The 112630-nt window shown below is 69.0% G+C and carries 113 protein-coding genes and 1 riboswitch (1 of these 114 cut by a window edge); of the genes, 64 read left to right on the top strand and 49 right to left on the bottom strand.

Annotated elements, in window-relative coordinates:
* A protein-coding gene (locus ACSHWB_RS09070; protein WP_439661638.1) for a glycosyltransferase crosses the window boundary here: on the top strand, positions 1-2745 show its 3' portion. Its footprint begins 447 nt before the window's first position; the window shows 2745 of its 3192 coding nt (coding positions 448-3192); its start codon lies off the left edge, out of view; it ends in the stop codon at positions 2743-2745.
* Positions 2746-2753: 8 nt separating this feature from the next.
* Here the strand turns inward: ACSHWB_RS09070 and ACSHWB_RS09065 are convergent, their stop codons facing one another.
* A complete protein-coding gene (locus ACSHWB_RS09065) occupies positions 2754-3197 on the bottom strand; it encodes a metallopeptidase family protein (protein ID WP_439661637.1) in 444 nt (147 codons plus the stop codon).
* A 93-nt stretch (positions 3198-3290) separates the two neighbouring features.
* On the opposite strand from ACSHWB_RS09065, the gene ACSHWB_RS09060 reads away from it, so the two are divergent.
* From ACSHWB_RS09060 to ACSHWB_RS09025, 8 genes are all read left to right on the top strand, one after another.
* The gene (locus ACSHWB_RS09060; protein ID WP_189154299.1) at positions 3291-3650 is read left to right on the top strand and encodes a DUF3499 domain-containing protein; all 360 of its coding nucleotides are present in this window, start codon (positions 3291-3293) and stop codon (positions 3648-3650) included.
* Between the two features lie 82 nt (positions 3651-3732).
* Positions 3733-5085 carry a phosphomannomutase/phosphoglucomutase gene (locus tag ACSHWB_RS09055; protein ID WP_439661636.1) on the top strand — a complete coding sequence of 451 codons (1353 nt, stop codon included), beginning with the start codon at positions 3733-3735 and terminating at the stop codon, positions 5083-5085.
* Positions 5086-5095: 10 nt separating this feature from the next.
* Positions 5096-5296, top strand: coding sequence for a Trm112 family protein (locus ACSHWB_RS09050; RefSeq protein WP_439661635.1), 201 nt, complete (start codon positions 5096-5098; stop codon positions 5294-5296).
* Between the two features lie 4 nt (positions 5297-5300).
* A complete protein-coding gene (locus ACSHWB_RS09045) occupies positions 5301-6365 on the top strand; it encodes a hypothetical protein (protein ID WP_439661634.1) in 1065 nt (354 codons plus the stop codon).
* 19 nt (positions 6366-6384) lie between these two features.
* The gene (gene manA / locus ACSHWB_RS09040; protein WP_439661633.1) at positions 6385-7599 is read left to right on the top strand and encodes a mannose-6-phosphate isomerase, class I; all 1215 of its coding nucleotides are present in this window, start codon (positions 6385-6387) and stop codon (positions 7597-7599) included.
* A gap of 41 nt (positions 7600-7640) precedes the next feature.
* Positions 7641-8564, top strand: a complete 924-nt coding sequence (locus tag ACSHWB_RS09035; RefSeq protein WP_439661632.1) for a cation diffusion facilitator family transporter — start codon at positions 7641-7643, stop codon at positions 8562-8564.
* Between the two features lie 144 nt (positions 8565-8708).
* Complete coding sequence (locus ACSHWB_RS09030; RefSeq protein WP_439661631.1) at positions 8709-10205, top strand: amino acid permease; 1497 nt, start codon at positions 8709-8711, stop codon at positions 10203-10205.
* Positions 10206-10230: 25 nt separating this feature from the next.
* A complete protein-coding gene (locus ACSHWB_RS09025; RefSeq protein ID WP_439661630.1) occupies positions 10231-10686 on the top strand; it encodes a MarR family winged helix-turn-helix transcriptional regulator in 456 nt (151 codons plus the stop codon).
* Here the strand turns inward: ACSHWB_RS09025 and ACSHWB_RS09020 are convergent.
* On the bottom strand, positions 10683-11288 hold the full coding sequence (locus ACSHWB_RS09020; protein WP_439661629.1) for a hypothetical protein: 606 nt from the start codon (positions 11286-11288) through the stop codon (positions 10683-10685). The two genes, ACSHWB_RS09025 and ACSHWB_RS09020, sit on opposite strands and share 4 nt — an antisense overlap.
* Positions 11289-11305: 17 nt before the next feature.
* On the opposite strand from ACSHWB_RS09020, the gene ACSHWB_RS09015 reads away from it, so the two are divergent.
* Entirely contained in the window at positions 11306-12541 is a 1236-nt protein-coding gene (locus ACSHWB_RS09015; protein ID WP_439661628.1) for a glutamate mutase L, read from the top strand.
* Here ACSHWB_RS09015 and ACSHWB_RS09010 read toward each other — a convergent pair.
* Both ACSHWB_RS09010 and ACSHWB_RS09005 read right to left on the bottom strand, forming a co-directional pair.
* Positions 12538-12756, bottom strand: coding sequence for a helix-turn-helix domain-containing protein (locus ACSHWB_RS09010; protein ID WP_030476549.1), 219 nt, complete (start codon positions 12754-12756; stop codon positions 12538-12540). The two genes, ACSHWB_RS09015 and ACSHWB_RS09010, sit on opposite strands and share 4 nt — an antisense overlap.
* Positions 12756-13235, bottom strand: a complete 480-nt coding sequence (locus ACSHWB_RS09005; protein WP_439661627.1) for a DUF2975 domain-containing protein — start codon at positions 13233-13235, stop codon at positions 12756-12758. Before ACSHWB_RS09005 ends, ACSHWB_RS09010 begins: the two co-directional genes overlap by 1 nt.
* A gap of 77 nt (positions 13236-13312) precedes the next feature.
* On the opposite strand from ACSHWB_RS09005, the gene ACSHWB_RS09000 reads away from it, so the two are divergent.
* Complete coding sequence (locus ACSHWB_RS09000; RefSeq protein WP_439661626.1) at positions 13313-13891, top strand: TetR/AcrR family transcriptional regulator; 579 nt, start codon at positions 13313-13315, stop codon at positions 13889-13891.
* Here ACSHWB_RS09000 and ACSHWB_RS08995 read toward each other — a convergent pair.
* Positions 13884-14408, bottom strand: a complete 525-nt coding sequence (locus ACSHWB_RS08995; RefSeq protein ID WP_439661625.1) for a GNAT family N-acetyltransferase — start codon at positions 14406-14408, stop codon at positions 13884-13886. The genes ACSHWB_RS09000 and ACSHWB_RS08995 overlap by 8 nt on opposite strands.
* A 10-nt stretch (positions 14409-14418) precedes the next feature.
* The gene (locus tag ACSHWB_RS08990; RefSeq protein ID WP_439661624.1) at positions 14419-16824 is read right to left on the bottom strand and encodes a hypothetical protein; all 2406 of its coding nucleotides are present in this window, start codon (positions 16822-16824) and stop codon (positions 14419-14421) included.
* A 98-nt stretch (positions 16825-16922) separates the two neighbouring features.
* Between ACSHWB_RS08990 and ahcY the strand changes: the two genes are divergently transcribed.
* From ahcY to ACSHWB_RS08975, 3 genes are all read left to right on the top strand, one after another.
* Positions 16923-18386 (top strand): adenosylhomocysteinase, encoded by a 1464-nt coding sequence (gene ahcY, locus ACSHWB_RS08985; protein WP_439661623.1) that lies wholly within the window; start codon positions 16923-16925, stop codon positions 18384-18386.
* Positions 18387-18449: 63 nt separating this feature from the next.
* Positions 18450-19058: a T6SS immunity protein Tdi1 domain-containing protein gene (locus ACSHWB_RS08980; protein WP_439661622.1), complete on the top strand. Its 609-nt coding sequence runs from the start codon at positions 18450-18452 to the stop codon at positions 19056-19058.
* A 9-nt stretch (positions 19059-19067) separates the two neighbouring features.
* Positions 19068-19529 (top strand): hypothetical protein, encoded by a 462-nt coding sequence (locus tag ACSHWB_RS08975; protein WP_439661621.1) that lies wholly within the window; start codon positions 19068-19070, stop codon positions 19527-19529.
* On the opposite strand, the gene ACSHWB_RS08970 is transcribed toward ACSHWB_RS08975, so the two are convergent.
* From ACSHWB_RS08970 to ACSHWB_RS08955, 4 genes are read right to left on the bottom strand one after another with little or no spacing between them, the layout of a single operon-like run.
* Positions 19522-19956, bottom strand: coding sequence for an Imm1 family immunity protein (locus tag ACSHWB_RS08970; protein WP_439661620.1), 435 nt, complete (start codon positions 19954-19956; stop codon positions 19522-19524). The two genes, ACSHWB_RS08975 and ACSHWB_RS08970, sit on opposite strands and share 8 nt — an antisense overlap.
* The gene (locus ACSHWB_RS08965) at positions 19944-20666 is read right to left on the bottom strand and encodes a DddA-like double-stranded DNA deaminase toxin (RefSeq protein ID WP_439661619.1); all 723 of its coding nucleotides are present in this window, start codon (positions 20664-20666) and stop codon (positions 19944-19946) included. Before ACSHWB_RS08965 ends, ACSHWB_RS08970 begins: the two co-directional genes overlap by 13 nt.
* Positions 20667-20678: 12 nt before the next feature.
* Positions 20679-20861 (bottom strand): DUF397 domain-containing protein, encoded by a 183-nt coding sequence (locus ACSHWB_RS08960; protein ID WP_439661618.1) that lies wholly within the window; start codon positions 20859-20861, stop codon positions 20679-20681.
* Positions 20836-21690: a DUF5753 domain-containing protein gene (locus ACSHWB_RS08955; RefSeq protein ID WP_439661617.1), complete on the bottom strand. Its 855-nt coding sequence runs from the start codon at positions 21688-21690 to the stop codon at positions 20836-20838. The genes ACSHWB_RS08960 and ACSHWB_RS08955 overlap by 26 nt, the downstream gene beginning before the upstream one ends.
* Before the next feature lie 69 nt (positions 21691-21759).
* Between ACSHWB_RS08955 and ACSHWB_RS08950 the strand changes: the two genes are divergently transcribed.
* Together ACSHWB_RS08950 and ACSHWB_RS08945 are read left to right on the top strand one after the other, a co-directional pair.
* Positions 21760-22140 carry a hypothetical protein gene (locus ACSHWB_RS08950; protein ID WP_439661616.1) on the top strand — a complete coding sequence of 127 codons (381 nt, stop codon included), beginning with the start codon at positions 21760-21762 and terminating at the stop codon, positions 22138-22140.
* Positions 22141-22161: 21 nt separating this feature from the next.
* A complete protein-coding gene (locus tag ACSHWB_RS08945) occupies positions 22162-24204 on the top strand; it encodes a hypothetical protein (RefSeq protein WP_439661615.1) in 2043 nt (680 codons plus the stop codon).
* A 192-nt stretch (positions 24205-24396) separates the two neighbouring features.
* Here ACSHWB_RS08945 and ACSHWB_RS08940 read toward each other — a convergent pair whose 3' ends face one another.
* Positions 24397-25365 carry a helix-turn-helix domain-containing protein gene (locus tag ACSHWB_RS08940; RefSeq protein WP_439661614.1) on the bottom strand — a complete coding sequence of 323 codons (969 nt, stop codon included), beginning with the start codon at positions 25363-25365 and terminating at the stop codon, positions 24397-24399.
* 142 nt (positions 25366-25507) lie between these two features.
* On the opposite strand from ACSHWB_RS08940, the gene ACSHWB_RS08935 reads away from it, so the two are divergent.
* The 5 genes from ACSHWB_RS08935 to ACSHWB_RS08915 all read left to right on the top strand — a co-directional run bounded on the left by ACSHWB_RS08935 (position 25508) and on the right by ACSHWB_RS08915 (position 31432).
* Complete coding sequence (locus ACSHWB_RS08935) at positions 25508-26152, top strand: dTMP kinase (protein ID WP_439661613.1); 645 nt, start codon at positions 25508-25510, stop codon at positions 26150-26152.
* A 76-nt stretch (positions 26153-26228) separates the two neighbouring features.
* Complete coding sequence (locus ACSHWB_RS08930; RefSeq protein ID WP_439661612.1) at positions 26229-27059, top strand: SAM-dependent methyltransferase; 831 nt, start codon at positions 26229-26231, stop codon at positions 27057-27059.
* A gap of 185 nt (positions 27060-27244) precedes the next feature.
* Complete coding sequence (gene mtrA / locus ACSHWB_RS08925) at positions 27245-27922, top strand: MtrAB system response regulator MtrA (protein WP_030471262.1); 678 nt, start codon at positions 27245-27247, stop codon at positions 27920-27922.
* A 10-nt stretch (positions 27923-27932) separates the two neighbouring features.
* On the top strand, positions 27933-29699 hold the full coding sequence (gene mtrB / locus ACSHWB_RS08920) for an MtrAB system histidine kinase MtrB (RefSeq protein WP_439661611.1): 1767 nt from the start codon (positions 27933-27935) through the stop codon (positions 29697-29699).
* Complete coding sequence (locus ACSHWB_RS08915) at positions 29696-31432, top strand: LpqB family beta-propeller domain-containing protein (protein WP_439661610.1); 1737 nt, start codon at positions 29696-29698, stop codon at positions 31430-31432. The genes mtrB and ACSHWB_RS08915 overlap by 4 nt, the downstream gene beginning before the upstream one ends.
* A 113-nt stretch (positions 31433-31545) precedes the next feature.
* On the opposite strand, the gene ACSHWB_RS08910 is transcribed toward ACSHWB_RS08915, so the two are convergent.
* The gene (locus ACSHWB_RS08910; RefSeq protein ID WP_439661609.1) at positions 31546-32163 is read right to left on the bottom strand and encodes a ComF family protein; all 618 of its coding nucleotides are present in this window, start codon (positions 32161-32163) and stop codon (positions 31546-31548) included.
* 988 nt (positions 32164-33151) lie between these two features.
* Here ACSHWB_RS08910 and hpf point away from each other — a divergent pair.
* Positions 33152-33820, top strand: coding sequence for a ribosome hibernation-promoting factor, HPF/YfiA family (hpf, locus tag ACSHWB_RS08905; RefSeq protein WP_439661608.1), 669 nt, complete (start codon positions 33152-33154; stop codon positions 33818-33820).
* A 355-nt stretch (positions 33821-34175) separates the two neighbouring features.
* Complete coding sequence (secA, locus tag ACSHWB_RS08900; RefSeq protein WP_439661607.1) at positions 34176-37121, top strand: preprotein translocase subunit SecA; 2946 nt, start codon at positions 34176-34178, stop codon at positions 37119-37121.
* Between the two features lie 197 nt (positions 37122-37318).
* Here secA and ACSHWB_RS08895 read toward each other — a convergent pair whose 3' ends face one another.
* A complete protein-coding gene (locus tag ACSHWB_RS08895; protein ID WP_439661606.1) occupies positions 37319-37687 on the bottom strand; it encodes an Rv3235 family protein in 369 nt (122 codons plus the stop codon).
* 108 nt (positions 37688-37795) lie between these two features.
* Between ACSHWB_RS08895 and ACSHWB_RS08890 the strand changes: the two genes are divergently transcribed.
* Complete coding sequence (locus ACSHWB_RS08890; RefSeq protein WP_439661605.1) at positions 37796-38206, top strand: HAD-IA family hydrolase; 411 nt, start codon at positions 37796-37798, stop codon at positions 38204-38206.
* Between the two features lie 84 nt (positions 38207-38290).
* Positions 38291-38590, top strand: a complete 300-nt coding sequence (locus tag ACSHWB_RS08885) for a hypothetical protein (RefSeq protein ID WP_439661604.1) — start codon at positions 38291-38293, stop codon at positions 38588-38590.
* Positions 38591-38595: 5 nt separating this feature from the next.
* Here the strand turns inward: ACSHWB_RS08885 and ACSHWB_RS08880 are convergent, their stop codons facing one another.
* Positions 38596-39342, bottom strand: coding sequence for a TrmH family RNA methyltransferase (locus tag ACSHWB_RS08880; RefSeq protein WP_439661603.1), 747 nt, complete (start codon positions 39340-39342; stop codon positions 38596-38598).
* Positions 39343-39447: 105 nt separating this feature from the next.
* Between ACSHWB_RS08880 and ACSHWB_RS08875 the strand changes: the two genes are divergently transcribed.
* The 3 genes from ACSHWB_RS08875 (at position 39448) to ACSHWB_RS08865 (ending at position 42165) form a co-directional block, all read left to right on the top strand.
* Positions 39448-40113: a phosphotransferase gene (locus ACSHWB_RS08875; protein ID WP_439661602.1), complete on the top strand. Its 666-nt coding sequence runs from the start codon at positions 39448-39450 to the stop codon at positions 40111-40113.
* A gap of 172 nt (positions 40114-40285) precedes the next feature.
* Positions 40286-41677, top strand: coding sequence for a WS/DGAT/MGAT family O-acyltransferase (locus ACSHWB_RS08870; protein ID WP_439661601.1), 1392 nt, complete (start codon positions 40286-40288; stop codon positions 41675-41677).
* Positions 41674-42165, top strand: coding sequence for a DUF6912 family protein (locus ACSHWB_RS08865; protein WP_439661600.1), 492 nt, complete (start codon positions 41674-41676; stop codon positions 42163-42165). The genes ACSHWB_RS08870 and ACSHWB_RS08865 overlap by 4 nt, the downstream gene beginning before the upstream one ends.
* On the opposite strand, the gene ACSHWB_RS08860 is transcribed toward ACSHWB_RS08865, so the two are convergent.
* Together ACSHWB_RS08860 and ACSHWB_RS08855 are read right to left on the bottom strand one after the other, a co-directional pair.
* Positions 42162-42986 (bottom strand): GNAT family N-acetyltransferase, encoded by an 825-nt coding sequence (locus ACSHWB_RS08860; RefSeq protein WP_439661599.1) that lies wholly within the window; start codon positions 42984-42986, stop codon positions 42162-42164. The two genes, ACSHWB_RS08865 and ACSHWB_RS08860, sit on opposite strands and share 4 nt — an antisense overlap.
* Positions 42986-43372 (bottom strand): VOC family protein, encoded by a 387-nt coding sequence (locus ACSHWB_RS08855; RefSeq protein WP_439661598.1) that lies wholly within the window; start codon positions 43370-43372, stop codon positions 42986-42988. Before ACSHWB_RS08855 ends, ACSHWB_RS08860 begins: the two co-directional genes overlap by 1 nt.
* 36 nt (positions 43373-43408) lie before the next feature.
* Between ACSHWB_RS08855 and pruA the strand changes: the two genes are divergently transcribed.
* The gene (gene pruA, locus ACSHWB_RS08850) at positions 43409-45037 is read left to right on the top strand and encodes an L-glutamate gamma-semialdehyde dehydrogenase (RefSeq protein ID WP_439661597.1); all 1629 of its coding nucleotides are present in this window, start codon (positions 43409-43411) and stop codon (positions 45035-45037) included.
* A 3-nt stretch (positions 45038-45040) separates the two neighbouring features.
* Here pruA and ACSHWB_RS08845 read toward each other — a convergent pair whose 3' ends face one another.
* Genes ACSHWB_RS08845 through aroA form a run of 3 tightly spaced genes read right to left on the bottom strand, consistent with a single transcriptional unit; the run spans position 45041 to position 47783 of the window.
* Entirely contained in the window at positions 45041-45511 is a 471-nt protein-coding gene (locus ACSHWB_RS08845; protein ID WP_439661596.1) for a hypothetical protein, read from the bottom strand.
* On the bottom strand, positions 45508-46512 hold the full coding sequence (gene rsgA, locus ACSHWB_RS08840; RefSeq protein WP_439661595.1) for a ribosome small subunit-dependent GTPase A: 1005 nt from the start codon (positions 46510-46512) through the stop codon (positions 45508-45510). Before rsgA ends, ACSHWB_RS08845 begins: the two co-directional genes overlap by 4 nt.
* Positions 46513-46514: 2 nt before the next feature.
* The gene (aroA, locus tag ACSHWB_RS08835) at positions 46515-47783 is read right to left on the bottom strand and encodes a 3-phosphoshikimate 1-carboxyvinyltransferase (RefSeq protein ID WP_439661594.1); all 1269 of its coding nucleotides are present in this window, start codon (positions 47781-47783) and stop codon (positions 46515-46517) included.
* Positions 47784-47868: 85 nt separating this feature from the next.
* Here aroA and ACSHWB_RS08830 point away from each other — a divergent pair, with 85 nt between their 5' ends.
* From ACSHWB_RS08830 to ACSHWB_RS08815, 4 genes are all read left to right on the top strand, one after another.
* A complete protein-coding gene (locus ACSHWB_RS08830) occupies positions 47869-48558 on the top strand; it encodes an SOS response-associated peptidase (protein ID WP_439661593.1) in 690 nt (229 codons plus the stop codon).
* Positions 48555-49166 carry an alpha/beta hydrolase family protein gene (locus ACSHWB_RS08825; RefSeq protein ID WP_439661592.1) on the top strand — a complete coding sequence of 204 codons (612 nt, stop codon included), beginning with the start codon at positions 48555-48557 and terminating at the stop codon, positions 49164-49166. Before ACSHWB_RS08830 ends, ACSHWB_RS08825 begins: the two co-directional genes overlap by 4 nt.
* Before the next feature lie 11 nt (positions 49167-49177).
* The gene (locus ACSHWB_RS08820) at positions 49178-49720 is read left to right on the top strand and encodes a DinB family protein (RefSeq protein WP_439661591.1); all 543 of its coding nucleotides are present in this window, start codon (positions 49178-49180) and stop codon (positions 49718-49720) included.
* 133 nt (positions 49721-49853) lie between these two features.
* A complete protein-coding gene (locus ACSHWB_RS08815; protein ID WP_439661590.1) occupies positions 49854-50363 on the top strand; it encodes a hypothetical protein in 510 nt (169 codons plus the stop codon).
* Here ACSHWB_RS08815 and ybaK read toward each other — a convergent pair.
* Positions 50360-50836, bottom strand: a complete 477-nt coding sequence (gene ybaK / locus ACSHWB_RS08810) for a Cys-tRNA(Pro) deacylase (protein ID WP_439661589.1) — start codon at positions 50834-50836, stop codon at positions 50360-50362. The genes ACSHWB_RS08815 and ybaK overlap by 4 nt on opposite strands.
* A gap of 50 nt (positions 50837-50886) precedes the next feature.
* Here ybaK and ACSHWB_RS08805 point away from each other — a divergent pair, with 50 nt between their 5' ends.
* Positions 50887-51561 carry a sigma-70 family RNA polymerase sigma factor gene (locus tag ACSHWB_RS08805; RefSeq protein WP_439661588.1) on the top strand — a complete coding sequence of 225 codons (675 nt, stop codon included), beginning with the start codon at positions 50887-50889 and terminating at the stop codon, positions 51559-51561.
* Positions 51558-51818: a mycothiol system anti-sigma-R factor gene (gene rsrA, locus ACSHWB_RS08800; RefSeq protein WP_360047237.1), complete on the top strand. Its 261-nt coding sequence runs from the start codon at positions 51558-51560 to the stop codon at positions 51816-51818. The genes ACSHWB_RS08805 and rsrA overlap by 4 nt, the downstream gene beginning before the upstream one ends.
* Before the next feature lie 75 nt (positions 51819-51893).
* Here rsrA and ACSHWB_RS08795 read toward each other — a convergent pair whose 3' ends face one another.
* Entirely contained in the window at positions 51894-51968 is a 75-nt protein-coding gene (locus tag ACSHWB_RS08795; protein WP_369809028.1) for a 50S ribosomal protein bL37, read from the bottom strand.
* Positions 51969-52093: 125 nt separating this feature from the next.
* On the opposite strand from ACSHWB_RS08795, the gene ACSHWB_RS08790 reads away from it, so the two are divergent.
* A complete protein-coding gene (locus ACSHWB_RS08790; RefSeq protein ID WP_439664549.1) occupies positions 52094-53572 on the top strand; it encodes a histidine kinase N-terminal domain-containing protein in 1479 nt (492 codons plus the stop codon).
* Between the two features lie 153 nt (positions 53573-53725).
* On the opposite strand, the gene ACSHWB_RS08785 is transcribed toward ACSHWB_RS08790, so the two are convergent.
* Together ACSHWB_RS08785 and ACSHWB_RS08780 are read right to left on the bottom strand one after the other, a co-directional pair.
* Positions 53726-53980, bottom strand: a complete 255-nt coding sequence (locus tag ACSHWB_RS08785; RefSeq protein ID WP_015104912.1) for a WhiB family transcriptional regulator — start codon at positions 53978-53980, stop codon at positions 53726-53728.
* 247 nt (positions 53981-54227) lie between these two features.
* On the bottom strand, positions 54228-55163 hold the full coding sequence (locus ACSHWB_RS08780) for a diacylglycerol/lipid kinase family protein (protein ID WP_439661587.1): 936 nt from the start codon (positions 55161-55163) through the stop codon (positions 54228-54230).
* Between the two features lie 251 nt (positions 55164-55414).
* Here ACSHWB_RS08780 and ACSHWB_RS08775 point away from each other — a divergent pair, with 251 nt between their 5' ends.
* From ACSHWB_RS08775 to ACSHWB_RS08765, 3 genes are all read left to right on the top strand, one after another.
* Positions 55415-55834, top strand: coding sequence for a hypothetical protein (locus ACSHWB_RS08775; protein WP_439661586.1), 420 nt, complete (start codon positions 55415-55417; stop codon positions 55832-55834).
* An 82-nt stretch (positions 55835-55916) separates the two neighbouring features.
* On the top strand, positions 55917-56630 hold the full coding sequence (locus tag ACSHWB_RS08770) for a S1 family peptidase (protein WP_439661585.1): 714 nt from the start codon (positions 55917-55919) through the stop codon (positions 56628-56630).
* A 110-nt stretch (positions 56631-56740) separates the two neighbouring features.
* The gene (locus ACSHWB_RS08765; RefSeq protein ID WP_439661584.1) at positions 56741-57586 is read left to right on the top strand and encodes an SAM-dependent methyltransferase; all 846 of its coding nucleotides are present in this window, start codon (positions 56741-56743) and stop codon (positions 57584-57586) included.
* Here ACSHWB_RS08765 and ACSHWB_RS08760 read toward each other — a convergent pair.
* The 4 genes from ACSHWB_RS08760 to ACSHWB_RS08745 all read right to left on the bottom strand — a co-directional run bounded on the left by ACSHWB_RS08760 (position 57583) and on the right by ACSHWB_RS08745 (position 60817).
* Positions 57583-59058, bottom strand: coding sequence for a glycoside hydrolase family 28 protein (locus ACSHWB_RS08760; RefSeq protein ID WP_439661583.1), 1476 nt, complete (start codon positions 59056-59058; stop codon positions 57583-57585). The two genes, ACSHWB_RS08765 and ACSHWB_RS08760, sit on opposite strands and share 4 nt — an antisense overlap.
* Positions 59059-59204: 146 nt before the next feature.
* Positions 59205-59621: a DUF5684 domain-containing protein gene (locus tag ACSHWB_RS08755; protein ID WP_439661582.1), complete on the bottom strand. Its 417-nt coding sequence runs from the start codon at positions 59619-59621 to the stop codon at positions 59205-59207.
* 126 nt (positions 59622-59747) lie between these two features.
* Positions 59748-60221: a GNAT family N-acetyltransferase gene (locus ACSHWB_RS08750; RefSeq protein ID WP_439661581.1), complete on the bottom strand. Its 474-nt coding sequence runs from the start codon at positions 60219-60221 to the stop codon at positions 59748-59750.
* A complete protein-coding gene (locus ACSHWB_RS08745) occupies positions 60221-60817 on the bottom strand; it encodes a histidine phosphatase family protein (RefSeq protein ID WP_439661580.1) in 597 nt (198 codons plus the stop codon). Before ACSHWB_RS08745 ends, ACSHWB_RS08750 begins: the two co-directional genes overlap by 1 nt.
* 68 nt (positions 60818-60885) lie before the next feature.
* On the opposite strand from ACSHWB_RS08745, the gene ACSHWB_RS08740 reads away from it, so the two are divergent.
* From ACSHWB_RS08740 to ACSHWB_RS08730, 3 genes are all read left to right on the top strand, one after another.
* Positions 60886-61056 (top strand): hypothetical protein, encoded by a 171-nt coding sequence (locus ACSHWB_RS08740; protein ID WP_439661579.1) that lies wholly within the window; start codon positions 60886-60888, stop codon positions 61054-61056.
* A 79-nt stretch (positions 61057-61135) separates the two neighbouring features.
* Positions 61136-61294, top strand: coding sequence for a hypothetical protein (locus tag ACSHWB_RS08735; RefSeq protein WP_439661578.1), 159 nt, complete (start codon positions 61136-61138; stop codon positions 61292-61294).
* 121 nt (positions 61295-61415) lie between these two features.
* Positions 61416-64073 carry an alpha/beta hydrolase family protein gene (locus ACSHWB_RS08730; RefSeq protein WP_439661577.1) on the top strand — a complete coding sequence of 886 codons (2658 nt, stop codon included), beginning with the start codon at positions 61416-61418 and terminating at the stop codon, positions 64071-64073.
* Between the two features lies 1 nt (position 64074).
* Here the strand turns inward: ACSHWB_RS08730 and ACSHWB_RS08725 are convergent, their stop codons facing one another.
* Positions 64075-64911, bottom strand: a complete 837-nt coding sequence (locus ACSHWB_RS08725; protein ID WP_439661576.1) for a helix-turn-helix transcriptional regulator — start codon at positions 64909-64911, stop codon at positions 64075-64077.
* Positions 64912-65063: 152 nt separating this feature from the next.
* On the opposite strand from ACSHWB_RS08725, the gene ACSHWB_RS08720 reads away from it, so the two are divergent.
* Entirely contained in the window at positions 65064-65897 is an 834-nt protein-coding gene (locus ACSHWB_RS08720; RefSeq protein WP_439661575.1) for an oxidoreductase, read from the top strand.
* A gap of 29 nt (positions 65898-65926) precedes the next feature.
* On the opposite strand, the gene ACSHWB_RS08715 is transcribed toward ACSHWB_RS08720, so the two are convergent.
* Positions 65927-66259: a hypothetical protein gene (locus ACSHWB_RS08715; RefSeq protein ID WP_439661574.1), complete on the bottom strand. Its 333-nt coding sequence runs from the start codon at positions 66257-66259 to the stop codon at positions 65927-65929.
* Between the two features lie 96 nt (positions 66260-66355).
* Positions 66356-66763 (bottom strand): superoxide dismutase, Ni, encoded by a 408-nt coding sequence (gene sodN, locus ACSHWB_RS08710; RefSeq protein ID WP_093592081.1) that lies wholly within the window; start codon positions 66761-66763, stop codon positions 66356-66358.
* Between the two features lie 96 nt (positions 66764-66859).
* Between sodN and ACSHWB_RS08705 the strand changes: the two genes are divergently transcribed.
* Complete coding sequence (locus ACSHWB_RS08705; RefSeq protein ID WP_439664548.1) at positions 66860-67141, top strand: S24 family peptidase; 282 nt, start codon at positions 66860-66862, stop codon at positions 67139-67141.
* Here ACSHWB_RS08705 and ACSHWB_RS08700 read toward each other — a convergent pair.
* Positions 67131-67730 carry a dTDP-4-dehydrorhamnose 3,5-epimerase family protein gene (locus ACSHWB_RS08700; RefSeq protein ID WP_439661573.1) on the bottom strand — a complete coding sequence of 200 codons (600 nt, stop codon included), beginning with the start codon at positions 67728-67730 and terminating at the stop codon, positions 67131-67133. The genes ACSHWB_RS08705 and ACSHWB_RS08700 overlap by 11 nt on opposite strands.
* Before the next feature lie 333 nt (positions 67731-68063).
* Between ACSHWB_RS08700 and ACSHWB_RS08695 the strand changes: the two genes are divergently transcribed.
* Both ACSHWB_RS08695 and ACSHWB_RS08690 read left to right on the top strand, forming a co-directional pair.
* On the top strand, positions 68064-69260 hold the full coding sequence (locus ACSHWB_RS08695; RefSeq protein WP_439661572.1) for an NAD(P)-dependent malic enzyme: 1197 nt from the start codon (positions 68064-68066) through the stop codon (positions 69258-69260).
* A gap of 225 nt (positions 69261-69485) precedes the next feature.
* Positions 69486-72662 carry an EAL domain-containing protein gene (locus ACSHWB_RS08690; protein WP_439661571.1) on the top strand — a complete coding sequence of 1059 codons (3177 nt, stop codon included), beginning with the start codon at positions 69486-69488 and terminating at the stop codon, positions 72660-72662.
* Here ACSHWB_RS08690 and ACSHWB_RS08685 read toward each other — a convergent pair.
* Complete coding sequence (locus ACSHWB_RS08685; RefSeq protein ID WP_439661570.1) at positions 72624-74174, bottom strand: bis-aminopropyl spermidine synthase family protein; 1551 nt, start codon at positions 74172-74174, stop codon at positions 72624-72626. The genes ACSHWB_RS08690 and ACSHWB_RS08685 overlap by 39 nt on opposite strands.
* A gap of 132 nt (positions 74175-74306) precedes the next feature.
* Here ACSHWB_RS08685 and ACSHWB_RS08680 point away from each other — a divergent pair, with 132 nt between their 5' ends.
* From ACSHWB_RS08680 to ACSHWB_RS08665, 4 genes are read left to right on the top strand one after another with little or no spacing between them, the layout of a single operon-like run.
* A complete protein-coding gene (locus tag ACSHWB_RS08680) occupies positions 74307-75389 on the top strand; it encodes an ATP-binding cassette domain-containing protein (protein ID WP_439661569.1) in 1083 nt (360 codons plus the stop codon).
* Positions 75386-76024 carry an ABC transporter permease gene (locus ACSHWB_RS08675; RefSeq protein WP_439661568.1) on the top strand — a complete coding sequence of 213 codons (639 nt, stop codon included), beginning with the start codon at positions 75386-75388 and terminating at the stop codon, positions 76022-76024. Before ACSHWB_RS08680 ends, ACSHWB_RS08675 begins: the two co-directional genes overlap by 4 nt.
* A gap of 5 nt (positions 76025-76029) precedes the next feature.
* Positions 76030-76695 carry an ABC transporter permease gene (locus tag ACSHWB_RS08670; protein WP_439661567.1) on the top strand — a complete coding sequence of 222 codons (666 nt, stop codon included), beginning with the start codon at positions 76030-76032 and terminating at the stop codon, positions 76693-76695.
* Entirely contained in the window at positions 76692-77588 is an 897-nt protein-coding gene (locus tag ACSHWB_RS08665) for a glycine betaine ABC transporter substrate-binding protein (RefSeq protein WP_439661566.1), read from the top strand. Before ACSHWB_RS08670 ends, ACSHWB_RS08665 begins: the two co-directional genes overlap by 4 nt.
* 31 nt (positions 77589-77619) lie before the next feature.
* On the opposite strand, the gene ACSHWB_RS08660 is transcribed toward ACSHWB_RS08665, so the two are convergent.
* Genes ACSHWB_RS08660 through ACSHWB_RS08645 form a run of 4 tightly spaced genes read right to left on the bottom strand, consistent with a single transcriptional unit; the run spans position 77620 to position 80705 of the window.
* A complete protein-coding gene (locus tag ACSHWB_RS08660) occupies positions 77620-78585 on the bottom strand; it encodes a GNAT family N-acetyltransferase (RefSeq protein ID WP_439661565.1) in 966 nt (321 codons plus the stop codon).
* 9 nt (positions 78586-78594) lie between these two features.
* Entirely contained in the window at positions 78595-79437 is an 843-nt protein-coding gene (locus tag ACSHWB_RS08655) for a haloalkane dehalogenase (RefSeq protein ID WP_439661564.1), read from the bottom strand.
* An 11-nt stretch (positions 79438-79448) separates the two neighbouring features.
* Positions 79449-79883 carry a MarR family winged helix-turn-helix transcriptional regulator gene (locus ACSHWB_RS08650; RefSeq protein WP_439661563.1) on the bottom strand — a complete coding sequence of 145 codons (435 nt, stop codon included), beginning with the start codon at positions 79881-79883 and terminating at the stop codon, positions 79449-79451.
* Between the two features lie 36 nt (positions 79884-79919).
* The gene (locus ACSHWB_RS08645) at positions 79920-80705 is read right to left on the bottom strand and encodes an IclR family transcriptional regulator (RefSeq protein WP_439661562.1); all 786 of its coding nucleotides are present in this window, start codon (positions 80703-80705) and stop codon (positions 79920-79922) included.
* Positions 80706-80818: 113 nt separating this feature from the next.
* Here ACSHWB_RS08645 and ACSHWB_RS08640 point away from each other — a divergent pair, with 113 nt between their 5' ends.
* The 8 genes from ACSHWB_RS08640 (at position 80819) to ACSHWB_RS08605 (ending at position 90015) form a co-directional block, all read left to right on the top strand.
* Positions 80819-81346, top strand: coding sequence for a SigE family RNA polymerase sigma factor (locus ACSHWB_RS08640; RefSeq protein WP_439661561.1), 528 nt, complete (start codon positions 80819-80821; stop codon positions 81344-81346).
* A complete protein-coding gene (locus ACSHWB_RS08635) occupies positions 81343-82278 on the top strand; it encodes a hypothetical protein (RefSeq protein ID WP_439661560.1) in 936 nt (311 codons plus the stop codon). The genes ACSHWB_RS08640 and ACSHWB_RS08635 overlap by 4 nt, the downstream gene beginning before the upstream one ends.
* 73 nt (positions 82279-82351) lie before the next feature.
* Positions 82352-83857, top strand: a complete 1506-nt coding sequence (gene hutH / locus ACSHWB_RS08630) for a histidine ammonia-lyase (protein WP_439661559.1) — start codon at positions 82352-82354, stop codon at positions 83855-83857.
* Entirely contained in the window at positions 83857-85497 is a 1641-nt protein-coding gene (gene hutU / locus ACSHWB_RS08625) for a urocanate hydratase (protein ID WP_439661558.1), read from the top strand. Before hutH ends, hutU begins: the two co-directional genes overlap by 1 nt.
* A complete protein-coding gene (locus ACSHWB_RS08620; RefSeq protein ID WP_439661557.1) occupies positions 85497-86666 on the top strand; it encodes an allantoate amidohydrolase in 1170 nt (389 codons plus the stop codon). The genes hutU and ACSHWB_RS08620 overlap by 1 nt, the downstream gene beginning before the upstream one ends.
* Entirely contained in the window at positions 86663-87937 is a 1275-nt protein-coding gene (locus ACSHWB_RS08615; protein ID WP_439661556.1) for a formimidoylglutamate deiminase, read from the top strand. Before ACSHWB_RS08620 ends, ACSHWB_RS08615 begins: the two co-directional genes overlap by 4 nt.
* On the top strand, positions 87934-89067 hold the full coding sequence (hutI, locus tag ACSHWB_RS08610; RefSeq protein WP_439661555.1) for an imidazolonepropionase: 1134 nt from the start codon (positions 87934-87936) through the stop codon (positions 89065-89067). Before ACSHWB_RS08615 ends, hutI begins: the two co-directional genes overlap by 4 nt.
* A gap of 66 nt (positions 89068-89133) precedes the next feature.
* Complete coding sequence (locus ACSHWB_RS08605; RefSeq protein WP_439661554.1) at positions 89134-90015, top strand: hypothetical protein; 882 nt, start codon at positions 89134-89136, stop codon at positions 90013-90015.
* Between the two features lie 130 nt (positions 90016-90145).
* On the opposite strand, the gene ACSHWB_RS08600 is transcribed toward ACSHWB_RS08605, so the two are convergent.
* A complete protein-coding gene (locus ACSHWB_RS08600) occupies positions 90146-91318 on the bottom strand; it encodes a S8 family peptidase (protein WP_439661553.1) in 1173 nt (390 codons plus the stop codon).
* A gap of 178 nt (positions 91319-91496) precedes the next feature.
* Here ACSHWB_RS08600 and ACSHWB_RS08595 point away from each other — a divergent pair, with 178 nt between their 5' ends.
* Together ACSHWB_RS08595 and ACSHWB_RS08590 are read left to right on the top strand one after the other, a co-directional pair.
* On the top strand, positions 91497-92381 hold the full coding sequence (locus ACSHWB_RS08595; protein WP_439661552.1) for an XRE family transcriptional regulator: 885 nt from the start codon (positions 91497-91499) through the stop codon (positions 92379-92381).
* Positions 92382-92433: 52 nt separating this feature from the next.
* Positions 92434-93426 (top strand): aldo/keto reductase, encoded by a 993-nt coding sequence (locus tag ACSHWB_RS08590; protein ID WP_439661551.1) that lies wholly within the window; start codon positions 92434-92436, stop codon positions 93424-93426.
* Between the two features lie 45 nt (positions 93427-93471).
* On the opposite strand, the gene ACSHWB_RS08585 is transcribed toward ACSHWB_RS08590, so the two are convergent.
* From ACSHWB_RS08585 to ACSHWB_RS08545, 9 genes are all read right to left on the bottom strand, one after another.
* Positions 93472-94002, bottom strand: a complete 531-nt coding sequence (locus ACSHWB_RS08585) for an RICIN domain-containing protein (protein WP_439661550.1) — start codon at positions 94000-94002, stop codon at positions 93472-93474.
* 130 nt (positions 94003-94132) lie between these two features.
* Positions 94133-94312: a DUF6104 family protein gene (locus ACSHWB_RS08580; RefSeq protein WP_439661549.1), complete on the bottom strand. Its 180-nt coding sequence runs from the start codon at positions 94310-94312 to the stop codon at positions 94133-94135.
* A 79-nt stretch (positions 94313-94391) separates the two neighbouring features.
* The gene (locus tag ACSHWB_RS08575; RefSeq protein ID WP_439661548.1) at positions 94392-98084 is read right to left on the bottom strand and encodes a multifunctional oxoglutarate decarboxylase/oxoglutarate dehydrogenase thiamine pyrophosphate-binding subunit/dihydrolipoyllysine-residue succinyltransferase subunit; all 3693 of its coding nucleotides are present in this window, start codon (positions 98082-98084) and stop codon (positions 94392-94394) included.
* A gap of 316 nt (positions 98085-98400) precedes the next feature.
* Positions 98401-99219, bottom strand: coding sequence for a hypothetical protein (locus tag ACSHWB_RS08570; RefSeq protein WP_439661547.1), 819 nt, complete (start codon positions 99217-99219; stop codon positions 98401-98403).
* Between the two features lie 247 nt (positions 99220-99466).
* On the bottom strand, positions 99467-103207 hold the full coding sequence (locus tag ACSHWB_RS08565; RefSeq protein WP_439661546.1) for an ABC transporter ATP-binding protein: 3741 nt from the start codon (positions 103205-103207) through the stop codon (positions 99467-99469).
* A gap of 26 nt (positions 103208-103233) precedes the next feature.
* Positions 103234-104106, bottom strand: a complete 873-nt coding sequence (locus tag ACSHWB_RS08560; RefSeq protein ID WP_439661545.1) for a hypothetical protein — start codon at positions 104104-104106, stop codon at positions 103234-103236.
* Positions 104106-105062, bottom strand: coding sequence for an ABC transporter ATP-binding protein (locus ACSHWB_RS08555; RefSeq protein WP_439661544.1), 957 nt, complete (start codon positions 105060-105062; stop codon positions 104106-104108). The genes ACSHWB_RS08560 and ACSHWB_RS08555 overlap by 1 nt, the downstream gene beginning before the upstream one ends.
* A 22-nt stretch (positions 105063-105084) precedes the next feature.
* Positions 105085-105522, bottom strand: coding sequence for a hypothetical protein (locus tag ACSHWB_RS08550; protein ID WP_439661543.1), 438 nt, complete (start codon positions 105520-105522; stop codon positions 105085-105087).
* Entirely contained in the window at positions 105522-105704 is a 183-nt protein-coding gene (locus ACSHWB_RS08545; protein ID WP_045312139.1) for a hypothetical protein, read from the bottom strand. The genes ACSHWB_RS08550 and ACSHWB_RS08545 overlap by 1 nt, the downstream gene beginning before the upstream one ends.
* A gap of 442 nt (positions 105705-106146) precedes the next feature.
* Between ACSHWB_RS08545 and ACSHWB_RS08540 the strand changes: the two genes are divergently transcribed.
* Positions 106147-107595, top strand: coding sequence for an MFS transporter (locus ACSHWB_RS08540; protein ID WP_439661542.1), 1449 nt, complete (start codon positions 106147-106149; stop codon positions 107593-107595).
* Between the two features lie 9 nt (positions 107596-107604).
* Entirely contained in the window at positions 107605-108285 is a 681-nt protein-coding gene (locus ACSHWB_RS08535; protein WP_401036978.1) for a TetR/AcrR family transcriptional regulator, read from the top strand.
* Positions 108286-108340: 55 nt separating this feature from the next.
* Here the strand turns inward: ACSHWB_RS08535 and ald are convergent, their stop codons facing one another.
* Positions 108341-109453, bottom strand: a complete 1113-nt coding sequence (ald, locus tag ACSHWB_RS08530) for an alanine dehydrogenase (protein WP_439661541.1) — start codon at positions 109451-109453, stop codon at positions 108341-108343.
* A gap of 223 nt (positions 109454-109676) precedes the next feature.
* Positions 109677-109769: riboswitch (glycine riboswitch) on the top strand.
* Positions 109770-109833: 64 nt separating this feature from the next.
* Here ald and gcvH point away from each other — a divergent pair.
* Together gcvH and ACSHWB_RS08520 are read left to right on the top strand one after the other, a co-directional pair.
* Positions 109834-110217, top strand: coding sequence for a glycine cleavage system protein GcvH (gcvH, locus tag ACSHWB_RS08525; RefSeq protein ID WP_439661540.1), 384 nt, complete (start codon positions 109834-109836; stop codon positions 110215-110217).
* 44 nt (positions 110218-110261) lie between these two features.
* Entirely contained in the window at positions 110262-111626 is a 1365-nt protein-coding gene (locus tag ACSHWB_RS08520) for an L-serine ammonia-lyase (protein WP_439661539.1), read from the top strand.
* Here ACSHWB_RS08520 and ACSHWB_RS08515 read toward each other — a convergent pair.
* Positions 111613-112233: a hypothetical protein gene (locus ACSHWB_RS08515; RefSeq protein WP_439661538.1), complete on the bottom strand. Its 621-nt coding sequence runs from the start codon at positions 112231-112233 to the stop codon at positions 111613-111615. The two genes, ACSHWB_RS08520 and ACSHWB_RS08515, sit on opposite strands and share 14 nt — an antisense overlap.
* Positions 112234-112264: 31 nt before the next feature.
* Entirely contained in the window at positions 112265-112618 is a 354-nt protein-coding gene (locus ACSHWB_RS08510; RefSeq protein WP_439661537.1) for a winged helix-turn-helix transcriptional regulator, read from the bottom strand.
* Positions 112619-112630: the final 12 nt, after the last annotated feature.

Here is a 112630-nt window from a genome sequence, read left to right as displayed (position 1 = left end):
GATTCTTCAGGACATCGACAGACTGGACTGTCCTCAGCGGAGCATTCCGCATCGTTTCAGCAGAGCACCGAGGTTCTCGCCGTCTCGTCCGCGGGATCGTTGATCAGACGTGAGATCTGGCACGCGCTCGGCGGTTACGACGAAGCGATGCCGCTGCTGCGCGACGATCTCGACTTCGGCTGGCGCGCTAATCGCTCAGGTCATTTGGTCCTGTGCGTACCGGTCGCACGCATGCGACATGCACGCGCCGCAACTAAAGGCTCACGTCGTTTGGATGCGGCCATGGCACGGCCGGGCCCGTCATTTCGTGGCGTCGACCGCGCGCACGGCATGCGTACATTTTTGGTCAATTGTTCAAGTTCCTCGTTTGTCGTAGGACTGCCGCGGCTGCTGTTCCTGTCGCTGCTGCGCGCCCTGGGCTTCCTGTTCCTCCGGCGTTTCGCGGACGCACACGCCGAGGTGGGCGCGGCCCGCTACCTCCTGACGAGGGGCCGCCTGCTCGAAGGCCGCCGCGCCCGCCGCGGTTCCGCCGTCGTGCGCGGCCTCTTCACCAGCAGACTCACCCGCCTGCGCAACGCCGTGCGTGCCGGCGCCGCGTTCCTGATCCGCCGCAGGGTCGAGGCCGACGCCGCGCTAGGTCGTTTGCCCGCAACCGACATCGGCTCGCCGTGGCTGGAACCGTCCGAAGTGGACTCCCGCCCGGTGGGTCCCTCCGCGCTGCCCGCGGGCGCCTCCCGAGGCCGCCCGCGCGTCGCCGGCCTGCGCCGCCCACCCGTCGTCGTGCCCGTGGACGCGGCCCTGCCCGGTGCCCTGCGCCCGTCACCGCGCCCCCGCCCGTCGCCAGGCCCGCGCGGCGCCCCCGGCATGGTCTTCGTCGAGGTGGACCAGTCGCGGATGCTGCGCTCCCTGCTGCTGGCGCCCCCGGTGCTGCTGTTGCTGGGACTCTCGGCCGTCGCCGTGATCGCGAACTGGTCCCGCCTCGGCCTCGACCTCGCGGGCGGCAGACTGCTTCCCGTCGGCTCGGTGGGGTCGGTCTGGTCGACCTACCTGTCGTCCTGGCACCCGGTCTTCGGCGGCACCGCGGCCCCCGCACCCGCCGCACTGGCCGTCCTCGGCCTGATCCCCGGCGGCCCGTCGTTCGCCGTCGCCCTGCTGTTGCTCGGCGATATCCCCCTCGCCGCGTTGTCCGCCTACATCGCATCACGCGGCATGCGCGTACGACGTTCCGTGCGCGCGGTGGTGGCCGCCTTCTACGGGCTGCTGCCCGTCGCCACAACGGCCGTGGCCGAAGGTCGCCTGGACGTCGTCGTCGTGCACGTCGTCACGCCCGTGGTCTTCGCCGGCGTGTACGCGGTCTTGCGCGCGTCTTCCACGCACGCCTGGCTGCCCATGGCCTCTGGGACCGCCATCGGTGTCGCGGTGCTCGGCGCGTTCTCTCCGCTGACCCACGTTGTGGTGATCGTGGGGGCCTTGGCCGGCTTCGTGGCGGTGACCGGTGGTGCGCGGAGGATCGTGGCTCTGTTCGTGATCGTGCTTCTGCCTATGGCGCTGCTTCTGCCGTGGCCCGCCGTCTTGCTGCAACACCCGGAGATGGTTCTCAATGGGCTTGGGGCGGCGTTCTCGTCGCCTCCGCCGAACCTGATCGTGTGCTCTGTCTTCGTCGCTGCCGCGTTCGCTGCCGCTGTGTTGCGGCCCAACGCTTCTATGTTGCCCGGGCTGATGGTGATCGTGCTGGCCATCGGGGCGTTGGCTGCTGTCGCTGCAGTGGGGGCTTGGCCTGGGACGCCGCTGGTCCTGTTGGCGTGGGGGCTCGTTTGCGTGGTGCTGGCCGGGTGTCAGCGCGGGGTGGCTCCCGGTGTTGCCGGGCGGGCTCGGGTTCGGCGGGCCGTGTACGTCGTTGGTGTGGTGACCTTGGTCAGTCTGGGGGTGGCCGGGTTCCTGGATCTTCGGTCCGGGCCGTTGAAGGCCGGGGGCGGGGTGGCGTTGAGTCCGTCCTTGACCGCCGAGCTGGAGCGGAGTGGACGGTCCGTGTTGATCCTCGGGTCGCCGGTTCGGCAGGTCGCCGGGCGGATGCCTGCCTTTGGGGATGACGACCTGGTGCCCACCGTGTCGTCGCCTGCACGGTTGCGTCGGTGGAACTCGTCGTTGCTGGACGGGGCTGCTCCGGCCGTCAAGACGGCGTTGGCTCAGGCTGCTGCCTCTGGGGTGACGTTCGTGGTTCTGCCGTCTGAGGAGGCTGCTGCCCGGGTCCGGGCTGCTGCTGGGGAACTGGTGTCGGTGGCGCCTGGGGCTTCGGATGGGCGGCCTGTCCTGCGGTTGCGGTTTGCTGCCGACACCGGGGTTCTGCTGGCGCCTGACCTGGCTCGGCGGGCTCGGACCGGTGGGGAGCCGCCTGAGGAGCTGGCTGCCTCCGGGGTGGTGCCGGTGAACCTGTCGCTGCCTGAGGTGGCGGTCCGGGTTTCGCCTGGTGGGGAGGGGCGGGTGCTGGTGCTCGCCGCTGAGGACGAGCCCGGCTGGCAGGTTTTCGTGGACGGGCAGCAGGTGCCGGTCGTCCGGGCCTGGGGGCACCTGGTGGGGGTGCCGTTGCCTTCTGCCGATGCCGAGGTCCGGGTGGAGATGTCCGGGACCCTGCGGGACTTCTTGTTGCTGGGGCAGGGGGCTGCCGCGTTGTTCACCCTGCTGACCGCCGTGCCCACCCGGCGGCGGGGTGGCTCCGTGGCAGGTGAGGTCGCGCGAACGGTGTGAGAGGGGTCTCAGCCCTCGTCCACCACGTCCGGGTCCAGGCCCAGGTAGTTGGCGATCTGCTCCACCAGCACGTCGTGCACCAGATCGGACAGATCCGCGCCGTCCTTCGCGCGTGCCTCCAGCGGGCGGCGGTACAGCACGATCCGCGCCCGGTTGTCCGAGCCGGCGGGCAGCAGACGGGCCAGGGGGACGTTGCCGTCCTCCACCACGCCGTCCTCGCCCTCCACCTGGACGTCCGGCACGTCGTCGACGGCCACGTCGAGCTGGGTGAGTTCGGTTCGCCAGCGGGCCTCGATGGGCTCCAGAGCCTCGATGACCAGGGCGTCGAAGCGTTCTGCCCGAGAGCGGGCTGCCGGGAGCGTGGCTGGGTAGAGCGGGCCGCGCAGGCCTCGGCCGTGCCGGTCGCGGTTGCGTCGGCGCGGCGAATTCTGCCGCTGTGAACCCCTTGCCATCACCACAACCGAGCAGCCTAGTTGTTCCCCCGGACGACTAAACACAGCGTGCCTCACACACAGCCTCCCGTGGACGCGCTATCGTCCCCGATCGTGCGGAGCGTGAGACGGTGCTCGCGAACCGGGTGTGCTAACCCGGCTGTCGCCACGCTCACCTACGCCTATGCGGACTCCACCGCGGTCGTCGGGCCGCTTGCCACGTACTCCGAACCACACAGTTACGACCTGTGTGAGGAGCACGCGTTGCGGCTCACGGCGCCTCGTGGCTGGGAGGTCGTGAGGCACCAGGGTGAGTTCGCGGCGCCCGAGCCGACTGTGGACGACCTGACGGCGTTGGCCGAGGCGGTGAGGGAGGCTGGGCGTGCTGATGTGAGCCCGAAGCTGCCCGACGTGCCCGCGGGCTCTCACAGGCGTGGCCACCTGCGGGTATTGCCTGATCCGCACGAGGACTGACTGACCACACGCACCACTAATCCTCTCGCCGGTAGGCTGCCCTGGCAGTGGCCGTCAAGAGCGAGTTTCGGGAGTGTGCGGCGTGCGTGACCTGTCCGGCATCGTCAAGGCGTACGACATCCGCGGGGTGGTCGGCGAACAGCTGGACGCCGGCTTGGTCCGCGACTTCGGCGCCGCCTTCGCGCGCCTGGTCGGTGGACCGACGATCGTGATCGGTCACGACATGCGTGACTCGTCGCCCGAGCTGTCGCGTGCGTTCGCCGCGGGCGCTCAGGCGCAGGGCGTGAACGTCATCAGCATCGGTCTGGCCAGCACGGACATGCTGTACTTCGCGTCCGGCAAGCTCGACCTGCCGGGTGCCATGTTCACCGCCAGCCACAACCCGGCGCAGTACAACGGCATCAAGCTGTGCCGCGCGGGTGCGTCGCCGGTCGGGCAGGACACCGGTCTCGGGCAGATCCGTCAGGACGCCGAGAACCAGGTTCCGGACGTCGAGGGCGTCGAGCCGGGAACGTTCGAGGAGTGCAACATGCTCGTCGACTACGCGGCCTACCTCAACGACCTGGTCGACCTGAAGGGCATCCGCCCGCTCAAGATCGTGGTCGACGCGGGCAACGGCATGGGCGGCTACACGGTGCCGCAGGTCTTCGAGGGCCTGCCCATCGAGGTCATCCCCATGTACTTCGAGCTCGACGGCAGCTTCCCGAACCACGAGGCGAACCCGCTCGACCCCAAGAACATCGTGGACCTGCAGGCCCGCACCAAGGCCGAGGGTGCCGACGCCGGTGTCGCGTTCGACGGCGACGCGGACCGCTGCTTCGTCGTGGACGAGAACGGCGACCCGGTGAGCCCCTCCGCGATCACGGCGCTGGTCGCCGTGCGCGAGCTGGTGAAGGACCCCGGCGGCACGATCATCCACAACCTGATCACCTCGCACGCCGTGCCGGAGATCGTCACCGAGCACGGTGGCAAGCCCGTGCGCACGCGCGTCGGCCACTCGTTCATCAAGGAGGAGATGGCCAAGACCGGCGCCATCTTCGGTGGCGAGCACTCCGCGCACTACTACTTCCGCGACTTCTGGCGCGCCGACACCGGCATGCTGGCCGCGCTGCACGTGCTGGCCGCGCTCGGTGAGCAGGACGGTCCACTGTCGACGCTGACCTCGATCTACAACCGCTACGCCGCCTCCGGTGAGATCAACTCGACGGTCAATGACCAGGCCGGGCGGATCGCCGCGATCAAGGACGCGTACGGGTCCAAGGACGGCGTCACGATCGACGAGCTGGACGGTCTCACCGTGCAGCTGGCGGACGGGTCGTGGTTCAACCTGCGGGCCTCGAACACCGAGCCGCTGCTGCGCCTGAACGTCGAAGCCGCCACCCCCGAGGCCGTCGCCGCGCTCAGCGACGAGGTCCTCGCGATCGTGCGGGCCTGAGGAGAACACCGTGGCCGTCAAGCTCGAAGAGCAGTTGCTGGAGATTCTCGCCTGCCCGTGCCCTGAGCACGCGCCCTTGCAGGTCGGGACGCCAACCGATCCGGAAGCGGACTTCCTCACGTGCACCGCGTGCGGCCGTTCGTTCCCGGTGCGCGACGGCATCCCGGTGCTGCTGCTGGACGAGGCGGTCGAGCCGCCGTCGGCTGTGTGACCAGGTGCTCGACGACACGCTGCTCGACGACCCGAGCCGCCTCGCCGACGCCGACACGGGCGGGTGGCTGCGCGCCGCCGCGCGGGCAGGGGCACAGGTCCGTTCCACCGCTGAGGCCGCGGCCGAGGCGGGGCTGGAGCGGATCTTCTCCGAACGCCCGCGCGCGGTCGTGCTCATCACCCGGCCCGGCCACTCGGTCGCCGTCGCCAACGTGGTCATGGCGCTGCTCGGCTCCGGCTGCTCGGTGCCGGTCGTGGTGTCCGACGAGGTGCCGCCCTGGGTCGGCGCTCTCGACGTGGTGCTCGCGCACACCGAGGACCCCGGTGACCGGGTGCTCGCCGAGTCGATCGACAGGGCCGTCCGCAGGGGCGCCCGCACGCTGCTGACGGCGCCGGACTCCGGTCCGATCGCCGCGGCCGCCGCGGGCAGGGCGGTGCTGCTGCCGCCGCGCATCGACGTGCCGCCTGGCTTCAGCTTCCCGCGCGCGCTTGCCGCGTGGCTGCTGGTGCTGCACTCGCTGGGACTGCTGAAGGTCGACGTCGACCTGATCGCGGACGAGCTCGACCGCGAGGCCGAGCGCGACCACCCGATGCACGAGTCGTTCGTGAACCCGGCGAAGTCGCTGGCGTTGCGCGTCGCCGACCGCACGCCGCTGCTGTGGGGCCTCGACGAGGTCGCCACGTCGGTCGGCGCGCACGGCGCGAGCGTGCTGGCGGCGTTCGCCGGTGTGGCCTGCGACGTCACCGGGTACTCACAGGCGCTGACCCGCCCGGTGCTGCACCGCCGGGCCGTGCAGGGAACATCGGGAGCAGACCTCTTCGCGGACCCGGACGACGAACCGGGCAGCGGACTCGTGCGCGTGCTGTTGCTGGCCGTGCGCCAGGGCCCTGTGGCCGATGCTGTGCGGCACGCCGCCGAGGACGCCCTGCCGGGCGCGGACGTGCTGGAGCCGGCCGTCGAGGTGGCGGGAGGCGACGCGGTCAGCGCCGCACTGCTCGCGCTCCGCTTCGAACTGGCCGCGCTGTACCTCGGGCTCGCCGCCGGAACTCTCGGCGGCAACCCGTACTGATTTGGGAGCTGACTTAGAAGTGGACCTGCTGCACAACGCGGTAAGGCCGTACGCGTGGGGTTCACGCACGGCCATCGCCGAGCTGCTCGGGAAGGAGGTGCCCGCACCCCATCCCGAGGCCGAACTGTGGATGGGCGCCCATCCCGGCGACCCGTCCCGCGTCCGCAGCGCGGACGGCGCCGAGCGCTCGCTGCTCGACCTGCTGACGTCCGACCCGGACGGCCAGCTCGGCCCGCGCGTGGCCGAGCGGTGGGGCAGCAGGCTCCCGTTCCTGCTCAAGGTGCTCGCCGCCGACGAGGCGCTGAGCCTGCAGGCACACCCGTCGGCGGCCCAGGCGGCGGAGGGCTTCGCGGCCGAGGAACGGCGTCTCGTGCCGCTCGACGCCCCGGTCCGCAACTACAAGGACCCGGCGGCCAAGCCGGAACTGATCTGCGCGCTGACCGAGTTCCACGCGCTGGCCGGTTTCCGGGAGCCGTCGCGGACCATCTCGTTGCTGCGCACGCTGGACGCGCCCGCGCTGTCCCCGTACACCGAGATGCTGGTCGCGCAGCCGGACTCCTCAGGCCTGCGCGCGTTGTTCACGATGCTGATCACGCTGCCGCAGACGTCGCTGAGCACGCTGCTGCCCCAGGTCCTCGACGCGTGCGTGCTGCACGTGAAGGAGCACGGCGAGTTCGACCTGGAGTGCCGCACGATCCTGGAGCTGGGCGAGTCCTACCCCGGCGACGCGGGTGTGCTCGCGGCACTGCTGCTCAACCGCATCGTGCTGCAGCCGGGCGAGGCGATCCACCTGCCCGCCGGCAACCTGCACGCGTACCTGCGGGGAACGGGCATCGAGATCCTGGCGAACTCGGACAACGTCCTGCGCTGCGGCCTCACGCCCAAGCACGTCGACGTGCCCGAGCTGCTGCGTGTGCTCGACTTCACTTGCGGTGACATGGAAGTGCTGCTGGGCGAGGAGATCCAGCCCGGCGTCCGCGTCTACCGCACGCCCGCGCCGGAGTTCGAACTGTCCAGGTTGGACCTGGCGAGCGAGACGCGGATCAACCACGACGGCCCGCAGATCATGATTTGCACCGAGGGTTCCGTGGTACTCACGAACGCCCGAGGCGACGAGCTGAAGCTGGCGCGTGGCGAGTCCGTGTGGCTGCCCGCCTCGGACCCGGCGGTGCTCGTCCGCCCGGATGGTGTCGAATCCGCTGAACTTTTCCGCGCCACGGCCGGAACAGACTAAGGTTCGGCCGGACAAATCGGACTGGTTGCGAGGAGACAGGCGTGTCAGCAGGGGGCGGGACCAAGGCAATCGTCGCGGCATTGGTGGCGAACGCCGGTATCGCGGTGGCCAAGTTCATCGGATTCTTGATCACCGGCTCGTCGTCGATGCTGGCCGAGTCGGTGCACTCGGTGGCCGACACGTCGAACCAGGGCCTGCTGCTGCTCGGCCAGAAGACCGCGCAGCGCAGGGCCACCAAGCTGCACCCGTTCGGCTTCGGCCGCGACCGGTACTTCTGGTCGTTCGTGGTGGCGCTGATGCTCTTCACCCTCGGCTCGGTCTTCGCGCTGTACGAGGGCATCCACAAGCTGCAGCACCCGGAGGACCTCTCCAGCCCGCTCGTCGCCGTCGGCATCCTCGTCGTCGCCATCGGCCTGGAGACCTACAGCTTCATCACCGCGATCAACGAGTCGAAGAAGATCAAGGGCGACGCCACCTGGTGGCAGTTCATCCGCAACTCCCGCACGCCGGAGCTGCCGGTCGTGCTGCTGGAGGACGCGGGCGCGCTGATCGGCCTGGTGCTGGCCCTGATCGGTGTCAGCCTCGCGACGATCACCGGCAACCCGGTCTTCGACGCGCTCGGCACGGTCGCCATCGGTGTGCTGCTGGGCGTCATCGCGGTGATCCTGATCATCGAGATGAAGTCGCTGCTGATCGGTGAGGGCGCGTCGGACAAGGACCTCGACGTGATCATCGACGAGCTGGCGGCCGGCAAGGTGCAGCGCGTCATCCACATCAAGACGCAGTACATCGGCCCGGAGGAGATGCTCGTCGCGGCGAAGATCGCGCTCAACCCCGGGCTGCAGCTCGACGAGGTGGCGCAGGCGATCAACGACGCCGAGCAGCGGGTGCGGGCCAAGGTGCCGCACGCGCGCCTCATCTACTTGGAACCGGACCTGGACCGCTCGACGGTCGCCAGCTCCTGACTTCCTGATCGCACGCGGGGCGCTTTCGTACTCACATGGAGTACGAAAGCGCCCCGCGTGCCATATGAAACGAGCTATAGGGGGCTCGGCTGGTGGATACCTCTAGTGTGGGCCAATTCAGGTTCCATCAAGGAGGTATGCACCGTGCCGGGGAACGGGTTGTGGCGCACGAAGTCGATCGAGCAGTCGATATCTGACACGGACGAGCCGGACACCAAGCTCCGCAGGGACCTGTCGGCCTGGGACCTCACGGTCTTCGGCGTCGCGGTCGTCATCGGTGCGGGCATCTTCACGCTCACCGCGAGCACCGCGGGCAACATCGCGGGGCCGTCGGTCTCGCTGTCGTTCGTGCTGGCGGCGATCGCCTGTGCGCTGGCCGCGTTGTGCTACGCCGAGTTCGCCTCGACGGTGCCGGTCGCGGGCAGCGCGTACACCTTCTCCTACGCGACGTTCGGCGAGTTCGCCGCGTGGATCATCGGGTGGGACCTGGTGCTGGAGTTCGCGGTCGGGTCGGCCGCGGTCGCCAAGGGCTGGTCGGCCTACCTGCAGACGACGCTGGGCCTCATGGGCATCGACGTGAAGACCGAGGTGGGTGACGGCTTCAAGTTCGACTGGGGCGCCGTGCTGCTCGTCGCGGTGATCACCACGTTGCTGGTCGTCGGCACGAAGCTGAGCTCGCGGGTGAGCGCGGTCATCACGGCCATCAAGGTCGCGGTGGTGCTGCTCGTGATCGTGCTCGGCATCACCTACATCAAGGCCGAGAACTACAGCCCGTTCATCCCGCCGGCCGCCGAAGGTGGGCCTGCCGCGCACACGGGCATCGAGCAGTCGCTGTTCTCGCTGATCACCGGCTACTCGGGCAGCACGTACGGCGTGCTCGGCATGCTGGCGGCGGCCTCGATCGTGTTCTTCGCGTTCATCGGGTTCGACGTCGTGGCGACCACGGCGGAGGAGACCAAGAACCCGCAGAAGGCGGTGCCGCGCGGCATTCTCGGTTCGCTCGCGATCGTCACGGTGCTCTACGTCGCCGTCACGCTGGTGATCACGGGCATGGTGCCGTACACGGAACTCGCGACCCAGCCGGACGGCACGCGCGCGACGCTCGCGAGTGCGTTCGCGCAGAACGGTGTCGACTGGGCGGCAACGGTGATCTCGGTCGGCGCGCTCGCCGGTCTGACCACCGTCGTCATGGTGCTGATGCTCGGCCAGAGCCGTGTGCTGTTCGCGATGTCGCGCGACGGACTGCTGCCGCGCAAGCTGGCGAAGACCGGCAGCCACGGCACGCCGACGCGCATCACGATCATCGTCGGCGCGCTGGTCGCGATCGCGGCGGGCTTCTTCCCGGCCGGCAAGCTCGAAGAGATGGTGAACGTCGGCACGTTGTTCGCGTTCATCCTCGTCTCCGGCGGCGTGCTGGTGCTGCGCAAGACGCGGCCGGAGCTGTCGCGCGGTTTCCGCGTGCCGTGGGTGCCGCTGGTGCCGATCCTCGCGATCCTCGCCTGCCTGTGGCTGATGCTGAACCTGACCGCGCTCACCTGGATCCGGTTCATCATCTGGATGGCGCTCGGCGTCGTCGTCTACTTCGTCTACAGCCGGCGCAACTCGGTGCTGGGCAAGCAGAGCGACGAGGCAGGCAAGTAGCTCGTCACCAACTAACCTGCCCACCATGGGAAACGCGCGGTGGCTCTCCGAGGAGGAAGGCAGCGCCTGGCACCACTTCGTCCAGGCCTACCACCTCCTCGAGAGACAGATCGAACAGCAGTTGCAGCGCGACGCGGGCCTCTCGCACGCGCAGTACAACGTGCTGGTCGTGCTGTCCGAACAGCCGGGCAACCGCATGCGCATGACCGAACTGGCGCGCAGGGTCGTGGTGTCGAAGAGCTCGCTGACCTACCAGATCGGCAAGCTGGAGAAGGCCGGACTCGTGCGGCGCGAGCCGCACGAGTCCGACGAGCGCGGCATCCTGGCCGTGCTCACCGACGTGGGCAAGGACCTGCTGGCCACTGCCGCGCCCGGCCACGTCAGCACGGTTCGCGAGTACCTGATCGACCTCTTCACGCCGGAGCAGCTCGCGCAGCTCGGATCGTTCATGCAGGTCGTGCACGAGAGGGCCGACGACTAGAGCGTCAGCAGACCCCGTTCGTCGAGCCACTGCGCCACGTCGTCCGGGCCCTGCCGCGTCACGTTCAGCTCCAGCACGGGCAGGATCGACTTCGCCGCGAGCTCGCGGAGTTGGCGCTGCTCCTGGACGAACGGCTCCAGCGACACGTACTGCTTCGGGTTCGCGCTGATCTTCAGCCGTTCCTCCCGCGCCTGCTCGAACGTGTCCTCCGGCCGGGTGCACAGCACGATCGCGAAGTTGAGCGGCTTCAGCCGTTCCTCCAGCCAGCCGAAGTCGAACTCGCGCCCCTGCCGTGCCTGGTACGCCAGCGTGGACAGGTGGAAGCGGTCGACGATCCACGAGTAGTAGCGCTGCAGCTCGAACATCCGCACCCACGTCTCGTAGGTCTCCATCGCGTGCGCGGTCTCGTCCAGTGCGAAGTCGATCAGCCCGCGGCCCCACGGCTCGTTGCTGAACCCGCTCCACTCGGCCGAGACCAGCGGCGAGTGGTAGCGGTACCGGCGATGGCCGACGAGACGCGGGTGCTCGTTCAGGGCGAAGGCCAGGTCCGTCTTGCCGGTCAGCCGCGTGCCTTCGAGGATCACCTTGGGCGTGAGCTTCATGGTGGTTAGCTAACCCCGTGATCCTGTGTCTCGACGTCGGTTCCACCTGGACCAAGGCCGCGCTCGTCACCCCCGAGGGCGAGTTGGTCAAGACGGGGCAGCACCCCACCACGCCGCCGGAGGTGCTGCGGGGCATCGACGCGCTGCGCTCCCAGGTGGGCGACGGCGAGATCCTCGCGTGCTCGTCGGCGGGTGGCGGTCTGCGGCTCGCGGTCGTCGGCCAGGAACGCGTCGTGAGCGCGGAGGCCGGCTACCGGGTCGCGTTGAGCGCGGGCGCCAAGATCGTGCACGTCAGCGCGGGCCCGGTCGACGTGAAGGCACTCCGGGCCACGACACCGGACCTGGTCCTGCTCGTCGGCGGCACGGACGGTGGCGACCAGTCGGTGCTGCTGCGCAACGCGGCGAAGCTCGCCCGCGTGGCCGTGCCGATCGTGCTGGCGGGCAACGTCGAGGCGCAGCCGGAAGCGTTGCAGCTGCTGGCGAAACGGACGGTCGTGGCCTGCCCGAACGTGCTGCCCGACGTCGGCAGGCTCGCCCCGGAGCCGGCGCGCAAGGCGATCCGCGCGGCGTTCCTGCAGCACGTGATCGGCGGCAAGGGGCTGTCGCGCGGGCCGCGGTTCCGGCAGCTCGTGCGGGCCGTGACGCCGGATGCCGTGCTGGCGGGCGTTTCCCGGCTCGCGGCGCAGGACCGCGAGGGCGCCGTGCTCGTGGTGGACGTCGGTGGCGCGACCACGGACGTCTACTCGGCGGTGTCGACTGTGGACAGTGAAGGTCTGGAGAGGACGGTCGCGCTGCCGCCCGATCGCCGCACCGTCGAGGGAGATCTCGGCATGCGCTGGTCGGCGCCCGGTGTCGTCAAGGAGGCGCACGCCGAACGCCTGACGACCGAGGACCTGACCGCGGAGGCGAGGTACCGCGCCGAGAACGTCGACTGGCTCGCGGAAGATCCGTCCGTCGACGTGAAGCTGGCGTCGTTCGCGGCGATTCTGGCCGTGCGCAGGCATCTCCGGCAGGTCGACGGCCAGCTCGGCCCGCACGGCGCGGGCCTGCTCGTGCTGTCGGGTGGCGTCTTCCGGCACACAGAGGACATCTCGCCGATCATCGAGGCGTTGCGGGGTGATCCCGTGCTGCGGCCGGTGCTCAAGACCGCCGAGATCACCGTCGACCGCGACTACGTGCTGGCACCGGTGGGCCTGCTCGCCGAGTCGGGGCGGCTCGAGGCCGCCGACCGACTGGCGAAGCGGCTGGGCTAGGCGGACTCCTCGTCGTCCACGAACTCGAGGAGATCACCCGGCTGACATTCCAGCACCCGGCACATGGCCTCCAGGGTGCTGAACCGCACGGCCTTCGCACGCCCGTTCTTCAGCACGGCGACGTTGGCGGGGGTCAGCCCGACCTTCTCCGCGAACTCGCCGACGCTCATCTTGCGCTTGGCCAGCTCGACGTCGATGCGCACGACGATGGCCATCAGATCACCGCTTCCATGTCGGCACGCAGCGTAGTGGCGCGTTGCAGTAGCGCCCGCATCACGACCAGCACGAGCCCGACCACGGACACCGCCGACGTGAACAGGAAGAACAACACGATCACGCCGGGGTCGTCCGCGTTGACGCCGACCCAGATGAACACCGCCACCAGCACGACCCACGCCGCGGCGATCGCCCACACCATCACGTCGACCCACTTGATGGCGGCCTCGGTGAAGATCAGGTCCTTGCGCACCAACGTGAGCAGCTTCCAGGTGGCGACGATGACCACCTGCACGCACACGACCCAGAACACCGACACGATCGTCGAAGGCCACCTCAGGTGGGCCTCCGCCGGGTTCTGCTCCGCCATGTACGCGTAGGAGCCGGGGATCGACAACGTCTCCAGGACGACGAGGATCCCGAACAGCGCCACCAGGAACACCCGGAGGGCTGTCACCGCCCAACGTTCAGCAATCATGGATCGAGTATCGGTAGTGATCTATCGAAAGTCAATCGGTAGTGATCGTGTTGCAACAGGTCTCTACAGTGATCGCCGTGGGACTGCGCGAGCGCAAGAAGACAGAGACCCGAGCGGCGCTGGCGGCCGCCGCGCTGAGGCTCGCCCTGGAGAAGGGCGTGGACGACGTGCGGGTGGACGAGATCGCCGAGGCGGCGAACGTCTCCCCACGCACCTACAACAACTACTTCCCCAGTCGCGAACACGCGATCGTCGCCGGCATCACGGCCACGCGCGCACTCCAGGTCGTGGAAGCGTTGCGGGACAGGCCGTCCGACGAACCCCTGGCGGACTCGATCATCGCCGCGTTCGCCGAGCAGTACCGCGAACCGCCGACCGAGGCCCTCGCCCTGATCACCTCGACGCCTGCGTTGCGCGAGGCCTACCTCGACTCGGTGTCGTCGATGGAACCACCGATCGCCGAGATGATCGCCGAACGCCTGGGCAAGGACCTTCGCGGCGCCGAGGTCCTGGCGGCAGCCGTGTCCGCCGCCGCCCGCATCGCCGTGCAACGGTGGGTGGACGTGCGCCCGTCAGGCCTCGTCGTGGTGCAGGCGGCCTCGGTCGAGGATCACCTGCGCGAGGCGATCGGTCACCTCGCGCCCGCCCTCAGATGAGCTCGTCCCTCAGCACGCACATCAGCAGCGCGTCGTGCCACTCGCCGTCGCGGAAGAACGACTGCCGGAGCCGTCCGTCGACCTGGAACCCGACCTTCTCGTAGGACCGGATAGCGCGGGCGTTCGCCTCCACGACATCGAGCTCGATCGAGTGCAGCCGCAGGGTGTCGAACCCGTACCGGCAGGCCGTGCGCAGGGCGTCCGTGCCGTAGCCGCCACCCCAGTGGTCCTTCTCGCCGATGTAGATGTCGGCCTTCGCCCGCGCGTTGACCGGGTCCGCGTCCCGCAGCACGACGACGCCGATGAGCTTGCCGTCCTTCAGCGTCTCGATGCAGAGGGTGACCTTCTCGTAGGAGTTCTCCTTGAGGTCGGCGAAGCGCCTGCGATCCGACGCCAGCGACGAGTAGTAGTAGCTCTGCAGCCACCGCATCACTTCCTCGTCGTTGTGCCAGCGGTGGAACGCGTCGGCGTCCTCCGGTTCGACGGGCCGCAGTCGGACGAGATCACCGGTCAGCATGGCCCGCACACTAGGAGCCGCCCAGCGCGTCCCGCGACCGAGTTTCCGGCTTCCGCGCGAACGGCAGCGCGGGCGATTCCGGCGCGTCCACCTGCAACAGCCCCGCCGCGATCGCCACGGCACGGTCCCACTCCGGGTCCGACGTGTAGTCCGAGTGCGCCGACACCCCCGACCGCCACCGCCGTCCGGGGAACGGCCCCCGCTGCGGATCCGGCAGCCAGTGGTCGCCACCCAGCACCAACGCCCCGGTCGGCCCGCGCAGCGCCGGTGCCAGCGCGCCCTCCGAGCCGTCCTCCCGGTACCCGACGCCGAGCAGCATCCCGTCGAACACCTGCCGCCGCCACGTCGTCACCGCGCCGCCCAACGGGTCCGTGCCGCGGCACAACGCGCGCCAACGTCCGTCCAGCCCGCCGGCCAGCCGGGCCAGCGACGCGTGCGGCACCACGGCGGGGAACGCCCGCGGATAAGCCCACTGCAGCTGTGAACCGGCCGTGAGCAGCCCGATCCGTTCGCGGTCGTGCGGGGGCAGCTCCTCCAGCAGCCGGGCCGCGGCCACGGCGACGAGCAGCGAACCCTGCGAATGTCCACACAGGACGACGCGGGTGCCGGGGTCGCGCAGGTGGTCCTGCACGCGCGCGACGAGTTCCGGCACGACCTTCAGCGCGTAACAGGGCGGCACGATCGGGTGCGCCTCGCGCGGCCAGAACTGCGCGATGTCCGCGATGATCCCGAGCCGCCGCCCGGACTCCGGCTGCCGCGCCGCCAGGTACACGGCCCGCAGCAGCGACACGGCCAGCAGGCCGAGCACGAAGACGCCGAAAGCCGAGAAGGGGAACGTCCACGACGCCAGCGGCACGTTCCGCACGCGCAGCAGAGAAGCCAGCACGGCACCGGCCACCAGCACCGATGCGATGATCATGATCATCTGATGGCCGTGGTTGCGCTCCCAGCGCGCCCACCACCACGCCCGCGTCGCCATGCGGAGGTCGCGCATCCGGCCGGAGTGCAGCAGCGACGCCTCGCGCGCCCACACCTTGCCCTTGCGGAACGCCCGCCACCGCACCGCGCCCGTGAACGACGCCACCGCGAGCACGCTCAGCACCGCCAGCACCCCGGCCACGCCCCACAGAAGGGTGATGTAGCTGTACCCGACCGGCAGCGCCAGCTCGTCACCCAGGGCCTTGCGCACCGGCAACGCCACCCCGGCGCCGAAGCCACCGCCGAGCAGCCCGGCGATCGCCAGCACCGGCGCGGCGAACCAGCCACCGGCCCACGGCCGCAGCTCGCGCGGCAACTTCCTCCAGGTACCTCGCGCGAGCAACGCGGCGGGCACCAGCATCAGCCCGAACAGCACCAGCACGAACGCCATCAGCAACGCCACGACCTGCACGGTCACGTCCGCGCCCGGCGCCCGCAGCGGCAGCTGTTGCTGCAGCCCCAGCGTCGTCAGGACCAGGACCACCGAGAGCACCATCAGCCCCCGCCGCGGCCGTCGGCCCAGAGCCGCGCGCAACCACCGTCCGCCGCGATGAGGCGCACCGCCCGTCGGGTCGTCCAGCAGCAGCACACCGAGCACGGACACACCGATGAGCACGAGCGACACGATCCACGCCACCGTGATCGCGACACCCATGCCACCGGTGGCCGTGAGCTGCTTCAACGGCCCGCCCAACGCGATCAGCGCCGTCACCGCCAGAGCCGCCACGACGTGCAGCGACCGCAGCGCCGGGGTGTCCGGATCGGTCGCGACGTGCGCGCCGGGCAGTCCGGACGAGGGCTGTTTCTCCTGCTCCTCGGCCTCGGCGATCTCCTTGCGCTCGATCCGCCACTCGACGTGCGAGACGCGCCGCATCACCGCGACGACCACGATGATCGGCAACAGCCCCAGGAACGTCCGGAACCACGGGAACGTGCGCACGTCGTCCGGAATGCTGGTCAAACACGCAGTACCGGGCCGGAGACACTGGGCGGCGAGCAGGTCCAGGCTGACCACCGAGATCTGCGCGACCAGCAGTGCCGTCAGCAGCAGGGCGAACACCCGCAGCAAGGACCGCAGACCGATGCCGAGCAGGTGAGCGGGCAGGTTCCGTTCGGGAACGGGAGGGAGCATCCAGTGCGCGACGTTCGCGATGCTGAACGGGAAGAGCAACGCCCAGGTGGCCTTCGCCACACCTCCCGAGGTCATTCCACCCCACAGATACCCCTCGACCACGCGGGGGATGGGACGGCCGTCGGTCTGCAACACTGGTCCCGGCGCGGGCCTGCGGAGTCTGTCCGCCGGACGCACGATGCGCCCGAGCCCGTCTCCCGCAACGTCCACGGCCGCAACGGCGTCGACCAGCGTCTGCGGCGTCGTCCCTTGGACGCCGTGCACGCGCAGTTCGACGACACGTGTGTCCGGGCCAGTAAGCAACACCCGAGACCTCCCTCACCTGACGTGGGGGCCATAGTGGTGCATCAGCGGGCGGTATGGTCGGACGACACCCTCTCTGAAGTGCCTTGGAGGACTTCGCAATGACCGCGGAACGGTTGCAGACTCGCAACGGCATTGACTTCGCAGTGGCCGATCTCTCGCTCCACGAGTTCGGGCGCAAGGAGATCCGGCTGGCCGAGCACGAGATGCCCGGCCTCATGGCGTTCCGCCGCGAGTACTCCGGGGTGTACCCGCTCAAGGGTGCCCGCATCTCCGGCTCGCTGCACATGACGATCCAGACGGCCGTGCTGATCGAGACCCTGGTTGACCTGGGCGCCGAGGTGCGCTGGGCCTCCTGCAACATCTTCTCGACGCAGGACCACGCGGCGGCTGCCGTCGTCGTGGGCCCCCACGGCACGGAGGAGGAGCCCAAGGGCGTCGCCTGTTTCGCGTGGAAGGGCGAGACCCTGCCGGAGTACTGGTGGACGGCTGAGCAGATGCTCACCTGGCCCGACGGCAAGGGCCCGAACATGATCCTCGACGACGGCGGCGACGCGACGCTGCTCGTGCACAAGGGCGTCCAGTACGAGGCGGCCGGTGTCGTGCCGGCGGCCTCCGACGACGACTCGGAGGAGTACACGATCGTTCTCGACACGCTGCGCGCGTCGCTCGAGAAGGACGGCAAGAAGTGGACGAACATCGCCGAGGACATCCGCGGCGTCACCGAGGAGACCACGACGGGCGTCATGCGCCTGTACCAGCTGGCCGCCGCCGGTGAGCTGCTCTTCCCGGCCATCAACGTCAACGACGCCGTGACGAAGTCGAAGTTCGACAACCGCTACGGCATCCGCCACTCGCTGATCGACGGCATCAACCGCGGCACCGACGTCCTCATGGGCGGCAAGGTCGCGGTCGTCTGCGGCTACGGCGACGTCGGCAAGGGCTCGGCCGAGTCCCTGCGCGGCCAGGGCGCCCGCGTCATCGTCACGGAGATCGACCCGATCTGCGCCCTGCAGGCAGCCATGGACGGCTACCAGGTCGCGAAGCTCGAGTCGGTCCTCCCGATCGCCGACATCATCATCACGACGACCGGCAACAAGGACGTCGTGAAGGTCGAGCACATGGCGCAGATGAAGCACCAGGCGATCCTGGGCAACGTCGGCCACTTCGACAACGAGCTCGACATGGCCGGCCTCGCGCGTTACCCCGGCATCCGCAAGAACAACATCAAGCCGCAGGTCGACGAGTGGGTCTTCCCGACGGGCCGCACGATCATCGTGCTGTCCGAGGGCCGCCTGATGAACCTCGGCAACGCGACGGGCCACCCGTCGTTCGTCATGTCGAACTCCTTCTCGAACCAGGTGATCGCTCAGATCGAGCTCTTCACCAAGTTCAAGGAGTACGACAACGAGGTCTACCGCCTGCCCAAGGTGCTGGACGAGAAGGTCGCCCGCATCCACCTCGAAGCACTGGGCGGCGAGCTCACCAAGCTCACCAAGGACCAGGCCGAGTACATCGACGTGGACGTCGAGGGCCCGTTCAAGCCGGAGCACTACCGCTACTGAGTTCTGTTCGACGAGCCCTCGCCTTCACCGGCGGGGGCTCGTCGTCGTTCATGGGGGACGAAAGTGTTCGAACGCTTCACCGGCACGTACCCGCTCGACCCTGGCGAGGCGTCGCCACCTGAGAACATCGCGTCGCTGCGCCAGGTTCCCGGCCTGGCCGAGCTGGTCACGCTGGCCGCGGGACTCTCGTTCGGCAACGGCATCCTCCGCGTGTTCACCGACGACGAGGCCCGCCGCGCACAGGGACTGGCGAACCTGATGTGGCCGGAGCGCGCACCGCAGATCCGCCCGTTCGCCCAGGACTGGACAGGCCGCCTGTACGTGCTCGACCTGCACCGCGGCGCGATGATCCTTCTGATGGACCCCGCCACCGGCAGCGTGTACAGCCTCGACGGCACGATCCCCGACCTGCTCGACGAGTACGTGCTCGAAGACCCAGGCACCTTCCTCGCCCAGCACCTCTTCACCGGCTGGCGCGCCCTGCACCCGCAACGCGAAGCACCAGGCACGTGCGTGGGGTTCAAGCAACCGCTGTTCCTGGGCGGCGCGGAGACCGTGGAGAATCTGGAGGTGATCGACGAGGAGGTCTACTGGTCGATCCACGGACAGCTCTGGGCCCAGGTCAAGGACCTCCCGGAAGGCACGTCGATCAGCGGCGTCGAGATCAGCTAAGGATTGGTAGTGGGATTCTTCGGCACTTACGCCTACGAGCACGGTTCCTGGAAGACGCTGTCCGAGGGCGAGCTGCCACCGCTCGCGGAGCCGTTCCTGTGGATCGACATCCACGACAGCGACATCACCTCGGTCGTCTACGCCCCCGCCGGCCCCGGCGCCGGTGTCGCCTACCTGGGGCTGACGCCGCGCACCTACTTCGAGAACCCCAACGCGTCCGATCCGACGGACGTGCTGCGGGAGGCCGCGGGACTGGCCGCTTGGTGGGCTTCGCAAAACTCCGGCGGTGACGTCACGGCCAAGCAGGCGGAGCTGCTCGCCTTCCTGGCAGAGGACGAGGACCCGAACGCGTTCGAGTGGGACGAGTCGGAGAACGTCGACGAGATCGACGACGGTGAGGTGTTCGTCGAGGTCAAGACCCGGCGGTTCCTCGCCGCGCTGGACCTGCCGCTGCCCGACGGGCTCAGCTGACGGTTTCCAGGTGTGGGAAGTCCGCGGGGATCAGGCCGCCGTGATCGAGGAAGGCCGCAAGCACCAGCCGGACGGTTGTCAGCGGAACTTCGCAGCTCGCGGGCACCAACGTCTCATGCCCTTGGAAGTCGTAGATACGCTCTCCGACCGCGTCCGGGGACCCTGGTGTCGCGCGAAGGTCGTCCGCGCCACTGACACGGACGTATCCACGGTCAGGACCGATTCCCGCATTTACGGTGGGGAAGCCGTACGGATCTTCCGCAATGGACACCTCGACCACCGATGGGCACGGTTGATCGCCAGACCGTTCGCTAACGCGGTCGATGAACGCTGTCAGCTCCTCGTGCGTGGTCACGAGGATGGCGGGGTCGCCGGGGCCGTAGTCGTTGTCCGGCTTCTGGTCGTACCAGATCTCTAGCGTTGCCACGGCGGGCGCTTCCCTCCTGTGAACGTCTTCCGGTAATTCGGCCCGTACACCGTCAGCGTGCATCCATCAGGCAGAAGTACCGGCAGCAGGTTGTCACAACCCCACTTCATGCGGCATGGCGTGTAGTTGATGACCACACTCGCGTGCTTGACATCCTCGCGTCGCATTCGCACGGCGAGCTTGGTCTCCACGTGGGTGATGGTTATCGGCGGACCCTTTTCCGGAAACCGCGTTTCTTGCAAGACGCGCCAGACCTCCGCAGACTCGTCGTCTTCACCGCTCACGACCGAGCGTGCCTCCATGCTGCCGGGGGTGAACCATCGCCCGTGTGTCTTCTGCCCGCTGCCCGCTTGTACTGGAGGTGGCAGTTGACGACGCAGAGTTTCGACCTGCTCGGCGGTGCTTTGAGAAAGCTGCTGTGGGGAGACCTCTTGCGTGAGGCCGTGACGGTGCAGGTAGGAGCGGATTTCATCGGCGATGGTCGCGAGCGTGGACACCTGACCTTCCGGCTCACTGATTCCCTCGATCACGCGGGTGAACCACGCGCAGGCCTGTTCCACGTCAGCGTGGTTGCTGCCAGAACCGATAGCACGGAGAAGCTCTCGCGCGTGTTCGGCGAGTTCAGAAGCTTGGTGGTGCACCGCTATCGACTGGTCGATCGTGTCCAGCACGCGCCGTAGCGCGTCACCCACGTCGCCCAGTGAGGTCACACCAGGCCTCCTCTAACGGTCGAATGCCTCCACGAACACCTGCCAGGCTTCGGCGCTGAACCCGAGCTCGGGGCCCGCGGTGTTCTTGGAGTCACGGACGCGCACGACCTGGGCGAACGCCACCTCGACGCAGTCGCTCTCGACGGAGTCACCACCGCTGTAGCTGCTCTTACGCCAAGTGCAGTTTCCGGTCACTGAGGTCCTCCCGCGATCGGCTGGCGAGATCCGCCACCATCGACCGCGATTGTTCCTCATCGAGCGCGAGGGCATCCAGTCTCGCGAAGATCGATTTGCAGCGCTTGACGCCGATGTCGTCCTGCACGAACACCATCGCGAGGTCGGACTCCGTGAAGGCCACGTCGCTGCGCTTCTCGTAACCCCAAAGCACGTAGTGCGCCAGAAGCACACCTGCCGGACCGCTTGTCGCAGGCACGATCCGGATGACGTGGGTGTGGAAGAGCAGCCTCATGAGCTGGTCCTCCATGACCGCGTCACTGCCGACCTTGAGGCGCAGTGCGTTCTCGTGAACGTAGAAGGTGCAGTCCGGCCGGTTGTGCGCCCGCAGGATCGCTTGCCGCTCCATCCGAAAGCGAATCGCGGCCTCGATCAGGTCGGGGGTCAGGACACCGCGAGCCTCGTACAGCGCTCGCGCGTACTCCTCGGATTGCAGCAGACCGGGAATGGTCGTCAGGTCGTAGGTGGTGATCTTGTCCGCCATCGACTCGGCCATGGTCATCGTGCGCAGGTTGTCCGGCACCTGCACGAAGTAGAGGTCGAACGCTGAGCGGTACCGCTTCAGGAAGTCCTCGATGAAAGTCTGGCTGCGGCCACATCGGCCCAGGTACTGAATGATGTCGATCTCGGTGGCGCGCACCTTGCCGTGCTCGATGTTGGAAACCTTCCCCGGATCCCACCCGAGCATCCGGGCGATCTTCCTCGCGCGGAAGGTCGTGAAGCGCTCGCGCACCTGTCGCAACTCATCGCCCAGGTCACGGCTGTACGGGGTGGACGGATCGCCGTTCATGAGATTCGACGTTAGGTGATGGAGGAAAAACAACAGCGTGCCCAAACGGGTGGAATTACGCTGCCGCTCATGAACGAGTTCGGGCTGGTGATCGAGCCACACGACGTCATGCACGAGAACGTGGTCGTGCCGCTGATCGACGGCGTTCCGCTCACCGAGTGGCTCGAGCTCTACGACGACCCGTCGTTCAGCGGAGTGCGCAAGGACGATCTCGACGCCAAGCCGTTCCAGCCCGGCAAGGCGCAGCTGGTGCTCGGCTGCGACTGCGGCGTCGCGAGTTGTGGGCCGCTGGTCGCGCGCATCCGGGCAGGCAAGGACAAGAAGGCGATCATCTGGGACGAGTTCCGGCGGCCGCATCGCAACGGCAGGGTGTACGACGAGCTCGGTCCGTTCACGTTCGACCGCGAGCAGTACGAAGCCGCGTTGGGAAAGCTGCTGGAACTTGGTTGACGTGCGGGTTTTACTGACCAGGTGCGGACGACCATCATCAAGAAGACCCTGCGCGTGCCCACCTCCGACGGCGCGCCGGGTGACGGCGCAGCGATCGCGCGCCAGTTGGACGCCGCGCTGATCAGGTCGGGGTTCAAGGCCAGCCGTGATCTGCTGGAGCACGTGGGCGCCCTCGCTGATGCCGAGGAGTTCGCCGCCGAGGTCGTGCGCGCGGTCAAGGAGCTGATCGGTGCGCGCGGCCAGCACAACCCGTACTTCAAGGAGTTCCCGCACAACGTGCCGGACACCCTCGCGTTCTGGTGGGAGTGCCTGCGCGACGCGCTGGAGCAGGGCATCGCGCCGACGAACAACCTCCTCGACCTGCCCAAGTACGGTCGGGTCCAGCACTCCTACGAGGAGATGCTCCAGGCGCACGACGAGCTGATCCCGTCGTTGAAGGACCGCATCACGGTCGTGCACCTCGGTGGCACGCTCGACGACGAGGTGCAGCGGCTGTTCGAGGAGCTCGCCACGAGCCCGATTCCGTTGGCGGAGAACGACAGGGCGTTGCTCGGCGAGCTGGCCGTGGTCGGTGCCGACGGCGAACTCGACGTGCCCGTGCGGGAGAACCGCGCGATTCTCAACGCCGCGCGGCTCGTCGCGCAGCGGCCGCTCCAGGACGTCGACACCGTCACCGACGTGCTGCGGCTCGCGGCGGAGGCGTCCGGGGGAGACGTGACGCTGCAGGAACCGACGCGGTTCCGGTCGTTCCGCCGGCCTGAGCGCAGGGCGTTGCTCGGCGCGTTGAACGAGGTCGCGGAGAGCAAGCTCGGTGACGTCGGCCAGAACCGCGAGGCGTGGAAGCGGCTCGGCGAGCGGTTGCACCCGCACGAGTACCCGTTCGAGCGGGCGCAGGACGTGTTCGCGGTGGCGCGCGGGGAGAAGGTCGCGCGGTCGTTCGCCGGGCAGGTCGAGATGGCCTTCGCGGTCAACGACATCGAGCGCGCGACGAGCATCCTCGCCAACGCGCCGGGCATGTTGTTGCGGCAGCTCGACCGGCTTCTCCGGCACGGGGCCGAAAATCTCGCTCAGCGCGTGGAAGCGGCGGTGCCGGAGGTGTCGAGTCGCGTCCTCATCTCGGTGCTGGAACACCTGTCGAACCGCACGACGCCGGACACCGCCCGCGTGTTCGCGAGTCGTGCGCGCAGGGTGTGGATCGCCGACGACAACCGCGAGCCGCTCGATCCCCAGGCGGTCGGCGCGATCGTCGAGGTGGTCGAGAACGAGCTGGTCCGCAGGCTGCCGGAGTACTCCGAGCTCGTGGTGGACGACGAGGTGCTCGACGTCGTGGTGCCGGTTTCCGGTACCGAGGAAGGCTTCGGAGTGCTCCCGCGCGGGTCGAAGCTCACGTTCGACGGCGACGTGCTGCGGTTCTTCGTGCACTGGCGGCAGCACGCCAAGCGGACGGACTACGACCTGTCCGCGGTGCTGCTGGGCGAGAACTTCGAGTTCAAGGGGCAGGTGTCGTGGACGCGGCTCAAGGGTGAGGGCGCGATCTACTCGGGTGACGTCACCGATGCCACGGACGGCGCCACGGAGTTCATCGACCTGCACCGCACCGCGTTGGACGCCAAGTACGTCGTGCCGCAGGTGAACGTCTACTCGGGGGAGGGGTTCGACGAGGTCGCCGAGTCGATGTTCGGGTTCATGAGCCGCGACCTCGACCAGATGGGCAAGCCGTTCGAGCCGAGCACGGTTCGCGCGCGTTCCTCTATGCGCGGCAAGGGAAAGGTCGCGTTGCCGGTGATGTTCGAACGGGAGGGCGACTCCTGGTTCGGCACGTGGCTGCACCTCTACCTGCGCGGCACGTCGTGGGGCAACCGGGTGGAGGAGAACCGCGACGTCGTGAAGCTGATCGCGGCAGCGGCGTTGCGGCGCAAGTACTTCACGGTGGCCCGCGTGCGAGACCTGTTCGCGCGCAAGCAGTCCACAGTGGATGCTCCGGCGATCCGCATCGGGTTGACGCAGGACGGGACCGGAACCGTCACGACGGTCGCAGAACTCGGGAAACTCCTGTCGGACTGACCCAGGTCGCTGCTACCGTGGAAGACGCGAGGCCATGAGAGGGCTTCCTTCTAACTCCGGAACCGGAAGGGTCTTCGGACCGCCGGTCTTTAGCCCTCTCGCTTTCCTCGCGCTCGCTCAGGGGACGTGTGTCCGCGGAATGCGCGGACCGCGTCGCTCACAATGTCCTCTGGGGACGCCCCAGGCCCGGGTTCAGCTCCACTCGACGGCGATGCCCGCGATCCCCGGCCCGACGTCGCCGAAGTACGCGCTGACGACGCCGCCGAGCCCGCACACCAGCTCGTCGACGTCGACCGGCGTGGCGTCGGCCGAGGCCAGGAACTGCTTCATGCAGCGCGCGGGCATCGCCCGCCGGTGGAACGAGAGCTGCACGAGGTAAGACCCGCAGGTGTCGCGGAACGTCCGGTGGTGGCCCGGCGTCGCGTTGCCGGTGTCGTCGGCGATCGTGAAGCTGAAGACGTGCTCCTCGCCCGCCGCGAGCCGCCGGTCGAACAGCATCTCCACGGCGAGGTTGCGGGAAGCGCTTTCCCGGCGCAGCCGCCCCTGCCTGCAGCCTTCGCCGGCTCTCACCATCGCGTTCTCGATCAACGAGCCGTCGTCGCCGTGGTGCATCGCCAGGTACCTGTCAGGTCCCTGTCGCACCGCGCGCACGACCAGCCGTGTGGTGATGGACCGCTGCTCGCGGTGCATGCCTATCTGGACGGTGTCGTGCACGGAGAGCACTTCGAGGTCGGCGTTGCCTCGCGCGGCCTCGGGCACGGAGTCGAACGTCGCGAGCAGCGGCGCGGAGTCCGGCCAGGTCGCGACCGGGCGTGGTGCGTAGGTGTTCGCGTTGCGCGGGCCGATGAGGTCCAACAAGGACGACGGCGGCAGACGCAGCACGGTCTCCAGCGCGCGCACTGTGCTGATGGCGCGTGGCACCTCGGGATGGCGCAGACCGCGTTGCCAGTACGAGAGCGTCGACTGGCCCACTTGGACACCCAGTTGCTCGAGATGTGCGCGCAGCCGTGCGAGCGAGAGGCCCCGGTGGGCGATCGCCTCGCGCAATGCGCGGTGGAACGGCCCGTAGCGCAGCGTCTCGGCGAGAGGGGTCGGCAGACCCCCGGTCGGGTGCCCGATCGGTTCGTCGACCGACCCGGCGTGCCCGGAATCCGCGGCCACCGCGGCACCTACCCTTCACACGCGCCGTGTGACTGTTCACCGTAGTCACTCGTTCTGGTGATCGAAAGATCGGATTTCGCCCGTGTGGGGGACGGGCTGCGGCCGTGTGAGTGGCCGGAACCGGTCCAGTTAGTGTTTCGGCGTGGGAAAGCTCGTAGTGATCGAAGGCCTGGACGGTGCCGGCAAGCGCACTCTCGCCAACGGGTTGACCGAGGTGTTGACCGGCCAGGGCAGGACCGTGGCCAGCCACGCGTTCCCGCGCTACGGCCAGAGCGTGCACGCCGACCTGGTCCGCGACGGCCTCTACGGCAGGCTCGGCGACCTCAGCGACTCGGTCTACGGGATGGCCGTTCTGTACGCGCTGGACCGTCGCGGTGCGGCCGACCAGATCCGCGAGGACCTCGAAAAGCACGACGTGGTCTTGCTGGATCGTTATGTGGCGTCGAGTGCCGCGTACAGCGCAGCGCGTCTGCACCAGGACGAGCACGGCGATTTCGTGCGGTGGGTGTACGAGCTCGAGATCGAACGCTTCGGGCTGCCCGTTCCCGATCTTCACCTGCTGCTGCGCGTGCCCGTGGAGGTCGCGGCGGAGCGGGCGGCGAAGCGCGAGCAGGCCGACGACTCGCGGGCCCGTGACATTTACGAGTCCGATGGCTCGCTGCAGGCGCGGTGCGGGGTCGTTTACGACGGATTGGCGAACATCGGCTGGCTCGCGCCGTGGCAAGTGGTCGATGGGCGGTCAAACGTGAACTTTCATTCGCTTCTGGAACCGCTCTTCACTCCTTGAGTGGTCGCTCACGTGCGTACCGATTGACACGATCGAGTGTCAGACAGGTAACGGTGAGTGAATAGGAGATCGTAATTTGAAGCGTGTACTGCAGCGAACCCCGGTCGGTGTCGCCCGTACGGCGGTGCTGATCGCTGCCGCCCGCGCCAACGAGCAAGGTCATCTCCGCCGCCTCTTCGACGACCCGCTGGCCGCAGTACTCGTGGAGGCCGCCGGCTCCGCGAGCGACCTCAACGGCGTGCGCACCCTCGCGGGCGACCACTTCGTCCTGCGCACCCGGTACTTCGACGACGAGCTCCTCGCCTCGGCCAGCCCCCAGGTCGTGCTCATGGCGGCGGGCCTCGACACAAGAGCGTTCCGCCTGCAGTGGCCGCCGGGCACAACACTCTTCGAGCTCGACCTGCCAGAGCTGGTCGAGTTCAAGGAGGACGCCCTGCGCGACCGGCTCGCGCAGCCGACCTGCGACCGCGTCGTCGTCCCGTGCGATCTGCGGGACGACTGGGCGACAGCGCTCATACGCGCGGGGTTCGACCCGAAGAGGCCCACGGCGTGGTTGCTGGAGGGCCTCTTCATGTTTCTGCCGCCGGACGCGGGCGAGCAGATCATGTACTGGGTGAGCGCGATGTCCGCCAGTGGCAGCACGCTCGCGCTCGAACACGTCAACCACGCCTTCCGCGAGCTGCCGCAGATGAAGGCCGTCCACCAGCGGTTCGACGCGCTGGATGCCCGCTGGCAGTCCGACGTGGAGGACCCGGTCGAGTGGCTCGGCGGCTACGGCTGGGACGCCACGGTGACGCACCAGGTGGACCTGGCCGCGCGCCACGACCGCCCCGTACCGGCGATCACCGACCCGCTGAAGGTGGGTGACGCGCGCATCTGGCTGGCATCGGCCGTTCGCGCAACCTGACAACACCTGGTAACAAAAGGTGATCCTCGCGCGGATACTCCCGCGACGAACAGGTCAAACGGGGCGAGGTGGGGTACGTGGAACGACAGTTCCGGCCGGTTACCGAACGAGCGCACATCGCCACCAGCAGCAACGGAACGTGGGCGGTGCGCGAACGTGCGACCGGGAGTGCGACGATGTTGAGCATGAAGGCACGCGTGCTCGTCGTCGATGACGACCCCGCCCTGGCGGAGATGCTGACGATCGTGTTGCGCGGGGAGGGCTTCGACACCGCGGTGGTCGCCGACGGTGCCCGTGCCCTGCCCGCGTTGCGCGAGCTCAAGCCCGACCTCGTGCTGCTCGACCTGATGCTGCCGGGCATGAACGGCATCGACGTCTGCAAGGCGATCAGGTCCGAGTCGGGCGTGCCGATCGTGATGCTCACCGCGAAGAGCGACACGGTCGACGTGGTGCTGGGCCTCGAGTCCGGCGCGGACGACTACGTGGTGAAGCCGTTCAAGCCCAAGGAGCTGGTGGCCCGCATCCGGGCGCGCCTGCGCCGCACGGAGGCCGAGCCGTCCGAGGTGCTGCAGATCGGCGACCTCACGATCGACGTCCCCGGCCACGAGGTGCTGCGCGAGGGCAGGCCGATCCAGCTCACGCCGCTGGAGTTCGACCTCCTCGTCGCGCTGGCTCGCAAGCCGCGCCAGGTGTTCACCCGCGAGGTGCTGCTCGAGCAGGTGTGGGGCTACCGCCACGCCGCCGACACGCGTCTGGTGAACGTGCACGTGCAGCGGCTGCGTTCCAAGGTCGAACGGGACCCGGAACACCCCGAGGTGGTGTTGACTGTCCGCGGTGTCGGGTACAAGGCCGGCCCTCCGTGACAGGTGGCGTATGAAGTTCGTTCGGCCGGCCATCGCGAAGGCGCAGTTCCTCGTCGAGGAAGCGCGTAAGCGATGGTCCGCGTTTGGTGACCTCTGGCGTCGTTCGCTGCAGCTGCGCGTCGTCGTGTCCACGCTCGCGCTCTCGTCGGCCGTGGTGTTCGTGCTGGGCATGGTGCTGCAGATGCAGATCACCAACCAGCTGCTGAACACCAAGGACGAGGCCGCGGTGCGCCAGGCCATGGCCTCGCGCAACCTGATCCAGTCCGATCTGGTCGGTCTGAATCCCGGCCCGGACAGCGTGCAGACGCGGTTCACCAGCGCGATCAACAAGCTCGCTGTCGGTGGCGCCGGTACGGACGCCACGACGGCGGGCGCCGGTGCGTTCGAGCCGGTGCTGGCCGACGGGCAGAGCTCGGCCGGTGTCGGGCGCGTGCCGTCCGTCGGGAAGCTCGAGGACGTTCCGCGCGGTCTGCGCGAGATGGTCGAGGACGGCGGCTCCGGCACCCAGATCCACACCGTGCAGCGCGACGGCGTGCAGACCACGTTGTTCGTCGTGGGCCTGCCGATCAGCACGTCCGCGCGGTCGATGCAGCTGTACCTGATCTTCCCGCTGACCTCCGAGCAGCGCACGGCCGAGGTCGTGCAGTCGACCCTGGCGGTGGGCGGCATCGTCCTGCTGGTCCTGCTGGCCCTGATCGCGAACCTGGTGACGCGCCAGGTGGTGCGGCCGGTGCGGCAGGCGGCCGAGGTCGCGGAACGGTTCGCGGACGGCACTTTGCACGAACGCATGCACGTCGTCGGTGAGGACGACGTGGCGCGCCTGGCCGAGTCGTTCAACGAGATGGCCGAGTCGATCCAGGCGCAGTTCAAGCAGCTGGAGGAGTTCGGCCAGCTCCAGCGCCGGTTCACCTCCGACGTCTCGCACGAGCTGCGCACCCCGTTGACGACGGTGCGCATGGCCGCGGACGTCCTGCACGCTTCTCGCGAGCAGTTCCCCGCCGGGCTCGCCCGTTCCACCGAGCTGCTGGTCGACGAGCTCGACAGGTTCGAGTCGCTGCTGGGCGACCTGCTGGAGATCTCCCGGCTCGACGCCGGTGTCGAGGAACTGACCGCGGACCAGGTCGACATCCGCGTGCTGGCGCGCAGGGCGCACGACTCGGTGCGGGCCATCTCGACGAGCGCCGGTTCGCCGGTGGTGCTGGACCTGCCGGACGCCGAGCTCGTCGCCGAGCTGGATTCCCGGCGCGTGGAACGGATTCTGCGCAACCTGCTCGCGAACGCCATCGACCACGGCGAGGGCCAGCCGGTCGAGCTGACCATGCGCGGCAACGACCACGCGGTCGCGATCACCGTGCGGGACCACGGTGTCGGGCTGCGCCAGGGCGAGGCCGAGCTGGTGTTCAGCCGCTTCTGGCGCGCCGACCCGTCGCGCAACCGCCGCACCGGCGGCACCGGCCTGGGTCTGTCGATCTCGCTGGAGGACGCCCGTCTGCACGGCGGCTGGCTGGAGGCGTGGGGCGAGCCCGGCCACGGTGCCGTGTTCCGGTTGACGTTGCCGCGCAGGCACGGCGACGAACTGCGCGAGAGCCCGTTGCCGCTGGCGCCCGCGATCGAGCTCGAACCCGTGACGGTCGTGGAGGAACCGATCGCCGAGGAGGAGCCCGGCGAGATCAAGCTGCGGCCCGAGGAGATCACCTGGCAGCCCGCGGAGCCCGTGGACGGGGTGCCCTCGGACAAGGCGGCGAAGTCGGACGAGGTTTCGGAGGAAGTGCGGTGAAGCGGCTGTCGTTGCTGGTGCTCGTCCTCGTGACCCTGGCGGGGTGCGCCGCGATCCCGACGAACACCCAGCCGAAGCCGATCGGCTCGAAGGACAGCAAGGCGTCCAACACGCCCGTCGCGCCGGAACCGCGCCAGAACATCGACCCGTTCACGCTCGTGCGCGACTTCCTCAACGCGACGGCGAACCCGGACAGCGACTACGCGGCGGCCCGCGCGTTCATGACGCCGGACGCGAACAAGAAGTGGGACACCAAGAACCCCACGATCATCGAGACCGGCTTCTCCACCGTGCCGACCTCGCAGGCTCCGCAGGACAAGGCGCAGGTCGTTCTCCTGCAGGGCAAGTACGTCGGCCGGCTGGGCAGCGACAACGCGTTCGTGCCGCAGCTCGACGACTTCCGCATCCCGGTGAAGGTCGAGCGCAACAGCGACAACCAGTGGCGGATCTCCGAGCCGCCGCCCGGCGTCTTCATGCCGCAGAACCTGTTCAACACCACGTACCGCCGCGTGACGCTGTACTTCTACAACCCCGAGTTCACCGTGCTGGTGCCGGATCCGCGCTACGTCGTGATCCCGCCGGCGACGAGCATCCCGACCCGCGTCACGGAACTGCTGATCGCGGGCCCCGGCGACGCGGTGCGCGACACGCTGGTGAGCGCGCTCGGCCAGGACACGGACAAGTTCGAGGACACGCACGAGTCCGACGACGGCGCGCTGGAGGTGAACCTCACCAACGTGGGCAAGGACCTCACCCCGGAGAAGCGCAAGCAGATCGTCGCGCAGGTGGTGAAGTCGTACTCGGGCGTCACCTCGTCGCGCGTGCGCGTGCTCGTCGACGGCCAGCAGATCCTGCCGGACCAGCGCGACTACCGGCCGTCCGACGTGTCGGCGACCGCGGGCGAGGCGTTGCTGGCGCTGAACGCGAACCTCCAGGGCATGATCGTGGCGGACGGCACGGTCCGCTCGCTGACCGACGGCACCCCGATCAAGGGCCCCGCCGGCTCCGGCGTTTACGGCGTCGTCTCGGCCGCCCAGTCGCTGGACGGCTCACGGCTCGCCGTGGTGACCCGCGCGGGCGGCGGAATGCGCCTGCGCGTGGGCGAACTGGAGCAGGACCTGTCCGAAGTGGACCTGCGCGCGACCACGCTCTCCAGACCGACCTGGCAGCTCTCGAGCGGCCCGAAGGAACCGGGCGCCGAGGTCTGGACCGCGGTCGACGGCACCTCCGTGACCAGGGTGACCCGCTCCGACAACGGCAGCTGGACCGCCAAGGGCGTCAACACCACCGACATCGCGCCGTTCGGCCCGATCGGCGAACTGCGCCTCTCGCGCGACGGCACCCGAGCCGCCCTGGTGATCGCCGGCAAGCTCTACGTCGCCTCGGTGGTGCGCAACAACCAGGACGTCGCCCTCCGCGCACCCCGGCAGCTGCAGCCCACGATCCTGGGCTCTGCCGTGCAGTCGATCGACTGGCTCTCGCAGGACGTGCTGGTGGTCTCCTCCTCGCTGCCCTCGTGGCCGGTCACCAAGGTCTACACCGACGGCTACAAGATGGACCGCTACAGCCAGTCCAACCTCACCGTGCCGGTGGGGTCGGTGGCGGCGGCCGCTGCTCGTCAGGTGCAGGTGGTGGATCCTTCCGGGCTTTGGTCGGCTTCGGACATCACGGACGTTTGGCGGTCCAGCATGATTCGGGTGCCGATGGGTGCGCTGGTGTTCTACCCGGGCTGATGTGGCCGGGTTGGTGGGTTGGCTGGACGCGGTCGGGTGGACGGCTCAGGGCTGATACGGCGGAATCCGGAGCCGCAGTCCAACTACCCGCGCGGCCCCTGCTGCTCAAGCTGCTACTCCCCAGGCCGGTGCGGCCGAGCCGAAGTCAGCACCAGCACCGCGTTGGTCCGCACCCCAGCCTGCCGCAAAGCGCGAACACAAGCCGAAGCCGTGGCCCCAGTGGTGATCACGTCGTCCAGCAGCACCGTGGTGCCCGGCGGCGCAGGCCCACACACCTCCACCCGCCCAGCCAGGTTCCGCCGCCGCGCCCCGGCCCCCAACCCCACCGAATCGGCCACTCCAGCCCCAAGCCGCAACACCGGCGCGACAGCCGCGATCTCCACCTGACGGGCGATCCGGACCATGTGGTCCCCACCCCGGTCGCGGGCGGCGCTGCGGCGTGAGGGCGCAGGGATGAGCGTCCACGGTGGAGGGCCGAGCGCCACGAGGGTCGCGGCGACCGCGGCGCCGAACCACGCTGCGAGAGCCCGTGCGCCCCGTTCCTTGAAGGCGAGCACCAGTTCCCTGGCGGCGCCGTGATAGGCGGCCAGCGTCCACACAGGCGGGCCGACACCGGGGACCTGGAGCCGGGCAGGCGGGCCGAACGAGGCGAAGCACGTGGCGCAGCAAGGAGTGCCGGGGCGGGCGCAGCCGGAGCAGGTGGCCGGCAGGAGCAGGTCGAGTGCTGTCATGGGTTCGAGGATGGCGGCGGGGTCTGACAGAAAATCGCGGGTTGAGACGCGGGAGGGCTCGAACGGGGCCGTGCGGGGACTTTCGGCACCGCCCACAAGGGTGAAGTTCGGCCGGTGTTGTCGATCTCCGCGAGGTCTCCGGCGACGAGGAAATGCCTGCTCGGCATCAGTTCTGTGACGACGCGGCAAGATCCTGTTACTCGTTTCGACCCGTTTGTCCCAGCCTCTGTCGGGCGGGTGTTTCAGAACTGAGTCGTCCGCACATCGGGCTGTCGATCAAGCGCCCTGGAGCGCGGCGATCACCTGCCGGGGTGACCGCCACAGGCGTCCGCTACACGGGCCTCTGGTTAACGATTATTCACGTATCGAGCTGACCAGCGGTTATTCATTTGAATGAGTGGGAGACGCGCTGCGGCGATGATCGACTGCCTTGTGTGCCAATGGGCGAAATCCCCCGTTCGGCCGGGCGTGACAGGGCCGTGATCGGGCGTTCCGGCCCCGCAGTTCGGTCACAAGAAGTGCGGTCGAGTCCACGAAGTGGTTCGGAATCGATCTCTTCCGGGTTTCGGGAACATGACGCGGGGGTGGTCCGTTGGCTGGGTATGAGGCCACGACCGGGACCGTTCGACGCAGCGACGCTGCCGTCGAGTGCAGGCCCGGTGGTGCGCCGTTCGGGTGAGCGGGGTGTGGATGGGCCGCGTTCGGGGCACGCTTGGCACACGGCTGACGACGCGTTGTCGTCGCGCTGCGTAGTCACCGAAAAATCTCGTCGTTCCCCCGGCAAGGGGGCTTACGCGACGGTGAATCCCAAGCTAACGTGCACCGCTATCAGCGTTCCCGGCCCGCGGGGAGGAGGCGAACAGCCCATGATCCTGGCGCCGTGAGAGCTGAGGGAGACGACCCTCTGCGACACATCCGCGATCGAAGATCGCCACGGCGCTTTAAAGCAGTCCAGCCATAGCTCGCAGCAAAGCGAGGGAGGTCGTGTATGGACATCGTCGTTAAGGGCCGCAACGTCGAGGTGCCCGATCACTACAGGGTTCACGTCGCCGAAAAGCTGGCCCGGCTTGAGCGCTACGACCGCAAGGTCATCCGCTTCGACGTGGAGCTTTTCCACGAGCCGAACCGCCGTCAGTCCAAGAACTGCCAGCGGGTCGAAATCACCGGCAAGGGACGTGGACCCGTGGTCCGTTCCGAAGCCTGCGCGGGTGACTTCTACGCCGCGCTCGATTCAGCGGTCGCGAAGCTCGAGAACCGTCTGCGTCGGTCTCACGACCGCAGGCGCGTCCACCACGGGGCCCGCGCCCCGATCTCGGTGGCCGAAGCGACAAGCGGACTGGGCGAAGGCTCGTCCGCAGGCGAAAGCATGACGTCGCGCCGCGCGAAGACCGCGGTGCTCGACGCACCCGAGGCCGACTACGAGGGCATGGCGGAAGTGCCCACGCAGCGTTGGGACGACGGCCTCGAAGACAAGTTGCCCGGACGCGTCGTACGCGAGAAGGAGCACGCCGCCAAACCGATGACCGTCGACCAGGCCCTCTACGAGATGGAACTGGTCGGACACGACTTCTACCTGTTCGCCGACACCGAATGCGGGCGCCCCAGTGTCGTCTACCGCCGGAAGGGATTCGACTACGGCGTGATCAGGCTGGCCTGACCCGCGCGAACCCTCGTTCCTTCGACCGCCGCCGCCCCGCACCCCTCGCGTGCGGGGCGGCGGCGTGCGTTCACCCCAGGTCCCACCGCCGCGACGTTCACCGTGAAGGTGAAATCGGCGGGACCTGGAACCTTTGCGCGGTCCCCATACGTTCTCCACACCAGTAGCCGAGGTGGGGGCACCGGCGACAGGTGGCCTGGGAAGATCGCTGAAACAGCACCTGACCTGCGCAGACCAGGTCGGGCTACCCAATCCGCCTGTGTCCGTGCACACATCTTGGCGACTTGCCTACGATGGGCAGGGGAAAGGCGTCCGACGTGGGCGCGCCGCGATACAGGTGATGAGGTCTATCCAGATGGTGCTGTCCCGACTGCTCCGCTCCGGCGAGGGCAAGATGCTCAAGCGCCTCCGCAACATCGCACAGCACATCAACCACCTGGAAGACGAGGTGGTGGACCTCTCCGACGCCGAGTTGCGGGGCAAGACCGAAGAGTTCAAGAAGCGCTACGCCGAGGGCGAGTCGCTCGACGAACTGCTGCCGGAGGCGTTCGCCGTGGCCCGCGAGGCCGCGAAGCGCACCCTGGGCCAGCGCCCGTACGACGTCCAGATGATGGGTGGCGCGGCGCTGCACCTCGGGCAGATCGCCGAGATGCGCACGGGTGAGGGCAAGACGCTGACCTCGGTCATGCCCGTCTACCTCAACGCCATCGCCGGCAAGGGCGTCCACGTCATCACCACGAACGACTACCTGGCCAAGCGCGACGCGGACTGGATGGGCCGTGTTCACCGCTTCCTGGGCCTGACCGTCGGCGCGATCCTCTCCGAGATGACTCCGGAGCAGCGGCGCGCGTCGTACAACTCGGACATCACCTACGGCACGAACAACGAGTTCGGCTTCGACTACCTGCGCGACAACATGGCGTGGAGCCTGGACGAGTGCGTGCAGCGCGGCCACTACTACGCGATCGTCGACGAGGTCGACTCGATCCTCATCGACGAGGCCCGCACGCCGCTGATCATCTCCGGCCCGGCTGAGCAGTCCGCTCGCTGGTACACGGAGTTCGCGCGCCTGGTCCCGCGGATGCGCGGCATCGACGTCACCCAGCTCTCCCAGAAGGACCGCATCGAGGTCATCGAGGAGAAGTCGAAGTCGTACCACTACCAGTACGACGAGAAGAAGCGCACGGTCGCCGTCACCGAGCTCGGTGTGGAGTACATCGAGGACCAGCTCGGCATCGACAACCTGTACGAGGCGGCCAACACGCCGTTGGTGGGCTACCTGAACAACGCCCTCAAGGCGAAGGAGCTCTACAACCGCGACAAGGACTACATCCTCCGCAACGGTGAAGTCATGATCGTCGACGAGTTCACGGGTCGTGTGCTCTCCGGTCGCCGTTACAACGAGGGCATGCACCAGGCCATCGAGGCCAAGGAGAACGTCGAGATCAAGGCGGAGAACCAGACCCTCGCCACGATCACGCTGCAGAACTACTTCCGCCTCTACGAGAAGCTCGGCGGCATGACCGGTACCGCCGAGACCGAGGCGGCCGAGTTCCACCAGACCTACAAGCTGGGTGTCGTCGGCATCCCGACGAACCGCCCGCCGCAGCGCAAGGACCAGCCGGACCTCGTCTACAAGAGCGAGGAGGCGAAGTTCGACGCCGTCGCCGACGACATCGCCGAGAAGCACGAGAACGGCCAGCCGGTCCTGATCGGCACGACGAGCGTCGAGCGCTCCGAGTACCTCTCGAAGCTGCTGGTGCGCAGGGGGATCCCGCACGAGGTGCTGAACGCGAAGCACCACGACCGCGAGGCGCTGATCATCGCGAAGGCGGGCCGCAAGGGCGCCGTCACCGTCGCGACGAACATGGCCGGTCGCGGTACCGACATCGTGCTGGGCGGCAACCCGGACATCATCGCCGACCACGAGCTGCGCGACCGCGGCCTCGACCCGGTGACCACGCCGGAGGAGTACGAGGCCGAGTGGGCCAAGGTCGTCGAGGAGCTGACGACCCAGGGCAAGGCGGAGGCCGACGAGGTCCGCGAGGCCGGCGGTCTCTACGTGCTCGGCACCGAGCGCCACGAGTCGCGCCGCATCGACAACCAGCTGCGCGGCCGCACCGGCCGTCAGGGCGACCCCGGTGAGTCGCGCTTCTACCTGTCCCTTCAGGACGAACTGATGCGCCGCTTCAACGCGTCCATGGTCGAGATGGTCATGACGCGCCTGAACGTGCCGGACGACGTGCCGATCGAGCACAAGATGGTCACCCGCGCGATCCGCAGCGCGCAGACCCAGGTCGAGCAGCAGAACTTCGAGATCCGCAAGAACGTCCTCAAGTACGACGAGGTCATGAACCGCCAGCGCACGGTGATCTACGCCGAGCGCCACCGCGTTCTCGCCGGTGAGGACCTGCGCGAGCAGGTCGAGCACATGATCGAGAGCGTCGTCGAGGACTACGTCAACGGCGCCACGGCCGACGGGTACGCCGAGGACTGGGACTTCGACAAGCTCTGGACCGCCCTCAAGACCCTCTACCCGGTCTCGCTGGACGCGAAGGAGATCCTCGAGTCCGATGAGGACGTGACGCGCGAGTACCTGCGCGACCTCCTCGTCGAGGACGCGATGAACGCCTACCGCGCCCGCGAGGCCGACATCGACAGCCGGGTCGGCGAAGGCGCGATCCGCGAGCTGGAGCGCCGCGTCCTGCTGTCCGTCCTGGACCGCAAGTGGCGTGAGCACCTCTACGAGATGGACTACTTGAAGGAGGGCATCGGCCTGCGCGCGATGGCGCAGCGCGACCCCCTCATCGAGTACCAGCGCGAGGGCTTCGAGATGTTCAATGCGATGCTCGACGCGTTGCGCGAGGAGACCGTCGGCTTCCTGTTCAACCTCCAGGTCGAGGCGGCGGAGCCGGAGCCGCCCGCACAGCCCGAGGTCCCCGTGACCCTGGGTGCCGCGCCGCAGGCCCTGCCGTCGGTGTCCGGCAACGGTGGTGGCGGCGGTGCCCGCGCTCGTGCCCGTGCCGCGGCGGCCGCACAGGCGCAGGCGCAGCGGGAGCCCGATGCCCCCGCCGGTCCCGCGATGGCCCAGCTGGCCAGTGGCAACGCGATCCCGCCCGCCCTGCGCGGCAAGGGTCTCGGTGGCCCGGGCCAGCAGAACCTGAACTACAGCGGCCCGGCAGAGGACGGCGGCGTGGAAGAACACGCCGAGGCAGGCGGCGCGGCCGGCCAGCAGGGCGGCACCCGCAAGGAGCGCCGCGAGGCGGCCCGTCAGGCGGCGAAGAACCAGCGCAAGCGCTGACCAGCACCACGAGGAAGCCGGCGCGAGACCGCTGATCCTCAGCACCACCGGTGCGGGCCGCGTTCCTCCGGGAGCGCGGCCCACGCGGCGTTTCGGGCCTCCAGCGCCACGGTGAGGAAGCCAGACCGCTGATCCTCAGCACCACCATCGTGGGTCACGCTCCTCCGGGGTGTGGCCCACGGGGCTTTCCAGGCCCGTCAATCCAGCACCGTGAACGACGTGAACCACCACCGCCCACCCCGGTGCTCCGCTCGCCCGGCCACGGCCAGCACCCGCCCCTCCCGCCGCACGGTCACCGACACCTCGGCCACGAACCGCGACGGATGACAGACCCGAGGCACCCGGACCATCCGCGTGCTCCGGGAACAGACCAGCCGGCCCAGCCGGGCGGCCAGCGCGGGCACGGCCACCTCCCGCAGCAGCCGGGACGCACGCCGTCCGTCCAGCACCTCCAGCACGACCCCGACGAGCCGGGAGGCGTCGAAGGCGGGCGACGGTGGTTCCGGCACCGGCACCCACACCGGGCGTGACCGGGGCCGGGGGATGACGAGGCCGGAACCTCCCACCGGAGGCTCGTAGGCTGGCAGGCGGCGAACGACTGGGGGCATGCCGAACCAGGCGCGCCACCACCGTCATCAGGACATCGGGCACTCGAAAGTGGGTACCGTCCCAGAGTGCTCAAAGCCCTGGTGCTCGACTACGGCGGCGTCCTGACCGACCCCGGTGAGGACAACCCCGCGGAACCCCCGCTCCTCACCGCGCTGCGCAAGGCCAAGCAGACCGGCCTCAAGACCGCGCTGCTGTCCAACGCGGACGGGTGGTGGTACCCGCCGACCGTCTACACGGGCCTCTTCGACGCGACGATCATCTCCGGCGAGGTCGGGCTCGCGAAGCCGGATCTCGAGATCTACCTGCTCACGGCACGGAAGCTGGGCCTCGAACCGGGGGAGTGCGTCTTCGTGGACGACCTCATGGCCAACGTCTGGGGTGCCGCGGAGGCGGGCATGGTCGGTGTCCACCATCGGTCGACACGGTCCACCCTCGAGGAGCTGGAAATCCTGCTAGCGATCGCGCTCCGCGATTGAGGGTTCACCCCGCAGCGCATTGCCCCGTATTCGGCGACGCACTAACGTCGATTTGGTCAGCAGTCGGATTGCATAGGGGAGAAAATGCGAAGAATTGTCGCTTGCGTTGCAGTCGCCATTGCAGCCACGGCAATTGCATCACCCGCCCAGGCGCAGGAACGCGGTTGCTACGAGGACTACCTGAGGGACGGGCGCACGGTCGAGGTGTTCTGCGACGAGGGCAGGCCGGGGCGTTTCCGTGCCGTCGCGCACTGCACGAACGGCCTCGGGGTCTGGGACCAGTACGGGACGATCGGCCGGGTCAGGGGCGAGCCGTCGGTGGCCGCGTGCACCTCGCTGCTGGGGTACCCGCGGGTCAACGGGTACCACGTCGAATGGGTCTGAGCCCGCTACTGGGCCCGGCGCACCAGCTCGAAGCAGAGCACGGCCGCCGCTGACGCGACGTTCAGGGATTCCACGCCCGCCGCCATCGGAATCGAGAGCCGCGCCGTGATGTGCGGACGCACGTCGTCGGTGATTCCGGAGGTCTCACTGCCGAGCACAAAGGCAGTGCGCGACGGAAATGACGCGGAATAAATCGTGTCGGAAGCGTGGGAATCCAGCGCGTAAAGCGGATAGCCGGACGCGCGCAACAAAGCCGAGGCCTCCGCCGAGGTGCCGCAGCGCAGCACGGGCGCTCGGAAAGCCACTCCGGCGGAGGCCTTCACCACGAGCGGGTCGATCGAGGCGACGCCCCGGCGCGGCACGACGATGCCGTCGATGCCCGCGGCGGTCGCGGTGCGCAGGATCATGCCGACGTTCGCGGGGGTCGTGATGCCGTCCAGCACCAGCACGGACTTCATCCCGCCCTCTTCGAGGGCGAGCGCCAGCGGCTTCATGCGCGGCGCGACCACGTCGGCGAGCACGCCCTGGTCCTGCTTGCCGTTGCCCGCCAGCACCTTCACGCGCTGCGCGGTCGCACGCTGCACGGCCACGCCGCGGGAACGGGCCGCGTCGATGATCTCGTGCGCGGCCGCGCCTCGGGCCGTGTCGGCGAGCACCACCTTGTCGACCGTGAGCGCCGGGTCGTCCAGCGCTTCCAGCACTGGCTTGCGGCCGTAGACGGTGACGAAGCGGTCCTTGGGCGAGATCTCCACCGGAAGAGAGTGCCAGAGACAGGCACGTGGGGCTCAAACGGGTGAAGAGCTGCACTAGAGCCGTTCGGCCCTTGTGTTTCGGATCATATCGATGATGATCGTCACATGACGGCAGGTATGCGCAGCGTCGCGCAACGTCAACATCTCGCGAGCGGTCAGGACTCGGATGTGTTCATCCGGTCGGACGGCCTGCTCGTCAAACGCACGCGCACCGGCCGTGACCTGCGGCGCGAGGCCGAGATGATGTCGTATCTGAGCGGCTTCGGCATCCCCGTCCCGCGCGTGCACGAGGCCACCGCGGACGAGCTCGTGATGCAGTACGTGCCCGGCCCGCGGATGTCCGAGGAGATCGGCCGCAAGCCGTGGCTCGCGGGCAGCCTCGGCACCGAGCTCGCGGATCTGCACCACCGCCTCGACGTCATCCCCGCGCCCGACTTCCTGTCCGGCGAGGGCGATCTGCTGCACCTCGACCTGCACCCCGGCAACGTCGTGCTCGGCCCGGAAGGCCCCGTGGTCCTCGACTGGGCGAGCGCGACCAAGGGCGACCGCAGGCTCGACGTCGCACTGAGCTGGGTCTCGCTCGCCGTCGCCCACCTCGCACCGGTCATGAAGGTCACGCGCTGGCGGTTCCTCAGGTCGTTCATGGCCAACGTGGACCCGGAGGCGAAGAACGCGATCCCGGAGGCCGCGCGCATCCGGCTGGCTCGGCACGACCGTGATCCGAGGGAACGCGCCGCGCTTCAGAAGTTGATGGACCGCGAACGCCACTAGTGGCGTGGCCCGAAAGGTTGCCGAGCGAACTCGCGGTCAGACGGGTGCATCGTGGTGCCGCCCCCACGTCCTCGTACTGGACGTACGGGGGCGTGGGGGCGGCGCCACGAGGTGCCCTGCTGAGCGTGAGTTCACCGCCAACGTTTCGGGTCGCGCCACTAGGCTGGGTGGCATGCCGGACCGACTGTCAGCGCTGGACGCCTCGTTCCTGTACCTGGAGGACTCCACGACGCCGATGCACGTCGGCGGCGTGGCGGTGTTCCGACGGCCCAAGGCCGGGTTCGACTACGACAAGCTCGTCGACCTCATCGAGCAACGCCTCAGCCTCGTGCCGCGCTACCGGCAGAAGGTCGTGCAGGTCCCGGGCCGCATCGCGCGCCCGGTCTGGGTGGACGACCCCGACTTCGACGTCACCTACCACGTGCGGCGCAGCGCCCTGCCCAGGCCGGGCAACGAGACGCAGCTGGACGACCTGGTCGCGCGCCTGATGTCGCGCCCGCTCGACCACTCCCGCCCGCTGTGGGAGATCTACCTGGTCGAGGGCCTGGAGAAGAACCAGACCGCGGTCATCACCAAGACCCACCAGGCCATGATCGACGGCATCGCGTCGCTGGAGATCGGCCAGGTCATGCTGGACGTGTCGCCGACGCCGCGCACGAACGTCGAGAACCTCTGGATGCCGCAGCCAGAGCCCAGCTCGTTGCAGCTCGTGGCCGACGCCGTCACCGACATCGTGCAGCGCCCCGGCGAGCTCGTGGAGAACGTCCGCAGCGCGGCCCTCGACACCGTGAACACGGTCGAGAAGGTCTTCAACGCGTTCGGCGTGCTCGCGAGTGCCGTCCGCACCGTCGCGACGCCCGCGTCCGGCAGCCCGCTGAACGTCCGGATCACCTCGCCGCAGCGCCGGTTCGCCGTCGCCCGCGCCCAGCTCGACGACCTGCGCGCCATCCGCAAGCAGCACGGCGGCACCGTGAACGACGTGGTGCTCGCGGCGCTGAGCGGGGCGCTGCGCAACTGGCTGCTCAGCCGTGGCGAGAACGTCACCGGCAGCACCACGATCCGTGCGATGGCGCCGCTGTCCGTCCGCGAGGCGGACCCGGACTCCGGCAACAACGTGAGCGCCTACCTGGTCGACCTGCCGGTCGGTGAGCCGAACCCGGTCGTGCGCCTGCACCACGTGAGCCACGCGATGCGCGCGCACCAGGAGTCGGGCCAGTCCGTCGCCGCCGACGCGCTGGTGAAGGTCTCCGGCTTCGCACCGCCTACGCTGCACGCACTCGGTGCGCGCGCCGCGAGCTCGTTCAGTCGCCGGCTGTTCAACGTGATCGTCACCAACGTTCCAGGGCCGCAGGTTCCGCTGTACGCGGCGGGCGCGAGAATGACCGAGATCTTCCCGGTCGTCCCGCTCGCCAAGAACCAGGCGCTGGCGATCGGGGTGACGTCGTACGACGGCGGTGTGTACTTCGGGTTGAACGGCGACCGCGACGCCATGTCCGATGTGGACGTACTCGCGACCATGGTCGAGGAGTCGGTGGAGGAACTGATGGGGACGGCGAGCGCATGAGGGTCTACATCCCGGCCACGGTGCCGATGCTGCGCACGTTCGTCGAGAACGGCGAACTGGCTCCGGTCACCGGCACGGCCTTCGCGCTGACGCCGGCGCTGCGCGAGTCGTATGCGGCGGGCGACACGGAGGAGCTGGAGTACGCGGCGATGCTCGACGCCGCACGGGCCTCCCTGCGGCTGCTGGCCGCCGACGAGAAGGCCGAGCCGCGTCGTGCGGTGCTCGCGGTGGACATGGACGACGTGACGTTGCGTCCTGACCTCGACTTCTCGGTGGTGAAGGTCGGGGGTTCGTTCACGATGAAGAACGTCGCCGCCGTCCACCTGGACACCGCGGAGGCCGAGCAGGACGTGCGCGCGGCCGCGGACGTCATCGACGCCGCCGACCTCGGTGACCCGGACGCCGAGTTCGCTCTGGGCAGCGCCGAGGACCACGAACTGGCCTGGTACGCGGCGCAGGAGCTCCCGTTCGTGCTGGAGCTGCTCTAACGACGCTGGTCGTGCACCTCGGGCAGCGCTTCGAAACCGGCTGCCCGGTAGGTGGCGACGGCGCCGGCGTTCGAGCTCGGCGTGCAGACGAGCGCGCTGGACGAACCGAGCTCGCGCAACGCCGCCGTACCGGCGAGGGTGATCGCCTTGCCGAACCCCTTGCCCCGATGGTCGTGGTGCACGCCCATCGGTTCGATCAGCCCTGGCCTGCCGGGGCCCGCTGACCACACGGTGATCGCCGCCACCGCGTCGCCCTGGTGAAAAGCGACCAGGCTGCGCGCGTCGGCGTACGGCGAGCCCGTCGCCATGGCGTGCCAGCGCTCCTCGGTGAACGTCGACTTCTCGAACGACGCCCGGACCACGGAGGCGTGCACATCGGCGTGGTCGTGTCCGATGACCTCGACGTGCACGTCGGGATCCGGCACGGGGGCATCGAGATCACGGCGCAGCGGCGTCCACGGCTCGTCGGACTGCCAGCCGCGTTCGAACATCAGCTCCTGGAACCGCGTGCCCCGCGGCGACTCGACGTACACCGTCCCGGCGGGGAGGACACCGCGTTCGGGGGTGCCGATGTCGTCGGCCAGGCGCCGCGCCAGCTCCTCGTCGGCACGGGCGTCCGGCGCGATCGTGAACCGCAGCAGGTCGGCGCCGTCCAGCAGCCCGACGGCGACGATTCGCCCGTCGTGGCGCCAGGTCCGGATCGCCTCGTCGGTCGCCACGGGACCGAAACGCCGGTACCAGCCCAGATCTCCCGGATGGAGCTGGAACGGCAGGTCGTCGCGCTGCCACTCCCGCAGCGCCCGCACGGCTTCGTCCAGCATCACATTCCCTCTGCGGGTTCCCACAGTTCGATCCGGTTGCCCTCGGGGTCCACGCACCACCCGAACAGGCCGAACTCCGAGTCCTCGGTCTCGGGCAGCACCTCGACGCCACGCGCCTTCAGCTTGGCCATCAACGACACCAGGTCGTCGACGCGCAGGTTCAGCATCGTGCGCTGGTGGGGCTCGCCGATGTACTCCGTGTCCTGCGCGAACAACGCCATCGTCGTCGTGCCGGGGAGCTCGTTCGTCGCCGTGTCGAGCCAGTGGAAGGTGACGGTGCCCTTTTCGCTCATCGGCACGCCGAGGTTGTCGCGATACCAGGCGGCAAGGCGCACAGGATCTCGGGAACGCAGGAAAACCCCGCCGATGCCAGTCACCCGCGCCACCCGACGGACCCTACTACCGCGTGCCACGATGGGGGAATGGACGCAGTCACGTCTGCACCCGAACCGGTCAACGAACCCGTGCGCACCTACGCACCCGGTAGCGCCGAACGGGCCAGCCTGCAGGCACGCATCGCAGAGCTCGAAGGCACCTCGCACGAGCTGACGATGACCATCGCCGGCCAGCAGCGCATGGGCGGCGGGGATCGCATCGACGTCGTCCAGCCGCACGACCACAGGCACGTCCTCGGCGTGACGGCGCAGGCCACGAACTCCGACGTCGCCGACGCCATGCGCGCCGCCCAGCACGCCGCACCGGGCTGGCAGGAGCTGCCGTTCGACGAACGCGCCGCGGTGCTGCTGCGCGCGGCCGACCTGCTCGCGGGCCCGTGGCGCGACACCCTCAACGCCGCCACGATCCTCGGCCAGTCGAAGTCCGTGCAGCAGGCCGAGATCGACGCGGCGTGCGAGCTGATCGACTTCCTGCGCTTCAACGTCCACTTCGGCCGCCGCATCCTCGAGGAACAGCCGATCTCCTCGCCGGGCGTGTGGAACCGGATGGACCACCGGCCGCTCGACGGGTTCGTCGTGGCGATCACGCCGTTCAACTTCACCGCCATCGCGGGCAACCTGCCGCTGGCGCCCGCGTTGATGGGCAACGCGGTGATCTGGAAGCCGTCACCGACGCAGCAGCTGGCCGCGCACTTCACCATGCGGCTGCTCGAAGAGGCGGGCCTGCCGGCGGGCGTGATCAACCTCGTCACCGGCGACGGCGAGGCGCTGAGCCAGGTGGCGTTGCGGGACAGGTTCTTCGCGGGCCTGCACTTCACCGGCTCCACGCGCACGTTCAAGGCGCTGTGGCGGACCATGGCGGCCAACCTCGACAACTACCGCGCCTATCCGCGCGTCGTCGGCGAGACAGGCGGCAAGGACTTCGTGCTGGCACACGCTTCCGCAGATCCCCGTGCGCTCGTCACCGGGCTCGTGCGCGGTGCTTTCGAGTACCAGGGCCAGAAGTGCTCGGCGGCCTCACGTGCGTACATCGCGCGTTCGCTGTGGGAGGGCGGCGTCCGCGAGCAGCTGCTCGACGTCACGAAGTCGTTGTCCTACGGCGATGTCACGGACCTGTCGGCGTTCGGCGGCGCCGTGATCGACCACCGCGCGTTCGCCAAGCACGAGGAGGCCTTGCTGATGGCCTCCGCGTCCACTTCGGTCGAGGTGCTGGCCGGCGGCTCGTGCGACGACTCGGTGGGCTACTTCGTCGACCCGACGGTCCTGCTCGGCACCGATCCGCACCACGACATCTTCACGACGGAGTACTTCGGCCCCATCCTCGCCGTGCACGTCTACGAGGACGCGGACTTCCCGAAGATCATGGAGACCATCGACACCTCCACGCCGTACGCGCTGACCGGCGCCGTCTTCGCACGCGACCGGGCGGCCGTCGAACAGGCGCATCGGGCGCTGCGGTTCGCCGCGGGCAACTTCTACGTCAACGACAAGCCGACCGGAGCCGTGGTCGGGCAGCAGCCGTTCGGCGGGTCGCGCAGCTCAGGGACCAACGACAAGGCCGGCTCGATCTACAACCTGCAGCGGTGGACCAGCCCGCGCGCCATCAAGGAAACCCTGCTGCCGCAGACCGATCACCGGTACCCGCACATGGGGTAGCGGTCACTTCGGCAGTCGTTCCAGGGCCTTCGCCGCCAGCCCCTGCGTGACCTGCCCGACCGCGTTGAGGTCGTGGCTGCGCTGGAGGACCTTCAGCCCGACGAGCTGCCCGTCCCGCACTTCGAGGACGGCGTCGCACGTCACCTCGCCGGACGCGTCCGTGCACCTGCTGGTCAGCGGACGGTCGTCGCTCTCACCGGGCTGTCCGCCGTCGACCACGCCGCCGTACCCGCCGTCGGACAGCAGTTTCTGCGACTCGTCCGCGTACTTCGCGCTCAGCAGCGTCAGCCGCACGGTCAGCGAGTCGAACGGGTAGTCGCACGACCGGTCGGTCCTGGTGGGGGACCCGTTCATCTGCCCGGCGTCACCGGACGCGAGCAGCGTGCAGGGATCGGCCTTCGTGAACGCGGGTTCCTCCGGGGCCGAGCACGCGGCGAGAGCGACCAGCAGGGGCAACGTCCAACGCATGCTCATGATCCGTCAGCGTAATCGTCCATTCCGGCACGGGACGCGAGCAGCCGCCGCAACGACGTGAGACGGCCCGGCGCGTCCGGGACCAGCTCGTCCAGCATGCAGCCGGGGTCCTCCGGCGAACCGAGGTGGCCGCAGCCGGGCGGGCACTCCTCCGCCGCCTCGGCGAAGTCCGGGAACGCCTTCACGATGTCGTCCGGCGTGATGTGCGCGAGGCCGAACGAGCGGATGCCCGGCGTGTCCACGACCCAGCCGCCCTCCGGCAGGCGCAGCGCGACGGCCTGGGTGGAGGTGTGGCGGCCCTTGCCGACGCCGGACACGACGCCCACCGCGCGGTTCGCGGACGGCACGAGCTTGTTGACCAAAGTGGACTTGCCGACGCCGGAGTGGCCGATCAGGCAGGACACCGTGTTCGCGAGCCGCGCGCGCAGCGCCTCGGGCTCCTCGTCGGACCGCGTCACGATCACCGGCACGTTGAGCTCGGTGTAGAGCGCCAGCAGCGAGTCCGGCGAGGCGAGGTCCGACTTCGTCAGGCACAGCACCGGTTCCAGGCCTCCGGCGTACGCGGCGACCAGACAGCGGTCGATGAAACCCGTGCGCGGCGGGGGATCCGCCAGCGCCACGACCATGATGAGCTGGGAGGCGTTCGCGACGACGACGCGTTCGAACGGGTCCGTGTCGTCCGCGGTCCGGCGCAGCACCGAGGTCCGTTCGCCGACGCGCACGATGCGGGCCAGCGTGTCCGGCTGGCCCGACGTGTCACCGACGATGCCGACCTGGTCGCCGACCACCACGGGCGTGCGGCCCAGTTCGCGCGCACGCATCGCCGTGACGATCGCGCCCGACTCCATCGTGCACGTCCAGCGGCCGCGGTCGACGCCGATCACCATCGCGGTCTCGGCGTCGGCGTGTTCCGGCCGCTTCTTGCTGCGCGGCCGCGTCCCCTTGCCGGGGCGCACGCGCACGTCGGACTCGTCGAGCTTGCGCCAGTCCTGCTTGCTCACTTCTACGCGTCCCCGCCGAGCATCGTGGTCCACATTCCCGGGAAGTCGGGGATCGTCTTGGTCGTGCTGCCGATGTCGTCGACCGACATGCCCGGCACCACCAGGCCGATGATCGCGCCCGCGGTCGCCATCCGGTGGTCCGCGTAGGCCTTCCACACCCCGCCGTGCAGCGGAGCGGGATCGATGATCAGGCCGTCCTCTGTCTCGGTCGCGTTGCCGCCGACCGCGTTGATCTCGTTGACGAGCGCCGCGATCCGGTCGGTCTCGTGGCCGCGGATGTGCGCCACGCCCCGGATGACCGTGCGGCCCTCGGCGAGCGCGGCCAGTGCGGCGACGGTCGGCGTCAGCTCGCTCTCGTCGCGCAGGTCGATGTCCACGCCGGTCAGCTTCGCCGGTCCGCGCACGGTCAGTCCGCGCTCCGACACCTCGACCGCACAGCCCATGCGTTCCAGGATGCCCCGCACCGCGTCACCGGGCTGGGTGGTCTCCGACGGCCAGTGCGGAATCGTCACCTCGCCACCGGTCACCGCCGCCGCGGCCAGGAACACCGTCGCGTTCGACAGGTCCGGCTCCACGTGCCAGGTCCGCGCGCTGATCACGCCGGGCTCGACGTGCCACACGTTCGGGACGCTCGTGTCGACCTGGACGCCGACCGAACGCAGCGTCTGGACCGTCATGTCGATGTGCGGCAACGAGGGCACGGGCTTGCCGTCGTGCCGGACCGTCACGCCCTTGTCGAAGCGGGCACCGGACAGCAGCAGCCCGGACACGAACTGCGACGAGCCCGACGCGTCGATCGTCACCTCGCCACCGGGCACCGATCCCGTGCCGTGCAACGTGAACGGCAGCGCGTCACCCTCGACGTCGACGCCCAGCGACCGCAGCGCACCCAGCACGGTGCTCATCGGCCGCGTGCGGGCGTGCGGGTCGCCGTCGAACCGGATCCCGCCCTCGGCCAGCGCGGCGGCGGGCGGCAGGAAGCGCATGACCGTGCCCGCGAGACCGCAGTCGACGTCGGCGGGACCGCGCAGCAGACCGGGCATGACCTCCCAGCCGCCGTCCTCGCGATCGGTGATCCCGACGCCGAGCGACGACAGCGCGGCGGCCATCAGCACCGTGTCGCGGCTGCGCAACGGCGCGTGGACCGTCGAGGGCCCGTCGGCCAGTGCCGCGAGCACCAGGACGCGGTTCGTGATCGACTTCGAGCCGGGCACCGGCACCGTCGAGTGGACTGGGCCGGACGCGCTGGGAGCTGACCAGTGCTGAGTCATGCACAGATGATCCCGCATCTGGCCTGGGACAGTTCGCACTGGTGTGGGGGACGTGGGATTATCGCAACTTCGGAGGTGATCGGTTTTGTGCGGTAGGTACGCCTCCACCAAGGACCCGGCGCTGCTGGCGGCCGAGTTCGACGCGGTGGACGGGACCGGTGACGAGGCGCCGGGGGCGGACTACAACGTCGCTCCCACCAAGCACGTCATGGCCGTGGTCGAGCGCCGGCCCGAGGACGAGGAGCTGGAACGCAGCGTCCGCGTCATGCGCTGGGGTCTCGTCCCGCACTGGGCCAAGGACCTGTCCGGCGCCGCCAAGATGATCAACGCGCGAGCCGAGACCGTCCTGACCAAGCCCGCCTACAAGCAGTCGGCGATCAAACGGCGCTGCATCATCCCCGCCGCCGGTTGGTACGAATGGCAGCCGGCCGAGGGCCGCAAGCAGCCGTACTTCATGACGCTCGGGGACGACACGTCGCTCGCGATGGCGGGCCTCTGGTCCGTGTGGTGGAAGGACGACGTCCCGACCGTCACGTGCGCTGTGCTCACCACCGAGTCCATGGGCGCGTTGACCGAGGTGCACAACCGCATGCCGTTGCTGCTGCCCCAGGACCGCTGGTCCGCGTGGCTCGACCCGACGTCGCTGGACCCGTCGGAGCTGCTGACCCCGGACATGTCGATCGTCGAGGCACTGGAGTTGCGCCCGGTCTCGACCGATGTGAACAGCGTGAAGAACAACAACCCCTCTCTCATCGAACGCGCAGAGCTGTCGTGACCACGCTGTTGGTGGACACGCCGCACGGCCCCGCGAGGGCCTCGCTGCACTGTGCCCACGAACCGCGCGCAGCACTGCTCCTAGGCCACGGCGCCGGCGGCGGCGTCGAGGCCCCGGACCTGGTCGCCGCGTGCCGCGCCGCGAACTCCGTCGGCGTGCACGTGGCGTTGATCGAACAGCCCTACCGCGTCGCGGGCCGTCGTGCCCCGGCGCCGGCCAACCAGCTCGACACCGCCTGGCTGTCCGTGGTCGAGGACCTGGGCGAACGCTGGTTCGACGGCCTGCCCCTGGTGTTCGGGGGCCGGTCGTCGGGTGCGCGGGTGGCCTGCCGCACCTCGGTCGAGGGGCAGGCCGTGGCGGTGCTGTGCCTGGCGTTCCCGGTGCACCCGCCGGGCAAGCCGGAGAAGTCCCGGATGGCCGAGCTCGACGGCGTCGAGGTCGCCACGCTGGTCGTGCAGGGCGAGAACGACCCGTTCGGGCAGCCCGTGGGTGCTCATCACCGCGAGGTCGTGCTGCTCAAGGGCGACCACTCGCTGAAGGCGTCGGTCGCGGACGTCGGTCGTTATGTCGGCGAATGGATGGACCGGGTTCTGCGCCCGCTCGACTAACGTCGCCGGTCATGACCGACTTCGACGAGCAGGGCCGCCCCGACCCGCCCCTGGCCGGCGACGAGCTCGCCACCCTGAACGGCTTCCTGGACTTCCATCGCGCCACCCTCGTGTGGAAGACCGCCGGCCTCACCGCCGAGCAGCTGAACCAGACCGCCGCCAAGTCCTCGATGACCCTCGGCGGGCTGATCAAGCACCTCGCGTACGTCGAGCAGCAGTGGTTCCACGTCGTCCTGCACGACCGCGCGCCGCTGGAGCCGTGGGCGAGCGTCGACTGGAAGGCCGACAACGACTGGGACTGGCACTCGGCCGCGAACGACACCCCTGAGCAGCTCAACACCCTCTGGCAGGACGAGGTCGACCGCGCCCGCCAGGCCGTCGAGGAGGCCCTCGAAACCGGTGATCTCGGGCAGCTGGCGAAGCGCGCGCCCTGGCCGGACGGCCGCAAGGTGAGCCTGCGCTGGATCCTCACGCACATGGTCGAGGAGTACTCACGGCACAACGGCCACGCCGATCTCATCAGGGAAGCAGTCGACGGCCAGACCGGCGAGTAGGGCGAGCTCTTCCGAACGGAGGAAGGGGTCGGCCGAAAGTACGAAATACGATATTCGTGACAACCGAGTGCATCTCCGAGTCGTCGACAAGTGTGTAGGGCGAACGCCTATCGAGATGAATTCGGGAGAACACGTGAGCCGTTTCCGCACGATCGCGACCGCCGCTGCGTTGGCCGGCACTGCCGCATTGGCCGGTGTTGCGGCCTCTGCCGCTCAGGCCTCCGACCCGACGGCGGCCCCGTGGTGCACCGGCGACGATCTGGCGATCCGCGTCGATGACATGCGCTCTCCGTCGGCCAAGGACAAGGCGCACGTGATCCGCTTCGTCGCCGCGGAGGGTGTCTCCTGCAGGATCGGTGGCACCGTGAGCAACCTGCGCTTCCTCGACTGGAAGGGCAACGACATCCACGCCGCCCTGAACGGAGGCCAGCCCCCGTACAGCGAGACGCTGATCGGCGGGGACAGCTATGCCGCCAAGTACGTGGCATCGAACAGCGAGGGCCCCCAGCAGTTCCCCGCCTTCGTCCGCTTCAACCTGCCCGGCCAGGGCAAGCTGGGCGCTCTGGTCACCGTCGCGTGGCCGGCGTCCGGTATCGGTGCTGAATACGTCCGCAGTGGCGGCATCGTGGCGCCGGTCGGTTAAGCACTGATTCCGGCAACCACCGCATTGGTGAGCCGCATCAGGTCGGCAGGCGTGATCTCGACTTCGAGACCACGCCTGCCCGCGCTGCAGAAAATCGTCTCGAATTGCATCGCCGAATCGTCGACCACGACCGGAAGGCGTTTCTTCTGTCCCAGCGGCGAGATCCCACCCGCGACGTACCCGGTGGCGCGCTCCGCGTCGGCGACGACGGCCATCTTCGCCTTCTTGCCCTTCAACGCCGCCGCGAGGCCCTTGAGGTCGAGCTGCACGGTCACCGGCACGACGCCGACCGCGAGCTTGCCGTCCACTTCGGCCACGAGGGTCTTGAAGACGCGTTCCGGTGCGAGCCCGAGCGCCTCCGCGGCCTCCAGCCCGTACGACTCGTGCCTGGGGTCGTGCTCGTACGAGTGCAAGGTGTGCGCCACCCGCTGCTTGTCCAGCAGCGCTGTGGCGGGGGTCCCACGTCCGGCCATGCGGAATTACTACCAGCCCCTCCGTTGTTACCCGGAACGTGGCAACGAACATGCTTGAGCGGTCACGCGTAAAGTCAGTCCCGACCCAGAACCTGTGGGAAGGGAGCGCGGTGCCCGCCACCGGCACGACAGAGACGACGGCGGAGCGCGCTGCGCGTTTCGAGCGCGACGCGATGCCCATGCTCGACCAGCTGTACTCGGCCGCCCTGCGCATGACGCGCAACCCGGCGGACGCCGAGGACCTGGTGCAGGAGACGTTCCTCAAGGCCTACTCGGCGTTCGCGTCCTTCTCGGAGGGCACGAACCTCAAGGCATGGCTCTACCGGATCCTGACGAACACCTACATCAACGGCTACCGCAAGAAGCAGCGCCAGCCGATTCAGCAGCCGACCGACGAGATCACGGACTGGCAGCTGGCGCAGGCGGAGAGCCACACCTCGTCCGGGCTGCGCAGCGCCGAGGTCGAGGCACTCGACAACCTGCCCGACAGCGACGTCAAGGAAGCATTGCAGCGGTTGCCGGAGGAGTTCCGGATCGCGGTCTACCTCGCCGATGTCGAAGGCTTCGCGTACAAGGAGATCGCAGACATCATGGGCACCCCGATCGGCACGGTGATGTCCCGGTTGCACCGGGGCCGTCGCCAGCTCCGCGACATGCTGGCGGACGTCGCCCGCGACCGTGGCTTCCTCCGAGGCGGCAACGGCAGCAACGGAGACGCGTCATGAACTGCGGCGAACCCCACGACACCGACTGCTCAGAGGTGCTGTCCGAGGTCTGGCTGTTCCTGGACCAGGAATGCGACCAGGGACGGCGCGCGGCACTGCAGACGCACCTCGACGAGTGCCATCCGTGCCTGGAGCAGTTCGGGCTCGAGGAGCACCTCAAGGCGCTGCTCGCCCGCAAGTGTGGTGGGGACTACGCCCCCGCGGATCTGAAGGCGCGCATCCGCGCCACGATCGTGACGATCCGCACCGAGGACTGAAAAAGTCCTCCAGCAAGACCCCGAGCAAGACAAAAGGCCCTGGTCACCGTTGGTGTCCAGGGCCTTTCGCACGACTCAGGCGTTGGGGCGCTTGCCTCGGTTGGCGCCGCCCTTTTTGCGGTCGCGGCGCTTGCGAGCACGCTTCGACATGGGTGTCTCCTAGGATCAGAACTTGCTTCACCCGCGTCGGCTGGGCCGACTCCGGGTACCGATTCATGTTGGTCGGACCAGCCGACCAATCAAACACAGCTTCCGTAGTTTCTCATGGAGGAGTTCTGAGCACGCTCACGGACCTGCTGGCCGAGCACACGAAGCTCTCCGGCGCCGCCGTCGACCACCTCCAGCTGGTGGTCGCGGAGTGGCAACTCCTCTCCGACCTGTCGTTCGCGGACTTCGTCATGTGGGTCCCGCTGGAGGACGACAAGTTCCTCTGCGTGGCCCAAGCCCGTCCCACGACGGCGCCCACCGCCCACCCGGAGGACGTCGTCGGCAGCGAGGTCGACTCGGAGGAGCACCCGCAGCTGCGCAGGGCCATGGACGAGTCGCGGATCTGCCGCGAGGAGGACCCGCGCTGGCACCTGGGAGTCCCGGTGCGGCGCGAGACCATCCCGGTGCGGCTGGGTGCCCAGGTCATCGCGGTGCTCAGCCGCAGCACGAACCTGGCCGTGCCGCGCGTGCCGTCGCCGTTGGAGATCTCGTACCTCGGCAGTGCGGCCGACCTGTGCCAGATGATCGCGGACGGCACGTTCCCCGCGCCCGAGCCCTCGCCGGACGTGCACACCAGTCCGCGCGTCGGCGACGGCCTGATCAGGCTCGACCCGTCCGGTGCGGTGGTGTTCGCCTCGCCGAACGCGCTGTCGGCGTTCCACCGCATGGGGCACGCGTCGGACCTCGTCGGCGTGCACCTCGCGCCGTTGACCCGCAGCCTGATCGGTGACCCGTTCGACGCCACCGAGGTCGCCCAGCGCATCAGGCAGGCGCTCGAAGGACAGCCGTCGATGCGGATGGAGGCCGAGTCACGGCGTGGCGCCGCGGTGCTCTTCCGCGCTTTGCCCCTTCGGCCACGCGGTCAGGCCGCGGGCGCCATCGTGCTGTGCCGCGACGTCACCGAGGTGCGTCGGCGCGACCGCGCGCTGATGTCCAAGGACGCCACGATCCGCGAGATCCACCACCGGGTGAAGAACAACCTGCAGACCGTCGCGGCCCTGTTGAGGCTGCAAAGCCGCAGGTTGAGCAACCCGGAGGCGAAGGAGGCGCTCGCCGAGTCCGTGCGCCGTGTGACTTCCATCGCACTGGTTCACGAGACGTTGTCGATGAGCGTCGACGAGCGGGTGGACCTCGACGACGTGGTCGACAAGGTCATCCCGATGATGAGCGACGTCGCGGTCACCGAGACCCAGGTCAGCGTGCGTCGCGAGGGCGGGTTCGGGATCGTGCCCGCCGAGATCGCCACCCCGCTGGTGATGGTGCTGACCGAGCTCGTGCAGAACGCCTTCGAGCACGCCTACGCCCCTGGCCAGCGAGGAGAGGTCGTCGTGCACTCCGAGCGGTCCGCCAAATGGCTCGACGTGACGATCACCGACGACGGCAAGGGTCTTCCGCAGGGTTTCTCGCTCGAACGCACCGATCGGCTGGGTCTGCAGATCGTTCGGACCCTCGTCGATTCTGAATTGAGAGGCTCTTTGAGCTTGCGGCGACGGCCCCGAGGCGGTACTGAGGCGGTCCTGCGCGTGCCGCTCAGAGGGCGGCGCTAAACTAACGCCGTGCACACGTGACGGCCAGCCTCAGCGGTCTCACGTGGTCATGCGGGAGGGTGTGCAAACAAAGAAGCCCGACACCTGGCACGGTGTCGGGCTTCTCCTATAAAGATCAAACGCTGTAGTTCTGGTTCGCGGCTAACTGCCTGCTCAGGCGTTGCTGCGGGCCCGCGTGCGGGCGTTGCGGCGCTTGAGAGCGCGGCGCTCGTCTTCGCTCATCCCGCCCCAGACGCCGGCGTCCTGGCCGCTCTCGAGCGCCCACGCGAGGCAGTCGGAGACGACGGGGCAGCGGCGGCAGACGGTCTTCGCCTCGGCGATCTGAAGCAGCGCGGGACCACTGTTCCCAACGGGGAAGAACAGCTCGGGGTCCTCGTCGCGGCAGATCGCGCGGTGGCGCCAGTCCATTGGAACTACTCCTCAGCGATAGGCGCGCACAAGGGCACGCCGGTTGTCAGCGGTCGTTTTTGGGGTGCTTGTGAATGCTTTCACGAACGGCTGGGATGTCAAGGGGTAAGCACTGACCCGGTGAGTGAACTCACCCAAAAGATCGACAGCGTTCACCTGGGGTTTCACGCTCTGCTGTCACTCGACTGCCGTACATCCCGGGAAAGTACCGAGACGGTCACGAACCGGTTACGGACTGTCAAGTTCCTTACAGGGCAACAGTCAACGCATCCGGGACCGCCCGGAACTCCACCGCCGTGGTCGTTCCGAGGAAATCTCCGTCGACCTGGAGGTTCGCGGGCTCCTCGCACTTCACTCTGACATAACCCACGTCATCACGCCGAACGAGTTTCCCGCCCTTCGGATTCCCCGTCGCGAGGATCTGGGCGATGTAGCGCCCGACCGTGGGTACCCGCATCGTCGTCAACGCACTCAGGCCGAGGCCGCCGTCGAACGAGGTGCTGGGGTTGAGCTGGATCGCCCGGTCGCCGAAGTACGTCCACGGGTCGGTGTTCGAGACGAACACCATGCCGACGTCGTCGAACGGCGGCTCGTCCGGAATCTCGACGGTGAAGTGCTGCGGCTTGCGCACGTTCTGCGCATAAGCCTTGAGGGCGACGCTCAGATAGAGAGCGGGACTCGCGTTGCTGCCCTTGGCGCGCTTGCGTTCCACACCGGCGACGACGTCGGCGTCGAGGCCCATGCCCGCGTTGAACGTGAACCAGCGGCCGTCCTCGATGACGTCCGCGAAGACCTGGCCGAGCCCGATGCGGCGCTTGGTGCCGTGCTCGATCGCCTGGAGCAGGACGTGCGTGGCCTCGACGGGGTCGCGCGGGATGCCGAGCGCGCCCGCGAAGACGTTGGCCGAACCGCCGGGCACGACGCCCAGCATCGGCGTCTCCGGGCGTGGTCCGCCGCGCAGGATGCCGTTGACGACCTCGTTGACCGTGCCGTCGCCGCCGTGGGCGATGACCAGGTCGAACCCGTCCGCCGCAGCCTGGTGCGCGGCGTCTGCCGCATGGCCGCGGTAGGACGTCTGGATGATCTCCAGCTTCACGTCGCTGGCCAGTGCGTGCGCCAACACGTCACGGCCCGCCGGCGTTGTTGTTGTCGCCTGCGGGTTCACCACGAGAAGAGCGCGCACTACTTGAGAGTAAGACAGTGCGTGACTGTCAGCCGCGCGCATGTCCTCCCTAAGGGTGGCTTCAGCCTCACGAAAGTGGCGCAAATCTCCCTTCCGTCAGCACGGCGTTCACCTCGCAGCTGAGTGCACCCCGGACGACCGCCGGCTCGCTGAAGGCCCCTTGATCTTCCCTCTCCCGACGTGCCGAGAGAGCCCTCCAACCGGGTGGCCTACGATCCGTGACCAGTACAGAACGTGAGGAAAGGTCTCCCGTGACCACTCAGACCCCGGCGCCGCCGCGCCCGGTGCGCATCGCGTCCGCGCTCACCTTCGTGCAGGGTCTGGGCGGCATCGCGCTGGCCGTCGCGCTCGTCCTCCGGGTGATCGGGGGAGCGACGCCCGCCGGCCCGATCCTCGGCGCCGCCGGCGTGCTCGTCCTCTGGTTCGGCGGGGTGCTCTTCGCGACGGTCATGTTGTTCCGCGGTCACCACGGCGCCCGCACGCCCGTGATCGTCACGCAGCTGCTGTTGCTCGGTTGTGCCTGGTACGCGTACGGGCCGTCGCAGCAGCAGCTGCTCGGCTCGCTGGGCGGCATCTATTGCGTCGTCGTGCTCGTGTTCCTGTTCACGAACGAGGGCCGCAAGTGGGCGATCGGCTTGGACGACGTCTCGGAAGACGACAAAGCCGACTAACGGAGGGTGGTCACGGTCACACGGCCGGGTGAAGCTGTGGGTGGTTGCTTAACCACTCCCTGCACTCACGAGGTGACCAACCATGCGTTTCACTGTTGCGATCGCGGGCGCCGTCCTTGCAGCGCTCTCCCTCGCCCCTGCCACCGCCACGGCCGCTCCGGAGAACCCGGACATGTCGCCGATGATCATCGGCGGCGGCTATGCGTCGAACTTCCCGTACGCCGCCCGTCTGTTCTTCAACGGGCGGGAGAACTGCTCCGCCACCAAGATCGCCCCTCGGTGGATCCTGACCGCCGAGCACTGCGTCGCGGGCAGCGGCACGTACACGTTCCGCGCGGGCAGCCTGGACCAGACCTCCGGCGGTCAGGTCGTCACGGGTACCCGGATCATCAAGCACCCGTCGGCTGACCTGGCGCTGGTGCAGGTCGGCACGACCATGTCCGCGCCGTTCTCGCCGCTGGCCTCCAGCAGCGACGGCGTGGCCACGGGCCAGACCGTGCAGCTCTACGGCTGGGGCGCCACCTGCACCAACCAGCCGGAGATCAACTGCCAGTCGCGCTACCTGAAGGTCGCGAACACGCGGGTGACGAACCCCAACGGTTCCGACTACCGCGGTGGCCGTGCCATCTCCGTGTCGCGCGTCGACGGCATCGCCGCCGGCGGTGACTCGGGCGGCCCGATGTTCGGAGGCGGCCGTCAGGTCGGCGTCGCGTCCACCTCGGACCGCGCGACGCGCTCCAACTACACCCGCATCGCCACCTACCGCTCCTGGATCACCAGCAACGCGGGCGTCTGACACGCTGCTTGACCTGCGGTAACCCTGCGATGGCCCTCGGCTCCTGCCGGGGGCCATCACCCTACGTGACCACGAATGGTGGATGGACACGAACGGAGTAGCCAGTTACCGTGCCTCCAGCGTTCGCGCCGCTCGGGAGCAGGGTGAGGTGCGCAGTGCAGGACGGCCCGCAGCGGGTGAGGACAAACGGCGATTCCGAACGCCCAAATGTGGCCCGCCTGTTCGACTACTACCTCGGCGGAGCGCACAACTTCGCGGTCGACCGCGTGCTGGCCGAGGAGAGCATCCGGAAGTTCCCGGTCGCCGAGATAGCGCGCACGATCAGGTCGTTCTCCCGTCGCGTGGTGCGCCTGTGCGTCGAGGAGTACGGCATCCGCCAGTTCCTCGACCTGGGCAGCGGCATCCCGACCGCCGGCAACGTCCACGAGGTCGCCCAGTCGCTCGATCCGTCGTGCAACGTCGTCTACGTCGACAACGACCCGGTGACCGTGGCCCACGCCCGCACCATGCTGCGCGACAACCTCAACGCCGCCATCGTGCAGTCCGACATCGGTGACGTCGGCGCCGTGCTGCGGCATCCGGAGACGCGCCGCCTCATCGACTTCACGATGCCCACGGCCGTGCTGATGGTCGGTGTTCTGCCGTTCGTCACCGACGAACCCGCCGGTGTCGTCGCGCGCTACCGGGCCGCGTTGACCGAGGGCAGCGTCCTCGCGTTAACGCATCTCACGAAGGACGTGGAGCCGGAGCTGGTCGGCGAGCTGGTCGGCCTCGCGGACGCCATGGGGACCGAGGTCGTACCGCGGTCCAAGCAGGACGTGGAGGAGTTCGTCTGCGGCCTGAAGCTGCTGGAGCCGGGCCTGGTGCTCGCCGCCCACTGGAGGGCGGACGGCGAGCTCCCCGGTACGTCGGCCGCCGCGGACGCGTCCACCTACGGCGCGGTCGGCATGGTCTAGCTCGTCTTCGCCCGCAACGCCTGACCGCTCGTGGTCGTGCTGTCCGTGACGGACGTGCCGCTGCTCTTGCGCCACTGCAGGTCGTTCGCGCCGGTGCTGCGTTCCACCTTCACGCCGTTGAGCGAGATGTCCTGCACGCCGTCGGTGGTGAACGCCGGGCGCCCGTCGTTCTTGTCGAACTCGACGGTGCTGTTGATGAACTTCACGTCGGTCGCGTTGCGGATCCAGAACCCGAACGCCGGCCGCACGCCGAAGATCCGCGGCGGGTACTCGCCGGACACCTCCGGCGGGCTCTTCGAGGCGTCGGACTCCTTGTGGTTGCCGGGAACCGTCAGCCGCACGGTGTCGAACGTCAGTCCGGTGATCTTCGAGTCGGACCGGCCGGAGACCGTCGAGGCGTACTCCGGGTCGCCGGGGATGTCGCGCGGCGCGGTCAGGTTCGTGCCGGTGATGTTCCGGTAGGTGATGTTGCGGATCCTGCCGGTGGGCGGGCTGTTCGGGCAGCGGCCGCGCTTGCCGATGTGGACGTAGATCGGCGAGGCGGTCCTGGTGAGCTGGATGTTGTCGTAGAGGACGTCCTCGATCACCGCGCCGTCCATCGACACCATGCCGAGTCCCGCCTTGGAGGCGCCGGTGACCTTGAGGTTGCGGAACTGGATGTTCTTGAAGCTGCCGCAGGTCTCCGAGCCGAACTGGACGGCGTTGTTCTCGGTGGACTGGATGGTGGAGTCGCGCACGACGTTGTTCTGGCTCAGGAACGTCTTCCCGGTGGCGTAGTCGCTCTTGAACGCCACCGCGTCGTCGCTGGAGATGACGGTGGAGTTCGACAGCTCGACGTTGGAGCTGTTGATGAAGTTGATGCCGTCGCGGTCGTCCGGGGTGTCGACGGTGATGCGGTCGAGCTTCATCCCGTCGCAGCCGTTGGTGATGATCGCGAAGTGACCGGCCTCCTTGAACGTCACATCGGTGATGTCGACGTTCTTGCAGAACTTGAGCGAGAGCATCTTGTCGCCCTTGCCCGCCGGGATGTTCTCGCCTGTCTCCAGCTTGTTGGCGCCGTCGATGACGCCCTTGCCGGTGAAGCTGATGTTCTCGACGTTCTCGCCCCACAGCAGGGCGTTGCGGAAGTGGCTGTGCCCGAAGTCCTGGTACTTGCCGTAGGTGGGGTTGGGTTCCGGCGCGTCGATGCCGCTGCCGGACGCCACGATCCTGGCGCCCTGCTGGATGTTGATGGTGACGTTGCTCTTGAGGTGGATCGAGCGCGACAGGTACGTGCCCGGCGGAATTTCGACGGTGCCGTTTCCGGCCGCACTGGCCGCTGTGATGGCCTTGTCGATGGCGACCGAGTCGATCGCCTTGCCGTCGCCCTTCGCGCCGTAGTCCTTGACGTTGAAGCTGGCCGCCTTCGCCACGCCCACCGGTGCCACGACCACCGCTAGTGCGACGAACGCGCCGATCAGTCGACGCCTCATCGTTGAGAGGTCCTTCCTCTTCAGGTCGAGGGCGGCGGCTGCTCGGCTGGTGTGAAACACACTGAAAACGATTTCATTTCCGACCATAGTGAAGGCCGGGCCCGAAGTACAGGGGTGACTTCGAGGCCCGGCCTTCGCGGTCTGACTCAGCCCTTGTAGGCGGCCTGCTGGCCCGCCAGCGCGGCCGGGCCGCGGTACTGCGCGCCACCGAACGCGAGGATCGCGTAACCGATGATGCTGAACAGCCACAGGGCGACGACGCCGAACACGGCGTCCTTCGCGAACGACTTGGCGATGTCGATCGACACGATCACCGACATCACGATGTTCACGATCGGGATGAGGAACAGGATCAGCCACCAGCCGGGACGACCCGCGACCTTGAGCCACACGTAGATGTTGTAGATCGGGATGATCGCGGCCCAGCCGGGCTGACCGGCCTTCACGAAGACCTTCCACATCACGACGATGGCGAGGGCCAGGAAGGCCAGGTAGATGATCGTGCCGACGACACCGATGCCGGTCGAGACGGCGGGGTCAACGGTAGTCGGGTCAGTACCCACGGTCTTTCCTTCTTTCCACGCTTACTTTTTGCCGGGGGATCGGCGAGCGGGGACGCTGCCAGCACTGCGGACCCGTCCTGAGTGGAATCCCCGTTTCGTGAGCGTTTCGAGACCTTCTCTCAACCTTCAGAGTGAAGAGCCGAGCCTGACCAGGGCCTCGTCCGCGACGCGCATGGTCGTCCACTCGTCCATCGGGATGGCGCCCAACGACTTGTAGAACCCGATGCTGGGCTCGTTCCAGTTGAGGACCCACCACTGCAGACGGGTGTATCCCTTGGCGATGCACTCCTGGGCAAGCGCTTCCAGCAACTGTTTGCCGAGGCCGCTACCGCGCTGATCCGGTGTGACGTAAAGATCTTCGAGGTAGATGCCGTGGACACCGTCCCACGTCGAGAAGTTGAGGAACCACAACGCGATCCCGACGACCTGACCGTCCACTTCGGCCACGTGTCCGAACAGCGCAGGGTTCTCGCAGAACAGCGCCGTGCGCAGCTGTTCCGCGGTGAGGTGGCACTGTTCGGGCGCCTTCTCGTACAGCGCCAGCTCGTGCACCAGTCCCACGACCGCGTCGACGTCGCGCGGTTCCACTCGCCGGATCATCACACCTCCCACGCGGGCACGTTGAGCCTGCGCACCTGCGGGTCGCCCCGCTCGTCGCCCAGCTGGCAGATGCCGGCCGGGTCCAGTCCGAAGTGGACACCCTGGTCGGATGCGAGGCCCAGCCAGGCGGCGATCAGCACGCGGCTGAAGTGCCCGTGGCCCACCAGCACGACGTCGCCGCCGGGAAGGATCTTGCGCGCCTGGGAGAGCACCGTGCGGGCCCGCTCCTGCACCTCCGCGTGCGTCTCACCGTTCGGCATCGGATGCGACCACACCGTCCAGCCGGGCACGCGCTCGCGGATCTGCGGCGTGGTGATGCCCTCGTAGTCGCCGTAGTCCCACTCGGCCAGTTCCTCGGTCGTCGCGTTGACCTCCAGCCCGGCCAGCGCGGCCGTCCTGGTGGCACGCTGCCGAGGGCTCGTCAGCACGAGCGCAGGCGCCTGGTCCGTTCCCCTCAGCCGTGCGAGCGTGGCGCCCGCGCGGCGTGCCTGCTGCTCGCCCTCGGGCGTCAGTTCGATGTCAGTGCGTCCCGTGTGCCTGCCGCTCTCGGACCACTCGGTCTGGCCGTGGCGCAGCAGGTAGAGGTGGGTGCTCACCTGGTTGATCCTAAGGAGTGACGGGGAGCACGTTTGGAGTAGTACACGGTCGAGGTACTCCACTCGCCATGACCGCCGAGCACCACGACCACGGCGCCCCCGACGACGTCGACGCCCAGGAGATCCGCGAGAACTTCGGGGTCCGCGTCGCACGCATCCGGGCGGAGCTCACCTCGACGTGGAACAAGCTGAGCCAGAACGAGCGCGACACCGACGCCAGGGACCGCCGCTGGAGGTGACGCCGCCGAGAGCGTCCTGACATTTCGGTTCTGCTCGAAATGCGGGTGCTCCGCAGGTGTCGCCTGCTTTCCTGGGGAAATGACGACCGGACACGTGCTGGATTTGCAGGGACTGGCGGAACCACATCCGGCCGGGTTCACGGACCGCGTGACGATGGGCAGCGTGGCGAGCGTGGTGGACTCGACCTGGACCACCGTCTCGCGCCCGGACGAGCAAAAACCCGGGATATTGGGCTGAATGGCGTAATACTGACGTCTGATTGTTGTTTTGATTGGCAGATTCCCGGCGAAATTGCGTGCCGTACGGTGTACGGCGTGGCTAGAACGGAGTGGATCGTCCTTTTGAGGGGGACCCACACATGCGTCGTTCAGTCGCTTTTCTGATACCCGTTCTGCTGGCCGCGGTACTACCGGCGCTGCCCGCGTCGGCCGCGCCACCACCACCTTCCCCACCCGGCCTGACCGTCTCCGGAGACGTGATCCGCTGGACCACCTCCACCCCGATGCCGCTGCTCGAGGCCGGCGTGGAGTTCTGGGAGGGCGACCGGTTCCTCGGGCGCGCCCAGGAGTCCGCGGACCTGCGGACCTACACGCTGAACGCCGCTCTGCGAGACCCCGCCGCGCTCCAGGTGCGGTCGGCGGGCAGGCGGCTGGACGTGGTCGAGCCGCCGGTGGCCGGCCTGGCCGTGCCCCAGTTGCCCGCGTTGCAGCCGGAGGCCGGCGTGGACCCCGGCAAGCCGGGGCCGTACGCCACCACCACGGGTGAGTACGCGCTCGACCCGATCAGGCTGCCCGAGTACGCGTCGCCGATCGAGATGGAGGCCGTCGTCGTCGCGCCCCAGGGTGCGCCGGGCAGGCGGCCGCTCGCGCTCTTCCTGCACGGCAGGCACTTCACCTGCTACAGCAAGACCGATCCGAACCGGATCGCGATGAGCTGGCCGTGCCCCAGCGGGTTGACGGCGGTGCCGAGCCACAAGGGATACCTGAAGGCGCAGCAGTTGCTGGCGTCGCAGGGATATCTCACGGTGTCGATCTCCGCCAACGGTGTCAACGCGCAGGACGCGCTGACCGCCGACGCGGGTGCGCAGGGACGTTCGTCGCTGGTGCGTCACCACCTGGCGAAGTGGGCGGACTGGGCGTCCAGTCGTGGCTCCGCGCCTGCCGCGGTGAAGTCCGCGCCGCCCGCCGACCTGTCGAAGGTGTTGCTGGTGGGCCACTCCCGCGGTGGTGAGGGCGTCAACCGCGCCGCCACCGACAGCCTCACCCCGCCGCCCGGCGACACGGGTTTCTCCGGTCCGGTGCGCTGGAACATCCGCGGCACCGTGCTGATCGGTCCCACGATCTTCGGCCACAACCCGGCGCCGGACGTGCCCTCGGTGACGTTCCTGCCCGGCTGCGACGGTGACGTGTCCGACCTGCAGGGCCAGATCCTCGTGGACCAGACGCGCGGTCTGAGCAGGGGCGACGCGCTGCACAGCGCGCTGTACATGATCGGCGCGAACCACAACTACTTCAACAGCGAGTGGACTCCCGGCCAGGCGGAGGCGCCGGCGTCCGACGACTTCTGGCCCGGCCAGCAGCCGGACCCGCTGTGCACGCCCGGTACCGCCACCCGCCTGACCGCGGACCAGCAGCAGGCCATGGGCGCCACCTACGTCGCGGCGTCCGCGCGGCTGTTCCTCGGCCGCGACCAGTCCGTGCTGCCGCTGCTCGACGGCACCGGCGTGCGCGCCCCGTCCGCCGACCCGGCCCGCGTTCTCTCGCACGCCATCGGCGCCGACCGCAAGGCGTTCGTCGTGCCGGACGGTGCGACGGCGGTGTCCGGCAGCGCCCGCGTCTGCCAGCAGACGACCCGTGACGCCGCCGCGTGCAGCACTGCGCGTTCGCCGCACTTCGTCGGCTTCCGCGGTGCGGTGGCCCAGCCCGAACGCCTGTCGGTCGCGCTGAAGTGGACCGAGGCAGGACAGGCCGGTGTGGTCACGCCCGCCGCGCCGGTGTCGCTGAACGGTTCCAGCGACCTCGCGCTGCGGCTGGCCGTTCCGCCGAACTCGGCGGCCTCGAAGTTCGGCGTTGCCGTGACCGACCACAATGGACAGAAGCACGCGCTCGGCTCCGTCTCGGTGGCGGGGCTGCCCGGCTCGGACCGCACGAGTTCGTTGTGGGCTCAGGAGGTTCGCGTCCCGCTGCCCTCGGGCCTCGGCCGCGTCGCCTCGCTGGAGCTGGTCCCGGAGTCCGCGTCCGGCGAGGCGTGGCTGATCGACGCCTACGGCTGGGACAAGGGGCTCGTCCCCGTCGTTCCCACCCGGCTGGCCCGGGTCGACGCCGTCGTCACGGCGGTCGACGAGGGTGACTCCGGCACGCAGACCCACAACATCGTCGTCACCGCGACCGGCAACGGCACCCGCGTGATCCGGTTGTTCTACAACGAGCCGGGCAACAAGCCCGCCACGAAGCTGGTGACACTGGGGCCGGGCGAGAGTCGCGCCGAGGTTCCGGTGACCTACACCGGCAACACCAGGTGGAGCAGCGACGTCCGCTATCCGGTGTCGGTGCTGGCGATCTCCAACGCGGTCGTCGGTTCCGCGATCGGCGGCCTGTTGGTGCGCAACGACGATCCCGCGCCGAAGGTGACGGTCACCCCTGTCACCGACAGCGTGGTGGAGGGTGGCGCCCTGAAGTGGAGGCTGACCCTGTCCGAGCCCGTCGACTCGCCGGTCTCGCTCATCGGCGTACCGGTGGCACCCGCCTCCGGCGCCGAACTGTCCACAACGGACGTCGACGCCGACTGGCTGCTGCGGAACTCGGGCGAGGAAGCGTTGCCCTCACGGCCGTTGTCCGCCACGCAGCTCGGGTTCTACGCCTTCATCCGTGCGGGCGAGACCTCGTACGAGTTCGAGGTGCCGACCGTGGCCGACACCGAGACCGAGGGTGAGGAGCAGGTCCGGCTGAAGTTCGAGGGCAACTCGCCCACCGGCAACGGCTTCGAGGTGACGGGCAAGGTGACGGACGCCGCGTGACTCATGACCGCACGCGGTCTGCCGTCCAACTGGTGAGCAGCCGGAGCTTCTCCTCCGACGGTGAACCGGTGTCGGCGCTGTAGATGACGATGGTCTGACCCTGCGCCTCGGGCAGGCGCAGGGTCTGCCAGTTGAGCCGCAGGTCGCCGACGGCCTCGTGGAAGAAGCGCTTGACGCCGTGCTGGTGCTCGGACAGCCGGTAGTCCGCCCACATGCCCGCGAACTCCTCCGAGCGGGTGCTGAGATCACCGACGATCCGCGACAGGGCCTCGTTGTCGCGACCGGGGATGACCGAGGCGCGCAGCGTGGCGACGATGTCGGCGGCGATCTCGGTCCAGTCGCGGTACACGACGCGGGCGCGCGGGTTCAGGAACATCCACTTGGCCAGGTTGCGGTCCTCGGCCGGCATGGCCTCGAAGTCGTCCAGCAGCGCCTTGCCGGCGTGGTTGATGCCGAGGATCTCCAGGTACGGCCCGTGGATGACCGCGGGCACGTCGATCGCGCGGATCATGGACTGCAGCGCGGGCCTGGCCCTGGGCGTCGAGGACGGCCGGGCCGGCTCCGGCTGCAGCAGCGAGGAGAAGTACCGGCTCTCGACCTCGTCGAGCCGCAGCGCCCGCGCCACCGCCTCGACGACCTGCCCGGACACGTTGCGGGCGCGGCCCTGCTCGAGCTTGACGTAGTAGTCGACGCTGACCCCGGCGAGGATCGCGACCTCCGCCCGGCGCAGCCCCTTGACCCGCCGCGGCGTAGTGGCGGCAGGCAGGCCCACGTCCTCCGGCGCGAGTGCCGCACGACGTGACGTGAGGAAGTCGCGCAGTTCGTTGCCGCTGGTCATGCTCTCGATTATGGCCAGGCCGAACGCCGGTCGGCAGTTCCTGGGTGGTACTGCCAGAGCCATGACGAGGGGTACCAGCCATCCCCTTCGATTCCTGGTCGCGCTGGGACGTAATGGAAAGCGTCAACAACGTCCCCCGCAAGGAGAACATCGTGTCTGTCTGGTTCGTGACCGGAGCGTCCCGCGGCCTGGGTCTGGAGATCGTGAAGGCCGCGCTGACGCGGGGCGACTCGGTGGTGGCCACCGCCCGTGACCCGAAGGCGATCGAACAGGCCCTGCCAGGCCACGACAACCTGCTGGCCCTCCCGCTCGACGTCGCCGCCCAGGACCAGGCCGAAGCGGCGGTGCAGGCCGCCCTCGCCCGGTTCGGCAGCATCGACGTCCTGGTCAACAACGCCGGCCGCGGCCTCGTCGGCGCCGTGGAGGAGACCAGCGACGCCGAGGCCCGCGCGGTCTTCGACATCAACGTCTTCGGCCTGCTCACCGTGATCCGCGCGGTCACCCCGGCCATGCGCGCCGCCCGCAGCGGCCGGATCCTCAACATCAGCTCGACCGGCGGCGTGGTCGCGTGGGCGGGCTGGGGCGTCTACAGCGCCACGAAGTTCGCACTCGAAGGCATCACCGAGGCCCTGCGCCTCGAACTCGCGCCGCTCGGCATCCAGGTCACCTCGGTGCAGCCGGGCCCGCTGCGCACCGACTTCCTCGCCTCGTCGTCACTCGGCCAGGTCGCACGGGTCATCGACGACTACGCCAGCACCGGCGGCGCCTCCAGGGCGTGGGCCGGGGAGAACCACGGCCTGCAGGAGGGCGACCCGGTCAAGGCCGCAGCGGCTCTGCTGACCCTCGCCGACCTGCCCGAGATGCCGGCCAGGCTCCCGCTCGGCACGTCCACGCTGGCCGACATCCGGGGCAAGCTCGCGGCCGTCGGTGCGGACCTGGAGGCCTGGCAGGAGCTGTCCCGGTCGACCGACGTCGTCCCCGCCTGAGGGAAGGCGAGGTCTCCACAGAAGCCCGTTCAGTGCAAGGCCGCGTGTTCGTGGGCCCAGGCTTCGGCTGACTCATGGTCTTCAGCCGGCGGAGAATCCAGCAGGCACCCACCGCACCGGGCGAAGAACATTCCGTCTTCTTCCCAGGCGTGCACCTGTCCGGGCTTCACCCAGTCCGGCGACCAGTTCACCTCGAAGGCGTAGAGCACGCCGGAAGTGACGCCTTCCATCAGCCGTTCGATCGCGTCGTCGGCCAGGCCGAGCCCCAGCGCGTCGTTCGTCACCTTGAGCTCGGTTCTCACGTTGTCTTCCAGCAGATGAGTCACGCGGGCATCGTGTGCGCTTTCAGCGCCCTTCGTCATGGCCACATCCTGCCGCGCGTTCAGCCGCACCGTGTACGACGAACGGCGCCGCTCCCTGCCCGGGGAGCGGCGCCGTTCAGCAAGACCGTGAAGGGCTCAGCCCTGCTTGGTCTCCCAGAAGATCTTGTCGATCTGCGCGATCAGGTCGAGAAGCGCCTGACCCGAGGCCGGGTCCATGGACGCCTTCGTGCCGCCCGCACCCGCGGCCTTGGTGGCGCGGTTGAACAGGTCGTGCAGCTCGGGGTACTTCTCGAAGTGAGGCGGCTTGAAGTAGTCCGTCCACAGCACCCACAGGTGGTGCTTGACGAGCTCGCTGCGCTGCTCCTTGATCAGGATGGCGCGCTCCCGGAACTCCGGGTCCTCGTTCGCCTGGTACTTCTCCTGGACCGCCTTGACCGACTCGGCCTCGATCCGGGCCTGGGCCGGGTCGTACACGCCGCAGGGGAGATCGCAGTGCGCGGTCGCCTCAACGCGTGGGCGGAGAATGCGCGACACGAGTCGCATCGTTCCTCCCAGAATGAAAAAACAGTGGATGCTCCGACGGGTAGAACCCTACTCCGGCTGATCGAAGGGTGATCGTTGAGACCGCGTCTTTCCACCGTGCTCGTGAGGGGGCCGTCCATGGTGCCGGCCCTCAGGGACGAGGACATCGTGCTGGTCAGGTGGGGTGCGAGGCCGAGGGCGGGGCAGGTCGTGCTGGTGCGGTGGGCGAGCAGACCCGATCAGTTGTCGGTGAAGCGCGCCTCTCACGAAGTGGACGGTGGGTGGCACGTGGTGGGAGACAACCCCTACGCGAGCACGGACTCCGGACAGCTCGGACCTGCGGAGGTGCTCGGTGTCGTCAAAGCTCGACTATGGCCGAGGCCCGGTTTCAGGCTTTGAGCGACGCGTACAGGGCCAGGCAGTCCTCGTAACGCGGCAGCACGCCCGCCTCGTAGGCCTCGGCGAGGGTGGGGGCCGCGGTGTCCTTCTCCGACAACAGGAACTCGAGCTCGCGCGGCCACGGGAGGTCGAGCGCCGGGTCGAGGGGCGTCAGGCCGTGCTCGCCGGAGGGGTTGTAGACGGTGGAGCAGAGGTAGTTCATGGTCGTGTCGTCTTCCAGGGCGATCATCGCGTGGCCCAGGCCCTCCGCCAGGTAGACCGCGTTGCACTTCTGGGAGTTCACGAGCACGGCGTCCCACTGGCCGAACGTGGGGGAGCCGACGCGGATGTCCACGACCACGTCGATGAACGAGCCGCGCGGGCAGAAGACGTACTTCGCCTGGGACGGCGGGACGTCCGCGTAGTGGATGCCGCGGATCGTGCCGGCGCGGGAGACGCTGTGGTTGGTCTGGGCGAGCCGCAGCGGGTGCCCGACCGCCTCGACGAAGGCGGCCTCCTGGTACGGCGACGCGAACACGCCGCGGTCGTCGGGAAAACTCCGAGGGGTGAACTCGAACGCGCCCTCAATTTTCAGCGAACTCGCCTGCATGTCGTCACTCTAAGGCGTCAAGTTTTCTTGACCGATCGGGTGCTTCCTGCCTGCAGAAACTGACCGGTCGGTGCAGAAAACCGGACGGACGTCTTGCTACATGCCCTCTGACCTGCGGAAAAAGTGTGATCCCCGCCGCAGACAGCGGCGCGGGACCCTGCCACACTTCCCGTCACCCGCAACACTCGGGCACTTCCCCGTCGCAACTCGTCGGAGGTCGTTGACCGAGTTTCCAGGCCCCGTGCACCCGGCGTGACAACGCTGGGCCGGTGCGCCGTTTGGTGATGAGCCCAGTTGGGGCCACTACGCCGCCCGCACCGCAGGAGGGACGCCGTGACAGCAGTGAACGAAGCCCGCATCGAGAACTCCGATCCGACGCAGTTGACGGACGAGGAGATCTTCAACGCGCACCTGGGCGGGAAGCTCGAGGTCGGCGCGACCGCCTCGCTGGCTGACCCGAAAGCGCTGTCCATCGCGTACACCCCTGGTGTCGCACGAGTGAGCAATGCGATCGCGCAGGACCCGAGCCTCGCCGCGAAGTACACGTGGGCGCACCGCCTGGTCGTGGTCGTCAGCGACGGCACCGCGGTGCTCGGCCTGGGCGACATCGGCCCGAGCGCGTCGCTGCCCGTCATGGAGGGCAAGTCCGCGCTGTTCAAGACGTTCGGCGGCCTCGACTCCATCCCGCTCGTGCTCAACACGACGGACGTGGACGAGATCGTCGAGACGCTGGTGCGGCTGCGCCCGTCGTTCGGCGCGGTCAACCTGGAGGACGTCTCCGCCCCGCGCTGCTTCGAGCTGGAGCAGAAGCTGATCGAGGCGCTCGACTGCCCGGTCATGCACGACGACCAGCACGGCACGGCCGTCGTGTCGCTCGCCGCCCTCAACGGCGCGAACACGGTGCTCGGCAAGAACATCGGTGACCAGCGGGTGGTCATCTCCGGTGCGGGTGCCGCGGGCATCGCGATCGCCAAGATCCTCCTCGCCGCCGGTGCCGGCGACATCACGCTGCTCGACTCGCGCGGCATCGTCCGCACGGGCAGGGCCGGTCTCAACCCCGTCAAGGCGGAGATCGCGGCGGTCACGAACTCCAGCAACCTCGACGGCGGCATCGACGTGGCGCTGCGCGGCGCGGACGTCTTCATCGGCGTGTCGTCCTCCAAGGTGTCCGAGGACCTCATCGCGAGCATGGCGAACGACTCGATCGTGTTCGCGCTGTCGAACCCGGACCCCGAGGTGCACCCGGAGGTCGCCGCCAGGCACGCCGCGATCGTGGCGACCGGCCGCAGCGACTTCCCGAACCAGATCAACAACGTGCTCGCGTTCCCCGGCATTTTCCGCGGGGCTCTCGACGCGGGTGCGCGACGGATCACGGAAGGCATGAAACTCGCGGCAGCGGATGCCATTCTCGCCGTTGCGAAGGATGATTTGGGCCCAGACCGAATTGTTCCCTCGGCATTGGACCCGCGCGTCGGACCCGAGGTCGCGGCGGCTGTGGCCGTGGCCGCGAAGGCCGACGGAGTGGCCTGATCCGGCTCTCGCATTCGCCACCTTTTTGCATGTTCACGGGGAGCGGAACCACGAACGTGGCTTTTCGTTAACCCGTGCAGGGGTGGGCGATGACGCTCTGAAGCGCTACCGTCCCTCTCCTCGGGTGTTCACCCGAGGAGAGGGTTCGTGTTTGCCGCCGTTCGGGTGCCGTTGTCGTGTCCACTCGAATTGCCGCGGGCGGTGAATGCGGGAGAGGGTGGGCCGGTGCCCAAGTGGGTGGGACGCGCGACGGTGGTGAACGGCCGTGGACGGACGGCTGTCCCGGTGAACGGGAAACCCCCGATGACGCTGGACGGGCTGACCCTGCCCGACGCGCCGTCGTTGCTCGTCGACGCCAAGGGTGTCGTCATGCAGGCGAACCCCTCCGCCGTGGAGCTCGCCGCCGCTCAGGGAGCCGACGACCTCGTCGGGCATCCGCTCAGTGAGATCCTCCTCGGCCACTCCGCCGACCTGCGGTTGCTGCGCGCGGACGGCACCGAACTGCCGGTGCGCGTCGCCCGGCACGCCGTTCCCGGCACGGGCCTGCAGGCCGTTCTGCTGATCGACGTCTCCGACCTCGCCTCCGCCGCCGACGAGCTGCGCGACGAACAACGCCGGCTGCGCAAGGTGCAGCGGGTCGCGAACCTGGGCTCCTGGGAGTTCGACCCCGGCACCGGCCTGACCGTCTGGTCGGACACGCACTACGAGCTCCTCGGCCTCGAACGCGGCGCCGTCGTACCGGGCGCGCAGGCCGTGCTCGACGTCGTGCACCCCGACGACTTCACCATGGTCGAGACGTACTGGCACGGCCGCGAGATCACCGGCGACCCGATCGACATCGAGTACCGGATCGTCCGCCCGGACGGCCAGCTGCGGTGGATCCGCGGTGTCGCCGAGGCGCGGCTGGACGACGCCGGCGCCCTGGACAAGATCACCGGCTACATCCGCGACATCACCGAGTCGAAGCGCGCGGCCACCGACCTCGCCCAGGAACGGGCGCGGCTGCTGGAGGCGCAGCGCATCGCCCGCATCGGCAGCTGGGCCTACGAGACGGGCACGCGCGCCGTGCACCGCAGCGAGGTGCTGCTGGAGATGTTCGCCGAGCTCGGCATGACGCCCGACGACGACCTGCTCAGCGGCGTGCACCCGGACGACAGGGAAGCCGTCAAGGAACTGCGGCACCGGCTGCTGCACACCTCCGACGACGCCCCGGTCGAGGTCGAGGTCCGCAGCGAGATCGGCGAGCGCGTCTACATGTGCCGGGCCCGTGCGGAGATCGCGCCGTCCGGCCGCATCGAGCGCTACCACGGCACCATCCAGGACATCACCGAGGCGCGTGCGCTGGAACGCCAGATGCGCGAGGACCGCCGAAGACTGGCGGACGCGCAGCAGGCGGCCCGCCTGGGCATGTGGGAGTGGAACCCCGGCACCGGCGAGGTCGTCTGGTCGGACATGCTGCGCGAGCTCTTCGGCCTGCCCGCGGAGCTTCCCGGCAGCTACCAGGCGTACCTGGACCTCGTGCACCCCGAGGACCGCGGCTGGGTCGACGACCTGTGCCGCCAGCTGGTGGTGGACGAGGTCGCCTCGCAGTTCGAGCACCGCGTGGTGCGCCCGGACGGCTCGCCGCGCATCTTCCGCTGCCACGGCATGATCGTCCACGACGCGCGCGGCAAGCAGCTCGCCGTCGGCACCGCCCAGGACGTCACCGAGCAGCGCGCCGCAGAGGCCCGCATGAAGCGCTCCTCGCAGCGGTTCACCGACCTCGTGTCCGTGACGCCCGTGGGCATCGGCCTGTTCGACGACGGCGAACGTCTGGTCGACGCCAACGACGCGTTGTGCGACCTGCTCGGCATGGAGCTGGAACAGCTGCGCGGCATGACCGCCGAGCAGCTCACCCACCCCGAGGACACCTCACCGGGCCTGCAGTGGGCCGCCGAGCGCACGCAGAAGATCCCGCAGCGCATCCTCGTCCGCCCGGACGGCGAGAAGGTCTACTGCGAGCTGCACATCGCGTTGTCCGTGCAGGACGACGGCCGCCGCTTCTGGCTGATCGTGTTCCTCGACATCACCGAACGACGCCGCGCCGCGGAGGCGTTGCGGCACCAGGCGACCCACGACGAGCTGACCGGCCTGCCGAACCGCGCGCTGGTGAAGGAGATCCTCGGCAAGTTGCTGGAGGGCCCCGGCCGCGCCAAGGTCGCCGTGTTCTTCTGCGACATCGACAACTTCAAGCGCGTCAACGACTCCCTCGGCCACGACGCCGGCGACGAGCTCCTGGTCGCTCTGGCGCGAAGACTGGAAGGCGGCCTGCCGGACGGCTGCACCGCCGCCCGCCTGTCCGGCGACGAGTACGTGATCATCTGCGAGGACATCGACTCGGTCGGCGGCGTCGACGCCCTGGCCACGCGCGTCGCCTCGTTGCTGCGCACTGCCGTCCCGGTGCACGGTCAGCTGGTCCGCGTCTCGGCCTCGATCGGCGCCGCCGTCCCGAACGGATCGCGCGCCAACGGTGCCGACCTGCTGCGGTTCGCCGACGCCGCCATGTTCGAGGCGAAGCGCGCCGGTGCCGGACGTGTCTCGCTGGCCTCGGCCGCGTTGATCGCCTCCGCAGACCGCCAGGTGCACCTCGAAGGCCAGCTGCGCGACGCGTTGCAACACGACGGCCTGGTGCTGCACTACCAGCCCGTCGTCGGCGTCGACGGCGCCGTCCTGACCGCAGAGGCCCTGGTGCGCTGGCCGCATCCGGACCGCGGCATGTTGCCACCGGACGTGTTCCTGCCCGTCGCCGAACAGGGCGACCTGATGCGCGAGCTCGACCGCTGGGTCCTGCGCACGGCCTTGAAGGAGGCCGCGACCTGGCCCGCGCCCGACGGCCGTCCGGTGTCGGTCGCCGTGAACCTCGCCGGTCTCGTACCGGGCGATCCCGAGTTCGTGGACATCGTGTCGACCGCGATCATGGAGTCCGGCGTCCCGTGGGAACGCGTGGTGCTGGAGCTGGTCGAGACGGCGTTCGTCGACCTGCCGTCCCGCGTCCGCCAGTCGATGGACGAGCTCGTGAAGCGCGGCGTGCAGTTCGCCGTGGACGACTTCGGCACCGGCTACTCGTCGCTGGCCCGCCTCAAGGACCTGCCGGCGCAGATCATCAAGGTGGACCGCCGCTTCGTCTCCGGCGTGGGCAACGACTCCTCGGACTTCGCCGTCGCCCGCGCCGTGGTCGACATGGCCCGCGCGATGGGCCGCAAGTGCGTCGCTGAAGGCGTGGAGACCGCGACTCAGTTCCACGTGCTGCGCGGGGTCGGCGTGGACGCGTACCAGGGTTGGTTGTTCTCGCGTCCGGTGCCGCCCAAGGAGTTCCGCGCGGTGCTAGCCCTCGGCCCGCTCCACATACCCCGCGCTGGCTGAGACCTCCGGCAGGAGCGCCGCGATGCGGTGCTTCGGCAGGTCGATCAACCGCAGTTCGAGGTCGTCCTGGGTGACAGCGGCGTTGTCGACGATCTCCGCCGCCTGCCGTTTTGTCAGCACGCCCTGCGACGCGGTGATCAACGCTTCGCGCCAGACGTTGCGCAGCTTGCCGTGCGCCTTCATCAGGACCTCGCGGACCGTGCGCTCGCCCAGCGATAACGTGCCCGTCAGAACCTGATCGGCGACGACGATCGTGGTCTTGCCATCTGGGTTGTTGCGCAGGAACTTCAACTTGAACCTGGTCGCCACCAGCTCCTGCAGTTCCTTCTGCCCGGCTTCCGACGACACCGCGGGGTGGTTGTTCGGCACCAGGCACGCCAGCCGCGCCGGCGACGACGCCAGCAGCGTGCGCAGCAGCCAGGGACCGGGATCCGCTGACAGGTCAACGGCCAGCGACGCCGCCCCCTTGCCCACGGGCTCGGCCCAGCCCGCGTTCCGCGGCTTCGGCGGCGGCGAGGACTCCGGGCGCGGAGCCAGCTCCGACAACGCTGCCAAGGCTTCCTGGGACGGCCCGGAGGACTCCACGGACTGCGCGCCGTGCGTGTAGATCCGCGTGCCACCGGACACCGCGCGCCGTCCCGTCGGCCGGCACACGTACAGGTCCGCGGCGGACCCGATGGCCTGCGCGCCGTCGAAGCGGTGGAACGCGGGCAGGATCGCCTCGAACACCAGCCCGAGCTTCTGCAGTTCCTGCTGCACCTTCAACCCCAGCGCGGGCGTACGATCCGAGAACCCGTAGGCCAGCAGCAAACGGCCGGAAGCGATGTCCTCCAACGCCTCGACGCCACGGCCGGCGAACAGCCCCATGCCCTCCGGTGAGTAGGGCGGGTCGCTGAAGACCAGGTCCGCGGACTCGACGACCGCCGAGGGCAGACCGAAACGCATGTCGCAGTGCAACGTCCGGATGTCGTGCCCACGCGCGGAAGCCCGCGAGTCGATGAACTCCAGCAGCCGTTCGTCGAGGTCCACGACCGTGATCGACACGTGCGGGTTCACCGCGGCGACGGCCAATGACGTGAGGTCGTGGTCGCCCAGGCACAGCAGGCGCTTGCCCGCCAGGTCGTAGGTGGAGTTCAGCCACACGGCACGGTTCAGCGCGGTCTCCGCCGTCGCCTGCACGTGGTCCAACGAGGACAAAGGAGCCGGCACGTCGGCGATGTCCACGAGGATCTGCCGCAGCACGTCGGTGTGGTCGCGCACACCGGAAACGGCGAACTCCGCGCGGTACGAGGCCACCAGACCGGGCGCGATGCGGTAACGATCGTCTGAAGATTCGACGTCGTCGCCCAGCGCCTTGAGCAGGTCCTGCACGGTGCGGCGGGGAACCGCGGGCAGGCGCACGAGTTCTGCCAGCGGGTGCCAGTCCTCGCTGAGCAGGGACAACACTTCACGGAGCTTGCGGGCGTGCACGCCGCGCTCCGCCACCAACTGCCGAACCTGGTCGATCGTCACAAGACGTAAACCATACGGCCCGTCACATAGTGGAACGCTGTGCCGGGGTACGCCGAACGAGTTAAGGTCTTTGGGATCTACATCCAGGGCGGCCCAATCGGGGTGGTCGTCACGACCGGAGGGATCCGAAGGGTGATCGAGTTCCGGGCCGTAACCAAGCGGTTCGAGGACGGGACCATCGCTGTCGACGAGCTCGACCTCGCGGTCGAGGCGGGCACCATCACGGTGTTCGTCGGTCCTTCCGGCTGTGGCAAGACGACGTCGCTGCGCATGGTGAACCGCATGATCGACCCCACGTCGGGCACGATCCTGGTGGACGGCAAGGACGTCCTCACCGTGGATCCGCCGACGTTGCGGCGTGGCATCGGCTACGTGATCCAGCAGGCGGGGCTCTTCCCGCACCGGACCGTGCTCGACAACATCGCGACCGTCCCTCTTCTGTCCGGTTGGGACAAACGCAGGGCCCGCACGCGTGCGGCGGAGCTGCTGGAGATCGTCGGGCTCGACGCGAACTTCGGCAAGCGCTACCCGGCCCAGCTCTCCGGTGGACAGCAGCAACGCGTGGGTGTCGCCCGTGCGCTCGCGGCGGATCCGCCGGTGTTGCTGATGGACGAGCCGTTCAGCGCGGTCGACCCGGTCGTCAGGGAGGACCTGCAGAACGAACTCCTTCGTCTGCAAGCGGAACTCGACAAGACGATCGTGTTCGTCACGCACGACATCGACGAGGCGCTCAAGCTCGGCGAGCGCGTCGCGGTGTTCCAGACGGGCGGGCACCTCGCCCAGTACGCGCGGCCCACCGAGCTGCTGGCCGCGCCCGCCAACGACTTCGTGGCCTCGTTCGTCGGACGGGACCGCGGCTACCGCACGCTCACGTTCCTGCACGCGGACGTGCCCGTGCACCCCGTCGCCACGGCCAAGCTCGGTGAGCGGATCACGGTCACGGACTGGACGCTCGTGGTCGACGAGCAGAACCGGCCGAAGGGCTGGTTGTCCGGTGTGGACGGTGAGGTCGAGGTCGCGGAGAAGGACCTGATCTCCGGCGGCTCGCTCTACGACGGAACGACGTTGCGCGGTGCGCTCGACGCGGCGCTCAGCTCGCCGTCCGCGCTCGGTGTCGTGATCGACGACGGCGGCGCGGTGACCGGTGTGGTCAGGGCCGACGACGTCATCAAGGCACTCGCGAAGGCCCGCGCGGCGGGTGAGGTCCCGAAGTGACCTGGATTTTCGAGAACTGGGAAAGGTTCTGGGAAGTCACCGAGGTGCACCTGCGGCTCTCCGTCGTGCCGGTGCTGATCGGTTTCGTGCTCTCCATCCCGCTCGGGTGGTGGGCGAGCCGGTCGCAGACGGCGCGCGCGGTGCTCTTCCCGTTCGCCAACATCCTGTTCACGATCCCGTCCATCGCGCTGATCGTGATCACGCCGGTGCTGATCGGCGTGAAGATCCTCGACGAGATCAACGTCATCGTGCCGCTGGCGGTCTACACGCTGGCGCTGATGATCAGGTCGGTCGCGGACGCGCTGTCCGCGGTGCCGGGCAACGTCGTCGCCGCGGCGAACGCGATGGGGTTCCGGCCGTTGCGGCGCTTCCTCACCGTCGACTTCCCGCTGGCGCTGCCGGTCACGATCGCGGGTCTGCGGGTCGCGACGGTGTCGAACATCAGCATGGTGAGCGTGGGCGCGCTCGTCGGGCTCGGCGGGTACGGCCAGCTCTTCACCGAGGGCTACCAGACCGACCACACCGAGAAGGTCCTCGCGGGTCTCATCGGGACGGTCGTGCTGGCGGTGCTCGCGGACGGGCTGCTGTTGCTGATCGGACGGCTGCTCACGCCGTGGGCACGGGCGGGGAGGTGAGCTGAATGGGTGGCTGGCTCTTCGATCCCGCGCACTGGTCCGGCACGACCGGGATCCCGGTGCGGTTGGCCGAACATCTCGGCTACACGTTGCTGACCCTGGTGATCGCCGCGCTCATCGCGATCCCGCTCGGCGCGTTCGTCGGGCACACCGGCAAGGGCGGGTTCGTGATCGTCGGGCTCTCCAACGCGCTGCGGGCGCTGCCGACCACGGCGGTGCTGATCCTCGTGGTGCTGTGGGCGGGTCTGGGTGACTTCCCGGTGTACGTCGCGCTGGTGCTGCTGGCGATCCCGCCGATCATGGCGGGCACGTACGCGGGCGTCCGCGCGGTCGACCCCGTGACCGTCGACGCCGCGAGGGGTGTCGGCATGCGCGAGTCGGGCGTGCTGCTGCAGGTGGAGATCCCGAACGCGCTTCCGTTGATCTACGGCGGTTTCCGCGGCGCCGCACTGCAGGTCGTCGCGACCGCCACCATCGCCGCCTACACCGGCGCCGGTGGTCTGGGCAGGCTCGTCTTCGACGGCCTCGCCCTGCAGGATTTCGGGCAGATGCTCGCCGGCGCGGTGCTCGTGGCACTGCTCGCCGTTCTCGTCGACCTGGGGTTCGCCGGCCTGCAACGGCTGACGGTCTCGCCAGGGCTGCGTCCAGTGGGAACCGGAGGAAAGAAATGAAGCGCATCGCGACAGCCGTCGCTGCGGTCATGCTTCTGTCGGCGTGCGGCGGTGATCCGCTGACCGGAGGCGGGAACAACCCGGCCCCGACGGACACCATCGTCGTGGGCTCCGCGAACTTCCCGGAGTCGCGACTGCTCTCGGAGATCTACGCGGAAGCGTTGTCCGCCAAGGGCGTCAAGGTCTCGAAGAAGCCGAACATCGGCAACCGGGAGCTGTACTTCAAGGGCGTGCAGGACGGCTCGATCGACCTGATCCCCGAGTACACGGGCGTGCTTCTCAAGCACGTCAACAAGGAGGCGCCCGAGGTCGGCTCCGACGAGGTCTACGCCGCGCTGAAGAAGGCGCTGCCGGCGGGCCTCATCGTGCTCGACAAGTCGTCCGCCGAGGACAAGGACGCGGTCGTCGTCACGAAGCAGATCGCGGCCCAGTACAGCCTGAAGTCGCTCGACGACCTCGTGCCGTACTGCAAGGACCTGGTCTTCGGCGGCCCGCCGGAGTTCCAGAACCGCCCGGACGGCCTGCCCGGCCTCAAGGCCAAGTACAACTGCGAGTTCAAGGAGTTCAAGGCGCTCGACGTCGGCGGCCCGCTGACCGTCGCCGGCCTGAAGGACAACACGGTGCAGGCGGCCGACCTGTTCACGACGGACGCGGCCATCGAGGCCAACGAGTTCGTGGTGCTGGAAGACCCGAAGAACGTCTTCGCCGCGCAGAACGTGCTGCCGCTGATCAACGAGAAGAAGGCGTCGCAGCAGGTTCGCGACACGCTCAACGCCATCGCGAAGAAGCTCGACACGAAGACGCTGCTGGAGCTCAACCAGAAGCTGTCGTCGCCGGACAAGCCGGAGCCGGAGAAGGTCGCCAAGGAGTGGCTCGCCTCCGCGGGCATCTGATCGGACTCGGAGAACCGCCGGCCCGCAGGCCTCACGCCTGCAGGTCGGCGGTTTTCGCTTGTACAGCCAGGTAGACGTAGATGTCCTCGTAGCCGAGCGAGTGGTTCACGCGGAGCATGTGCTCGTTGCCGCTGCTGGTGCGCGTGAAGATCTGCTCGACGCCGGTCAGGTCGTGCAGCATGCGCGCTTTGACCAGCCTGCCGAGGCCCTTGCCGCGGTGAGCGGGCAGCACGACGGTCTCCAACTGCTCGGCGATGCTGGGAACCACGGGGTTCAGCTGCACCACCGTGACCGCGGCGACCTCGCCCTCGTGCAGCAGGAGCAAGACGCGGTTGTCGGCGGTCTCCTCTTCCCGCCGGACGCTCTCGACCGTGCTGTGCCCGCTGGCGAGTGCCGTTTCGCCGAACGGCGCGTCCGCCATCGCGTTGAGCCCGTCGACGTACGTCTCGACGAACTCCTCCGGTGCCGCACCCCTCCACGTGACCAGCTCGTACCCGTCCGGCACCGCTCTGGTCTCCGGCGGCTCGCCGAGAACCAGTCGTTGTCTCGTCATGGACGTGATGACGCGGAACCCGCGTGCGGCAGCGAAATGCTCACCCGGACTGCCCTGGAACACGCTCCACGACTCGATGACGGTTCGCCCGCTCACCATCGCCGGCACCTCGCGGAGCAGCGCCGTGCCGATGCCGCGGCGGCGGTGTCGCGGCAGCACCAAGACGGTGACCATGGCGAGGTGTGCGTTGGCCTCGGCCGCGGAGATCTTGACCTGGACGAAGCCGACGATCTTCCCGGCCTCCCGCGCGACGGCGAACCGCGGCGGCTCGAAGCCGAGCTCGTCCGGTGACGTCCACCTGGCGGCGCGGTCCTCGAACGGCGGTGGGTCCTCGTCCGGGACGTTCTCGACCGCCCAGGCCGTCACCACGTCGTAGAGACCACGCCGGTCGTCCTCGGACGCGGACGCGGACGCGAAGTCCAGTTCCTCGATCAGTGCCCCCATGCACCCGATCTAAGCAAGATCGTGCCGCTCTGCCCAGGACGCGATCGCCGCCGCGATCTCCTTCGGCCGGTCCTCCTGCGCGTGGTGCCCTGCCTCGCCGCAGCCGACGACCTCCAGTGCGGCGACGTTCTCCCGGCACCACGCGGTCAGCTCGGACTCGATGAGCAACGTCGGCGACTTGTCGAAGGTCAGCAACAGCTTCGGCACCGGCGAGTCGCGCAGCCACGCGCCGTAGGCCTCCATGCGGGGGATCAGCGCCGGAGGTTCGCCGTCGACCGGCAGTTGCTGCGCCCACGCCAGCACGGGCCGGCGGCTCTCCCGGTCCGGGAACGGCGCCAGGTACACCTCCAGGTCCTCCGGGGAGACCGGCGTGCGCACGCCGCCGGTGAACGCCTGGCGCACCATGGTGTCGTTGTCCAGCGCCATTTCCTCGGCCAGACCGGGCGTGCGGAGCCTGCGCATCCGTTCCTGCGCGGCCGGCTGGAGCTCGCTCTTCTTCAGCGGCTTGACCATCGTTTCGAAGAAGGCGGTTCCGGCCACGCGCGACGGGTGCCGGGCAGCCCAGTCGAACGCGAGCGCGCCGCCCCAGTCGTGACCGACGAGGACCACGCGGTCCAGGTCGAGAGCGTCGAACCACGCGTCCAGGTACCGCGCGTGGTCGTCGAACGTGTAGTCGAGGACGGGCTTGCCGGATCTGCCCATGCCGATGAGGTCGGGGGCGAGTCCGCCCAGCTCCGGCAGCACGTTGCGCCAGATGTGCGACGAGGCGGGGTTGCCGTGCAGGAAGACGAACGGCGCGCTGCCGGACGACTCGTGGTGCATGGTCGAGTCGAGGACGGGGACGACGGGCATCGGAAGGCTCCTCAGTCGAGTGGGACTTCGAGCAGCGCGGTCAGCTCGCGGGACAGCTCCGCCGTGCGGTCGCCGGAGCGGCCCCCCAGTGGTTCCAGCAGGCGGTCCAGCAGGTCGCGCACGACCTCGATGGCGGGGCCGGCGACGTCTCGGCCGCTGTCGGTCAGCGTCAGCCGCACAGTCCGGGTGTCGACGGTGTCGCGAGTGCGCGCGATCAGCCCCGACGCCTCCAGGGCGCGCGCCAGCTTCGAGACGTACAGCGGTTCGAGGCCGGTGTGGTCGGCCAGTTCGCGTTGCGAGGGCCTGTCCAGGGCGACCAACGACGACAGCACCACGTACTGGGCGTGCGTCAGGCCGTGCGTCGTCAACGCCCGGTCAACCGCTGTCCGCCACTTCATCGCCAAACGCCACACGAGGTGCCCAGGCGTCGCTCCCGCACTGCTCATGGCAGATACGGTACATAGCTACTATGTACATGGCTACTAAATAGCCACCACGTGACCGCCGATCCGGACCGTCAGCTCCTCTGCGGCCTTGCGGACCTCCTTGGCCAGGTCCGGCCAGGTCGAACCGCAGGGCGTGTCGCAGACGTGCCGGAACGTCAGCGTGATGGCCGCGATCGGCCGTTCGCCGTGGTCGAACACCGGCGCCGCCACCGAGGCGAACCCCGCCGTCACGAACCCGTCCTCGACCGACCAGCCCTGGCGGCGTTCCTGTGTCAGCAGCCTGCGCAGCGCCGGGAGGTTGTGCGGCCCGCGCCCGGTCCTGTCGACGAACGCGGCTACGGACGGCAGCAACGCCCTGACCTGCGCCGGAGGGAGGTGGGCCAGCATCGCGCGACCGGAGGCCGTCAGGTGGGCGGGCAACCGGACGCCCACGTCGGACACGATCGACTGCGGCTGCCGCGGCTGCTCGCGCACGAGGTACAGGGCCTCCGCGCCGTGCAGCACGCCCAGGTGCGCGACCTTCTCCATCCGGTCGGCGAGCTTGCGCAGCAACGGGCGGGCCAGGCGTTCCAGCGGGTCGTGCCGCAGGTAGGCGGAGCCGAGCTCGAACGCCGCGACGCCCAGGCCGTAGCGCTTCTCCTCGGGGAAGTGCGTCGCGAAACCGGCCTCGGTCAGCTCCGAGAGCAGGTGATAGGTCGTTGACCTGGGAAGATTGAGCTCGCGCGCCACCGACGCCGCGGAGACGGGCCCCGGTCTGCCCGCGAGCAGCCGGAGGACCGCCAACCCTCGCCGAAGCGCGGGAACGTCACTGCTGCTGCCCACAACAGTGATTTTCCCACGTGATGCAGCCCACGCCGTTACGACATCAGGGCACACTCAACGGAACAGGCCTGGCGTGCGTTAGAGGGGCGTGACGGTTTTGAAGGGGGTCGGGATTGACACCGAGTTTCGATGACTTCGTGGCAGAACAGGTGACCCCGTTGCTGCGCTATGCCACCGTGCTCACGTGCGACCCGCACCTGGCCCAGGACGTGGTCCAGGAAGTCCTGCTGCGGGCGCAGCAGAAGTGGGACCGCATCGGTTCAGTCGACCTCCCCAACGCCTACGTCAAGCGCATGGTGACCAACGAGTACCTCTCGTGGCGCAGGCGCAGGGCCGCCAAGGACGTCGCACTCTGCATGACGACCCTTGAGTCCGTCACCCCGCCCGTCGGCGACAAGACGCACCACTACGACGAGCGGGAAGCAATGTTGCAGCGGATCGCGAAGCTGCCCCGCAAACAGCGGGCCGCCGTCGTGCTCCGCTACTACGAGAACTACGAGGACTCGGAGATCGCACAGATGCTCGGTTGTGCCGAGGGAACAGTGCGCAGCCACATCTCGCGTGCGCTGGCCACACTCCGCCTGGACCACACCCCGGAGCCCGCTGGTGTCGGGTTGCGGGTAGGGGAGGGCCTGTCGTGAACGACACCGAACAGCTCATCAAGGACGCGCTCGGCAAACTCGCCGAACGCACCCCGCATCCGGGGCCGACGCTCAACGCCCTGCGGCGCAAGCACAAGCGGCAGCGGAACAACATCTTCCTGATCGCCACGGCCGGCATGGCCGCGGTGGTCGTCCTGATCTTCGCGGGCGTCGTCGCCAGCGACAGGTACGCACCGCCGAACCCGAACGACGCCGCGGCGGCGCTCGCACCCGGCGGGACCGGCTCGCTCAAGTACCAGCCTCACTGGCTGCCGGACGGGTTCGGCGAGGCCCTCCGCGCCGCGCACGACGGCCGCACGGCGCGCGTCTGGGTGCCGGCGGACGCCTCGCCGGAGGCCCCGCACGCCGACGGCCCGCGGATCCAGCTGGCCAGCGGCCAGAGCTACGAGGGCGGCACGAATCAGTGGCAGGACACGACCGTGCGCGGCCTCAAGGCCCGTGTGCAGGTGAACGGCGGCACCGCGGTCGTCGAGTGGAAGGCGCAGGACACGCTGTTCGTGCAGGTGCAGGACGTGGGCGATCCGAGGGAGACGGCGATGCGCGTCGCGGACTCGGTGCGTGCGGACTCGGACACGAACTTCCAGGCGCCGTTCACGTGGAGGGGCAAGCCGGCGGACGAGTTCAGCGGCTCCAGCCCTTCCGACTGGCGCGCCAAGGTGAGCGCCGCCGAGATCGAGGTGGGGGTGACCTCGCGCACGCCGAACTACAGCGGCGCGCCGACCACCCCGGTGACGGCACGGGGCAAGCAGGGGGTCGTCGTGGACGGCCGGGTCGTGGCGGTGCAGGAGGGCAGCCTCTGGATCACCGCGATCAGCTACGGAGCCACCAAGCCGGTGGACGAGCTGGTCGCGGCGGTCAACGACGTCGAGCTCGCCTCGAACGCCGACACCGGCTGGATCCGCAAGAAGTAGTCCGTCTGGGGTCCCAGACACCATCGGGCGCTCCGGGGTCGCTGACTCGGCTCCGGAGCGCTGTGATGTCTCCATGCGACAACCGGTGGAGCTGGGTCCGAAGCCTCTGACCCTCGAGGACGTGCACGCCGTCGCCCGCGACGGCGCCCCGGTGGAGATCACCGCGGCGGCCCGTGAGGCGGTCACCACCGCCCGTGGCCACATCGAACAGCTCGCCACGGCCGAACGCCCCACCTACGGCGTCTCGACCGGGTTCGGCGCGCTCGCCGTCCGGCACATCCCGCCGGACCGCCGTGCCCAGCTGCAGCGGTCGCTGATCCGCTCGCACGCCGCCGGTGCCGGGCCCGAGGTCGAACGCGAGGTCGTGCGGGCGCTGATGCTGCTGCGCCTGCGCACGCTCTCGACCGGCCACACCGGTGTCCGGCTGTCCACTGTGGACGCGATGGCCGGGATGCTGAACGCCGGCATCACGCCGATCGTGCACGAGTACGGCTCGCTGGGCTGCTCCGGCGACCTCGCGCCGTTGTCGGCGAGCGCGCTGGCGCTGATGGGCGAGGGCATGGTCCGCAACGCCCGCGGTGAGCTGGTGCCCGCAGCCGAGGCGCTCGCCGAGGCCGGCATCGAACCGGTGCAGCTGGCCGAGAAGGAAGGCCTCGCGCTGATCAACGGCACCGACGGCATGCTCGGCATGCTGTCGCTGGCGATCGCCGACCTGACCAGGCTGCTGGACATCGCGGACCTCACGGCCGCGATGAGCGTCGAGGCCCTGCTGGGCACCGACCGCGTCTTCGAGCCCCAGCTGCACGCGCTGCGACCGCACCCCGGCCAGAACCTGAGTGCTGCCCGGATGCTCGCGTTCCTCAAGAACTCCGAGATCGTCGCCTCCCACCGCGGACCGGACTGCACCCGCGTGCAGGACGCGTACTCGCTGCGCTGCTCCCCGCAGGTGCACGGCGCGGCCCGCGACACCGTCGCGTACGCGGCGACGGTGGCCGACCGCGAGCTGGCGTCGGTCATCGACAACCCCGTCGTGCTGGCGGACGGCCGCGTCGAGTCCAACGGCAACTTCCACGGCGCCCCGGTCGCCTACGCGCTGGACTTCCTGGCCATCCCGCTCGCGGACGTGGCCTCGATCGCCGAGCGCCGCACCGACCGCATGCTCGACGTCTCGCGCTCGCACGGCCTGCCGCCGTTCCTCGCCGACGACCCCGGCGTCGACTCCGGCCACATGATCGCCCAGTACACGCAGGCGGCGATCGTGTCCGAGCTCAAGCGCCTGGCCGTGCCGGCGTCCGTCGACTCCATCCCGTCCTCCGCCATGCAGGAGGACCACGTGTCGATGGGCTGGTCCGCCGCCCGCAAGCTGCGCAAGGCCGTGGACGGGCTCACGACCGTGCTGGCCATCGAACTGCTGACCGCCGCGCGGGCGCTCGACCTGCGCGCGCCCCTCAAGCCCGCCCCCGCGACGGCCGCCGCCGTGGCGAAGCTGCGCGAGACCGTCGAGGGCCCCGGTCCCGACCGCCACCTCGCCCCCGAGATCGCCGCCGCCGAGGCCCTGATTCGAAGTGGAGCCCTGTAATGGTTGTTCGCGCTGACCGCGGCACCGAGCTGACCGCGAAGAACTGGTCCACCGAGGCCGCGCTGCGGATGTTCCACAACAACCTCGACCCGGACGTCGCCGAGCGTCCAGAGGACCTCGTCGTCTACGGCGGCACCGGCAAGGCCGCGCGCGACTGGCCGTCGTTCGACGCGATCACCCGCGAGCTCAAGAACCTCGAAGCCGACGAGACGCTGCTCGTGCAGTCCGGCCGTCCAGTCGGCGTCATGCGCACCAACGAGTGGGCGCCGCGCGTGCTCATCGCGAACTCGAACCTCGTGCCGGACTGGGCGAACTGGCCCGAGTTCCGCCGCCTGGAGGCCGAGGGCCTCACGATGTACGGGCAGATGACCGCCGGTTCGTGGATCTACATCGGCACCCAGGGCATCCTGCAGGGCACGTTCGAGACGTTCGCCGCCGTCGCCACCAAGCGCTTCAACGGGACGCTCAAAGGCACGCTCACGGTCACCGCTGGCCTCGGCGGCATGGGTGGCGCGCAGCCGCTGGCCGTGACGATGAACGAGGGCGTCGCGCTGTGCATCGAGGTCGACCCGCACCGCGCGCAGCGTCGCCTGGAGACCCGCTACCTCGACGAGGTGGCGGACGACCTGGACTCGGCGATCGAGCGCGTGCTGGCCGCGAAGGCCGCCGGTGAGGCCGTTTCCGTCGGTGTCGTGGGCAACGCGGCCGAGATCCTGCCCGAGCTGCTGCGCCGCGAGGTCGCGATCGACATCGTCACGGACCAGACCTCCGCGCACGACCCGTTGGCGTACCTGCCCGTCGGTGTCGCGCTGGAGGACTGGGCGTCGTACGCCGCCGCGAAGCCCGAGGAGTTCACCGACCGGGCGCGCAAGTCGATGGCCGCGCACGTCGAGGCCATGGTCGGGTTCATGGACCGCGGCGCCGAGGTGTTCGACTACGGCAACTCGATCCGCGGCGAGGCGCAGCTCGGCGGGTACGACCGCGCGTTCGCGTTCCCCGGCTTCGTGCCCGCCTACATCCGGCCGCTGTTCTGCGAGGGCAAGGGCCCGTTCCGCTGGGCAGCGCTGTCCGGCGACCCCGCCGACATCGCCAAGACCGACGCCGCGATCCTGGAGCTGTTCCCGGAGAACGAGCAGCTGCACCGCTGGATCAAGATGGCGGGGGAGCGCGTCGAGTTCCAGGGCCTGCCCGCCCGCATCTGCTGGCTCGGCTACGGCGAGCGGCACCTCGCCGGCCTCAAGTTCAACGAGATGGTGGCGTCCGGCGAGCTGTCCGCGCCAATCGTCATCGGCCGCGACCACCTCGACTGCGGCTCGGTGGCCTCCCCGTACCGCGAGACCGAGGCGATGGCCGACGGTTCCGACGCGATCGCGGACTGGCCGCTGCTCAACGCCCTGGTCAACACGGCTTCCGGTGCCACGTGGGTGTCGATCCACCACGGCGGCGGCGTCGGCATCGGCCGCTCGATCCACGCCGGTCAGGTCACGGTCGCGGACGGCACCGAGCTGGCCGCGCAGAAGATCGAGCGCGTGCTGACCAACGACCCCGGCATGGGCGTCATCCGGCACGTGGACGCCGGGTACGACGAGGCGAAGACGGTGGCAGCGGACAAAGGCGTCCGCATTCCGATGGAGGGCTGATGCTCGACCAGATCGCGGACGTCGGCAAGGACCTGAAGCGCGGCGGCTACTCGCGCCACGGTTACAACAAGCCCGAACTCGAACTGCGGCACTGGTTCGTCGAGCAGGCGGTCCGGCGCGGTCTCAACGTCGAGACCGACCAGAACGGCAACCTCTGGGCGTGGTGGGGCGAGCGCGGCGACAACGCGCTCATCACCGGCAGCCACCTGGACTCGGTGCCCGGTGGCGGCGCGTTCGACGGCCCGCTGGGGGTGACGTCGGCGCTGGAGGCCGTGGACCTACTGCAGGCCAAGGGGTTCAAGCCCGCCCGGCCGTTCGCGATCACGGTCTTCGCCGAGGAGGAGGGCGGCCGGTTCGGTGTCGCGTGCCTCGGCTCGCGGCTGCTGACCGGCGCCATCTCCCCGGAGAAGGCGTTGGCGCTCAAGGACCCCGACGGCATCACGCTCGCCGAGGCCATGAAGGCCGCCGGTTACGACCCCGATCTGGTCGGTCGTGACGAACGGGCGTTGAAGCGCATCGGCCAGTTCGTCGAGCTGCACGTCGAACAGGGCCGCGGCCTCACGGTCCCGGTCGGTGTGGCGAGCAGCATCCTCGCGCACGGCCGGTGGCGCTTCACGTTCTCCGGCGAGGGAAACCACGCCGGAGCCACGTTGATCGAGGACCGCCGCGACCCGATGCTCCCGGCGTCCCAACTCGTCCTCGCCGCCAGGAAGGCGGCCAGGGCAGGCGGGCGTGCCACCGTGGGAAGGCTCGTCCCCAACCCCGGTGGCACCAACGTCATCGCGTCCACTGTGGACGTCTGGCTCGACGCGCGGGACAGCGACGACGCGCGCACCCGTGCGATGGTCGCGGAGATCTCCGAGGCGGCCCACCAGGCCGCCAAGGAGGAGGGCTGCGAGCTGCGGATCACCGAGGAGTCGTACGGCGACACGGTGTACTTCGACAGCGGGCTGCGGGACGACATCGCGGGCGCGCTCGGTGGCGTTCCCGCGCTGCCGACCGGTGCGGGCCACGACGCGGGCATCCTCGCCGCGCACGTGCCGACCGCGATGTTGTTCGTGCGCAACCCCACCGGCGTGAGTCACGCGCCGGAGGAGTTCGCCGAGCAGGCCGACGTCGACGAGGGCGTCAAGGCGCTGGCCGCGACCATCGAACACCTCGGCTCATGAACTTCTGGTGCGAGCGGGCCTGGTTGCCCGCCGGACTTGCCGAGCGCGTCCTGATCAGGGTCGAGAACGGCGTGATCGCGAACGTGTCCACAGTGGACACGATTCCGCTCGGCGTGCGCAGGCTGCACGGCGTGGTCGTGCCGGGCTTCGCGAACGCCCACTCGCACGCGTTCCACCGGGCGCTGAGAGGCCGCACGCACGACGGCGGCGGCACGTTCTGGACGTGGCGCGAAGGCATGTATGCGCTCGCGTCGAAGCTCACCCCGCAGTCGTACTACCGCCTGGCCCGCGCGGTCTACGGCGAGGTGGCGCTGGCCGGGGTGTCGGCGGTGGGCGAGTTCCACTACGTCCACGACAGGTCGAACGAGTTCGGGTACGCCCTGCGCGAGGCCGCCAGGGATGCCGGCATCCGCCTCACGCTGCTCGACACCTGCTACCTCGCGGGCGGCATCGACCAGCCCGTCAACGAGGTGCAGCAACGCTTCTCCGACGGCACGGCCGAGGCGTGGGCGTCCAGGGTCGGCGAACTGAAGCCCGACGACGTGATGCGCGTCGGTGCCGCGATCCACTCGGTCCGCGCGGTCCCGCGGGCCGAGCTCTCCGTGGTGGCGCAGGCGTTCCCGGACGCGCCGCTGCACGTCCACCTCTCCGAGCAGCCCGCCGAGAACGAGGCCTGCCTCGCCGCCTACGGCCTCACACCGACCGCGCTGTTGTACGAGGCCGGAGCGTTGTCACCCCGCACCACGGCCGTGCACGCCACGCACCTGACGGCCGACGACATCGCACTGCTGGGCGACTCCGGCACCGGAGCGTGTTTCTGCCCGACGACCGAGGCGGACCTGGCCGACGGCATCGGCCCCGCCCGAGAACTGGCCGACGCGGGCAGCCCGTTGTCGCTGGGCAGCGACCAGCACGCGGTGATCGACCCGCTGCTGGAGACCAGGGCTCTGGAGCACAACGAACGCCTCCGCACCGGTCAGCGAGGCCGTTTCTCGCCGTCCGAACTGCTCGGCGCCGCGACCCGGCACTCCGCGCTCGGCTGGGACGGCGGACGCATCGAGCCGGGCGCGCCGTGCGACCTCGTGGCGATCAGCTGCTCGACACCGCGCACCGCGGGTTCGTTGCCGCAGCAGGTGCTCCTGTCGGCGACGGCGTCCGATGTGGACACCGTGGTCGTCGGCGGCCGGGTGGTCGCGAGCGGTGGCGTGCACGAGACCCTGGGAGACGTCGGCAGGCTGCTGGCGGACGCGATCGAGGAGCTGTGGGCATGAGCGTGCTGATCACCGGCATCGGTGAGCTGACCACGAACAGCGAGGTCACCGGTGACGCGCTGGTCGTCGACGGCTCGGAGATCGCCTGGGTGGGCGACGCGCGCGACGCCCCCGCGGCCGACGAACGCGTCGACGTCGAGGGCCGCGCGGTGCTGCCCGGCTGGGTGGACAGCCACACCCACCTGGTCTTCGCGGGCGACCGCACCGCCGAGTTCGGCGCGCGCATGGCCGGCAAGCCCTACACCGCGGGCGGCATCGCCGTGACCGTCGACGCGACCCGTGCCGCGACCGACGAGGAGCTGGCCGCGGTCCTGCGCAGGCACATCGCCGAGGCTCTGAAACAGGGCACGACGTTCATCGAGACCAAGACCGGCTACGGACTGAACGTGGCCGACGAGGTGCGGTCGGCCCGCATCGCCGCCGGGCAGGCCGACGAGGTCACGTTCCTCGGCGCCCACCTCGTGCCGCCCGGCCAGGACGCCGACACCTATGTCGACCTGGTCCGCGGCGAGATGCTCGACGCCGTCGCACCGCTCGTGCGCTGGGCGGACGTGTTCTGCGAGAAGGGCGCCTTCGACTACGACCAGTCGAAGGCGGTGCTGCAGGCGGCCGCGGCGAAGGGCCTCGGCCTGCGCGTCCACGGCAACCAGCTCGGCGAGGGCCCCGGCGTGCGGCTGGCCGTGGAACTCGGTGCCGCCTCGGTGGACCACTGCACGTATTTGTCGGCGTCCGACATCGACGCGCTGGCGTCGTCGGACACCGTCGCCACGCTGCTCCCGGCGTGCGACCTGTCGACCCGCCAGTCGCTGCCGCCCGCCCGCGCGCTGCTGGACGCCGGTGCGACGGTCGCGCTCGCCAGCAACTGCAACCCCGGCTCGTCGTACACCTCGTCGATGGCGTTCTGCGTGACGACAGCGGTCCTGCAGATGCGGATGAGCGTCGAGGAGGCGGTCTGGGCGGCGACGGCGGGCGGGGCCCAGGCGTTGCGGCGCACCGACGTCGGCGTCATCAGGCCTGGTGCACGGGCGGATCTGCACGTGCTGGACGCACCCTCGGTCACGCATCTGGCTTACCGGCCGGGAGTCCCTTTGACGCACTCGGTGTGGCGTCAGGGCGAACGCGCCAATTGAGACAGCGGTCTCATTGCCCTCCGTGTGGGCCTACTGGCGGAAGGTGCGGGGCCGTACGGTGTCCCCGTGGTGGATTTCGCGGAGGCCCTGACGAAAGCCGTCGACAACAGCGGCCTCAGTCTCGAACGCATCCAGCACCATCTGGCCGCACGAGGCATGCAGGTGAGCATCTCGACGCTCAGCTACTGGCGCCGCGGCCGCAGCAGGCCGGAACGCCCGGAGTCGCTGAAGGTCGTCGCCGCCCTGGAGGAGCTGCTCGACCTCGGTGAGGGCTTCCTGACCGACCGGCTGGGCGACAAGCGTCCGCGCGGGCGCTGGGTGGACCAGTCGCTGACTCTCGAGGACATGTGGGACTCGCGGGCCACCGACCTCGGTGAGGTCATGTCGCGGATCGACCGGCTGCAGCCGACGGCGACGACGTACCTGAGCGTGCAGGACCGGCAGGTCGTCGGGCCGGACCGCCGCGAGGTCTCGAACCACTGCACCGGCGTGATCCAGGCGCTGGAGGACGGCGTCGACAGGTTCCTCGCGATCCAGCTGGCCGACGCCACGGACCTCGGCGTGCCGTCGATCGAGGCGGGGCCGCCGTGCCGGCTCGGGAGGGTCCGCAGCGAGGACTCCACCGGGTTCCTGGTCGCGGAGATCCTCTTCGACCGGATGCTCAGGGCGGGCGAGACGGCGCTGGTCGACTACTGGGTCCGGATGAGACCCGGCGCGGACAGCGAGGTCTGCGACCGGCGGTTCCTGCGTCCGGTGAACGACTACACGCTGCAGATCGACTTCCATCCGGACGCGGTGCCTGCGCGGTGTTTCCAGTTCGCGCGGCCGTCGTTGCACGAACCGGAGACCGCGCTGAACGACCTGTGGATCGGGACGACGGCGTCGACGCACATCCACGTGCGGAACTCGAAGCCCGGAATCTATGGAGTGCGGTGGGAGTGGGAGTAGCCGCTACTCCCACTCCCACCGCAAGCGCCCCCAGTCGAGACGATGCGCTCGGCCGAGCCGCATTCGGCCTGCTCATCAAGGGCGCCCAGGATGGCCGTCGCCGCTGCAGGGTGGCGGCGACAGCGAGTTCCTAGACCTTCAGCAGCAGGTTCGGTGAACCCGTCTTGATGTCGGTCAGCTTGTTCGGCGTCGCGGCACGGACCAGGGCGTCGCGCACCTGGGCCGGCGTGGCGGACGGGTTCGCGCTCAGGTAGAGCGCGGCCGCTCCGGCGACGTGCGGGGAGGCCATCGACGTGCCGCCCATGGACCGCGTGCCGGTGTCGTTGCTGTGCGAGGCGCTCACGATGTCGCTACCCGGTGCCCAGATGTCGAGGCACTTGCCGTAGTTCGACGAGCCGGCCGTCCAGATCGAGCGCTTGTCCGCGCGGTCCGACGCACCGACGGTGATCGCCTCCGGCGTGCGGGCCGGGGTGAAGTTGCACGCGTCCTGGCCGCTGTTGCCGCCCGCCAGCACGTAGGTGATGCCCGCGCCGATGGAACGCTTGACGGCGTTCTCCAGCGAGGCGTTCGTGCCGCTGCCGCCGAGGCTCATGTTGACGACGGCGGGCTTCTTGCCGTTGGCCGTCACCCAGTCGATGCCGCGGATGATGCCGTCCCACGCGCCGCTGCCGTTGCAGTCGAGCACCCGGACGCCGACGAGCTTCGCCTTCTTCGCGACGCCGTAGGTCTTGCCCGCGACCGTGCCGGCGACGTGCGTCCCGTGGCCCTGGCAGTCCTGCGCGACCGCGTCGTTGTCGATGAAGTCGTAACCGTCGGAAGCACGGCCCTCGAATTCGGAATGCGTTTTCCTGATTCCGGTGTCGAGAACGTACGCCGTCACGTTCGACGCGGTGTTCGGGTAGGTGTAGGACTGGCTGAGCGGCAGATTCGCCTGGTCGATCCTGTCGAGACCCCAGACCGGGTTCGACTGCGTGGCCTGGATCGTGGCGACCGTGTTGCGCTCGACGAATTGGACGTCCGGGTCGGCCGCGAGGCGGCGCGCCTGTCGTTCGGACATTCCGGTGACCGAGAACCCGTTCAGCGCGGTGCTGTAGGTGTGCTTCACGTTGCCCTGGTAGCGGGACGCCAACGCGCTGGCAGGGGTGCGCGCTCCGTCCTTCAGGACCACGATGTAACTGCCCTCGACCGCCTGTGCGCCCGCACCGGGGAGCACTGCTTCTTCAGCGATCGCGGTGGGCGTCCACATAGCTGTGGAGGCAATGCCCAATGCCGCAGCGATGGCGACATGACGCCGAAGTGCCATGGGGTTCCTCCTGGCAGGGAATGAACTGGGGAACACCAAGAAACTAACGCGAGTTGTGCTCTGCATAACAGGTTCGAAACTTCAGTTCTCAATACTGTCAAAACTGTGTCGACACCGTTTTCGTGCACGCCCCGTCGCCGGACGAGCCGGATTCGATCACGGGCCGTAGCATTCGGGAGTGGCGGAATTCGCTGACGCGTTGTCGAGGGCACTGGAGGCGAGCGGCCTCAGCCTGGAGCGGATCCAGCGCCACCTGGAGTCGCGTGGCGTGCAGGTGAGCCTGTCGACGCTGAGCTACTGGCGGCGTGGCCGCAGCCGGCCGGAGCGCCCGGAGTCGTTGCAGGCCGTCGCGGTGCTCGAGGAGGTGTTGCGGCTCGATCCCGGCGCGTTGACGGGGCAGCTGGGCGACAAGCGCCCGCGTGGCCGGTGGGTCGAGCGCGTCGCCGCCCTGGAGGGGATCTGGCAGGAGGCCGCCCTCGACCTGGGCCGTGCCATCACCCGCGTCGACCACCTCACCGCCGCGCCCGCGAAGTACCTCTCGGTGCGGGACGTGACGGTGATCGGGCCGGACCGGCGCGAGGTCGAGATGCGGTCCAGCGCGGTGATCGAGGCGTTCGAGGACGGCGTCGACCGGATCCTGGTCTCGAAGACCGCCGACGAGACCGATCGCTCTCCCGGCGAGATCACCGCGCTCAGGTCGTGCCGCATCGGCAGGGTGCGCCGCGACGAGGAGAACAAGCTGATCGTCGCCGAGGTCATCCTCGACCGCGTGCTGCGGGCGGGCGACACCGCTCTCGTGGACCTGCGGATGATCGCCGATCCCGGCGCGGACAGCTTCTCCGCCGACCGCACGTTCGTCCGCGCACTGCGCGAGTACGTGCTGGAGGTCGAGTTCCACCCGGACGCGGTTCCCGTGCGGTGCAACAGCTTCTACCGGACCGAGCCGGGCGCGCCGGACGTGGACACGGGCGAGCTCTGGATCGGTACGACCGCCTCCGCGCACGTGGTGGTGCACGAGGCGTCAGCAGGCCATGTCTACGGCATCCGGTGGGAATGGGAGTAGCTGGAGCAGCTCCACGTGGCACACCGCCTCCACGCGAGGCAGGGTGAGAGTCATGGAGTACACCAACCTCGGTCGCAGCGGCCTGTCCGTCTCCCGCCTGTGCCTCGGCACGATGAACTTCGGTCCCGAGACGTCCGAGGCCGACAGCCACGCGATCATGGATCGCGCCCACGAGCACGGCCTGAACTTCTTCGACACGGCCAACGTCTACGGCTGGAAGAAGGGTGAGGGGGTCACCGAGAACATCATCGGCAACTGGTTCGCCCAGGGCGGCACCCGCCGTGAACGGACCGTCATCGCCACCAAGCTCTACGGCAGCATGGGCGACTGGCCGAACGAGACCAAGCTGTCGGCGCTGAACATCCGCCGCGCCGCGGACGCGTCGTTGAAGCGCCTGCAGACCGACTACATCGACCTGTACCAGATGCACCACGTCGACCGCGAAACGCCGTGGGACGAGATCTGGGAAGCCTTCTCCGTGCTGCGCCAGCAGGGCAAGGTCATCTACTTCGGCTCGTCCAACTTCGCGGGCTGGCACATCGCCCAGGCCCAGGAGGCGGCCCGCACGCGCGGGTTCCTCGGGCTGGTGTCCGAGCAGTCGATCTACAACCTGATGACCCGCTGGGTCGAGCTGGAGGTCCTGCCGGCGGCCAAGCACTACGGCCTCGGCGTGATCCCGTGGTCGCCGCTGCACGGCGGTCTGCTCGGCGGCGTGCTGCGCAAGCAGCGCGAGGGCGGCACCTCCCGCAGCGCCTCCGGCCGTTCCGCGGACGCGCTGGAGAAGTACCGCGACACGATCGACGCGTACGAGAAGCTCTGCGCGGAGATCGGCGAGGACCCGGCCAACGTCGGCCTCGCGTGGCTGCTGCACCAGGACGGCGTGACCGCGCCGATCATCGGCCCGCGCACCGCCGAGCAGCTCGACAACTCGCTGCGGGCGGCCGAGCTGAAGCTCGACGCGGACGTGCTGGCGAAGCTCGACGAGCTGTTCCCGGCACCGGCCCCGAACGGGTCGAAGCCGGCCCCGGAGGCCTACGCCTGGTAGTTCCGGCCGTGGGTGGCCGGTTCACGGCCACCCACGACCGTCAGGTCAGCGCAGGACCCGCGTCCACTGCTGCGCGACGCCGCCGTAGCAGCCCCACTGGTAGATCGCGCCGCCGTTGTGGTTCTGGCCGGGGTTGGCGTCGAGGCAACGGCCGGTGGCCGCGTTCTGCAACGTCAGGCCCTGACCGTTCCACGGCCGCCACTGCTGCGGGGTGCCGCCGTGACAGGGCCAGACGTAGACCTGGCCGCCGTCGCGGTTGTCGCCGGGATTGGCGTCGAGGCACATCGTGGTGTTGAGCACCGGCCGGATGGTGGTGTCGCTGAAGACCAGCCACTTCTGCTCGTCCGTGCCGTCGTAGGACCACTGGCGGATCGCGCCGCCCGGGTTGCTCACGGTCGACCTCAGCGCTTCGAGAGTGCGGAACGGGCTGAACCCGACGTGCAGCGTGAACGGCCCGGACACCGCCATCGCACCCACGCCGGGAGGGCTCTGGGCCTGACCCTGGGCGGTGGCGAGCGCGGTACCCGACAACGTCATCGCGATCGCTGCGGCAGCGACCATCGTCTTCTTGAACAAGACTCCCCCTCGGAGTTCTCGCTGATGTGACCTGACGATCTTCGCGGCCGCACGAGGGGGAGTGCCTGAGCATCGGGGTGCTCAAAAACGTTGGCGAACAATCAAAAGCCCGCCAAAACGCGAGCCTTCGTCAGTCCTCGAAGTCGTCGTCGTCCCGCGCCAGGAACGTGGCGAGGCGCTCGACGGGCGTCTCGAAGTCCGGGTTGGCGTCGACGAACTCGCGCAGCTTGTCGGCGAGCCACGCGAACGTGACCTCCTCCTCGCCGCGCCGCTTCTCGAGCTCCTCGATGCCGCGATCGGTGTGGTACATGGCGGAAACTCCTGTGTCGTCTCAGAAAACGAGCCGCCGGACCCAGTCGGATCCGGCGGCTCGTCCGTTCAGAAAGGACTTACTCGAACGCGCGCGTGATGATCTCGCGCTGCTCGACCTCGTGCACCTTGCTCGAACCGGCCGACGGGGCTGCCATCGGGCGGCGCGACACGCGGCGGACGACACCCAGGTGCTCGGGCAGCAGCTCCGGCAGGGCCAGGCCGTAGAACGGCCAGGCACCCTGGTTCGCCGGCTCCTCCTGGACCCAGCGGACGTCCTTCGCGTTCGGGTAGCGCTCCAGGGTCTCGGTCAGCTTGCGGGCCGGGACCGGGTAGAGCTGCTCGACACGCACGATCGCCACGTCGCCGCCGCCGCGCTTCTCGCGCTCGGCGTGCAGCTCGTAGGAGATCTTGCCGCTGCACAGCAGGACCTTCGTGACCGCGTTCGGGTCCTTGATCGTGGGGTCGTCGATGACCGACTGGAAGCGGTCGCTGATGAACTCCTCGGTCCCGGACACCGCGGCCTTGAGGCGCAGCATGGACTTCGGCGTGAACACGATCAGCGGCCGGTCGACGCCGTCGAGGGCGTGGCGACGCAGCAGGTGGAAGTAGTTCGCCGGCGTCGACGGCACCGCGACGGTCATCGAGCCCTCGGCGCACAGCTGCAGCCAGCGCTCGATGCGGCCCGACGTGTGGTCGGGACCCTGGCCCTCGTGGCCGTGCGGCAGCAGAATCACGACGTCGGAACGCTGACCCCACTTGGCCTCACCGGACGAGATGAACTCGTCGATGATCGGCTGCGCGCCGTTGACGAAGTCACCGAACTGCGCCTCCCACAGCACCAGCGCCTGCGGGTTCGCCACCGAGTAGCCGTACTCGAAGCCGACGGCCGCGAACTCCGACAGCACCGAGTCGTAGACCATGAACTTGCCCTGGTCGTCGGACAGGTGCTGCAGCGGCGTGTGCTCCGCGCCCGTCTTGCGGTCGATCAGGGTCGCGTGGCGCTGCACGAACGTGCCGCGGCGCGAGTCCTGGCCTGCCAGGCGGACGTTGCGGCCCTCGATCGCGAGCGAGCCGAACGCGAGCAGCTCGGCGAACGCCCAGTCGATGCCACCCTCGCGCGCCATCTTGGCGCGGCGCTCGAGCACCGGCTTGACGCGGGCGTGCGGGGTGAAGCCCTCCGGCAGGTTCACGTGGGCGTCCGCGATGTGCTCCAGCACCTCGCGGCTGATGCCCGTGGGCAGCTTCGCCGGGATCTGCTGCTCGGCCTCCACCGACGGGCTGACCGTCACCGGGTGCTTCTCGAGCTCGCGGACCTCGTTGAAGACGTGCTCCAGCTGGCTGGAGAAGTCCTGCAGCGCCTTCTCGGCCTCTTCGACCGTGATGTCGCCGCGGCCGATCAGGGACTCGGTGTAGGTCTTGCGCACCGAGCGCTTCTGGTCGATCACGTCGTACATCGCCGGCTGCGTCATCGAGGGGTCGTCGCCCTCGTTGTGGCCGCGGCGGCGGTAGCAGACCATGTCGATCACGACATCCTTGGCGAACGCCTGGCGGTACTCGACGGCCAGCTTCGCGACCCAGTAGCAGGCCTCGGGGTCGTCGCCGTTCACGTGGAAGACCGGCGAGCCGATCATCTTCGCGACGTCGGTCGAGTACTTCGAGGACCGCGAGTTCTCCGGCGCGGTGGTGAAGCCGACCTGGTTGTTCACGACGATGTGGACCGTGCCGCCGGTGCGGTAACCGCGGACCAGCGCCAGGTTCAGCGTCTCGGCCACGACACCCTGACCGGCGAACGCCGCGTCACCGTGCATGGCGACCGGCAGCACCGGGAAGAAGTCGCCGCCCTTGTCGAGCAGGTCCTGCTTGGCGCGCACGATGCCCTCGAGCACCGGGTCGACCGCCTCGAGGTGCGACGGGTTCGCCGTCAGCGACACCTTGGTCTCGCCGTCGCCGAACATCCGGAAGTACTTGCCCTCGGCACCGAGGTGGTACTTCACGTCGCCGGAGCCGTGCGCCTGACCGGGGTCGAGGTTGCCCTCGAACTCGCGGAAGATCTGCGAGATCGGCTTGCCGACGATGTTCGCGAGGACGTTGAGGCGGCCGCGGTGCGGCATGCCGATGACGACCTCGTCGAGCTCGTGCTCGGCGGCCTTGTCGAGCACCGCGTCGAGCAGCGGGATGACGGTCTCGCCACCCTCGAGCGAGAAGCGCTTCTGGCCGACGTACTTCGTCTGCAGGAACGTCTCGAACGCCTCGGCGGCGTTCAGCTTGCTGAGGATGTACTTCTGCACGGTGGCCGGCGGCTTCTCGTGCGGAACCTCGACGCGCTCCTGGATCCAGCGGCGCTCTTCGGGCTCGAGGATGTGCATGTACTCGACGCCGACGGTGCGGCAGTACGAGTTGCGCAGCACACCCAGGATGTCGCGGAGCTTCATCCGCTCCTTGCCGGCGAAGCCGCCGACCGGGAACTCGCGGTCCAGGTCCCACAGCGTCAGGCCGTGGCTGAGCACGTCCAGGTCGGCGTGGGAGCGCTGGCGGTAGTTCAGCGGGTCCGTGTCGGCCATCAGGTGGCCGCGGGTGCGGAACGCGTCGATCAGCTCGATGACCCTGGCGGTCTTGTCGACAGCGCCCTCGGGAATGTCGGCGACCCAGCGGATCGGCTCGTAGGGCAGCCGCAGCGACGCGAAGATGTCGTCGTAGAAGCCGTCCTCGCCGAGCAGCAGCTGGTGCACGCGCTTGAGGAACTCGCCCGACTCCGCACCCTGGATGATGCGGTGGTCGTACGTGGAGGTCAGCGTGATGATCTTGCTGACGCCCATGTCGGTGAGGGCCTGCTCGCTGGTGCCCTGGAAGTGCGCGGGGTACTCCATGGCGCCGACGCCGATGATCGCGCCCTGACCGGCCTGCAGCCGCGGCACCGAGTGGTTCGTGCCGATCGTGCCGGGGTTGGTCAGCGAGATCGTGGTGCCGGAGAAGTCGTCCGCGGTCAGCGACCCACCGCGGGCCTTGCGGATCAGGTCCTCGTAGGCCTGCCAGAACTGCGTGAACGTCATGTTCTCGCAGCCCTTGACCGACGCGACGACCAGCGTGCGGCTGCCGTCCTTGGCCGGGAGGTCGATCGCCAGGCCGAAGTTGACGTGCTCCGGCGTGACGACGAACGGCTTGCCGTCGACCTCGGCGTAGTGCCGGTTCATGTTCGGGAACGCCTGCAGCGCCCGCACCACCGCGTAGCCGATGACGTGCGTGAAGGAGACCTTCCCGCCACGCGTCCGCTTCAGGTGGTTGTTGATGACGATGCGGTTGTCGGCCAGCAGCTTCGCGGGCACGGCACGCACGCTGGTCGCGGTCGGAACGGTGAGCGACAGCTCCATGTTCTTCGCGATCGCGGCGGAGGCACCACGCAACTGCTTCTGCTCGGGCTGCGCGCTCGGCTTCACCGGGGCTGCCTTCGCGGCCTGCTGCGGCGCGGGCTTGCCGGTCGACGGCAACGTGGCCGCCGGCTTCGGCTGCGACTGCGCGGCAGGCTTGGGGGTGGCAGCGGGCGCGGCCTTGCCGTTGTCGGCGGCCGGCGGCGTCACGGTCGCGGTCGTGGTGGCAGTGGAGCCACCCGCGCTGACCGTGGCGGTGCCGTTACCGCCCGCTCGCTTGTAGTCGGCAAAGAAGTCGTGCCATGCCGGGTCTACGGATGACGGGTCCGCGAGGAACTGCTCGTACATCTCCTCGACGAGCCATTCGTTGGGCCCGAACTGTGACGCAGGACTGCTGCTGGACACGGCTGTCGCTCGCCTCTATCCATCTCGCTCTTGGTGTTGACTCATGCGGTAGTCAGGTTAGTCCCCCTGGCACACGCCTTCACACGCTGGAGGCACCTGGCAAGGAGTGCTCAGTCACAGGATCGATCAGGACGGCCCCGGCGTCACCCGCAGTTGAGCAGTTCTTGATGTGCGTCTCGCTACGCGGCCTCCCTTTCGGGTAATGCTCACTGACCTGTTGGACGGGCATACGCACTGAGCGCACTGATCAGTTCACGATAGGTACTACCCACTCGCTCTGCGGACTGATCTTGTTTTTCTCTTGGCCTGGTCTTGTTCACGCCAGTGAACGCTTGATCGAGGCTGTGAACGCTCGGGTGAAGGCTGCCCTGGTCTCGTCCGTCGTGCGGTCCAGCGACAGGTACGGGTTCAGGTCCTCCAGCTCGACCAGCAGCAGGTCACCGCCCTGCGTCCGGCACGCGTCGACCCGCTGCACGCCGTGGTCCAGCGCGTTCCAGTCGATGAACTTGTGCGCGAACTCCAGATCTTCCTGGTTGGGTGTGTACCGCGTGAGCTCCCAGCGCTTGGCCGGGTCCGGCGCGTGCAGGGCGTACTGGAAGTCGTGGTCCACGAAGTAGAACGACACCTCGTACCGGAAATCGATCTTGGGCTGGATGAGCAGGTCGCCGGCTTTGTTCGCGACTTCTTCGCGGGCGACGAACTCCAGCCCGTGCGAGTCGGCGCCCGTCTTGGGTTTCACGACGTAGGTGGCGGCCTGCGGGAGGCGGTCCAGCTCCGTGGCGTCGCCGACCGTGGGGATGACCGGGTAACCCTGCTCGGTCAGGTCGATCAGGTACTGCTTGCCGGCCATGTCGGCCTTGCCGGTGAGCGGGTTGTAGACGCGCTGGCCCGTGGCCTTCGCCCGCTCGCGGAACTGGTGGTAGGCGTCCAGGTAGTCGATCACCGGTCCGCTGTTGCGGACCACGACGGTGTCGAAGCCCGCCATCACGGCCGCGGCGTCCTCCGGGTGGCAGATGGCCAGGTCGAAGTGCTGCCTGAGGTGCGAGGTCAGGTAGATGTCCTCGTCGCAGTAGCGGCGGCCCCTGGCGGGGTAGGCGAGGTTGGAGACGTAGAGGACGGCGGGGCGGGTGGGCACGGCGCGGACTCCTTCGGCCTTCGGCCTTGCCGGGCTGGGGAGTTGGTTTCTACGTCATGGGGCGGGGGTGGGACGAGGGTTCGTGGTGGGGGCCACTGGGTGTGGGCGGGCATGGCGGCGCTTCTGCACCGCACGGGCCCGGTTCGTTGATGAGGGGAGCCTTCATCAACGTGGTGTCCGGGGTGAGGCGCGCATGCCTGGCCCGGCGGGGACAGCCGGGTTGCGGACAGAACTTCTGCCTGGGTGCTCAGGCGGCTTCTGGGGTGCCGCCGTGGCGCCAGAGGCGGGCGTAGGTGCCGTTGGCCGACAAGAGGTCGGCGTGCGTGCCCTGTTCGATGATCCGGCCGCCTGCCAGGACGACGATGCGGTCGGCCCTGGCGGCGGTGGCCAGGCGGTGGGCGACCACGAAGGTGGTTCTGGCGCCTGCCAGGTGGTCGCTGGCGGCGAGCACCGCCGACTCCGTGGCCGGGTCCAGGGCTGCTGTTGCCTCGTCCAGGAGTAGGAGGTCCGGGTTCACCAGTTCGGCTCTGGCCAGGGCTACTAGTTGGCGTTGGCCCGCGGAGAGGTGGTTGCCGCGTTCGCCCACCGGTTGGTGGAAGCCGTTCTGGAGCGTGGCGACCATGGGGAGGGCGCCTACGGATTCCGTTGCCCGCTGGATCTCTTGTTCTGTGGCGGTGGGGCGGCCGTAGGCGACGTTCGCGGCCAGGTCGCCGCCGAAGAGGTGGGCCTCCTGGGGGACCACGCCCAGGCGTTGGCGGTAGGCGGAAAGGTCGTAGGTGCGGACGTCCACGCCGTCCACCAGGACTGCGCCTGTGGTGGCGTCGTAGAAGCGGGCGACCAGCTTCACGAGGGTGGACTTGCCTGCGCCTGTCTCGCCTACCAGGGCGACGGTTTCGCCTGGGGCCACGTGCAGGGACACGTCGTCCAGTGCGGGGGTGTCGGCGCCTGGGTAGGTGAAGGTGACGTTGCGGAGTTCCACCTCGCCTCGCAGGCGGGGCGGGACCGGGACCGGTGTCGCTGGTGGTTCCACCGTGCTCGGGGTGCGGAGCAGGTCGCCGATCCTGCGCAGGCCCACCCTGGCCTGCTGGTAGCCGTCGAAGACGCCGGAGAGCTGCTGGATCGGGCTGAAGAACAGGCCCAGGTAAAGGAGGAACGCCAGCAGGACGCCTGGAGTCAGCGTGCCTGTGGCCACGCGGTGGGCGCCTACGGCGAGGACCACTGCTTGGGCCACGCCGGAGAGCATTGCCACGAAAGGGAAGTACGTGGCGATGTAGCGCTGGGCCCGCAGGCGGGTGCGGCGGTAGGCGTCGCTGCGTTCGGCGAAGGCCTCCGCTGAGCGGCGTTCCCGTGTGTAGGCCTGGGAGACGCGCAGGCCCGAGACGTTCTCCTGGAGGTCGGCGTTGACCGCGCTGACCCGTTCGCGGGCTTCTGCGTAGGCGGTGGAGGAGAGGCGTTGGAAGAGCACCGTTGCGACGGCCAGGATCGGGAGCACTGAGAGGGCGATCAGGGCCAGCGAGGCGTCGGTGAAGACGAGGGCCGCGGTGATGCCCACCACGGTGATCAGGCTGATCACGGCGGTGACGAGGCCGGTCTGCAGGAACGTCGAGAGGGCGTCGACGTCCGTCGTCATCCTCGTCATGATGCGCCCGGCCATCTCGCGCTCGTAGTAGTCGAGGCCCAGGCGTTGCAGGTGGGCGTAGCTGCGGACGCGCAGCAGGTAGAGCAGGCGCTCGCCGAGGCGGGCCGCGAAGACCGTGCTGCCCGCCGTCGTCAGCCAGCCCACGACGACCAGGCCGACGCCCAAGACCACGGCCTGCCACAGCGACGACTCGGCGCCGCCCACCACGCCGCCGTCGATGCCCAGCCGCACCAGCGACGGCATGCCCATGCCGACCAGCGCGTCCAGCACGACCAGGGCGCCCACCCCGCCCAGGGCCCAGCGCACCGGGCGCAGGAGACGGGTCAAGCGGAAGGCGGGATCGGGTGCGCGCGGGTCTTCGCCGTGCAGCACCGGGATCTCGGTGGCCGGGGGGAGCTTGCGGACCTGGGCCAGCAGTTCCGGCGTGGGTGGGCCGCCGGCCAGCGCGGACATCCCGCCGCCGCCGGCGCCGCCGCCCCCACCTCCGCGGCGGGCACCCGCCGCGGGCGTGCTGGTCCTGGCCTCGGCGATCAGGCGCTCGTCCAGCTCCTCCTGCGACAGCTTCGGCCACAGCTCGCCGGTCCGCGCGGGCGCGGTGGACTCGATCGCCTCGCCGGGACCCGCCAGCAGGTCCCGGTAGAGGGAGCAGCGCGCGGTCAGCTCGGCGTGCGTGCCGATGTCGATCACACGGCCCGCGTCCAGGACCGCGATCCGGTCTGCCAGCGAGAGCGTGGAACGCCGGTGTGCCACCAGCAACGTCGTGCGGTTGGCCGTGACCGAGGCCAGCGTCGCGTGGATCGCGGCCTCGGTCGCGTTGTCCACCGCCGACGTCGCGTCGTCCAGCACGAGTACCCGCGGATCGGACAGCAGCGCGCGGGCCAGGGCGACGCGCTGGCGCTGGCCGCCGGACAGGGTGAGGCCGCGTTCGCCGACCACCGTGTCGTAGCCGAGCGGCAGCGCCTCGATGAAGTCGTGGGCCTCCGCGGCCTTCGCGGCGCGCTCGACCTCCTCCCGCGACGCGTCAGGACTGCCGTACGCGATGTTCGAGAACACCGTGTCGGAGAAGAGGAAGGCCTCCTCGAACACCACGCCCACCGTGCCGCGCAACGACTCCAGCCGCAACGTCCGCACGTCCGCGCCACCGACCCGCACGGCACCCGAGTGCACGTCGTAGAAACGGGGCAGCAGCAAGGAGACCGTCGACTTGCCAGAGCCGGACGTGCCGACCAGCGCCAGCGTCTCGCCCGGCTCCACGGTGATCGAGAAGTCCCGCAGGACGGGTTCGCTGCGCGCGTACCCGAACGTCACGTCCGAGAACGAGATCCCGAGCGGGCCGTCGGGCACCTCGCCGGGGCCGTCCGTCACGTCCGGCTGCGAGTCGATCAGCTCGTAGACCCGCTCCACCCCGGCGCGCGCCAGCTGCGCGGACACCATCAGGCTCGACAGCAGCCGCGTCGGGCCCACGAGGTTCGCCACGTACGTCGTGAACGCCAGGAACGTGCCCAGCGTGACCTGGCCGTGCAACGCCAGCCAGCCGCCCAGCCCCAGCACCGCGACCTGGCCGAGCAACGGCAGCGCCGTCACGGTGGCGAGCGGCTTCGACGACAACCGGGCGGCCCGCATCCGTTCCGCGAACAGGAACTTGGCGTGCTTCTCCAGCCGGGCGACCTCGCGCGCCTCCTGGCCGAAGCCCTTCACCACGCGGACGCCGGTGACGGTCTCCTCGACGTGCTGCGCCAGATCAGCCGCCCGCTGCTGCGCCGACCACGTGGCGGGGAACAGCGTCAGCCGGGTGCGGCCCGCGAGCCACGCCACCAGCGGCAGCACGATCACCGCGATGATCGTCAGCGGGATCGACAGGTAGATCATCGCCGCGAGCGCGGCCACCGCGAACACCACGGTGCCCACGGCCAGCGGCGCCATCATCAGCAGCGACTGCACCAGCTGCAGGTCGGTGATCGAGCGCGACACGATCTGCCCGGTCCGCAGCTCGTCCTGCTTCGCGCCGTCGAGCCGCTGCACCGCCGAGAACACGCCGAGCCGCAGGTCGTGCTGCACGCCCAGCGCCAGCCGCCCGCCCAGATAGCGGCGTAAGAACGCCGACCCGAACGTGAGCACCTCGAGCACGATCAGCGCGGCCATGAGCGGCCACAGCCGATCGGTGCGGCCCACCGTCGAGTCGTCGATCGCCGTCTTGAGCAGCAACGGCCCCGCCGCCTGCAGACCCACGCCGACGACCGCGGCGAGCACCGACAGCACCACCAGGCGGGGGTGCTGCCAGCACGCCGCGGACAGTCGGCGGATCCAGCCCTTTGTCACGGGACCCACAGTACGTTCGGGGTCCGACATAAAACTGTGACGTCAGGAACTGCAGGTCAGGTGATGTCCTTGGCCTGCGAGACGGCCCAGCCGCCCGCGAACACGACACCGGCCCAGCCGAGGAACACGATCCCGGACAGCCACCAGTCCTGAGCACCCGCGGCACCGGCGATCGCCCGCAGCACGTTCTCGATCTCCGGTGGCACGACCCCCGCCGCGGACAGGAAGAGGTCCACCGCGACCGACCCGGTCAGCCCGTTGATCGACCCGTTCGGCAGGAAGCCGATCACCGCCGGCACCTCGAGGTAGGCGAGCACGCCGTGCAGCACGTTCTCGATCACCACGAAGTACAGCAGCAGGAGCACGATCGCCCCGGCCACGTTCGGGATGAGCGCGCCCACGCCGACGCCGAACATCGTCATCAGGATCGACGACAGCACGCAGACGAGCGTCAGCATCACCCAGCCACCGGCGTCCGGCAGCTGCCCGGAGTCGCTGGTGATCACCACGCCGATGCCGAGGAACAGCATGATCGCGACGCCGTAGATCGCGCCCCACAGGACGTAGACCAGCATCTTCGCCAGCAGCGCGTGCATCCGCGACGGCGCAGTGAGGAACGTGGTGGTGATCGTCCGCCTGCTGATCTCACCCGAGATCGCCATCGCGCCGAAGATCATCGGGAAGATCGTCGAGATGTTGATCGCCCGCGCCATGCCGAACAGCGAGACCTTCCACTGGTCCGGCGTGACCCCGATGAAGTCCGAGACCTCGTCGACGTCACCGCTCGCCGCGAAGTCCACGAAGAACTGGCCCAGCAGGCCGGTCGCGAGCCCCCAGCCGAGCGCCAGCACCGCGGTCGGGATCAGCAGACCCCACCACAGACCGGTCGTCGTCGTCTTGCGGAGCTCCGCCTGTACGAGGTTGCCCATCAGGCCCAACCACCCTGCTGCTGGTACGGGTTCTGCGCCGGCGCGTTCCCGGCGTACTGACCACTGGTGAGCTGGAAGAACAGCCGCTCGAGGTCGACCTGCTCCTCCTGGATGCCGTAGATCGAGACGCCCGCCTGCAACGCGGTGTCGGCGACCTGCCGCGAGTCCACACCGGACACCGCGAGTCTGCCGTCGGGCAGCTGTTCGATCGCCTGCACACCGGCGGCTCGAAGAGCCATCGCCAACGCGTTGAGGTCCGACGGCTGCACGAGGACGCGCCGCTGCTGCGACTGCCGCAACTGGTCCAGCGGCCCGTAGAACATCGTCTGCCCGCGCGAGATGATCACGACCTGGTCGACGGTCTGCTCGACCTCCGCCAGAAGATGGCTGGAGATCAGCACCGTGCGTCCCATGCGCGCGTACGACTGCAGGAACGTCCGCAGCCACGCGATGCCCTCGGGGTCGAGGCCGTTCGCGGGTTCGTCCAGCACCAGCACCTGCGGGTCGCCGAGCAACGCCGTGGCCAGCGCCAGTCGCTGCTTCATGCCGAGCGAGAACCCGCCCACCTTGCGATCGGCGGCGGTGCCCAGGCCGACCAGGCCGAGGACCTGGTCGGCCTGCGCGTCCGGCACGCCGATGGCCGACGCGTACACGCGCAGGTGGTTGCGGGCGGAACGCGCCGGGTGGAACCCCTGCGCCTCCAGCACCGCACCCACCACGCGGCCGGGTTGGCCGAGCTGGTGGAACGGTCGTCCGTTGATCGTCGCCGTGCCGCTCGTCGGCTTGACGAGACCCAGCAGCATGCGCAGGGTCGTCGTCTTGCCGGCACCGTTCGGGCCGAGGAAGCCCGTCACGCTGCCGGGTGACACGGTGAAACTCAGGTTGTGCACGGCCGTGACAGAACCGAACTGCTTGGACAGGTTCTGGACCGCGATGAGGCCGCTGCCGTCATGCATGCGGCCCATCCTGCCTGAAACGTCACTCCGGCAAGGCGTGCTTGGGACGAGACACGACGGGCGCGCGGTGCACCACTGATGGATCACTCGCCAGGATCGGCAGTTCAGTGGTCATCTCCGCCGGAGTCTCCTCCGGCAGTTCGATAACACCTGATCGAGTGAAAGGGTTGCGCAACGGCCGCCGCCGTTCGCGATGGGGCAGCCCCTCGCCGATCAGGTGCTGGTGCGCCATGTTCCAGATCTGGCAAGGCCAACGGCGCCGGCGCAGCCACCCCGGACAGGCCTTGCAGCGGCCGTCCTCGTCCGGCTGGTGCACGGTCAGCAGCAACCGCCAGCCGTCCGCAAGGCGGTGGATCTCCGCGCGGGCCAGCGGAACCAGTGCCTCGGCCTCTCCGTGCTCCGCGACTTTGTCCAGCAATGCCAAGCGTTGCAGCACCGCGTCGCGCAGGGTCTCGTCCATCACATCTTCGCCGTGGCCTGGTCGAGCAAGGAGCCCAGCCGCCGCGTCTGAGTGGCGGACATCACAGCGGTCTCGCCCGGTGGCGTGACCAGCAGGACCCTGTCGTTCTCGACCAGGACGGTCATCGATCTGTCCCGACCGAACGGGTCGTGGCAGTGGATCCATCCCTGTGGTTCAGCCATGGAATCTCCCTTCGAGGGACACCCGACTCCGTCTTCATCGGCCGAACCCCCTGCTCGCCGCACCGCGCAGCAGCGAATTCACTCGTTTGCTGGACGGGCCGGACACGGGCGGTGGTCCACTCGGGGAAACTTTTGGGTCGCGTTTCGGTGGGGGTGCTGGGCGCGCCTGCCTCAAGCCCGCTATATTTGGACACGGCGGCCCCGCTCCCAGTGACCCCCAGGCTGGTTGAGCGCGGCCGCCCTTTACGTGGCGGGCTCTGGCGCATCGACCTTTGGTCGATTTCGCCAGAGCCCGCAGTGCTTATCGGGGGACACCCCCGCGCCCCCGGGCTTTCTTCCTCCTTTTGCTCCGCATGTACTTGCGCTCGCTCTGCGCGAAATCCCGTTGCGTCCCGCCCTCTCGTACGCTGTAAGTTCCTCGTACACCGTAAGGGGGAGGAACATGACTTCGACGATTGAGAAGACCGGGGTGCACCCGCATCCCCAGCGCTGGGCGGTGCTCGGCGTGCTCTGCCTGTCCGTGATGGTCGTGGTGCTGGACAACACCGTGCTCAACGTGGCGATCCCGTCGATCTCCACCGGCCTGGACGCCAGCACCGCGGACATCCAGTGGATGATCAACGCCTACTCGCTGGCGCTGGCGGGCCTGCTGCTCACGACCGGGTCGCTCAGCGACAGGTTCGGCCGCAAGCGCGCACTGCTGGCAGGCCTGGTCCTGTTCGGCACGGGCAGCGCGGTCGCGGCCTACGCGGGTTTGTCCGAGGCGCTGATCGCGGCACGCGGGTTCATGGGCATCGGCGCCGCGGTGCTGATGCCGGGCACGCTGGCCGTGCTGATGCAGCTGTTCGACGACAGGGAACGCCCGAAGGCCATCGGCATCTGGGCCGCCGTCACGAGCCTCGGCTTCGCGGCGGGGCCGGTGATCGGCGGCGCGCTGATCAAGCACTTCTGGTGGGGCTCGGTGTTCCTGATCAACGTGCCGGTGGCGGTCCTCGCGATCGCGGCCGTGGTGATGCTGGTACCGGAGTCCAAGGACCCGGCCGTGCGCAAGCCGGACGTGCTCGGCTCGATCCTGTCGATCATCGGCATGGTGTCGATCGTGTACGCGGTGATCGAGGTGCCGGAGCACGGGTTCGGCTCCTCGGAGTTCGGCGTTCCGGTCGTGATCGGCCTGGTCACGATGACGGGTTTTGCCCTGTGGGAACGGCACACCGCCGACCCGATGCTCGACCTCGGGTTCTTCCGGAACCGCCGCTTCACCGGCGCGGTGGCGTCGGGCGTGCTCGCCGCGTTCGGCATGGCGGGCTCGCTCTTCCTGCTGACACAACACCTTCAGGGCGTGCTCGGCTACAGCCCGTTGGAGGCGGGTGTGCGGGTGGCGCCGATGGCGATCGCGTTGCTCGTCACCAGCAACACGTTGGGACAGCTGGTGATCAAGCTCGGCGCGGGCACGGCGATGCTGCTCGGCATGACGATCGTCGCGGCCGGCGTGGCATTGCTGTCGATCGGCACGACCTACCCGCCGACGCTGGCCGGTCTGATCCTGATCGGCGTGGGTGTCGGTGTGTCCCAACCGGTCGCGGTCAACGCGCTGATGGGCTCGATCCCGCCGGAACGCGCCGGCATCGCGTCCGGGCTGTCGGGCACGCTGACCGAGCTGGGCTCCTCGTTCGGCATCGCGGTGCTCGGCGCGCTGCTGTCGGCGCGGTTCGTGGCCTCGCTGCCGGACGGCGTTCCAGGACGGTCTTTGAGCGAGGCGCTGCACAGCGGCGCGGACATCACCGTCGTGCGCGAGGCGTTCTCCAACGGCATGAGCGTGAGCCTCGCGATCGGGGCGATCGCCGTGTTCCTGGGAGGTGTTGTGGCCAGCGTGCTGCTGCGGCGTGCCTAGGATCGGCCTGTGGAGAGCGTGTGGTTCGGCAAGCCCAGGCCCAGCAGCGGTCAGCCCCTCGGCCTGAGCCGGGAGGCGATCGTCCGCAAGGCGCTGGAGATGCTGGACCGGGACGGCATGCAGAAGCTCTCCATGCGCAAGCTCGCGGCGGAACTGGGCGCGGCGCCCATGTCGCTGTACTGGCACGTGCCGACCAAGGACGCGCTGATCGAGCTCTGCCTGGACGAGATCTACGGCGAGTTCCCGCTGCCGGGCCCCGAGGACGACTGGGAGACGGCTGTGCGCGCGATGATGCACGCGATGCGTCATCTCGCGCACAAGCACCCGTGGTGGGTCCGGGGCATCGGCGAGTTCAACAGCATCGGCCCGAAGGCCGTGGCGATGAGCGACGCGATGTTCGAACCGATGACGAGGGCAGGTCTGTCGCTGCCCGCGGCGGCGCGGTCGATCTCGACGATCTCCAGTTTCGCCATCGGGTACGCGATCGCCGAGGTCAACTTCGTGGCGCGCGGCGGCATGGACTCGCCGCCGCCGGACCTGCCGAAGATCGCGGACCTGTACCGGGAGAAGCACCCGAACTACGTCAGGATGCTGGACGAACCGGAGCTGTGGTCGCTGGAGGGGCAGTTCGAGTTCGGCCTCGACTGCGTGATCGACGGCATCAAGGCGCGCGTCGAGGCCCTCAGATAGGCGAAACCCCCGCAGCGATTGACGCGTGCGGGGGCCTCATTCATTCAGTTGGCTTTCAGACCACGGACTCCAGCGGCGTGTGCAGCAGGCCGGTCGCCTCGGCCACCGGGCCGTTGGTCAGCAGACCGGCGTGCACGTTCAGGCCCAGGGCCAACGAACGGTCGTCCTTGAGCGCCTTCTCCCAGCCCTTGTCGGCCAGCGCGACCGCGTACGGCAGCGTCACGTTGGTCAGCGCGTAGGTCGAGGTGCGCGGGACGGCGCCCGGCATGTTCGCGACGCAGTAGAACACCGAGTTGTGGACCTCGTAGGTCGGCTCGGCGTGCGTGGTGGCGCGGGAGTCCTCGAAGCAACCGCCCTGGTCGATGGCGATGTCGACGAGTACCGAACCCGGCTTCATGTCCGCGACGAGCGCGTTCGACACGAGCTTCGGGGCCGCGGCACCGGGGACGAGCACGGCGCCGATGACCAGGTCGGCCTCGCGGACGGCCTGCTCGATGGCGAACGAGTTCGAGGCCAGCGTGCGCAGACGGCCCTGGAACTGGGCGTCGATCTGGCGCAGGCGGTCGACGTTGGTGTCGAGGATCTGCACGTCCGCGCCCATGCCGACGGCGATGGTGGCGGCGTTGACGCCGGCCACGCCACCGCCGATGACGACCACGCGGGCAGGGGCGACACCGGGGACGCCGCCGGGCAGCACGCCGCGGCCACCGGAGGGCTTCATCAACGAGTACGCGCCGACCTGCGGGGCCAGGCGGCCCGCGACCTCGGACATCGGGGCGAGCAGCGGCAGCGAGCGGTTCGGCAGCTGCACGGTCTCGTAGGCGATGGCCGTGGTGCCGGACGCGAGCAGCGCCTCGGTCAGCGGCTTGTCGGCGGCGAGGTGCAGGTACGTGAAGAGGGTCTGGCCGGCGCGGAGACGGGGGTACTCCTCGGCGATCGGCTCCTTGACCTTGAGAACCAGGTCACCTTCCGCCCACACGTCGTCGGCGGTCGGGAGGATCTTGGCGCCCGCGGCGAGGTACTCCTCGTCGGTGATCGCGGAACCGAGACCGGCGCCCTGCTCGACGTACACGTCGTGCCCGCGGCTGGTCAGTTCGTGCGCACCGGCAGGCGTGAGAGCGACGCGGTACTCGTGGTTCTTGATCTCGCGGGGAACTGCGATCCGCACGATGACTCCTCCGTTCGGTGGCCGACATCTCATAATGTGGGCCAGTCGCAAGGTCATGTCACTGTGCGGTTCGCACTATCCGGTACCCCTCTGGTTGTTCATCTAGGACAGAGCGACCTGAGCCTCGTTCGCGTTCGGGTCGACCGTCTCGCGTTGACACTCGGCGGGGGCGCACATAGCGTTCGCGCCGAGAACTGAACACCGGCCGCGGCGCGCAAGCGTCAGAACCCGAGTGGGAGAGACCTCGACGAACCGGTCGGGGCGCCGAAGGGGCAAGCTCCCGCACACTCTCAGGCAGCAAGACCGCTCGGGGTAGGCAACTCTGCACGGCGGAGGGGGCGCAAGTTTCCTGACCCGTCACAGCCAGAGGAGTCGTCGCCGTGGAGTTCCCCGAGAACCTGCTCTACACCGCCGAGCACGAGTGGGTCGACTGGACGCCGGGCACCCAGGACCCGCTGACCTGCGGAATCACCGAGTACGCCGCTGATGCGCTCGGTGACATCGTCTTCGTCCAGCTGCCCGACGTCGGTGCCAAGGTCGTCACCAACGCGGTCTGCGGCGAGCTGGAGTCCACCAAGTCCGTCAGCGACCTGTTCTCGCCCGTCACCGGTGAGGTGATCGAGGTCAACAGCGCCGTCGTGGACGACCCGGCGATCGTGAACAGCGACCCGTACGGCGCCGGCTGGCTGTTCAAGGTCCGCGTCGAGTCGGCCGAGAACCTGCTCACGGCGGCGAAGTACGCCGAACTCACGCAGAGCAGTTGATTCTGGGCATGACTGACCGCCCCACCACCACGAAGGACTGATCAGTGGCGATCAGCGTTTTCGACCTCTTCTCCGTCGGCATCGGACCGTCCAGCTCGCACACGGTCGGCCCGATGCGCGCGGCCGCGATGTTCGTCGAGAAGCTCGGCGCGCGTGTGTCCGAAGTGGACCGCGTGCACGTCGAGCTGTTCGGCTCACTGGGTGCGACCGGTCACGGTCACGGCAGCCCCAAGGCCGTGTTCCTGGGCCTCGAAGGCAACCACCCGGAGGAAGTCGATCCCACCGCCGCGGCCCACCGCGTCGAGGAGATCATCTCCGGCGGACGGCTCAAGCTCGGCGGTGCGCATGAGATCGGCTTCGTGCACGACCGCGACCTCGTCATGCACCGCCGCAAGTCACTCCCGTTGCACCCCAACGGGATGAGCTTCGAGGCGTTCGCCGGCGGCAAGCCGGTCGAGCACGCCGTCTACTACTCGATCGGCGGCGGTTTCGTCGTCGACGAGAACGCGTCGGGCACCGACCGCATCAAGCCGGACTCGACGCCGCTGGCACATCCGTTCCTGACCGGCGACGAGCTCCTCGCGCGGTGTCGCGAGACCGGCCTGTCGATCAGCGAGATCATGATGGCCAACGAGCTGTCGTGGCGCACGGAAGCCGAGGTCCGCCAAGGACTTCTGCACATCTGGCACGTCATGCAGGAATGCGTCGAACGCGGCTGCAACGAGCACGGCGTCCTGCCCGGCGGCCTGAAGGTCCGCCGGCGTGCCGCCGAGATGCGCAAGACGCTGGAGAAGGAGCACTTCGTCACCGACCCGTTGCGGGTCATGGACTGGGTGACCCTCTTCGCGCTGGCGGTCAACGAGGAGAACGCGGCGGGCGGCCGTGTCGTCACCGCACCGACCAACGGCGCGGCCGGCATCGTCCCGGCGGTCCTGCACTACTACACGAAGTTCGTGCCAGGGGCGTCCGACGACGGCGTGGTTCGCTTCCTCCTGACGGCAGGTGCGATCGGCGTGCTGTTCAAGGAGAACGCGTCCATCTCCGGCGCCGAGGTCGGCTGCCAGGGAGAGGTCGGCTCGGCCTGCTCGATGGCCGCCGGAGGTCTCGCCGAGGTGCTCGGCGGCACCCCCGAACAGGTCGAGAACGCCGCCGAGATCGCCATGGAGCACAACCTCGGCCTGACGTGCGACCCGATCGGCGGGCTGGTGCAGATCCCGTGCATCGAACGCAACGCGGTCGCGTCGATCAAGGCCATCACGGCCGTGCGCATGGCCTTGCGCGGCGACGGCTCGCACTTCGTCTCGCTGGACAAGGTCATCAAGACCATGCGGGACACCGGCAAGGACATGTCGGTGAAGTACAAGGAGACGGCTCGCGGCGGACTCGCCGTGAACGTCATCGAGTGCTGACGTCCGCCAGCATGTCGATCTGGTACACCGCCCACTGCGCGCTCTCGCCATCCACTTCGGACAGACGGGCGCGCAGTGAGGCGGTGAGCAGCCACTCCCGGATCGGGTCGCCGGGCTCCGGCCAGAGATCCCAACTGGCGGCGGACCGTCCGCTGCCGGCCAGCAAGTCGTAGGACCAGTCCCGGGCGAGCTCCGCGACGACCGCCGGGGGAAGGCCGTCGACGACGCGCAGCCACGGGCTCACGTCCTGATCCATCTGGGCCGCGGCCCAGATCAGCTCGGCGACCTCTAGCCTGCGCTCCTCGTTGCCGGCGGCGCGGACGACGGTCTCGGTGAGCAGCGATCGCAGCGCGATCTGCTCGTTCTCCGGCCAGCGGGACACCCCTGCCCACGTCAGGCCTTGGGTGAGCCAGCTCTCGGGGGTGTGGTCCAGCATGCCGACGATCCTGGGCGCGAAACGGCGCCAGGCGAGTTCGTACTCGTCCTGGTCGAAGTGGTCGTAGACCTCCCTCGCGAACTTCCGCAGGAGGTCGTCAGGAACCAGCGCCGGATCCCCGTCGAGCTGGTCCAGCTCGGCTTGGTTCCAGCAGCGCAAACAGCCGTTCATGCAGCCAGGTTAAGCAGCCGGGACAAGCGGATTACCGGGCGTCGTACGCCTTCTGCGCCTCGAGCACCTCAGGCATCCGGCCCTCCAGCAGGTGGATCAACGACAGCAGCCGCTCGGCCGTGTCGCGGCCCAGCGGCGTGAGGCTGTAGTCGACGCGCGGCGGGTTCGTGTTCTGGGCCTCGCGGTGCACGAGACCGTCCCGCTCCAGCGCCTGCAACGTCTGGGACAGCATCTTCTCGCTGACCCCGTCGACGCGGCGGCGCAGCTCGTTGAAGCGCAGCTGACCGTCGGCGAGCGCGGTCAGCGTCAGGCTGCCCCACCTGCCGGTGATGTGCTCCAGCGTGGGACGCGACGGGCACGCTTTCGCGAACACGTTGTAGTCCATGTCGGCATCATA

The sequence above is a fragment of the Lentzea sp. HUAS TT2 genome (assembly GCF_051853195.1).
In the GTDB taxonomy this organism is placed as follows: Bacteria; Actinomycetota; Actinomycetes; order Mycobacteriales; family Pseudonocardiaceae; genus Lentzea.
The sequence above is the reverse complement of the archived record's forward strand: the minus strand, read 5'-3'. Positions and strand labels throughout refer to the sequence as shown.

Coding starts and splice junctions, on each gene's coding strand:
- ACSHWB_RS09065 (WP_439661637.1), bottom strand. CDS start 3,197: ATGGCAAGGGGTTCACAGCGGCAGAATTCGCCGCGCCGACGCAACCGC.
- ACSHWB_RS09025 (WP_439661630.1), top strand. CDS start 10,231: ATGGGAAACGCGCGGTGGCTCTCCGAGGAGGAAGGCAGCGCCTGGCAC.
- ACSHWB_RS09020 (WP_439661629.1), bottom strand. CDS start 11,288: ATGAAGCTCACGCCCAAGGTGATCCTCGAAGGCACGCGGCTGACCGGC.
- ACSHWB_RS09010 (WP_030476549.1), bottom strand. CDS start 12,756: ATGGCCATCGTCGTGCGCATCGACGTCGAGCTGGCCAAGCGCAAGATG.
- ACSHWB_RS09005 (WP_439661627.1), bottom strand. CDS start 13,235: ATGATTGCTGAACGTTGGGCGGTGACAGCCCTCCGGGTGTTCCTGGTG.
- ACSHWB_RS08995 (WP_439661625.1), bottom strand. CDS start 14,408: ATGCTGACCGGTGATCTCGTCCGACTGCGGCCCGTCGAACCGGAGGAC.
- ahcY (WP_439661623.1), top strand. CDS start 16,923: ATGACCGCGGAACGGTTGCAGACTCGCAACGGCATTGACTTCGCAGTG.
- ACSHWB_RS08955 (WP_439661617.1), bottom strand. CDS start 21,690: ATGAACGGCGATCCGTCCACCCCGTACAGCCGTGACCTGGGCGATGAG.
- ACSHWB_RS08950 (WP_439661616.1), top strand. CDS start 21,760: ATGAACGAGTTCGGGCTGGTGATCGAGCCACACGACGTCATGCACGAG.
- mtrA (WP_030471262.1), top strand. CDS start 27,245: ATGAAGGCACGCGTGCTCGTCGTCGATGACGACCCCGCCCTGGCGGAG.
- mtrB (WP_439661611.1), top strand. CDS start 27,933: ATGAAGTTCGTTCGGCCGGCCATCGCGAAGGCGCAGTTCCTCGTCGAG.
- ACSHWB_RS08910 (WP_439661609.1), bottom strand. CDS start 32,163: ATGACAGCACTCGACCTGCTCCTGCCGGCCACCTGCTCCGGCTGCGCC.
- hpf (WP_439661608.1), top strand. CDS start 33,152: ATGGACATCGTCGTTAAGGGCCGCAACGTCGAGGTGCCCGATCACTAC.
- secA (WP_439661607.1), top strand. CDS start 34,176: ATGGTGCTGTCCCGACTGCTCCGCTCCGGCGAGGGCAAGATGCTCAAG.
- ACSHWB_RS08885 (WP_439661604.1), top strand. CDS start 38,291: ATGCGAAGAATTGTCGCTTGCGTTGCAGTCGCCATTGCAGCCACGGCA.
- ACSHWB_RS08875 (WP_439661602.1), top strand. CDS start 39,448: ATGACGGCAGGTATGCGCAGCGTCGCGCAACGTCAACATCTCGCGAGC.
- ACSHWB_RS08870 (WP_439661601.1), top strand. CDS start 40,286: ATGCCGGACCGACTGTCAGCGCTGGACGCCTCGTTCCTGTACCTGGAG.
- ACSHWB_RS08865 (WP_439661600.1), top strand. CDS start 41,674: ATGAGGGTCTACATCCCGGCCACGGTGCCGATGCTGCGCACGTTCGTC.
- ACSHWB_RS08860 (WP_439661599.1), bottom strand. CDS start 42,986: ATGCTGGACGAAGCCGTGCGGGCGCTGCGGGAGTGGCAGCGCGACGAC.
- pruA (WP_439661597.1), top strand. CDS start 43,409: ATGGACGCAGTCACGTCTGCACCCGAACCGGTCAACGAACCCGTGCGC.
- ACSHWB_RS08845 (WP_439661596.1), bottom strand. CDS start 45,511: ATGAGCATGCGTTGGACGTTGCCCCTGCTGGTCGCTCTCGCCGCGTGC.
- aroA (WP_439661594.1), bottom strand. CDS start 47,783: ATGACTCAGCACTGGTCAGCTCCCAGCGCGTCCGGCCCAGTCCACTCG.
- ACSHWB_RS08820 (WP_439661591.1), top strand. CDS start 49,178: ATGACCGACTTCGACGAGCAGGGCCGCCCCGACCCGCCCCTGGCCGGC.
- ybaK (WP_439661589.1), bottom strand. CDS start 50,836: ATGGCCGGACGTGGGACCCCCGCCACAGCGCTGCTGGACAAGCAGCGG.
- ACSHWB_RS08805 (WP_439661588.1), top strand. CDS start 50,887: ATGCTTGAGCGGTCACGCGTAAAGTCAGTCCCGACCCAGAACCTGTGG.
- rsrA (WP_360047237.1), top strand. CDS start 51,558: ATGAACTGCGGCGAACCCCACGACACCGACTGCTCAGAGGTGCTGTCC.
- ACSHWB_RS08785 (WP_015104912.1), bottom strand. CDS start 53,980: ATGGACTGGCGCCACCGCGCGATCTGCCGCGACGAGGACCCCGAGCTG.
- ACSHWB_RS08770 (WP_439661585.1), top strand. CDS start 55,917: ATGCGTTTCACTGTTGCGATCGCGGGCGCCGTCCTTGCAGCGCTCTCC.
- ACSHWB_RS08760 (WP_439661583.1), bottom strand. CDS start 59,058: ATGAGGCGTCGACTGATCGGCGCGTTCGTCGCACTAGCGGTGGTCGTG.
- ACSHWB_RS08750 (WP_439661581.1), bottom strand. CDS start 60,221: ATGATCCGGCGAGTGGAACCGCGCGACGTCGACGCGGTCGTGGGACTG.
- ACSHWB_RS08740 (WP_439661579.1), top strand. CDS start 60,886: ATGACCGCCGAGCACCACGACCACGGCGCCCCCGACGACGTCGACGCC.
- ACSHWB_RS08735 (WP_439661578.1), top strand. CDS start 61,136: ATGACGACCGGACACGTGCTGGATTTGCAGGGACTGGCGGAACCACAT.
- ACSHWB_RS08730 (WP_439661577.1), top strand. CDS start 61,416: ATGCGTCGTTCAGTCGCTTTTCTGATACCCGTTCTGCTGGCCGCGGTA.
- ACSHWB_RS08725 (WP_439661576.1), bottom strand. CDS start 64,911: ATGACCAGCGGCAACGAACTGCGCGACTTCCTCACGTCACGTCGTGCG.
- ACSHWB_RS08715 (WP_439661574.1), bottom strand. CDS start 66,259: ATGACGAAGGGCGCTGAAAGCGCACACGATGCCCGCGTGACTCATCTG.
- sodN (WP_093592081.1), bottom strand. CDS start 66,763: ATGCGACTCGTGTCGCGCATTCTCCGCCCACGCGTTGAGGCGACCGCG.
- ACSHWB_RS08700 (WP_439661573.1), bottom strand. CDS start 67,730: ATGCAGGCGAGTTCGCTGAAAATTGAGGGCGCGTTCGAGTTCACCCCT.
- ACSHWB_RS08670 (WP_439661567.1), top strand. CDS start 76,030: ATGGGTGGCTGGCTCTTCGATCCCGCGCACTGGTCCGGCACGACCGGG.
- ACSHWB_RS08665 (WP_439661566.1), top strand. CDS start 76,692: ATGAAGCGCATCGCGACAGCCGTCGCTGCGGTCATGCTTCTGTCGGCG.
- ACSHWB_RS08660 (WP_439661565.1), bottom strand. CDS start 78,585: ATGGGGGCACTGATCGAGGAACTGGACTTCGCGTCCGCGTCCGCGTCC.
- ACSHWB_RS08655 (WP_439661564.1), bottom strand. CDS start 79,437: ATGCCCGTCGTCCCCGTCCTCGACTCGACCATGCACCACGAGTCGTCC.
- ACSHWB_RS08650 (WP_439661563.1), bottom strand. CDS start 79,883: ATGAGCAGTGCGGGAGCGACGCCTGGGCACCTCGTGTGGCGTTTGGCG.
- hutH (WP_439661559.1), top strand. CDS start 82,352: ATGCGACAACCGGTGGAGCTGGGTCCGAAGCCTCTGACCCTCGAGGAC.
- hutU (WP_439661558.1), top strand. CDS start 83,857: ATGGTTGTTCGCGCTGACCGCGGCACCGAGCTGACCGCGAAGAACTGG.
- ACSHWB_RS08620 (WP_439661557.1), top strand. CDS start 85,497: ATGCTCGACCAGATCGCGGACGTCGGCAAGGACCTGAAGCGCGGCGGC.
- ACSHWB_RS08615 (WP_439661556.1), top strand. CDS start 86,663: ATGAACTTCTGGTGCGAGCGGGCCTGGTTGCCCGCCGGACTTGCCGAG.
- hutI (WP_439661555.1), top strand. CDS start 87,934: ATGAGCGTGCTGATCACCGGCATCGGTGAGCTGACCACGAACAGCGAG.
- ACSHWB_RS08600 (WP_439661553.1), bottom strand. CDS start 91,318: ATGGCACTTCGGCGTCATGTCGCCATCGCTGCGGCATTGGGCATTGCC.
- ACSHWB_RS08590 (WP_439661551.1), top strand. CDS start 92,434: ATGGAGTACACCAACCTCGGTCGCAGCGGCCTGTCCGTCTCCCGCCTG.
- ACSHWB_RS08580 (WP_439661549.1), bottom strand. CDS start 94,312: ATGTACCACACCGATCGCGGCATCGAGGAGCTCGAGAAGCGGCGCGGC.
- ACSHWB_RS08565 (WP_439661546.1), bottom strand. CDS start 103,207: ATGTCGGACCCCGAACGTACTGTGGGTCCCGTGACAAAGGGCTGGATC.
- ACSHWB_RS08560 (WP_439661545.1), bottom strand. CDS start 104,106: ATGGGCAACCTCGTACAGGCGGAGCTCCGCAAGACGACGACGACCGGT.
- ACSHWB_RS08555 (WP_439661544.1), bottom strand. CDS start 105,062: ATGCATGACGGCAGCGGCCTCATCGCGGTCCAGAACCTGTCCAAGCAG.
- ACSHWB_RS08550 (WP_439661543.1), bottom strand. CDS start 105,522: ATGGACGAGACCCTGCGCGACGCGGTGCTGCAACGCTTGGCATTGCTG.
- ACSHWB_RS08545 (WP_045312139.1), bottom strand. CDS start 105,704: ATGGCTGAACCACAGGGATGGATCCACTGCCACGACCCGTTCGGTCGG.
- ACSHWB_RS08540 (WP_439661542.1), top strand. CDS start 106,147: ATGACTTCGACGATTGAGAAGACCGGGGTGCACCCGCATCCCCAGCGC.
- ACSHWB_RS08515 (WP_439661538.1), bottom strand. CDS start 112,233: ATGAACGGCTGTTTGCGCTGCTGGAACCAAGCCGAGCTGGACCAGCTC.
- ACSHWB_RS08510 (WP_439661537.1), bottom strand. CDS start 112,618: ATGGACTACAACGTGTTCGCGAAAGCGTGCCCGTCGCGTCCCACGCTG.